Annotated in this window: 119 protein-coding genes (2 of these 119 only partly in view); 95 read left to right on the top strand and 24 right to left on the bottom strand. The window is 69.3% G+C overall.

Annotated elements, in window-relative coordinates; all coding sequences use genetic code 11:
* Window positions 1-2,734, top strand: the 3' portion of a protein-coding gene (locus tag ACIRA5_RS13155; protein ID WP_403690307.1) for a glycosyl hydrolase 115 family protein. It extends 326 nt beyond the left edge of the window; only the last 2,734 of its 3,060 coding nucleotides appear in the window; its start codon lies beyond the left edge, outside the window; it ends in the stop codon at window positions 2,732-2,734.
* On the opposite strand, the gene ACIRA5_RS13150 is transcribed toward ACIRA5_RS13155, so the two are convergent.
* The 5 genes from ACIRA5_RS13150 to ACIRA5_RS13130 form a co-directional block, all read right to left on the bottom strand.
* Window positions 2,724-4,046: a cytochrome P450 gene (locus ACIRA5_RS13150; protein WP_403690305.1), complete on the bottom strand. Its 1,323-nt coding sequence runs from the start codon at window positions 4,044-4,046 to the stop codon at window positions 2,724-2,726. The genes ACIRA5_RS13155 and ACIRA5_RS13150 overlap by 11 nt on opposite strands.
* Window positions 4,047-4,234: 188 nt before the next feature.
* A complete protein-coding gene (locus ACIRA5_RS13145) occupies window positions 4,235-4,378 on the bottom strand; it encodes a hypothetical protein (protein ID WP_403690304.1) in 144 nt (47 codons plus the stop codon).
* Window positions 4,375-4,722, bottom strand: a complete 348-nt coding sequence (locus tag ACIRA5_RS13140) for a hypothetical protein (protein WP_403690303.1) — start codon at window positions 4,720-4,722, stop codon at window positions 4,375-4,377. The genes ACIRA5_RS13145 and ACIRA5_RS13140 overlap by 4 nt, the downstream gene beginning before the upstream one ends.
* Before the next feature lie 182 nt (window positions 4,723-4,904).
* The gene (locus ACIRA5_RS13135) at window positions 4,905-5,783 is read right to left on the bottom strand and encodes a helix-turn-helix domain-containing protein (protein WP_403690302.1); all 879 of its coding nucleotides are present in this window, start codon (window positions 5,781-5,783) and stop codon (window positions 4,905-4,907) included.
* Between the two features lie 244 nt (window positions 5,784-6,027).
* Window positions 6,028-6,501, bottom strand: a complete 474-nt coding sequence (locus ACIRA5_RS13130; RefSeq protein WP_403690301.1) for an ATP-binding protein — start codon at window positions 6,499-6,501, stop codon at window positions 6,028-6,030.
* 140 nt (window positions 6,502-6,641) lie between these two features.
* Between ACIRA5_RS13130 and ACIRA5_RS13125 the strand changes: the two genes are divergently transcribed.
* The 8 genes from ACIRA5_RS13125 to ACIRA5_RS13090 all read left to right on the top strand — a co-directional run bounded on the left by ACIRA5_RS13125 (window position 6,642) and on the right by ACIRA5_RS13090 (window position 14,595).
* A complete protein-coding gene (locus ACIRA5_RS13125; RefSeq protein WP_403690299.1) occupies window positions 6,642-7,484 on the top strand; it encodes a helix-turn-helix domain-containing protein in 843 nt (280 codons plus the stop codon).
* 14 nt (window positions 7,485-7,498) lie between these two features.
* On the top strand, window positions 7,499-7,708 hold the full coding sequence (locus tag ACIRA5_RS13120) for a DUF397 domain-containing protein (RefSeq protein WP_403690297.1): 210 nt from the start codon (window positions 7,499-7,501) through the stop codon (window positions 7,706-7,708).
* A 291-nt stretch (window positions 7,709-7,999) separates the two neighbouring features.
* Complete coding sequence (locus tag ACIRA5_RS13115; RefSeq protein WP_403690295.1) at window positions 8,000-8,533, top strand: hypothetical protein; 534 nt, start codon at window positions 8,000-8,002, stop codon at window positions 8,531-8,533.
* A gap of 22 nt (window positions 8,534-8,555) precedes the next feature.
* The gene (locus tag ACIRA5_RS13110; RefSeq protein ID WP_403690292.1) at window positions 8,556-10,214 is read left to right on the top strand and encodes a translation initiation factor IF-2; all 1,659 of its coding nucleotides are present in this window, start codon (window positions 8,556-8,558) and stop codon (window positions 10,212-10,214) included.
* A 16-nt stretch (window positions 10,215-10,230) separates the two neighbouring features.
* Entirely contained in the window at window positions 10,231-11,601 is a 1,371-nt protein-coding gene (mycP, locus tag ACIRA5_RS13105) for a type VII secretion-associated serine protease mycosin (protein ID WP_403690290.1), read from the top strand.
* Window positions 11,602-11,746: 145 nt separating this feature from the next.
* Window positions 11,747-12,190, top strand: coding sequence for a hypothetical protein (locus ACIRA5_RS13100; protein ID WP_403690288.1), 444 nt, complete (start codon window positions 11,747-11,749; stop codon window positions 12,188-12,190).
* A 9-nt stretch (window positions 12,191-12,199) separates the two neighbouring features.
* Window positions 12,200-13,996 carry an alpha/beta hydrolase gene (locus ACIRA5_RS13095; RefSeq protein ID WP_403690286.1) on the top strand — a complete coding sequence of 599 codons (1,797 nt, stop codon included), beginning with the start codon at window positions 12,200-12,202 and terminating at the stop codon, window positions 13,994-13,996.
* A gap of 65 nt (window positions 13,997-14,061) precedes the next feature.
* The gene (locus tag ACIRA5_RS13090) at window positions 14,062-14,595 is read left to right on the top strand and encodes a hypothetical protein (protein ID WP_403690284.1); all 534 of its coding nucleotides are present in this window, start codon (window positions 14,062-14,064) and stop codon (window positions 14,593-14,595) included.
* Window positions 14,596-14,630: 35 nt separating this feature from the next.
* Here ACIRA5_RS13090 and ACIRA5_RS13085 read toward each other — a convergent pair whose 3' ends face one another.
* Entirely contained in the window at window positions 14,631-14,936 is a 306-nt protein-coding gene (locus ACIRA5_RS13085; protein ID WP_403690281.1) for a hypothetical protein, read from the bottom strand.
* 88 nt (window positions 14,937-15,024) lie between these two features.
* On the opposite strand from ACIRA5_RS13085, the gene ACIRA5_RS13080 reads away from it, so the two are divergent.
* The 39 genes from ACIRA5_RS13080 to ACIRA5_RS12890 all read left to right on the top strand — a co-directional run bounded on the left by ACIRA5_RS13080 (window position 15,025) and on the right by ACIRA5_RS12890 (window position 41,457).
* Complete coding sequence (locus ACIRA5_RS13080) at window positions 15,025-15,384, top strand: hypothetical protein (protein ID WP_403690278.1); 360 nt, start codon at window positions 15,025-15,027, stop codon at window positions 15,382-15,384.
* A gap of 76 nt (window positions 15,385-15,460) precedes the next feature.
* Entirely contained in the window at window positions 15,461-15,973 is a 513-nt protein-coding gene (locus tag ACIRA5_RS13075; protein ID WP_403690277.1) for a hypothetical protein, read from the top strand.
* A gap of 101 nt (window positions 15,974-16,074) precedes the next feature.
* Window positions 16,075-16,422, top strand: a complete 348-nt coding sequence (locus ACIRA5_RS13070; protein ID WP_403690276.1) for a hypothetical protein — start codon at window positions 16,075-16,077, stop codon at window positions 16,420-16,422.
* 549 nt (window positions 16,423-16,971) lie between these two features.
* A complete protein-coding gene (gene rpsJ / locus ACIRA5_RS13065) occupies window positions 16,972-17,280 on the top strand; it encodes a 30S ribosomal protein S10 (protein WP_003948644.1) in 309 nt (102 codons plus the stop codon).
* A gap of 17 nt (window positions 17,281-17,297) precedes the next feature.
* Window positions 17,298-17,942: a 50S ribosomal protein L3 gene (rplC, locus tag ACIRA5_RS13060; RefSeq protein ID WP_403690274.1), complete on the top strand. Its 645-nt coding sequence runs from the start codon at window positions 17,298-17,300 to the stop codon at window positions 17,940-17,942.
* Window positions 17,943-17,947: 5 nt separating this feature from the next.
* A complete protein-coding gene (rplD, locus tag ACIRA5_RS13055; RefSeq protein ID WP_355302895.1) occupies window positions 17,948-18,604 on the top strand; it encodes a 50S ribosomal protein L4 in 657 nt (218 codons plus the stop codon).
* Entirely contained in the window at window positions 18,604-19,020 is a 417-nt protein-coding gene (gene rplW / locus ACIRA5_RS13050; RefSeq protein ID WP_385087297.1) for a 50S ribosomal protein L23, read from the top strand. The genes rplD and rplW overlap by 1 nt, the downstream gene beginning before the upstream one ends.
* Before the next feature lie 38 nt (window positions 19,021-19,058).
* Entirely contained in the window at window positions 19,059-19,895 is an 837-nt protein-coding gene (rplB, locus tag ACIRA5_RS13045; RefSeq protein WP_153289116.1) for a 50S ribosomal protein L2, read from the top strand.
* A 12-nt stretch (window positions 19,896-19,907) separates the two neighbouring features.
* Entirely contained in the window at window positions 19,908-20,189 is a 282-nt protein-coding gene (gene rpsS / locus ACIRA5_RS13040) for a 30S ribosomal protein S19 (RefSeq protein WP_015035577.1), read from the top strand.
* 42 nt (window positions 20,190-20,231) lie between these two features.
* The gene (gene rplV, locus ACIRA5_RS13035) at window positions 20,232-20,579 is read left to right on the top strand and encodes a 50S ribosomal protein L22 (protein WP_003974262.1); all 348 of its coding nucleotides are present in this window, start codon (window positions 20,232-20,234) and stop codon (window positions 20,577-20,579) included.
* A complete protein-coding gene (rpsC, locus tag ACIRA5_RS13030; RefSeq protein ID WP_067367107.1) occupies window positions 20,579-21,415 on the top strand; it encodes a 30S ribosomal protein S3 in 837 nt (278 codons plus the stop codon). The genes rplV and rpsC overlap by 1 nt, the downstream gene beginning before the upstream one ends.
* 5 nt (window positions 21,416-21,420) lie before the next feature.
* Window positions 21,421-21,840, top strand: a complete 420-nt coding sequence (gene rplP / locus ACIRA5_RS13025) for a 50S ribosomal protein L16 (protein ID WP_010986348.1) — start codon at window positions 21,421-21,423, stop codon at window positions 21,838-21,840.
* The gene (gene rpmC / locus ACIRA5_RS13020) at window positions 21,840-22,064 is read left to right on the top strand and encodes a 50S ribosomal protein L29 (RefSeq protein ID WP_003998824.1); all 225 of its coding nucleotides are present in this window, start codon (window positions 21,840-21,842) and stop codon (window positions 22,062-22,064) included. The genes rplP and rpmC overlap by 1 nt, the downstream gene beginning before the upstream one ends.
* A complete protein-coding gene (rpsQ, locus tag ACIRA5_RS13015) occupies window positions 22,064-22,348 on the top strand; it encodes a 30S ribosomal protein S17 (protein ID WP_403690269.1) in 285 nt (94 codons plus the stop codon). The genes rpmC and rpsQ overlap by 1 nt, the downstream gene beginning before the upstream one ends.
* A gap of 200 nt (window positions 22,349-22,548) precedes the next feature.
* Entirely contained in the window at window positions 22,549-22,917 is a 369-nt protein-coding gene (rplN, locus tag ACIRA5_RS13010; protein ID WP_003998823.1) for a 50S ribosomal protein L14, read from the top strand.
* A gap of 2 nt (window positions 22,918-22,919) precedes the next feature.
* Window positions 22,920-23,243 (top strand): 50S ribosomal protein L24, encoded by a 324-nt coding sequence (gene rplX / locus ACIRA5_RS13005; RefSeq protein WP_067367101.1) that lies wholly within the window; start codon window positions 22,920-22,922, stop codon window positions 23,241-23,243.
* Window positions 23,243-23,800 carry a 50S ribosomal protein L5 gene (rplE, locus tag ACIRA5_RS13000; RefSeq protein WP_398401897.1) on the top strand — a complete coding sequence of 186 codons (558 nt, stop codon included), beginning with the start codon at window positions 23,243-23,245 and terminating at the stop codon, window positions 23,798-23,800. Before rplX ends, rplE begins: the two co-directional genes overlap by 1 nt.
* 5 nt (window positions 23,801-23,805) lie before the next feature.
* The gene (locus ACIRA5_RS12995; protein ID WP_003948630.1) at window positions 23,806-23,991 is read left to right on the top strand and encodes a type Z 30S ribosomal protein S14; all 186 of its coding nucleotides are present in this window, start codon (window positions 23,806-23,808) and stop codon (window positions 23,989-23,991) included.
* Between the two features lie 212 nt (window positions 23,992-24,203).
* Window positions 24,204-24,602, top strand: coding sequence for a 30S ribosomal protein S8 (rpsH, locus tag ACIRA5_RS12990; protein WP_055614920.1), 399 nt, complete (start codon window positions 24,204-24,206; stop codon window positions 24,600-24,602).
* Window positions 24,603-24,626: 24 nt separating this feature from the next.
* The gene (gene rplF / locus ACIRA5_RS12985) at window positions 24,627-25,166 is read left to right on the top strand and encodes a 50S ribosomal protein L6 (protein WP_392927255.1); all 540 of its coding nucleotides are present in this window, start codon (window positions 24,627-24,629) and stop codon (window positions 25,164-25,166) included.
* Between the two features lie 3 nt (window positions 25,167-25,169).
* Window positions 25,170-25,553: a 50S ribosomal protein L18 gene (gene rplR / locus ACIRA5_RS12980; RefSeq protein ID WP_168510320.1), complete on the top strand. Its 384-nt coding sequence runs from the start codon at window positions 25,170-25,172 to the stop codon at window positions 25,551-25,553.
* Window positions 25,554-25,617: 64 nt separating this feature from the next.
* Window positions 25,618-26,220, top strand: a complete 603-nt coding sequence (gene rpsE / locus ACIRA5_RS12975; protein ID WP_055513610.1) for a 30S ribosomal protein S5 — start codon at window positions 25,618-25,620, stop codon at window positions 26,218-26,220.
* A 2-nt stretch (window positions 26,221-26,222) separates the two neighbouring features.
* Window positions 26,223-26,405 carry a 50S ribosomal protein L30 gene (gene rpmD, locus ACIRA5_RS12970; RefSeq protein WP_060901490.1) on the top strand — a complete coding sequence of 61 codons (183 nt, stop codon included), beginning with the start codon at window positions 26,223-26,225 and terminating at the stop codon, window positions 26,403-26,405.
* 2 nt (window positions 26,406-26,407) lie between these two features.
* Complete coding sequence (gene rplO, locus ACIRA5_RS12965; RefSeq protein ID WP_060901489.1) at window positions 26,408-26,863, top strand: 50S ribosomal protein L15; 456 nt, start codon at window positions 26,408-26,410, stop codon at window positions 26,861-26,863.
* Between the two features lie 242 nt (window positions 26,864-27,105).
* Entirely contained in the window at window positions 27,106-28,419 is a 1,314-nt protein-coding gene (secY, locus tag ACIRA5_RS12960) for a preprotein translocase subunit SecY (RefSeq protein ID WP_097285861.1), read from the top strand.
* On the top strand, window positions 28,419-29,081 hold the full coding sequence (locus ACIRA5_RS12955) for an adenylate kinase (RefSeq protein WP_403690264.1): 663 nt from the start codon (window positions 28,419-28,421) through the stop codon (window positions 29,079-29,081). The genes secY and ACIRA5_RS12955 overlap by 1 nt, the downstream gene beginning before the upstream one ends.
* 140 nt (window positions 29,082-29,221) lie before the next feature.
* Window positions 29,222-30,058 carry a type I methionyl aminopeptidase gene (gene map / locus ACIRA5_RS12950; protein WP_352046438.1) on the top strand — a complete coding sequence of 279 codons (837 nt, stop codon included), beginning with the start codon at window positions 29,222-29,224 and terminating at the stop codon, window positions 30,056-30,058.
* Window positions 30,059-30,427: 369 nt separating this feature from the next.
* Window positions 30,428-30,649 (top strand): translation initiation factor IF-1, encoded by a 222-nt coding sequence (infA, locus tag ACIRA5_RS12945; protein ID WP_003948620.1) that lies wholly within the window; start codon window positions 30,428-30,430, stop codon window positions 30,647-30,649.
* A 69-nt stretch (window positions 30,650-30,718) separates the two neighbouring features.
* Complete coding sequence (gene rpmJ, locus ACIRA5_RS12940) at window positions 30,719-30,832, top strand: 50S ribosomal protein L36 (protein WP_003998809.1); 114 nt, start codon at window positions 30,719-30,721, stop codon at window positions 30,830-30,832.
* A gap of 211 nt (window positions 30,833-31,043) precedes the next feature.
* Complete coding sequence (gene rpsM, locus ACIRA5_RS12935; RefSeq protein ID WP_037626962.1) at window positions 31,044-31,424, top strand: 30S ribosomal protein S13; 381 nt, start codon at window positions 31,044-31,046, stop codon at window positions 31,422-31,424.
* A gap of 64 nt (window positions 31,425-31,488) precedes the next feature.
* Window positions 31,489-31,893 carry a 30S ribosomal protein S11 gene (rpsK, locus tag ACIRA5_RS12930; RefSeq protein ID WP_003956432.1) on the top strand — a complete coding sequence of 135 codons (405 nt, stop codon included), beginning with the start codon at window positions 31,489-31,491 and terminating at the stop codon, window positions 31,891-31,893.
* 115 nt (window positions 31,894-32,008) lie between these two features.
* Window positions 32,009-33,031, top strand: a complete 1,023-nt coding sequence (locus ACIRA5_RS12925) for a DNA-directed RNA polymerase subunit alpha (protein WP_003966937.1) — start codon at window positions 32,009-32,011, stop codon at window positions 33,029-33,031.
* Window positions 33,032-33,222: 191 nt separating this feature from the next.
* On the top strand, window positions 33,223-33,732 hold the full coding sequence (rplQ, locus tag ACIRA5_RS12920) for a 50S ribosomal protein L17 (protein ID WP_355302882.1): 510 nt from the start codon (window positions 33,223-33,225) through the stop codon (window positions 33,730-33,732).
* Window positions 33,733-33,824: 92 nt separating this feature from the next.
* The gene (truA, locus tag ACIRA5_RS12915) at window positions 33,825-34,682 is read left to right on the top strand and encodes a tRNA pseudouridine(38-40) synthase TruA (RefSeq protein ID WP_403690259.1); all 858 of its coding nucleotides are present in this window, start codon (window positions 33,825-33,827) and stop codon (window positions 34,680-34,682) included.
* 444 nt (window positions 34,683-35,126) lie between these two features.
* The gene (locus ACIRA5_RS12910; RefSeq protein ID WP_403690711.1) at window positions 35,127-36,542 is read left to right on the top strand and encodes a glycosyltransferase family 2 protein; all 1,416 of its coding nucleotides are present in this window, start codon (window positions 35,127-35,129) and stop codon (window positions 36,540-36,542) included.
* Window positions 36,542-37,549 (top strand): glycoside hydrolase family 26 protein, encoded by a 1,008-nt coding sequence (locus ACIRA5_RS12905; protein ID WP_403690257.1) that lies wholly within the window; start codon window positions 36,542-36,544, stop codon window positions 37,547-37,549. The genes ACIRA5_RS12910 and ACIRA5_RS12905 overlap by 1 nt, the downstream gene beginning before the upstream one ends.
* Window positions 37,546-39,342 carry an ArnT family glycosyltransferase gene (locus tag ACIRA5_RS12900; RefSeq protein WP_403690254.1) on the top strand — a complete coding sequence of 599 codons (1,797 nt, stop codon included), beginning with the start codon at window positions 37,546-37,548 and terminating at the stop codon, window positions 39,340-39,342. The genes ACIRA5_RS12905 and ACIRA5_RS12900 overlap by 4 nt, the downstream gene beginning before the upstream one ends.
* Window positions 39,343-39,397: 55 nt before the next feature.
* Window positions 39,398-40,708: a UDP-glucose dehydrogenase family protein gene (locus ACIRA5_RS12895; RefSeq protein ID WP_403690251.1), complete on the top strand. Its 1,311-nt coding sequence runs from the start codon at window positions 39,398-39,400 to the stop codon at window positions 40,706-40,708.
* 8 nt (window positions 40,709-40,716) lie between these two features.
* Window positions 40,717-41,457, top strand: coding sequence for a polyprenol monophosphomannose synthase (locus ACIRA5_RS12890; protein WP_101400129.1), 741 nt, complete (start codon window positions 40,717-40,719; stop codon window positions 41,455-41,457).
* A gap of 32 nt (window positions 41,458-41,489) precedes the next feature.
* Here the strand turns inward: ACIRA5_RS12890 and ACIRA5_RS12885 are convergent, their stop codons facing one another.
* The gene (locus tag ACIRA5_RS12885) at window positions 41,490-42,371 is read right to left on the bottom strand and encodes a hypothetical protein (RefSeq protein WP_403690248.1); all 882 of its coding nucleotides are present in this window, start codon (window positions 42,369-42,371) and stop codon (window positions 41,490-41,492) included.
* 473 nt (window positions 42,372-42,844) lie between these two features.
* Here ACIRA5_RS12885 and rplM point away from each other — a divergent pair, with 473 nt between their 5' ends.
* From rplM to glmM, 3 genes are all read left to right on the top strand, one after another.
* Entirely contained in the window at window positions 42,845-43,288 is a 444-nt protein-coding gene (gene rplM / locus ACIRA5_RS12880) for a 50S ribosomal protein L13 (RefSeq protein WP_075028506.1), read from the top strand.
* A 45-nt stretch (window positions 43,289-43,333) separates the two neighbouring features.
* Complete coding sequence (rpsI, locus tag ACIRA5_RS12875; RefSeq protein WP_060895271.1) at window positions 43,334-43,855, top strand: 30S ribosomal protein S9; 522 nt, start codon at window positions 43,334-43,336, stop codon at window positions 43,853-43,855.
* Between the two features lie 163 nt (window positions 43,856-44,018).
* Window positions 44,019-45,377, top strand: coding sequence for a phosphoglucosamine mutase (gene glmM, locus ACIRA5_RS12870; RefSeq protein WP_403690243.1), 1,359 nt, complete (start codon window positions 44,019-44,021; stop codon window positions 45,375-45,377).
* Here the strand turns inward: glmM and ACIRA5_RS12865 are convergent.
* Together ACIRA5_RS12865 and coaA are read right to left on the bottom strand one after the other, a co-directional pair.
* Window positions 45,374-46,321, bottom strand: coding sequence for a DUF389 domain-containing protein (locus ACIRA5_RS12865; RefSeq protein ID WP_403690241.1), 948 nt, complete (start codon window positions 46,319-46,321; stop codon window positions 45,374-45,376). The genes glmM and ACIRA5_RS12865 overlap by 4 nt on opposite strands.
* 45 nt (window positions 46,322-46,366) lie before the next feature.
* Window positions 46,367-47,335 carry a type I pantothenate kinase gene (coaA, locus tag ACIRA5_RS12860; protein WP_352046447.1) on the bottom strand — a complete coding sequence of 323 codons (969 nt, stop codon included), beginning with the start codon at window positions 47,333-47,335 and terminating at the stop codon, window positions 46,367-46,369.
* Between the two features lie 200 nt (window positions 47,336-47,535).
* Here coaA and glmS point away from each other — a divergent pair, with 200 nt between their 5' ends.
* On the top strand, window positions 47,536-49,383 hold the full coding sequence (glmS, locus tag ACIRA5_RS12855) for a glutamine--fructose-6-phosphate transaminase (isomerizing) (RefSeq protein ID WP_403690239.1): 1,848 nt from the start codon (window positions 47,536-47,538) through the stop codon (window positions 49,381-49,383).
* Here the strand turns inward: glmS and ACIRA5_RS12850 are convergent.
* Genes ACIRA5_RS12850 through ACIRA5_RS12840 form a run of 3 tightly spaced genes read right to left on the bottom strand, consistent with a single transcriptional unit; the run spans window position 49,344 to window position 50,634 of the window.
* Window positions 49,344-49,565 (bottom strand): DUF397 domain-containing protein, encoded by a 222-nt coding sequence (locus tag ACIRA5_RS12850; protein ID WP_403690237.1) that lies wholly within the window; start codon window positions 49,563-49,565, stop codon window positions 49,344-49,346. The genes glmS and ACIRA5_RS12850 overlap by 40 nt on opposite strands.
* Entirely contained in the window at window positions 49,562-49,774 is a 213-nt protein-coding gene (locus ACIRA5_RS12845; protein WP_403690234.1) for a DUF397 domain-containing protein, read from the bottom strand. Before ACIRA5_RS12845 ends, ACIRA5_RS12850 begins: the two co-directional genes overlap by 4 nt.
* Before the next feature lie 8 nt (window positions 49,775-49,782).
* Window positions 49,783-50,634, bottom strand: coding sequence for a helix-turn-helix domain-containing protein (locus tag ACIRA5_RS12840; RefSeq protein WP_403690230.1), 852 nt, complete (start codon window positions 50,632-50,634; stop codon window positions 49,783-49,785).
* 235 nt (window positions 50,635-50,869) lie between these two features.
* Here ACIRA5_RS12840 and ACIRA5_RS12835 point away from each other — a divergent pair, with 235 nt between their 5' ends.
* The 12 genes from ACIRA5_RS12835 to tsaE all read left to right on the top strand — a co-directional run bounded on the left by ACIRA5_RS12835 (window position 50,870) and on the right by tsaE (window position 61,326).
* Window positions 50,870-51,283 (top strand): ATP-binding protein, encoded by a 414-nt coding sequence (locus tag ACIRA5_RS12835; RefSeq protein WP_143602633.1) that lies wholly within the window; start codon window positions 50,870-50,872, stop codon window positions 51,281-51,283.
* Window positions 51,284-51,454: 171 nt separating this feature from the next.
* Entirely contained in the window at window positions 51,455-52,195 is a 741-nt protein-coding gene (locus ACIRA5_RS12830; protein WP_403690228.1) for a DUF4232 domain-containing protein, read from the top strand.
* A gap of 80 nt (window positions 52,196-52,275) precedes the next feature.
* Complete coding sequence (locus tag ACIRA5_RS12825; RefSeq protein ID WP_403690225.1) at window positions 52,276-52,467, top strand: hypothetical protein; 192 nt, start codon at window positions 52,276-52,278, stop codon at window positions 52,465-52,467.
* A gap of 136 nt (window positions 52,468-52,603) precedes the next feature.
* On the top strand, window positions 52,604-53,095 hold the full coding sequence (locus ACIRA5_RS12820) for a peptidylprolyl isomerase (protein ID WP_403690223.1): 492 nt from the start codon (window positions 52,604-52,606) through the stop codon (window positions 53,093-53,095).
* Between the two features lie 205 nt (window positions 53,096-53,300).
* Complete coding sequence (locus tag ACIRA5_RS12815) at window positions 53,301-53,915, top strand: RNA polymerase sigma factor (RefSeq protein ID WP_403690220.1); 615 nt, start codon at window positions 53,301-53,303, stop codon at window positions 53,913-53,915.
* On the top strand, window positions 53,912-55,165 hold the full coding sequence (locus ACIRA5_RS12810; RefSeq protein ID WP_403690217.1) for a CU044_5270 family protein: 1,254 nt from the start codon (window positions 53,912-53,914) through the stop codon (window positions 55,163-55,165). Before ACIRA5_RS12815 ends, ACIRA5_RS12810 begins: the two co-directional genes overlap by 4 nt.
* 64 nt (window positions 55,166-55,229) lie before the next feature.
* Window positions 55,230-55,601: a holo-ACP synthase gene (locus tag ACIRA5_RS12805; RefSeq protein WP_060895278.1), complete on the top strand. Its 372-nt coding sequence runs from the start codon at window positions 55,230-55,232 to the stop codon at window positions 55,599-55,601.
* 61 nt (window positions 55,602-55,662) lie between these two features.
* Complete coding sequence (locus tag ACIRA5_RS12800; RefSeq protein ID WP_403690213.1) at window positions 55,663-57,102, top strand: NAD(P)H-hydrate dehydratase; 1,440 nt, start codon at window positions 55,663-55,665, stop codon at window positions 57,100-57,102.
* 233 nt (window positions 57,103-57,335) lie between these two features.
* Window positions 57,336-58,229, top strand: coding sequence for a L,D-transpeptidase family protein (locus ACIRA5_RS12795; protein WP_403690709.1), 894 nt, complete (start codon window positions 57,336-57,338; stop codon window positions 58,227-58,229).
* 46 nt (window positions 58,230-58,275) lie between these two features.
* A complete protein-coding gene (gene alr / locus ACIRA5_RS12790; protein WP_403690210.1) occupies window positions 58,276-59,430 on the top strand; it encodes an alanine racemase in 1,155 nt (384 codons plus the stop codon).
* A gap of 158 nt (window positions 59,431-59,588) precedes the next feature.
* The gene (locus ACIRA5_RS12785) at window positions 59,589-60,827 is read left to right on the top strand and encodes an alpha/beta fold hydrolase (protein WP_403690207.1); all 1,239 of its coding nucleotides are present in this window, start codon (window positions 59,589-59,591) and stop codon (window positions 60,825-60,827) included.
* Window positions 60,793-61,326, top strand: coding sequence for a tRNA (adenosine(37)-N6)-threonylcarbamoyltransferase complex ATPase subunit type 1 TsaE (gene tsaE / locus ACIRA5_RS12780; protein ID WP_095853078.1), 534 nt, complete (start codon window positions 60,793-60,795; stop codon window positions 61,324-61,326). The genes ACIRA5_RS12785 and tsaE overlap by 35 nt, the downstream gene beginning before the upstream one ends.
* Window positions 61,327-61,440: 114 nt before the next feature.
* Here tsaE and ACIRA5_RS12775 read toward each other — a convergent pair whose 3' ends face one another.
* Both ACIRA5_RS12775 and ACIRA5_RS12770 read right to left on the bottom strand, forming a co-directional pair.
* The gene (locus ACIRA5_RS12775) at window positions 61,441-61,596 is read right to left on the bottom strand and encodes a hypothetical protein (RefSeq protein ID WP_403690204.1); all 156 of its coding nucleotides are present in this window, start codon (window positions 61,594-61,596) and stop codon (window positions 61,441-61,443) included.
* 170 nt (window positions 61,597-61,766) lie between these two features.
* Window positions 61,767-62,318: a hypothetical protein gene (locus ACIRA5_RS12770; RefSeq protein WP_403690201.1), complete on the bottom strand. Its 552-nt coding sequence runs from the start codon at window positions 62,316-62,318 to the stop codon at window positions 61,767-61,769.
* A 122-nt stretch (window positions 62,319-62,440) separates the two neighbouring features.
* On the opposite strand from ACIRA5_RS12770, the gene tsaB reads away from it, so the two are divergent.
* The 12 genes from tsaB (at window position 62,441) to ACIRA5_RS12710 (ending at window position 75,620) form a co-directional block, all read left to right on the top strand.
* Window positions 62,441-63,103 carry a tRNA (adenosine(37)-N6)-threonylcarbamoyltransferase complex dimerization subunit type 1 TsaB gene (tsaB, locus tag ACIRA5_RS12765; protein ID WP_403690199.1) on the top strand — a complete coding sequence of 221 codons (663 nt, stop codon included), beginning with the start codon at window positions 62,441-62,443 and terminating at the stop codon, window positions 63,101-63,103.
* A gap of 17 nt (window positions 63,104-63,120) precedes the next feature.
* Complete coding sequence (gene rimI / locus ACIRA5_RS12760) at window positions 63,121-63,627, top strand: ribosomal protein S18-alanine N-acetyltransferase (RefSeq protein ID WP_060895788.1); 507 nt, start codon at window positions 63,121-63,123, stop codon at window positions 63,625-63,627.
* Entirely contained in the window at window positions 63,620-64,729 is a 1,110-nt protein-coding gene (tsaD, locus tag ACIRA5_RS12755) for a tRNA (adenosine(37)-N6)-threonylcarbamoyltransferase complex transferase subunit TsaD (RefSeq protein WP_403690197.1), read from the top strand. Before rimI ends, tsaD begins: the two co-directional genes overlap by 8 nt.
* Window positions 64,726-64,977 carry a hypothetical protein gene (locus ACIRA5_RS12750; protein ID WP_403690194.1) on the top strand — a complete coding sequence of 84 codons (252 nt, stop codon included), beginning with the start codon at window positions 64,726-64,728 and terminating at the stop codon, window positions 64,975-64,977. The genes tsaD and ACIRA5_RS12750 overlap by 4 nt, the downstream gene beginning before the upstream one ends.
* Before the next feature lie 100 nt (window positions 64,978-65,077).
* Window positions 65,078-66,118 (top strand): LacI family DNA-binding transcriptional regulator, encoded by a 1,041-nt coding sequence (locus ACIRA5_RS12745; protein WP_403690192.1) that lies wholly within the window; start codon window positions 65,078-65,080, stop codon window positions 66,116-66,118.
* 192 nt (window positions 66,119-66,310) lie between these two features.
* On the top strand, window positions 66,311-67,612 hold the full coding sequence (locus tag ACIRA5_RS12740) for an extracellular solute-binding protein (RefSeq protein ID WP_403690708.1): 1,302 nt from the start codon (window positions 66,311-66,313) through the stop codon (window positions 67,610-67,612).
* A gap of 9 nt (window positions 67,613-67,621) precedes the next feature.
* Window positions 67,622-68,656 carry a carbohydrate ABC transporter permease gene (locus ACIRA5_RS12735; RefSeq protein WP_403690189.1) on the top strand — a complete coding sequence of 345 codons (1,035 nt, stop codon included), beginning with the start codon at window positions 67,622-67,624 and terminating at the stop codon, window positions 68,654-68,656.
* Window positions 68,653-69,534 carry a carbohydrate ABC transporter permease gene (locus ACIRA5_RS12730; RefSeq protein WP_403690187.1) on the top strand — a complete coding sequence of 294 codons (882 nt, stop codon included), beginning with the start codon at window positions 68,653-68,655 and terminating at the stop codon, window positions 69,532-69,534. The genes ACIRA5_RS12735 and ACIRA5_RS12730 overlap by 4 nt, the downstream gene beginning before the upstream one ends.
* A gap of 42 nt (window positions 69,535-69,576) precedes the next feature.
* The gene (locus ACIRA5_RS12725; protein WP_403690185.1) at window positions 69,577-71,802 is read left to right on the top strand and encodes a glycoside hydrolase family 3 N-terminal domain-containing protein; all 2,226 of its coding nucleotides are present in this window, start codon (window positions 69,577-69,579) and stop codon (window positions 71,800-71,802) included.
* 112 nt (window positions 71,803-71,914) lie between these two features.
* A complete protein-coding gene (locus ACIRA5_RS12720) occupies window positions 71,915-72,976 on the top strand; it encodes a LacI family DNA-binding transcriptional regulator (protein WP_403690182.1) in 1,062 nt (353 codons plus the stop codon).
* 87 nt (window positions 72,977-73,063) lie between these two features.
* Window positions 73,064-74,419: an endo-1,4-beta-xylanase gene (locus tag ACIRA5_RS12715; protein WP_403690180.1), complete on the top strand. Its 1,356-nt coding sequence runs from the start codon at window positions 73,064-73,066 to the stop codon at window positions 74,417-74,419.
* A gap of 202 nt (window positions 74,420-74,621) precedes the next feature.
* Window positions 74,622-75,620 carry an LCP family protein gene (locus ACIRA5_RS12710; protein WP_403690707.1) on the top strand — a complete coding sequence of 333 codons (999 nt, stop codon included), beginning with the start codon at window positions 74,622-74,624 and terminating at the stop codon, window positions 75,618-75,620.
* On the opposite strand, the gene ACIRA5_RS12705 is transcribed toward ACIRA5_RS12710, so the two are convergent.
* On the bottom strand, window positions 75,613-76,218 hold the full coding sequence (locus ACIRA5_RS12705) for a class I SAM-dependent methyltransferase (protein WP_403690177.1): 606 nt from the start codon (window positions 76,216-76,218) through the stop codon (window positions 75,613-75,615). The genes ACIRA5_RS12710 and ACIRA5_RS12705 overlap by 8 nt on opposite strands.
* Window positions 76,219-76,375: 157 nt before the next feature.
* Between ACIRA5_RS12705 and ACIRA5_RS12700 the strand changes: the two genes are divergently transcribed.
* Both ACIRA5_RS12700 and ACIRA5_RS12695 read left to right on the top strand, forming a co-directional pair.
* A complete protein-coding gene (locus ACIRA5_RS12700; protein ID WP_060901481.1) occupies window positions 76,376-76,732 on the top strand; it encodes a YciI family protein in 357 nt (118 codons plus the stop codon).
* 45 nt (window positions 76,733-76,777) lie between these two features.
* On the top strand, window positions 76,778-78,112 hold the full coding sequence (locus tag ACIRA5_RS12695) for an RNA polymerase sigma factor (protein WP_403690173.1): 1,335 nt from the start codon (window positions 76,778-76,780) through the stop codon (window positions 78,110-78,112).
* On the opposite strand, the gene ACIRA5_RS12690 is transcribed toward ACIRA5_RS12695, so the two are convergent.
* Window positions 78,109-79,320 carry a methyltransferase domain-containing protein gene (locus tag ACIRA5_RS12690; protein WP_403690171.1) on the bottom strand — a complete coding sequence of 404 codons (1,212 nt, stop codon included), beginning with the start codon at window positions 79,318-79,320 and terminating at the stop codon, window positions 78,109-78,111. The two genes, ACIRA5_RS12695 and ACIRA5_RS12690, sit on opposite strands and share 4 nt — an antisense overlap.
* A 110-nt stretch (window positions 79,321-79,430) precedes the next feature.
* On the opposite strand from ACIRA5_RS12690, the gene ACIRA5_RS12685 reads away from it, so the two are divergent.
* From ACIRA5_RS12685 to groL, 4 genes are all read left to right on the top strand, one after another.
* A complete protein-coding gene (locus ACIRA5_RS12685) occupies window positions 79,431-80,360 on the top strand; it encodes a polysaccharide deacetylase family protein (RefSeq protein ID WP_352050540.1) in 930 nt (309 codons plus the stop codon).
* Window positions 80,357-81,136, top strand: a complete 780-nt coding sequence (locus ACIRA5_RS12680) for a polysaccharide deacetylase family protein (protein WP_403690168.1) — start codon at window positions 80,357-80,359, stop codon at window positions 81,134-81,136. Before ACIRA5_RS12685 ends, ACIRA5_RS12680 begins: the two co-directional genes overlap by 4 nt.
* A 318-nt stretch (window positions 81,137-81,454) precedes the next feature.
* Entirely contained in the window at window positions 81,455-81,763 is a 309-nt protein-coding gene (gene groES, locus ACIRA5_RS12675) for a co-chaperone GroES (RefSeq protein ID WP_060901476.1), read from the top strand.
* 129 nt (window positions 81,764-81,892) lie between these two features.
* Complete coding sequence (gene groL, locus ACIRA5_RS12670; protein WP_403690164.1) at window positions 81,893-83,521, top strand: chaperonin GroEL; 1,629 nt, start codon at window positions 81,893-81,895, stop codon at window positions 83,519-83,521.
* A 107-nt stretch (window positions 83,522-83,628) separates the two neighbouring features.
* On the opposite strand, the gene ACIRA5_RS12665 is transcribed toward groL, so the two are convergent.
* The 3 genes from ACIRA5_RS12665 to ACIRA5_RS12655 form a co-directional block, all read right to left on the bottom strand.
* Window positions 83,629-84,336 (bottom strand): ester cyclase, encoded by a 708-nt coding sequence (locus ACIRA5_RS12665; protein WP_403690162.1) that lies wholly within the window; start codon window positions 84,334-84,336, stop codon window positions 83,629-83,631.
* A gap of 84 nt (window positions 84,337-84,420) precedes the next feature.
* Window positions 84,421-85,194 carry an SDR family NAD(P)-dependent oxidoreductase gene (locus ACIRA5_RS12660; protein WP_403690159.1) on the bottom strand — a complete coding sequence of 258 codons (774 nt, stop codon included), beginning with the start codon at window positions 85,192-85,194 and terminating at the stop codon, window positions 84,421-84,423.
* A 118-nt stretch (window positions 85,195-85,312) separates the two neighbouring features.
* Window positions 85,313-85,981, bottom strand: coding sequence for an MOSC domain-containing protein (locus ACIRA5_RS12655; RefSeq protein WP_403690158.1), 669 nt, complete (start codon window positions 85,979-85,981; stop codon window positions 85,313-85,315).
* A gap of 79 nt (window positions 85,982-86,060) precedes the next feature.
* Here ACIRA5_RS12655 and ACIRA5_RS12650 point away from each other — a divergent pair, with 79 nt between their 5' ends.
* The gene (locus tag ACIRA5_RS12650) at window positions 86,061-86,957 is read left to right on the top strand and encodes a LysR family transcriptional regulator (RefSeq protein WP_403690157.1); all 897 of its coding nucleotides are present in this window, start codon (window positions 86,061-86,063) and stop codon (window positions 86,955-86,957) included.
* Between the two features lie 86 nt (window positions 86,958-87,043).
* Here the strand turns inward: ACIRA5_RS12650 and ACIRA5_RS12645 are convergent, their stop codons facing one another.
* Window positions 87,044-87,376 carry a WhiB family transcriptional regulator gene (locus ACIRA5_RS12645; protein ID WP_060901471.1) on the bottom strand — a complete coding sequence of 111 codons (333 nt, stop codon included), beginning with the start codon at window positions 87,374-87,376 and terminating at the stop codon, window positions 87,044-87,046.
* Window positions 87,377-87,764: 388 nt separating this feature from the next.
* Between ACIRA5_RS12645 and ACIRA5_RS12640 the strand changes: the two genes are divergently transcribed.
* The 3 genes from ACIRA5_RS12640 (at window position 87,765) to guaB (ending at window position 90,989) form a co-directional block, all read left to right on the top strand.
* Window positions 87,765-88,376 (top strand): response regulator transcription factor, encoded by a 612-nt coding sequence (locus ACIRA5_RS12640; RefSeq protein WP_003948568.1) that lies wholly within the window; start codon window positions 87,765-87,767, stop codon window positions 88,374-88,376.
* A gap of 256 nt (window positions 88,377-88,632) precedes the next feature.
* Entirely contained in the window at window positions 88,633-89,208 is a 576-nt protein-coding gene (locus ACIRA5_RS12635; protein WP_060901477.1) for a sigma-70 family RNA polymerase sigma factor, read from the top strand.
* A gap of 275 nt (window positions 89,209-89,483) precedes the next feature.
* Window positions 89,484-90,989, top strand: a complete 1,506-nt coding sequence (gene guaB / locus ACIRA5_RS12630) for an IMP dehydrogenase (protein WP_060901470.1) — start codon at window positions 89,484-89,486, stop codon at window positions 90,987-90,989.
* Window positions 90,990-91,071: 82 nt separating this feature from the next.
* Here guaB and ACIRA5_RS12625 read toward each other — a convergent pair whose 3' ends face one another.
* A complete protein-coding gene (locus tag ACIRA5_RS12625) occupies window positions 91,072-91,278 on the bottom strand; it encodes a helix-turn-helix transcriptional regulator (RefSeq protein WP_403690155.1) in 207 nt (68 codons plus the stop codon).
* A 51-nt stretch (window positions 91,279-91,329) separates the two neighbouring features.
* On the opposite strand from ACIRA5_RS12625, the gene tnpB reads away from it, so the two are divergent.
* From tnpB to ACIRA5_RS12610, 3 genes are all read left to right on the top strand, one after another.
* Window positions 91,330-92,784, top strand: coding sequence for an IS607 family element RNA-guided endonuclease TnpB (tnpB, locus tag ACIRA5_RS12620; RefSeq protein WP_403690154.1), 1,455 nt, complete (start codon window positions 91,330-91,332; stop codon window positions 92,782-92,784).
* Between the two features lie 81 nt (window positions 92,785-92,865).
* Entirely contained in the window at window positions 92,866-93,990 is a 1,125-nt protein-coding gene (locus ACIRA5_RS12615; RefSeq protein WP_067366955.1) for a GuaB3 family IMP dehydrogenase-related protein, read from the top strand.
* 184 nt (window positions 93,991-94,174) lie between these two features.
* Window positions 94,175-94,696 (top strand): hypothetical protein, encoded by a 522-nt coding sequence (locus ACIRA5_RS12610; protein ID WP_403690153.1) that lies wholly within the window; start codon window positions 94,175-94,177, stop codon window positions 94,694-94,696.
* 90 nt (window positions 94,697-94,786) lie between these two features.
* Here ACIRA5_RS12610 and ACIRA5_RS12605 read toward each other — a convergent pair whose 3' ends face one another.
* On the bottom strand, window positions 94,787-95,995 hold the full coding sequence (locus ACIRA5_RS12605; RefSeq protein WP_403690152.1) for a nucleotide sugar dehydrogenase: 1,209 nt from the start codon (window positions 95,993-95,995) through the stop codon (window positions 94,787-94,789).
* Between the two features lie 261 nt (window positions 95,996-96,256).
* Between ACIRA5_RS12605 and ACIRA5_RS12600 the strand changes: the two genes are divergently transcribed.
* Window positions 96,257-97,963 carry a glycerol-3-phosphate dehydrogenase/oxidase gene (locus ACIRA5_RS12600; RefSeq protein ID WP_403690151.1) on the top strand — a complete coding sequence of 569 codons (1,707 nt, stop codon included), beginning with the start codon at window positions 96,257-96,259 and terminating at the stop codon, window positions 97,961-97,963.
* 98 nt (window positions 97,964-98,061) lie between these two features.
* On the opposite strand, the gene ACIRA5_RS12595 is transcribed toward ACIRA5_RS12600, so the two are convergent.
* Window positions 98,062-98,970: a serine hydrolase domain-containing protein gene (locus tag ACIRA5_RS12595; protein WP_403690150.1), complete on the bottom strand. Its 909-nt coding sequence runs from the start codon at window positions 98,968-98,970 to the stop codon at window positions 98,062-98,064.
* A 184-nt stretch (window positions 98,971-99,154) separates the two neighbouring features.
* Between ACIRA5_RS12595 and ACIRA5_RS12590 the strand changes: the two genes are divergently transcribed.
* The 5 genes from ACIRA5_RS12590 to ACIRA5_RS12570 all read left to right on the top strand — a co-directional run bounded on the left by ACIRA5_RS12590 (window position 99,155) and on the right by ACIRA5_RS12570 (window position 110,139).
* Entirely contained in the window at window positions 99,155-101,461 is a 2,307-nt protein-coding gene (locus ACIRA5_RS12590) for a protein kinase (protein ID WP_403690149.1), read from the top strand.
* A gap of 225 nt (window positions 101,462-101,686) precedes the next feature.
* Entirely contained in the window at window positions 101,687-104,593 is a 2,907-nt protein-coding gene (locus ACIRA5_RS12585) for a protein kinase (protein WP_403690146.1), read from the top strand.
* Between the two features lie 164 nt (window positions 104,594-104,757).
* Window positions 104,758-106,506 (top strand): serine/threonine-protein kinase, encoded by a 1,749-nt coding sequence (locus ACIRA5_RS12580; RefSeq protein WP_403690705.1) that lies wholly within the window; start codon window positions 104,758-104,760, stop codon window positions 106,504-106,506.
* Window positions 106,507-106,616: 110 nt separating this feature from the next.
* Entirely contained in the window at window positions 106,617-108,305 is a 1,689-nt protein-coding gene (locus tag ACIRA5_RS12575) for a protein kinase (protein ID WP_403690144.1), read from the top strand.
* A gap of 154 nt (window positions 108,306-108,459) precedes the next feature.
* Entirely contained in the window at window positions 108,460-110,139 is a 1,680-nt protein-coding gene (locus ACIRA5_RS12570) for a serine/threonine-protein kinase (RefSeq protein WP_403690141.1), read from the top strand.
* 15 nt (window positions 110,140-110,154) lie between these two features.
* Here the strand turns inward: ACIRA5_RS12570 and ACIRA5_RS12565 are convergent, their stop codons facing one another.
* On the bottom strand, window positions 110,155-110,902 hold the 3' portion of the coding sequence (locus ACIRA5_RS12565) for a hypothetical protein (RefSeq protein WP_403690139.1). The gene runs 89 nt beyond the window's last position; 748 of the gene's 837 nt are visible here — the last part of the coding sequence; its start codon lies beyond the right edge, outside the window; its stop codon occupies window positions 110,155-110,157.

Raw genomic sequence — 110,902 nt, 5'->3', positions numbered from 1 at the left:
CGGCCTGATCGCCACGGGGAAGCTGGATGTCACGGGGGTGCGAGGACGGTGGGAGACCTCCCTGCAGACCGTCGTGGAGCGGCCGATGCCCGGCGTCGACCGTGCCTTCGTCGTCGCGGGCAGCGACCCCCGCGGCACGATCTTCGGTGCGTACGACGTCTCGTACGGCATCGGCGTCTCGCCCTGGTACTGGTGGGACGACGTACGCCCGGTCCACCGCGACGCGCTCCACGTGCTGCCGGGACGGCACACCCAGGGCACTCCCGCGGTGAAGTACCGCGGGATCTTCATCAACGACGAGAACCCGGCCCTCGGCACCTGGGCCCCCGCCTACTTCGGCCCCGGCAAGGCGCCCGGGTACGACGGCGGCTTCAACGCCGACTTCTACGCGAAGGTCTTCGAGGTACTGCTCCGCCTGAAGGCGAACTACCTGTGGCCGGCGGTGTGGGGCCGCGCCTTCGCCGAGGACGACCCGCGCAATCATGCCCGCGCCAAGGAGTACGGGATTGTCATGGGCACGTCTCACGAGGCGCCCATGATGCGGGGCATCGAGGAGTGGAACCGGCACGCGGTACCCGCCGTGCGCGACAGCGCCGGAACCGTCGTCACGCCCGGCCATGACCCGTACGGCGGTACGGGGGAGTGGTCGTTCCGCCGCAACGCCGACGCGCTCAAGGCGTACTGGCGCGACGGCATCCGCCGGATGGCCGACCAGGACTTCGAGGGCGTCGTCACGCTCGGGATGCGCGGAAACGGCGACACCAGCCTGCCGGACGGCGACGGCGTCGAGCTGATGCGGGAGATCATCGACGCGCAGCGGACGATCATCGCCGAGGTGACGGGCCGCGACCCGGCCTCGGTCCCCCAGGTGTGGACGCTCTACAAGGAGGTCCAGCGGTACTGGGACCGCGGGCTGCGGGCTCCGGACGACGTCACCGTCGTACTGACGGACGACAACTGGGGCAACATCCGCAAGCACCCCGACCCGGCCGAACCCGCGCGGCCCGGTGGCTACGGCCTCTACTACCACTTCGACTACGTGGGCGCGGGCCGCAACTACAAGTGGGTCGACACCGCCAACCTGCCCAACCTCTGGGACCAGCTCCACCAGGCGCACGCGTACGGCAACCACGGGCTGTGGGTGACGAACGTCGGCGACCTCAAGGGCAACGAGCTGCCCACCGAGTTCTTCCTCGACTACGCCTGGAATCCTGGCCGTTGGGACGCGCCTGGCGCGCTCGGCGCGTGGGAGAGGCGGTACGCGCGGCAGAACTTCGGCGCGGAGCAGGCGACGGCGATCGCGGACGTACTGGCGACGTACGGACAACTCCAGTCGCGCCGTAAGCCGGAACTCCTCAACCGCCGGATCACCCTCGACCCGGCATCGGGCGCGGTGGTGTACGACGACCAGGCAACCCCCTTCTACGGCCGCGAACTCGAGCAGGTCACACAGGAGTGGCGGACGCTCGCGGCACGGGCCGGGCACATCGCGCGACGGCTGCCGGACTCGGCGCGGGACGCGTGGTTCGAGCTCGTCGGCTACGAGGTCGAGGCGACGGCCAACCTGTACGAGCTGCGGGAGGCCGAGTTCACGAACCTGCTCTACGCCGCCCAGGGCCGGGCGGCGGCGAACGACCTGGCCGCGGCGGCCGAGGCGGCCCTGCAACGGGACTTCGCGCTCGCCGAACGCTTCAACCACGGCGTCGCGGGCGGCACATGGGCGGGCTTCCAGACACAGCCGCACATCGACTACGGCGATGTGGCGCGCTACGGCCCGAACGCGAGCTGGCAGCAGCCGGAGCTGAACAACGTGGCACTGCCGGACGTCCTGTTCCCCGCGGTGCGCCGCATCGAACTGCCGCCGGGCGCCGAGCTGGGGGTGGCGGTCGACGGCTCTCCGGGAGCGGAGGTGGTGCTGAGCCCGTACCGGACGGGTCCGGCGCCGTACATCGAGGTGTTCAACCGGGGCCGGGACGCCTTCGACTACCGGATCGAGGCGTCGGAGCCGTGGATCACCGTGGATCGTCCGCGCGGGAGAGTCCGGGACCAGGCGCGGGTGGTGGTGAAGGCCGACTGGTCGCGGGCGCCGCACGGCCGTACGCAGGCCCGGATCACGGTGAGCGGCGCGGGAGGCTCGGTGGTCGTGCCGGTGATCGCCGAGCACCCGTCCGCCCGTGGGCTGCGGGGATTCGTCGAGGCGGGCGGGTATGTGGCGATGGACGCGGAGCACTGCGTACGGGCGGTGGGCACCTGGCGGCGGATCGACCGGATCGGCCGCACCGGGGCGGGCATGACGCCGTACCCCGTGACGGCCCCGCGCCGGACGCCGGGCGGCACGGTCTCCCCCCGCCTGGAGTACGAGGTGAGCCTGTTGAGTGCCGGCACGGTGACCGTGTGGGCGTATCTGTCCCCGCGCAACCCGGCCCTTCCGACGGGCGGTCTTCGCTACGCGCTCTCCTTCGACGACGTGCCGCCGCGGACGGTCGACATCCACGCGGCCACGGGAGCCGACGACGGCCTGATGAACAGCCAGTGGGCCCGCAACACGTCGGACAACGTGAACATGACGTCGACGAGGCATGCGATCGCTGCTCCCGGGGTGCACCGCCTGAAGTTCTGGATGGTCGACCCGACGGTGGTGCTGCAACGGCTGGTGATCGACACGGGTGGGCTCGGGCCGACGTACCTGGGCCCGCCGGAGAGTCACCGTGTGGACCGGGGTGTCACCAGGTGACCGGCAAGGCCACCGGACCGCGGATCATCGTGCGCTGCCGGAAGGGGACCTGGTCGGCGGGTACGGCGAGACGCAGCCCGGGCAGGCGTTCGAGCAGGGTGTCGATCAGCAGCCCGATCTGCATACGGGAGAAGACGGCGCCCGTGCAGAAGTGCGGCCCGTTGCCGAACGAAACGTGGGCGCCCGCGTCCCGGTCGAAGTCGATCCGGTCGGGGTCGGGGAAGACGTCCGGGTCGCGGTTGGCGGCCAGGTAGGAGACGTAGACGGCGTCGCCCGCGCTGACGAGGGTGCCGTGGATGTCGACGTCCTGCGTGGCGATGCGGGGCAGCCCGACGGCGGCGCGGTGTGGGATGTGGCGCAGGAGCTCCTCGATGCCCGCCGGGCGGGAGGCGGGGTCGTCGCGGAAGCGTTCCAGCAGGTCGGGCCGGGTGAGGAGGAGGTAGAACATCTGGCCACTGTTGTTGGTGACGGCTTCGCCGCCGATCTGGAGCGGCCCGGCGACACTGATCGCCTCCTCCAGGCCGAGCTCGCCGCGCCGCACGGCACCACCGAGCAGGGCCAGCACGTCTTTGCTGTCACCGTCGCTCTTGCTCTTGCTGTCACCGTTGCTATCGCTATCGCTATCGCTATCGCTATCGCTATCGCTATCGCTATCGCTATCGCTATCGCTATCGCGGCGCTCGCGGACGGCCTCCCCGATCCACCCGAAGAGCCCCTTCTTGGCCTGCTCGGAGGCCTCGGCGCCGCCCGCCGTGCTGATGATCTCCCGCGTCCAGTCGTGCAACTTCTGCCGCTCGTCGACGGGTACGCCCATGACCTCGCAGACGACGTTGATCGGGAAGGGTTCGAGGACCCGCTCGACCAGGTCCGCCGGGGGGCCGTCCGCCACCAGCCCGTCCACCAGGGTGTCGAGCATCTCCTGGGCGCGGGGGCGCAGGCGCTTCACGGCGCTCACGGTGTAGGCGGCCGAGACGGCGTTCCGGAGCCGGTTGTGGTCGGGCTGATCGGCCCAGGCCAGGGCCCCGGGGCGCGGCGCGAAGTGCGGCGCGAGTCGCGTGACCTGCCGGACGGAGGCCTCCCGCCGGCTGAACCGGGGATCGTTCGTGATCATCTTCACGTCGTCGTAGCGCGTCGCCAGCCACGCCCAGCCCTCCCCGTACGGCAGCCGGATCCGCGTCAGCGGCCTCTCCCGCATCAGCTCCGCGAGCACCGGCTCGAACTCGGTGGCGTTCAGCTCACCGGCGGGCCAGTCCCGAACCGAGGGAAGGGGCTGTTCGGGCCGCTCGGGGAGCGTGATGGTCTCTTCTGCCATGCGTTCAGCGTCGTCGGGCGGGGGTGAGGTGTCGCGCGGGAGTGCTCCATGCGGAGTGCTGGTGCGGTGGTGGTGTCGTCCATGGACTGAACGAAGTCCCGCATGGTCTGGTTCCGGCGGGAACCGCCCTGCTGCGCGTCGTCTGGGGCGATGGTCACGGCGCCCGCTCCTTGTCTGCCGTTCCGCCGTCAGAAGCCCAGGTAAGTGATCTGAACGACGTAGACGCGTTCGTGGCGTATGACGACCTGATAGGTGAACATGCCGCCAGGGATGATGATGTCGGTGCGGGCGGCTGCCTCCGCACCGAAGGCGTACTCCCACTTCCAGCTCAACCGCGCACTGCCTTCATGGCGTCGTCCAGGACGCCGCTCAGCTCCCGCAGGGCTTCCTGGGCGGTGACGGGGTCCTCATGCTCCAGCTTGCTCTGCGCGTGGGCGAAGCGGGTGGACAGATCTGGGCGGCAGGCGATCTCGATGTCCCTGGCCCAGATCAGGACCCAGCTCTGAACGGGGCTCAACGACTGCCACTCGACCGCCTTGGCGAACGCTTCGTCCTTCGTGGCCTGCATCTCCTCCAAGCGGCCCGGGGCAACGGTGGCGAGAGCGGCGCGGAGCGCGTCCGGGTTCTGCTCGGGGCGGGGGATCAGCTCGTGTCCGTGGTCGGCCAGTGTGCTCATGGTGTCCTCCAGGAGTGCCCCGGCCAGGGGATCCGGCTGGGGCGCTGGTGAGGGCGAGTCCTGCGTCGCCGCAGCGGCGGACTCCCCTGCAGGAACCTCACGTCCAAGGAGCCGGCCGTGCTGCCGCAGAACCTCCTTCGGACCGCAGTCGACGGAGGCGGGGGCGGCAAGGATCGGCACATTCATGCTGGGCGGCCCCCGTCGTGTGAGCATCGACATTCGCGGCAGCGGCCGGGGCCGGGCGAGCGGAAGGCGCGGTCGCAGCCCTCGCAGTTCTGGAGCGGATGTCGTACGTCCGGGGGCGGCGCGGGCACGCGGAACGGCGGCGGAGGCGGCAGCTGCGCGGCGAGTCGATGGGCGAGAAGGGCGGCTGGGCGGCGTAGATCCTCCGGTGGCAGGTCCGCGGACAGCGCGTGTTGTACGGCGGTGGGGGTGAGGTCGCGTTCCAGCCAGGTGGCGACTCCGGGGGCCAGGTGCTCCGTGTCGGTGACGGAGAGGAGGAGCCGGGAGTCGTGGCGGCGGAGGCCGACGAGGAGGTCGATGGCGGTCCGGAGGAGGGTGGGGGAGGTGTGCGCGGGCTGGGGCACGGCGGGGAGGAGCTTGCGGGGCGGGCGTTCGGCTGGGTCCGGGCGTCGGGTGGGCCTGCTGGGGGTGTCGGCCGGCGTTCCGTGGTGTCCGGGCTGATTGCAGGAGATCGTGCGGGTGACGATCCGGCCGGCGTGGGTGCGTTCGCGGGTGCGGCGGAGGTAGCCGTGGGTTTCGAGCTCGCGCAGGGCGGCGGCGATACGGGTCGGTCCCTCGGGGAAGCGGGCGGCGAGGGTCTTGATGTCGACGCGGGCGCCGGTGGGGAGGGACTGGATGTAGACGGCCAGCCCGATCGCGAGTCCTGAGAGCTCCGGGTGCTGGGCGAGGTGGTTGCCGATCACCGTGAAGCGGGTGGTGTGGCGGGTGTTGTCGTGAACGACGCCGGAATGAGGGTGCCGGTTCGGACGGCCAGGGTGGTTTTTACCCGCGATACGGGACTGGGCGCGCGGGGGCGCGCTAGGGTTTTGTGTATCCATCAGGAAGTTGCCTCTTCCTCGGTGGTCAGGCCCTCGCATTGGGATGCCAGTCCCGGCGGGGGCCGTCGCATTTTCTGCCGCATGTCTGCGGTTGTGCTGTGTCGCGCTGAGCGTAAGGCAGGCAACCGGTCCCGAATCCAGCCGAGTTGGGCATATTCACTCGCGGGAGTGAGTTTGCGCGGGGGTCGCCGTTTCGGCGGGCGGGAGGGGTGGGGCTTGGTGGGGTTTCTTTCCCCTCGTGTTTTTAGGGAAGACCGCCGGTCGCGCCGGAGCACGATCCGCTGTGCTCCGGTGATGAGAGGTCGAGTTCGGCCCAGACGGTCTTGCGTGGGACGGGTCCCGGCGCCACACCCCAGCGGTCGGCGAGGGCGTCCACGAGCAGCAGACCGCGCCCGGACTCGGCGTCGACGTCCGCCGTACGGGCCCGGGGGATTTGATCACCCCGGGTGTCGGTCACCTCGATCCGCAGGGTGCCGCCGACGACGTACAGCGTGAGCCGGAAGTCCCGGCCCGGTACGCGGCCGTGCGTGGCCGCGTTGGCGGCCAGCTCACTCACGATGTGCTCCGCCGGGTGCAAGGGGACTCCCCAGGACCGGAGTTGTTCGGCGGCGAGCAATCGTCCCAGCCGGGCGCCGCGTGGCGTGGGGGACAGCAGCACACTGAAGTTGCGGATTTGGCAGTCGAGTTGGGCTGGGGGCCCAGCGGATTCCTGATTCACATCACTCAGCGTGGCGGACCCTGCCTACTCTGAGCTGCGATGACGCCTGTGCGTACAGGGATTGTCCGGCCGCTGTCCTGCTCTGTCCCGGCTGTCCCGAGTGCCGCACGGGTACGGGTGGGCGTTGGAGGTGGGTGGGCATGAGCGGCGAGGGTACGGGCGAGGGTACGGATGAGCCGGGCTGGGACGTCAGTCCGGAGGACGAGATCGCCCCGGTGGTGGAGTCGGCCGGCCGACAGATCAGGCTCTGGAGGGAGGCCGCCGGGATGCGAGCGGCCGACTTCGGGCTGGCCATCGGGTACGGCGAGGATCTGGTCCGGAAGGTGGAGCGCGGGGCGCGCATCCCGCGGGCGGAGTTCCTGGACAGGGCGGACGAGGTCCTGAACGCGCGGGGGCTCATCAGCGCGTTCAAGGAGGACATGGAGAAGGCTCGGTATCCGAAGAAGGTGCGCGAGCTGAAGATGTTGGAGGAGCGGGCGGTCGAGCTTCAGCTGTACAGCAACCACAACATTCATGGGCTGTTGCAGACGGAGGAGTATGCGCGGGCGTTGTTGGGGACTTGGAGGCCCAAGTTGTCGCCGGATGAGCTCGAGCGAGCGGTGGCCGCACGCATGGCTCGACAGTCCATCTTCGAGCGGGAGAGCACTCCTGAACTGAGCTTTGTCCAGGAACAGGTGACACTTGAACGTCCCATCGGAGGGACAATGGTCTTGCGTAGGCAACTCGAACGCCTGCTGGAGGTCGCCCAGTTGCCGAACGTCGAATTCCAGGTGATGCCGACTGCCAGTGCGGACCACCCTGGAACCGGAGGGCGGATCCAGGTGCTGAAGTTCGGTGACGGTACGGGGGTGGGACGGACCGACGACGAGTTCGGTGGGCGTCCAGTCTCCGATCCGAGGCAACTCCGGGTTCTCGAACTGCGGTATGGAATCATCCGGGCTCAGGCTCTCCGGCCTGGGGAGTCTCTGGCCTTTGTTGAGTGAGTGCTGGGAGCGACATGATCCGTAAGACCGCTGTCGAGGAGGCTTCCGAACTCCTCTGGTTCAAGAGCAGCTACAGCGACAGCAGTAACCCCAGCGACTGTGTCGAGATAGCCGCCGCCCCCTCCACCATCCACGTCCGCGACTCCAAAAACCCCCAGGGCCCGCGTCTGGCACTCGCCCCCCACGCGTGGGCGGACTTCGTGACGTACGCGTCGCAGAGCTGACGCCCGTTCCCTCTGGTCACTCGCGCCCTCACATGAGTACGCGCACTCATGTGCCGTTACGCGGGAGGAGGTTGAGTAGAGCCGTGCTCCTCAACGACCTCAACACCCGGCATCGTGTCGCTCGCCTACCTGGCCCTCGTCGCCCCGGCCGACTGGCCGTACTGATCCTCGTTGGATAGCGGATGGCCTGTTGTGATCGCTCCCTGCGATGGGGCGACTGTGGACTGTCACTGCCGGTAGCTAGAGTTGTAGGTGCGGCTTCGGCTGTTTCGTTTTACGGGGGAGGGTGTTGTGCTGCCGAGTGATAGTGGATCGGCGTCGGAGACGACGTCCTCGTGGGCGTCGGGCGTGTTCGACGCGGCGCAGAACGCGATCGGTGACGTGGTCACCGAGCTGTCGTCGTTCACGAAGTTCCAGAAGCGCGTGGATGACCTGATCCGCGACCTGAAGGGCTCGGCGGCGGGTCCGGGCGAGGTGGGGCAGGAGCAGCTGGCACGCCACCAGTTCGGCGGCGGAGCGGGCGCGTGGGCGGAGGCATCCGGACTGTTCACCTCGTACGAGACGGTGATCACCGAGCTGGAGAGCCTGTCGAAGCTGTTGTCCGACTCCATGGAGGGCATGAACATCGCGGTGCTGGCCTCGCACAAGGGCTACCAGAACATCGACCTGGACGTGCGGGACCGTATGACGGCGATCAGCGCGGAGACCGCGAAGCACTACGGCGGGGAATACGACCCAGGCCTCCCGAAGAAGAGCCACGACGGCGGCAGTGACGCAAAGCCGGACCAGGCGGCGGCGGGCGGCGACTCGGGTGGCAGCATCTGATGGATCCGATGGAGGAGTTCTGATGTCCGGCAAGGGGACCGGCGGCACGTCTTTCGAGGACATGAGCCACGAGCAGATGCTGGCGTGGCTCGACCAGGCGAACGCCGGCACCGTGCAGGCCGCCGCCACCCGGCTGACCGCGGCGGCCAAGGAGATCCGCAAGATCGCCGAAGAGCTCAAGGTCCGCCCGCAGTGGGTGGAATGGAAGGGCGAGGGAGCGGACGCGTTCCGAGCCTGGACGGGCGATCTCGCCAACTCGACCCTGCGCCTGGGCGACTTCAGCGAGGACTCGGCGACCTGGCTGGGACACGCCTCCGACGCGATCGCCACGGCCCAGGCGTCGATCCCCCGCGACAAGGCCGGTGCCCAGGCGAACCTGGACGCGGCGACAGCCGCCCACAACGACCCCGACGCGGCAGCGGTGAGCAGCAAGTCCACGACCGAGCTCGCGGCACTGGCGGCGAACAAGGAGAAGGTCCGCCAGGAGGCCGCCGCCCAGATGACGAAGCTGGGGCAGGCGTACCAGCTGTCGGCTACGCAACTGGATGGGCTGGAGAGGCCAACGTTTCCGCCGCCGCCGGTGCAGCTTCAGCCGAAGGCGCCCCGTGTCTGGGAAAACGAAGTCGTGTCAACAGGAGGCGGCGCCGCTGACATGGCGTCCAGCAGGCACGCGGTTGCTACCTCCTCCCCCTCCTCCGGGTCGCAGAAAACTGTGGCCGAGGTTACTGGGGGTGGAGCACGAGGCGACGGCGAACCCGACGAGCGCCGGACGGTTGAGCACTCGCTGCCCGAAGTGGCCGACCACGTGGGCGTGAAGATCGACGGCACGCAGGTGCTTCCGCAAACGCCGTCGTCGCATCCGGTGAGTCCGGCTGGTCCGCCGATTGGGGGCACCGATGGCGGTGGGACACTGCCGGCAGGGACAGTTCGGCCGATGCTGGGCGGCGTGCCAGGTTCGCCCGTAGGCCCGACCAAACCGGGGCGCGCGATGATCGGGGGCCGTCCTTCGTCTCAGCCCGGGCGCGCACCGGCGGGGCCGGATTCGAGGAGCGTACGGAGCGTCGGAGGTGCGGCCGAGCCGGGGAGCCCGACAGGCACAGCGCGTCCGACGATCGGTGGCCGCCCTGCGGTGCCTCCGGGACGGGGGATCGCAGGCACACCTCCCGGACGGGTGCCGGGCAGTAACGGCATCGTTGGCGGCCGTCCCACGTCACCGGCCGCTGGTAGACCGACCCGTGGACTGTCGCGCGGCACTGTCGTAGGGGGTGAGACGCCCAGCGCGCCTGGTCGTGGCACTAGTGGCCAGAAGCCTCCTACGGGTGCAGGTGGAGCGGGCAGCGGACAGCGTGCGACACCTGCCGACCGGCGAAGCACGGGAACGGGTTCGGGGAGCGGCGTCGTGGGTGGCCGCCCACAGCAGCAGAAGCGCTTGGGAACCCGACCGTTTACCCGTGGTGGCTCGGGTTTGGTGCGGAACCAGGACTCCGATGGCGCTACGCCCACATCGAGCGCTGCCGGACGTACGAGCGCGCCGCCCAACGGTTCCCGGGCATCGAACGCGACGAGACGCAAGAACGAGCAAGACAGGGGGGCCGACCGCCGAACCGAGGAGCAGGAAACCGGGAAGCGGAACGGTCACTCGACGACCGAGCCGCCAGCAAGCGACCGACCCTGCACATGAGACCCAGAGGAAGCAGATGTCTGCCAGCACGATGAGGAAAGCCCGTCTTGGGAGTGTCGTCTCCGGAGCCGTGGGCCTGCTGGTGGTGGGCATTTCGGCCACTCCGGCCTACGCGGAAGCTATCCGGGAACGGGAGTGGCACCTCACGGCCATGAAGGCCGAGCAGATGTGGCAGACCAGCACGGGCAAAGGGATCACCGTGGCCGTCATCGACTCGGGTGTGAACGACGACCTGCCCGATCTGAAGGGACAGGTGCTCCCCGGCAAGGACGAAGCACCAGAATCGCCCGGCGACGAGCACACGGATTATGAGGGCCATGGAACCGGGATGGCCCTTTTGATTGCCGGTACCGGCAAAGCCAACGGAGGCGCCGGCACTTTCGGCCTCGCACCAGGAGCCAAGATCCTCCCCGTGCGGACGCCCGACAGGGGTTTGGACGGTGTCCGGTACACCAAGGAGTTCAGCGAGACCGTCAGCCGCGGGATTCGCTACGCCGCTGATTCCGGCGCACGGGTGATCAACATTTCGATGGCGGTGCCTGAAGGATCGGAGCAGCTCACTGCCGCTGTGAAGTATGCGCTGGACAAGGGATCGTTGATCTTTGCGGGCGTCGGAAACAGCGGCAGCGAAGACGAGGGAAACCCGGTGGAATACCCCGCCGCCACCCCGGGCGTGGTCGGCGTGGGCGCAGTAGGCAAGAATCTTCGCAAGACCACCGAATCCGAGTACGGCCCCCAGGTGGACATCGCCGCCCCCGGCGACGAGATGTACCACGTATGCCCGAACGGCACCGGCCTCTGTCGCTCCCACGGCACCAGCGACGCCACCGCCCTCGCTTCAGCCAGCGCCGCCCTGATCTGGTCCAAGCACCCGACCTGGACCAACAACCAGGTCCTACGGGTCATGCTCAACACCGCCGGCGGCCCCACAGACGGTTCGAAGCGCAACGACTCCATCGGCTACGGCATCGTCCGCCCTCGCATCGCCTTGCAGACCCCGGGTGACCCGGGCCCGACCGACGTCTACCCGCTCGGGGACTTCCCTGCTGGGGCCTCGGTGTCACCTTCGCCTGGAGTTGCTGCCGGTAAGGACCCCGCTGCTCCGGCAAAGGACGCGGCAGTCGAAGCCTCCTCGAAGGACCACGGCAGCAACACCCTATGGATCACCCTGGGCATCGGCGCTGTAGCCCTCCTCGGCGCGGCGGTCGGGGCTTTCCTGGTCATCCGCAAGCGCCGGGTCACCGCAAGCCTGAGCATGGCAACAGCGTCCACGCCAGGGCAACTCTCGTATATGGCACCGGTGTTTACGCCTCCGCCGTACTCGCCTCCCAGCGCACCGGACGGCGACGGCAATGCCTCTGCCAGCCGAGGCCCTGGCGCCGTCTGAGTACGGATACTCAAGCGCCATGGTGGCCGATACGGATGGGCATGTGATGAAGCGGCGCTACCGTATTTCTCGATCATCAAGCGTCGCGGTCGCACATTTACATGGGTGAGGCGGCGTACGACGAGGCACGGGGGAGGGGCCACGCATGGCGTGGGACGAGTGGGAACAGCTCAAGACTGCGGCGGCAGGGCGGCATTCAGCCCAGATGCAGTTGAACCACGTACCGATGGACCCAGGTGGTGACGGCGGCACACTGGTGTCGAACAAGCGGGCCTGGGCCAAGGCGGGGGAAGACGTCGGTTCACTTCGTGAGGGCATCGGGAAGGCGCTGGGGGCGCTGGCGGACGGCCAGAACGGCCTTGGCGAGAATGCCGGCTGCCTGACTGCCGGAGCCCAGAAGGACGTCCATGACTCGTGGGAGCGCTACGTCAAGGATGTGAGCGGGCGCTGCGGGAAGCTCTCGGGCGTGCTGGAGAAGACGGGCAATGAGCAGTTGAAGACCGACGAGGCGATCGAGGTCGAGATCGGCAACCTGGAGGTCGCGTACTCGGATACGGCGGCTGTCGGCGGCCAGGACAAGGGGCGGTAACGAGACGTCATGGACCTCGCAACGCTCAAAGCCCTCAAGCCGACCGAGTTCTCGGAAGCGGCCGACGGATACCGCAGCACCTCTGACATGGCGAGCGCGGCCAAGGACCGCATCGAAAACCAGATCGCCGTGGCCATGAGGAACTCCCTGAAGGGCGAAGCCGCGACCGCGGCGATCAAACAGCTGACGGAGCTGGGCAAGAACTTCCACTACATCCAGGCCGAATGCGGTCTCGTCAGTACGGCTCTCGAAGCCTTCTCGTACGAGATGGGAGTGGCCAAGAGCAAGCTCGACGCGGCGCTCGAAGGCGCCCTGGCGGCGAAGCTCACCGTGAACGGCGACGGCTCGATCGCGTATCCGCCGGGTGGGGAAAAGGGCGACGACGGCAAGATCCCCGAGGGCGGCACGGTGAGCGGCCTGACGGATGACACGGCCTCCGCGGTGGGTCGTCAGGCGGCGAACTTCGACCCCAACCCCAACCACCGCCTTGCACAGGAGTACGCCGACCAGATCGCCGCCGCCCTCAAGGAGGCGACGGAAGCCGACGAGAAGTGGGCACCGAAGCTGCGAGCGTTGAAGGCGGACGACGATCTGACCGTCTCCGACAAGGACTGGGCCGACGCTTCCTCGGACACGAAGGGTGTGAGCGAGGCGGGCAAGAAGTACCTCGACTCGCTGCCGCAGCCGCCCAAGAACGGCAGCCCGAAGGACAACGCGGAGTGGTGGAAGGGACTCAGCGCGGAGGAGCAGACCGCCTGGTTGTCCATGCAACCCGACTCCGTGGGCGCGCTCGACGGTCTCCCCTCCACGGTTCGGGACGAGGCCAACCGCATCGTGTTCGACGAGAAGAGGGGCACGATGCAGACAGAGCTGAATTCGATCCCGGCGCCGCCGCTCAATGAGTGGACCTGGATCAGCGCCGGGGGCTACGCGTCCAAGGTGCATACCGATGAATGGATGGACTGGTACAACAAGTACGGGGACCGGTACGACCACCTCACCACATCCCTCAAGGGCATGGAGTCGATCCAGACCCGCTTCGACGCGACGGGTAATGGCGGGCTGCCCGAGGCGTATCTGCTGGGGTTCAGCGCGGACGGCAATGGGCGGGCGATTGTCGCCAACGGAAATCCCGACACCGCTGATCATCAGGCAGTATATGTGCCGGGCACAACAGCGAATCTGGGAAAAATCAACGGTGATATTGGCCGGATGACAGACCTGTGGCGTGTAGCCAATACCGAGGCACACGGCGAGTCTGTTTCTACGATCACCTGGCTCGGCTACGACGCACCTCAGAATCTCGTCAAAGACTCGCCGTTCGAACACTACGCATATGACGGCGCTCCGGCATTTCGCGACTTCATGGACGGTCTTGACGCATCGCATTCCGGCGATTCGGATCCGCACCGAACTGTGATCGCGCACTCGTACGGAACGACCCTTGTCGGCGCCGCAGCCCAGACGGGGCAGCTCAACGCCGATGATGTTGTCCTCGCGGGCAGTCCCGGCGTCAAGGTTTCCCATGCAACGGACCTGGATGTCCCCGCCGGGCACGTGTGGAACGAGGAGGCCGACGGAGACCCTGTTCCGGACATCGGTCGCTTCGGCCACGGTGGGGACGGTTGGGTCATCCCCAGTGATCCGAGCTTCGGTGCAAACCAGATGACCACGGATACCGAAGGCCACAGCGGTTACTGGGATGTGGGCTCCGACAGCCTGCGGAACCAGGCCCGGGTCGCGGTCGGAAAGGGTGACGACGTACAGCTGAAGCCGCCGCCGGACCCCTGGGCGCATGTGAAGTAGGAAGCATGGCTTGCCCGACCAACCCACCGGCCCGTGCCCCGGTTCGATCAAACGAGGTCCCCGACGTGAAGACGAAACTGGGCGCAATCGCGCTCACCCTGCCCATCGCCCTTGCGACCCTCACCGGATGCAGCATGACTGACACCAAAAATTCCGACGACATCCCGTCTTCCGGCGTCAGCACGTCGAGTGACGCTGCCGAGACTGTGAAGAAGACCTCCAGCGAGCTGTACAACCTGATCGGCGTCAAAGGGAAGGCATCCGACACAGGGCCGGGAGTCAAGGAGTGCGGAAAGAAGGACCCGGATAAGTACTTCCAGATCTTCCATTCCTGGTCCTTCACCCCGACCTCGTCCGAGCAGCTCGAGGGCACGATGGAACAGCTCAAGACAAAACTGCCCAAGCATGGCTGGGAGGTCGTCGAATATGGACCGGACAGTAGCCGGAACAAGAACCTCAACCTTACGGCCGACAACGGCACGAAGAAATTCAGCGTCAACATCATCTACCAGGCCAAGGACAATCCGCCGAACCTCAACTTCTTCGTCGTATCCGGCTGCTATCAGGTTCCGGACGGCCAGAAGGTCGAGCAGTTCTGATACGGCCCGGACGGTGTCACGGCCGTGGGCGGTCGTCAGGACACAGCCACTGCCACGCCCATGAGAATTGCGAACAGCCCGGGAAGAAGCGTGCACGCGAGTGCGAGGCTGGCTATCACCACGCGGAGTGTCCGCGTGGACCAGCGGTGGGGGAGGGCCCAGGCGATCGCGAACAGGCCCATGGCCCAATAGAGCACGTCCCACATCTCGCCGTGGGCCCGGCACAGGCTGTACTCCCAGGCGAGGAGTGGCAGACCGAGGAGGGAGGCTACGAGAGGCGCCTTCCACCACGTCTTGTGGAAAACAGGGAGCCGCGTCGCGCCGTCGTTCTGCGTCGTCATGGGCTCCATCCCAGCAACGCCGGCCGTCCAGGGCATCGGGCGTCCTACTCATCCCGTCCGTGCGCGCCTACTCAGGCAGGTCGATCCGATGGGCTTCTTCGACAAGCTGACCGGCACCCATGCCCGACAGAGGTGTCGTACCGCTGCCGACGAGGGAACTCCGGGCCGCGCTGCTCGCGCTCAACGGGCCGGCGGACGTCGCGGGATCGGCTCCGCGGAGGCGCCCGGCCTCACGCAGACGCTCGCCGTCTCGGCCGTCGTCGGCGGCGTGCCCCCCGACCTCATCCCATCGCAGGTCTACCTGTCCATGCTGGACGTCGCCGATCCGCGCAAGCAGTCGGTGATCCGCCTGGCCCTGACCGCCGCCGCGTCCCAACACCCCACCGTCCTCGACGACTTCCGGGACTTCGTGCGCACGGTCCGCCCGGAAGCCGGCGTGGCTTCGTAGCGCGTCCAGTGGAGGCGCACCCCGAGGCCGCGGCAGATCTTTGCACCGACGATCCGACCCCTCATAGGTTGACGTCATGGGCCTCTTCGACAAGCTGACCGGAACCAAGCGCCCGGCCGACGGTGTCGCCCCGCGATCCGTCGCCGAGGTCCGCGCGGCGCTGCTCGGCCTCAACCGCTCTGACGTCCCGTACGTCGTCCGGGACGGCCGCGCGGAGGGTGCCGAGCTGGTGGCGGAGTGGCGGATGCTGGAGCCGGCCTGGCAGACCTTCTTCGCCCGCACCCAGGTGAGCCGGGTGTTCCAGGTCCGCATGCGCCTGGTTCCGGAGAAGAACGAGGTCCGCTCCCTCGACCAGCAGTACGAGGTCACCTGGGTCGGCGGCATCCCTAGGCTGTCCATTGCGGCCAAGGCCCAACGCGGCCAGGTGCAGACGGTCTCGAAGCAGTGGACGCTCGGCGGGGGCGAAGACGGCGGTCTCGAAGCGACCAAGACGTTCAGCTTCGACAGCTCTGAGCTCAAGAACCCCCTGCATGACGCCGTTCTGGGCGCGGGGTGGACCTGGCGCGGAGTCATCACCGGCAAACTGTGAGGTCGGCGGGACCCCGAGCAAGGCCGTCACGTACCTCCTTGAGTACCGGTTGAGTACGCACGCTCATGCCGCCCGCCCACGTCAGGCGACAGGCTGGCGCCATGAGCGTCACACAAGGTCCCGTACGCGTCGTCAAGCCCCGCGATCTCGCCGACTGGCCCGTCTTCGCCGGGCTCGCCCGGTTCTTCTGGGGGTGCGCGGCTCTGCTGATGGCCGTCACGGCCGGGCTCTTCTTTCTTGTGTACGCCGCGGACTCGGCGGACTCAGAGGGATGGCGTTCGCCCTGGCCGATCCTGCTGACACCGGTCACGCAGGTCGCAGTGGGTGCGGTCCTCCTGGGCGGGCTCTACGTCGCTCCGGGCTTTCGCCGACTGGCCCGAACGACCCGGCTCGCCCTGCTCGGGCCTCTGGCCTGTGCCGTACCCGTGTTCGTCGTCCTGTGGGCCTGAGCCGTCGCCGCATGATCCGGCGCCCGCCCCGTTGCGCACTGTTTGCTGGCGGCTACTCACCGTCAGCAGGTGCCCCGGCCGATCACCCCAAGGCCGATCGGAGCGACCTCCGCCGGGGCGCGCACGCGTCCAGGGTTTGACCTGCATCACTCAAGGGGTACGATCCTCGGCTCGATTGGCCAGCCCCCCGCCCCGTATGGCAGACTGTCGGAGTTGCTCGGTCGAGTGCCGATGCTGCGCGCCTCCCGTCGGGAGGACCGGAAGCGAGTCCCACAGTACTCGTCGCCTCAACTGCCGTAAGGCAGCGCTGAGGCGGACGTACGGGAATCTTTCGGGAAGTGTCAGCGGGGTGCGGGCCAGGCGCCCGGTGGGTGTTCCAGCCTCCGGTCCTGCGGTTGCTTTCGGGCGGGCCGCGTCCCTCGTAGGGAAATCCGTTACGGATATTTCTGCGGCAGGAGCGCGACACACCCGACCGCGTGGGTCGGAGATACGGGACGCGAACCCCCGGGTTCCAGAGCGTTTCACGAGACAAAGGACTACTGAGTAGCCATGGCGGGACAGAAGATCCGCATCCGGCTCAAGGCCTACGACCACGAGGTCATCGACAGCTCGGCGAAGAAGATCGTCGAGACGGTGACCCGCACTGGTGCGTCGGTCGCGGGCCCGGTGCCGCTGCCCACTGAGAAGAACGTGTACTGCGTCATCAAGTCGCCGCACAAGTACAAGGACTCGCGCGAGCACTTCGAGATGCGCACGCACAAGCGCCTGATCGACATCCTCGACCCGACGCCCAAGACCGTTGACTCTCTGATGCGACTCGACCTCCCGGCCGGTGTCGACATCGAGATCAAGCTCTAGGGATCGGTGATCTGAGAATGGCTAAGCAGATCAAGGGCATCCTCGGCGAGAAGCTCGGCATGACGCAGGTGTGGGACGAGAACAACCGTGTTGTTCCGGTCACCATCGTCAAGGCCGGCCCCAACGTCGTGACCCAGGTGCGTACCAACGACAGCGACGGCTACGAGTCGGTCCAGATCGCCTTCGGCGAGATCGACCCGCGCAAGGTGAACAAGCCCCTCAAGGGTCACTTCGCCAAGGCCGACGTCACCCCCCGTCGTCACCTCGTCGAGATCCGCACCGCGGATGCCTCCGAGTACACCCTCGGCCAGGAGATCTCCGCCGAGGTCTTCGAGGCGGGCGTGAAGGTCGACGTCACCGGCAAGAGCAAGGGCAAGGGCTTCGCCGGTGTCATGAAGCGTCACAACTTCAAGGGCCTCGGCGCCGGCCACGGTGTCCAGCGCAAGCACCGCTCTCCCGGCTCCATCGGTGGCTGTGCCACCCCGGGCCGTGTGTTCAAGGGCGTCCGCATGGCGGGCCGCATGGGCAACGAGCGGGTCACCACCCAGAACCTGACCGTTCACGCCGTTGACGCGGAGAAGGGCCTGCTCCTCATCAAGGGAGCCATCCCGGGTCCGAACGGCGGCCTCGTCCTGGTCCGTACCGCGGCCAAGGGGGCCTGAGGACTATGAGCACCATTGACATTCTGTCGCCCTCCGGCGACAACGCCGGGACCGTTGAGCTCCCGGCCGAGATCTTCGACGTAGAGAAGATCAGCATTCCGCTGCTTCACCAGGTCGTCGTCGCACAGCTGGCCGCCGCCCGTCAGGGCACGCACAAGGTCAAGCGTCGTGGCGAGGTCCGCGGTGGTGGCCGGAAGCCTTACCGCCAGAAGGGCACCGGCCGCGCGCGCCAGGGTTCGACCCGCGCGCCGCAGTTCGCCGGCGGTGGCGTCGTTCACGGCCCCACCCCGCGTGACTACTCGCAGCGGACCCCGAAGAAGATGAAGGCCGCGGCCCTGCGCCACGCCCTCACCGACCGGGCCCGCAACGCTCGCATCCACGTCATCACCGGCGTGATCGAGGGCGAGACCCCCTCCACCAAGGCCGCGAAGAGCTTCCTCGGCAAGGTCAGCGAGCGCAAGAACGTGCTCCTGGTCATCGAGCGCTCCGACGAGGCCGCGCTGCTCTCCGCGCGCAACCTGCCCCAGGTCCACATCCTGGAGCCGGGCCAGCTGAACACGTACGACGTTCTCGTCTCGGACGACGTGGTCTTCACCCAGGCCGCTTTCGAGTCCTTCGTGTCTGGCCCCAAGGCCGCTGACACCGAAGGGAGCGAAGCCTGATGGCTACGCGTCACCCGAGCATTGCCTCCAAGGCGGCCAAGGCCGCCAAGGCCGCGCGCGTCGCCAAGGCGAAGCGCCACGAGGCCGAGGGCAAGAACACCGTCGAGACGCCGATGAGCAAGAGCTTCACGGACCCCCGTGACGTGCTTCTCAAGCCGGTCGTCTCCGAGAAGAGCTACGCGCTGCTCGACGAGGGCAAGTACACCTTCGTCGTCGCGCCGGGCGCCAACAAGACCCAGATCAAGCAGGCCGTCCAGGCGGTCTTCTCGGTCAAGGTCACCGGGGTCAACACGATCAACCGCCAGGGCAAGCGCAAGCGCACCAAGAGCGGTTTCGGTAAGCGTGCTGACACCAAGCGCGCCATCGTGACCCTCGCTGAGGGCGACCGTATCGACATCTTCGGCCAGGCCTCCTAACGGAGCGCCCTGGTCCGATATCGGACGAGGACTGAGAAATGGGAATCCGCAAGTACAAGCCGACGACGCCGGGCCGTCGTGGCTCCAGCGTCGCCGACTTCGTCGAGGTCACGCGGTCCACGCCGGAGAAGTCGCTGGTTCGCCCCCTGCACAGCAAGGGCGGCCGTAACAATTCCGGTCGTGTGACCGTTCGCCACCAGGGTGGCGGACACAAGCGCGCCTACCGAGTGATCGACTTCCGTCGTCACGACAAGGACGGCGTGCCGGCGAAGGTCGCGCACATCGAGTACGACCCCAACCGCACCGCGCGCATCGCGCTGCTGCACTACGCGGACGGCGAGAAGCGCTACATCCTCGCCCCCCGCAACCTGTCGCAGGGTGACCGCGTCGAGAACGGTCCCGGGGCCGACATCAAGCCGGGCAACAACCTGGCGCTCCGCAACATCCCGGTCGGTACCACGATCCACGCGATCGAGATCCGTCCCGGTGGCGGCGCCAAGTTCGCCCGCTCCGCCGGTGCCTCGGTGCAGCTGCTCGCGAAGGAGGGCACGATGGCCCACCTCCGCATGCCCTCCGGTGAGATCCGCCTGGTCGACCAGCGCTGCCGCGCCACGGTCGGCGAGGTCGGCAACGCCGAGCAGAGCAACATCAACTGGGGTAAGGCCGGCCGTAAGCGCTGGCTGGGCGTTCGCCCGTCCGTCCGCGGTGTGGCGATGAACCCGGTTGACCACCCGCACGGTGGTGGTGAGGGCAAGACCTCCGGTGGTCGCCACCCGGTCTCCCCGTGGGGTCAGAAGGAGGGTCGTACTCGTTCGCCGAAGAAGGCTTCGAACAAGTACATCGTCCGCCGCCGCAAGACGAACAAGAAGCGCTAGGAGCGGGTTTAGATGCCGCGCAGTCTCAAGAAGGGACCCTTCGTTGACGGCCACCTCGTAAAGAAGGTGGACGCTCAGAACGAAGCCGGTACCAAGAACGTCATCAAGACCTGGTCCCGTCGCTCGATGATCATCCCGGCCATGCTCGGCCACACGATCGCGGTGCACAACGGCAAGACCCACATTCCGGTGTTTGTCACCGAGTCGATGGTCGGCCACAAGCTCGGCGAGTTCTCGCCGACGCGCACCTTCCGGGGTCACGTCAAGGACGACCGGAAGTCGAAGCGCCGCTAACGCGGGGTGGAATCGACCATGACAGACACTGGAAGGACAACCATGGAAGCCAGGGCCCAGGCGCGGTACATCCGCGTTACGCCCATGAAGGCCCGCCGCGTGGTGGACCTTATCCGTGGCATGGATGCCACGGAGGCTCAGGCGGTCCTGCGTTTCGCCCCGCAGGCCGCGAGCGTGCCGGTCGGCAAGGTGCTTGACAGCGCCATTGCCAACGCCGCGCACAACTACGACCACACCGACGCCGACAGCCTCTTCATCTCCGAGGCGTACGTCGACGAGGGTCCGACCCTGAAGCGGTTCCGTCCGCGCGCCCAGGGCCGTGCCTACCGGATCCGCAAGCGGACCAGCCACATCACCGTGGTCGTCAGCAGCAAGGAAGGAACCCGGTAATGGGCCAGAAGGTTAACCCGCATGGGTTCCGGCTCGGCATCACCACGGACTTCAAGTCCCGTTGGTACGCCGACAAGCTGTACAAGGACTACGTCAAGGAAGACGTCGCCATCCGTCGGATGATGACGTCCGGCATGGAGCGCGCCGGCATCTCGAAGGTGGAGATCGAGCGCACCCGTGACCGCGTGCGGGTGGACATCCACACCGCGCGTCCCGGCATCGTCATCGGCCGCCGTGGCGCCGAGGCCGACCGCATCCGCGGCGACCTCGAGAAGCTCACGGGCAAGCAGGTCCAGCTGAACATCCTCGAGGTCAAGAACCCCGAGACCGACGCTCAGCTGGTTGCTCAGGCCGTTGCCGAGCAGCTGTCCTCCCGCGTCTCCTTCCGTCGTGCCATGCGTAAGAGCATGCAGGGCACGATGAAGGCCGGCGCCAAGGGCATCAAGATCCAGTGTGGTGGCCGTCTCGGCGGCGCCGAGATGTCCCGCTCGGAGTTCTACCGCGAGGGCCGTGTGCCCCTGCACACGCTCCGCGCGAACGTCGACTACGGCTTCTTCGAGGCCAAGACGACCTTCGGCCGTATCGGTGTGAAGGTCTGGATCTACAAGGGCGACGTCAAGAACATCGCCGAGGTCCGCGCCGAGAACGCCGCTGCCCGCGCCGGCAACCGCCCGGCCCGTGGTGGTGGCAACGACCGCCCGGCCGGCCGTGGTGGCCGTGGTGGCGAGCGTGGCGGCCGCGGCCGCAAGCCGCAGCAGGCTCCCGCTGCCGAGGCCCCCAAGGCCGAGGCTCCGGCGGCTGCCGCTCCGGCTGAGAGCACCGGAACGGAGGCCTGACCGACATGCTGATCCCCCGTAGGGTCAAGCACCGCAAGCAGCACCACCCCAAGCGCCGTGGTCAGGCCAAGGGCGGTACGCAGGTTTCGTTCGGCGAGTACGGCATTCAGGCCCTCACGCCGGCGTACGTGACGAACCGCCAGATCGAGGCCGCCCGTATCGCGATGACCCGCCACATCAAGCGTGGCGGCAAGGTCTGGATCAACATCTACCCGGACCGCCCGCTCACGAAGAAGCCTGCCGAGACCCGCATGGGTTCCGGTAAGGGTTCGCCGGAGTGGTGGATCGCGAACGTGCACCCGGGCCGGGTCATGTTCGAACTGTCCTACCCCAACGAGAAGATCGCCCGTGAGGCCCTCACTCGTGCAGCCCACAAGCTGCCGATGAAGTGCCGGATCGTCAAGCGCGAGGCAGGTGAAGCGTGATGTCGGCCGGTACCAAGGCGTCCGAGCTGCGCGAACTGGGTGACGAGGAGCTTCTCGCGAAGCTTCGCGAAGCCAAGGAAGAGCTGTTCAACCTCCGCTTCCAGGCGGCGACCGGTCAGCTCGAGAACCACGGTCGGCTCAAGGCCGTCCGCAAGGACATCGCGCGGATCTACACCCTGATGCGTGAGCGCGAGCTGGGCATCGAAACGGTGGAGAGCGCCTGATGAGCGAGAGCAACGTGACTGAGAACACCGAGGCGCGCGGATTCCGCAAGACCCGTGAGGGTCTCGTCGTCAGCGACAAGATGGACAAGACCGTCGTCGTCGCCGTCGAGGACCGCGTCAAGCACGCCCTGTACGGCAAGGTCATCCGCCGTACGAGCAAGCTGAAGGCCCACGACGAGCAGAACGCCGCGGGCATCGGCGACCGCGTCCTCCTCATGGAGACGCGTCCGCTGTCCACGACGAAGCGCTGGCGCATCGTGGAGATCCTCGAGAAGGCGAAGTAATCAAACGGGGGGCTCCGTCCCCCCGTTGCCCCCCGCCGGGGGCCTGCCGCACCGTCAGGTGCCCGGCCCCCGGCGGAGGTTTTCTCCCTCAACAGGCCAAGTAATTCCTGCGGGGCTCATCCGCAGGACGGTTCCGCCAGGCTCGCGGGGCGACCCGAAAGGGATCCCCGCGGGAACCGGCAGACAATCAGGAGATAGACGTGATCCAGCAGGAGTCGCGACTGCGTGTCGCCGACAACACGGGGGCGAAGGAAATCCTTTGCATCCGTGTGCTCGGTGGCTCAGGTCGCCGCTACGCGGGCATCGGTGACGTCATCGTCGCCACCGTCAAGGACGCGATCCCCGGCGGCAACGTGAAGAAGGGTGACGTCGTCAAGGCGGTCATCGTTCGCACCGTCAAGGAGCGCCGCCGTCCGGACGGCTCGTACATCCGCTTCGACGAGAACGCCGCCGTCATTCTGAAGAACGACGGCGACCCTCGCGGCACCCGTATCTTCGGCCCTGTCGGCCGTGAGCTGCGCGAGAAGAAGTTCATGAAGATCATCTCGCTCGCGCCGGAGGTGCTGTAAGCATGAAGATCAAGAAGGGTGACACGGTTCAGGTCATCACCGGCAAGGACAAGGGCAAGCAGGGCAAGGTCATTGCCGCTTACCCGCGCGACGAGCGCGTCCTGGTCGAGGGTGTCAACCGGGTCAAGAAGCACACCAAGGCCGGCCCGACCGCCAGCGGTTCGCAGGCCGGCGGCATCGTCACGACCGAGGCCCCGATTCACGTGAGCAACGTTCAGCTCGTCGTGGAGAAGGACGGCAACAAGGTCGTCACGCGTGTCGGTTACCGCTTCGACGATGAGGGCAACAAGGTTCGCGTTGCCAAGCGGACGGGTGAGGACATCTGATGGCTACCACCACCACTCCGCGTCTCAAGACGAAGTACCGCGAGGAGATCGCGGGCAAGCTGCGTGAGGAGTTCTCGTACGAGAACGTCATGCAGATTCCCGGCCTCGTCAAGATCGTGGTCAACATGGGTGTCGGCGACGCCGCCCGTGACTCCAAGCTCATGGACGGTGCCGTCCGTGACCTGACCACGATCACCGGTCAGAAGCCGGCCGTCACCAAGGCCCGCAAGTCCATCGCGCAGTTCAAGCTGCGTGAGGGTCAGCCGATCGGTGCCCACGTCACGCTCCGTGGCGACCGCATGTGGGAGTTCCTGGACCGCACCCTGTCGCTCGCGCTGCCGCGCATCCGCGACTTCCGTGGTCTGTCCCCCAAGCAGTTCGACGGCCGTGGCAACTACACCTTCGGTCTCACGGAGCAGGTCATGTTCCACGAGATCGACCAGGACAAGATCGACCGTACCCGGGGCATGGACATCACCGTGGTGACCACGGCGACCAACGACGCTGAGGGCCGTGCCCTTCTCCGTCACCTCGGCTTCCCCTTCAAGGAGGCGTAAGCGAGATGGCGAAGAAGGCTCTGATTGCCAAGGCTGCTCGTAAGCCCAAGTTCGGCGTTCGTGGCTACACGCGCTGCCAGCGCTGCGGCCGTCCGCACTCCGTGTACCGCAAGTTCGGCCTGTGCCGCGTCTGCCTTCGTGAGATGGCTCACCGCGGCGAGCTGCCGGGCGTGACCAAGAGCTCCTGGTAGTCCCCCTAAACAAGGGATTCCAGGGCTCTCGGTAAGTAAAGGGTTCGGTCAGGTGCCCTGCTCTCCATGGCTTAGGCTAGGAGGGTTGGGCGCCTGCCGCCCCAATCGACTTACTACGCCGTAGGTCCCCGCACCGCACCCGTCCCGCCACTGAGTGGGGAGAGGGATGGCGCATACAGGAAACCCCGGCGAGAGAGGCCGAAGGCCAATTCATGACCATGACTGATCCCATCGCAGACATGCTTACTCGTCTGCGTAACGCGAACTCGGCGTACCACGACGATGTCGCGATGCCGCACAGCAAGATCAAGTCTCACATCGCGGAGATCCTCCAGCAGGAGGGCTTCATCACCGGCTGGAAGGTCGAGGACGCCGAGGTCGGCAAGAAGCTCGTCCTCGAGCTGAAGTTCGGCCCGAACCGTGAGCGCTCCATCGCGGGCATCAAGCGGATCTCGAAGCCGGGTCTGCGTGTGTACGCGAAGTCCACCTCCCTGCCCAAGGTGCTCGGTGGCCTCGGCGTGGCGATCATCTCCACGTCGCACGGTCTCCTCACCGACAAGCAGGCCGGCAAGAAGGGCGTAGGCGGAGAAGTTCTCGCCTACGTCTGGTAACGGAAGGGAACGGAGGAAACAGCTATGTCGCGTATTGGCAAGCTCCCCATCACGGTTCCCGCCGGCGTGGACGTCACCATCGACGGCCGTACGGTCCAGGTGAAGGGCCCCAAGGGCTCTCTCTCCCACACCGTCGCGGCGCCGATCGAGGTCGCCAAGGGTGAGGACGGCATTCTCAATGTCACCCGCCCGAACGACGAGCGTCAGAACAAGGCCCTGCACGGCCTGTCCCGCACGCTGGTGGCGAACATGATCACCGGCGTGACCCAGGGTTACGTGAAGAAGCTCGAGATCAGCGGTGTCGGTTACCGCGTCCTGGCGAAGGGCTCCAACCTGGAGTTCTCGCTCGGCTACAGCCACTCGATCACCGTCGAGGCCCCCGAGGGGATCACCTTCAAGGTCGAGAACCCGACGCGGTTCTCGGTCGAGGGCATCGACAAGCAGAAGGTCGGAGAGGTTGCGGCCAACATCCGCAAGCTGCGCAAGCCCGACCCGTACAAGGCCAAGGGCGTCAAGTACGAAGGCGAAGTCATCCGCCGCAAGGTCGGAAAGGCGGGTAAGTAAGCCATGGCATACGGTGTCAAGATTGCTAAGGGCGACGCTTACAAGCGCGCTGCCATCAAGCGTCGTCACATCCGGATCCGTAAGCACATCTCGGGTACGGCTGAGCGTCCGCGCCTGGTCGTGACGCGCTCGAACCGCCACATCGTGGCCCAGGTCATCGACGACGTTAAGGGTCACACCCTGGCGTCGGCGTCGACCCTGGACACGACGGTCCGCGGTGCTGAGGGCGACAAGTCCGCGCAGGCCAAGTCGGTCGGCGCCCTGGTCGCCGAGCGCGCCAAGGCCGCCGGTGTCGAGGCTGTCGTATTCGACCGTGGTGGCAACCAGTACGCCGGGCGCATTGCCGCTCTGGCGGACGCCGCCCGCGAAGCCGGACTCAAGTTCTGAGTCGCCCGTCGCGCTAGCGACCTAGGTCGCTGCGTAGCTAGCGGAAAAAGAGAGAGGTAATCCAATGGCTGGACCCCAGCGCCGCGGAAGCGGTGCCGGTGGCGGCGAGCGGCGGGACCGGAAGGGCCGTGACGGCGGCGCTGCTGCCGAGAAGACCGCGTACGTTGAGCGCGTTGTCGCGATCAACCGCGTCGCCAAGGTTGTGAAGGGTGGTCGTCGCTTCAGCTTCACCGCGCTGGTCGTGGTGGGCGACGGTGACGGCACCGTGGGTGTCGGTTACGGCAAGGCCAAGGAGGTGCCGGCCGCCATCGCCAAGGGTGTTGAGGAGGCCAAGAAGCACTTCTTCAAGGTCCCCCGTATCCAGGGCACCATCCCGCACCCGATCACGGGCGAGAAGGCCGCGGGCGTCGTCCTGCTCAAGCCTGCTTCCCCCGGTACCGGCGTTATCGCCGGTGGCCCGGTGCGTGCTGTGCTCGAGTGCGCCGGCGTTCACGACATCCTGTCGAAGTCGCTCGGCTCGTCCAACGCGATCAACATCGTGCACGCGACCGTGGCGGCCCTCAAGGGTCTGCAGCGTCCTGAGGAGATCGCGGCCCGCCGTGGTCTGCCCCTCGAGGACGTCGCCCCCGCGGCTCTGCTTCGTGCACGTGCGGGAGCGGGTGCGTAATCATGGCTCAGCTCAGGATCACGCAGACGAAGTCGTACATCGGCAGCAAGCAGAACCACCGCGACACCCTGCGTTCGCTCGGGCTCAAGCGCCTGAACGACGTGGTCGTCAAGGAGGACCGCCCCGAGTTCCGCGGAATGGTGCACACCGTCCGCCACCTCGTGACGGTTGAGGAGGTCGACTGATCATGGCGGAGAACAACCCGCTCAAGATCCACAACCTCCGTCCCGCCCCGGGCGCCAAGACCGCCAAGACCCGTGTGGGTCGTGGTGAGGCGTCGAAGGGTAAGACGGCCGGTCGTGGTACCAAGGGCACGAAGGCCCGCTACCAGGTTCCGGAGCGCTTCGAGGGCGGGCAGATGCCCCTCCACATGCGCCTCCCGAAGCTGAAGGGCTTCAAGAACCCGTTCAAGACCGAGTTCCAGGTCGTGAACCTCGACAAGCTGGCCGCGCTGTACCCGGAGGGTGGCGAGGTCACCGTCGAGGGTCTCGTCGCCAAGGGTGCCGTTCGCAAGAACAGCCTCGTCAAGGTCCTCGGCCAGGGCGAGATCTCCGTCGCGCTGCAGGTTTCGGTTGACGCCGTTTCCGGCTCCGCCAAGGAGAAGATCACCGCCGCCGGCGGTACCGTCACCGAGCTCGTCTGACCTTTTCAGGCGTCTCGATGACATGAGCGATCCCGACCGGGGGTGCCCCTACAAAAGGGGTATCCCCGGTTGGTCGTTCCTAGGGGGGCAGTCTCGCCGGTATGGTGGCCTGCACTGCTAATTTTCGCTCGCTGTGCCCACACGGAACTCTGAGCGGCGCTTGGCTGTTTATCCGTTACGTATCCGTCGAACCTCAAGACCGTCACCTCTGACGCACTTGCGCGGGGGTCGCAGGAGGCACCGTGCTCACCGCGTTCGCCCGGGCGTTCAAGACGCCCGACCTGCGCAAGAAGCTGCTCTTCACGCTCGCCATCATCGTGGTCTACCGGGTCGGTACCCACGTTCCGATCCCAGGTGTCGACTACAAGAACGTCCAGACCTGTATCGACGTGGCCAAGGGCAACCAGGGCCTGTTCGGGCTGGTCAACATGTTCAGTGGTGGCGCACTGCTGCAGATCACGATCTTCGCGCTCGGCATCATGCCGTACATCACGGCGAGCATCATTCTGCAGCTGCTGACGGTGGTGATCCCGCGCCTCGAAGCCCTCAAGAAGGAGGGTTCGGCCGGCACCGCGAAGATCACGCAGTACACCCGTTATCTGACGGTGGCGCTGGCGATCCTGCAGGGCACCGGCCTTGTCGCGACCGCCCGCAGCGGCGCCCTGTTCAGTGGCTGCCAGGTGGCCAACCAGATCGTTCCTGACCAGTCGATCTTCCAGACCGTCGTGATGGTCGTCACCATGACCGCCGGTACGGGCGTCGTCATGTGGCTGGGCGAGCTCATCACCGACCGCGGCATCGGCAACGGCATGTCGATCCTCATGTTCATCTCGATCGCCGCGACCTTCCCGTCCGCGCTGTGGGCGATCAAGACGCAGGGCACGCTGGCCGGCGGCTGGATCGAGTTCGGCACCGTGATCGCGGTCGGACTGGTCATGGTCGCGCTGGTCGTCTTCGTCGAGCAGGCCCAGCGGCGGATCCCGGTCCAGTACGCGAAGCGCATGATCGGGCGCCGGTCGTACGGTGGTACGTCCACTTACATCCCGCTGAAGGTCAATCAGGCGGGTGTGATTCCCGTCATCTTCGCGTCGTCGCTGCTCTACATTCCGGCGCTGGTCGCCCAGTTCTCGAACGGCAACTCCGGCTGGAAGACCTGGGTCACACAGAACCTGACCAAGGGCGATCACCCCATCTACCTGGTCTCTTACTTCCTCCTGATCGTTTTCTTCGCGTTCTTCTACGTGGCGATCTCGTTCAACCCCGAGGAAGTCGCGGACAACATGAAGAAGTATGGTGGCTTCATCCCGGGCATCCGGGCTGGCCGGCCGACCGCTGAGTACCTGAGCTACGTACTCAACCGGATCACCTGGCCGGGGTCGCTGTATCTGGGTCTGATCGCTCTCGTACCGACAATGGCGTTGGTGGGTTTCGGGGCAACCGGCAACTTCCCGTTCGGTGGTACCAGCATCCTGATCATCGTGGGTGTCGGTCTTGAGACGGTGAAGCAGATCGAGAGCCAGCTTCAGCAGCGCAATTACGAAGGGTTCCTCCGCTGATGCGAATCGTCCTCGTCGGGCCGCCCGGTGCCGGTAAGGGAACGCAGGCTGCGTTCCTTGCCAAGAACCTGGGGATTCCGCACATCTCCACGGGCGACCTCTTCCGCGCCAACATCAGTCAGGGCACGGAGCTGGGCAAGCAGGCCAAGGCGTACATGGACGCGGGCAAGCTGGTGCCGGACGAGGTCACCATCGGGATGGCCAAGGACCGCATGGAGCAGCCCGACGCCGCCAACGGCTTCCTGCTGGACGGCTTCCCTCGTAACGTCTCGCAGGCCGAGGCGCTCGACGAGATGCTCAAGGCCGAGGGCATGAAGCTGGACGCGGTGCTGGACCTGGAGGTCCCCGAGGACGAGGTGGTCAAGCGCATCGCGGGCCGCCGCATCTGCCGCAACGACTCTTCGCACGTCTTCCACGTGACGTACAAGCAGCCGAAGAAGGAAGGCGTCTGTGACGTCTGCGGCGGCGAGCTGTACCAGCGGGACGACGACTCCGAGGAGACCGTCCGTACGCGTCTCGAGGTCTACCACACGCAGACCGAGCCGATCATCGACTACTACGCCGCTCAGGGCCTGGTCGTGACGATCTCGGCGCTCGGCAAGGTGGAAGAGGTCACGGGGCGCGCCATGGAGGCGCTCAAGAGCAAGGTCGGCGACAAGTAGTCGTCACGCTGCCATCGGCCGCGGTGCCCTCCGGGGGTGCCGCGGCCGTAGTGTTGTGCAGGTGGTCGTGTACGTAGTGGTGCACGACCTGGTTGGGTACGTCGTCGGAATGACGGAGAAGACGGAGAGCGCGGGCCGCCATGGTGCAGATCAAGACCCCTGAGCAGATCGCCAAGATGCGTGCGGCGGGGTTGGTCGTCGCGGCCATTCACGCGGCCACACGTGAGGCGGCCGTGCCGGGTGCCACGACGAAGGACCTGGACGAGGTCGCGCGCAAGGTGCTGGCCGAGCACGGGGCGAAGTCGAACTTCCTCGGGTACGGCGGTTTCCCCGCGACCATCTGTACCTCGGCCAACGAGGTCGTCGTCCACGGCATCCCGTCCGACAAGGTGGTCCTGAAGGACGGCGACATCATCTCGATCGACTGCGGCGCGATCGTGGACGGCTGGCACGGGGACGCGGCGTACACCGCGTTCGTGGGCTCCGGTCACGCCCCGGAGCTGCTCGAGCTCTCCCGGGTGACCGAGGAGTCGATGTGGGCGGGCATCGCGGCGATGAAGCAGGGCAACCGGCTCATCGACGTCTCGCGTGCGATCGAGACGTACATCCGCCGTCAACCGAAGCCCGGCGGCGGCAAGTACGGAATCATCGAGGACTACGGCGGCCACGGCATCGGCACCGAGATGCACATGGACCCGCACCTGCTGAACTACGTCGAGAAGCGGCGCGGCAAGGGTCCGAAGCTGGTCCCCGGCTTCTGCCTGGCCATCGAGCCGATGGTGTCCCTGGGCACCCCGCGGACCGAGGTGCTGGAGGACGACTGGACTGTCATCACGACGGACGGCACCTGGTCCTCGCACTGGGAGCACTCGGTGGCGCTGACGGAGCAGGGCCCGCTGGTCCTCACGGCCCCGGACGGCGGCAGGGCGAAGCTGGCGGAGTACGGGATCACGGCGGCGCCGGACCCGCTGGCCTGACGGCACCGGACCCGACGGGCTGACGGCGCTGGACCCGGTGGCCTGACTGTGACGGACCCGTTGGCCTGACCGTGGCGGACGAGGCCGGGTCGGCGGAGCGTGGGGGATCGCGGCACCCGAGCCGGGGGTACCGGGCGGATACGGCGGGTGGCGACGTGATCGCCGTACGTCTCCGTGGAGCCGCCCCGGAGGGTTCGCGGCCACGTGCCGGCGACCCCCGTTGCTTAACGATCTCCGTAGTGGGGCATTCTTTCTCGATTCGTCTTTCCGAGAGGCCTGACGTAGACTGACTCGTCGGCTCTCGTGCACCCGCATGTCTGCATGCGCTCGTGCGGAGTCGATCAAGGTAGTCGATTCGAAGGGCGAAGCGTGGCCAAGAAGCAAGGTGCCATCGAGATCGAGGGCACTGTCGTCGAGTCTCTTCCGAACGCCATGTTCAAGGTCGAGCTCCAGAACGGCCACCAGGTCCTGGCACACATCAGCGGCAAGATGCGTATGCACTACATCCGCATCCTCCCTGACGACCGGGTCGTGGTGGAGTTGTCTCCGTACGACCTGACGCGTGGCCGCATCGTCTACCGGTACAAGTAGATCTTGCCTTTACTCCGTGTTCCCGGTTCCGGGACGCGGGGGGTGGCACTGACCCGGAGAACCTCACCAATGAAGGTCAAGCCGAGCGTCAAGAAGATCTGCGACAAGTGCAGGGTGATCCGCCGTCACGGTCGGGTCATGGTCATCTGCGAAAACCCGCGCCACAAGCAGCGCCAGGGCTGACGCACGACCGCACCTTCTGCATCCGCAGATACTTCGCGCGACGCAAGCAGTACATGTTCATACGCAGAATCCAGGACTGAGTCTCCTCAGGCCTGACACCCCCGGTCGGAGGCCGGGGACCCGGTTCGTACCGAATCTTCGACAAGAGGAGAGGACGGCGGGCGGGATCCGGTTCTGCGGAAGACCTCCGAACGACAACTGGAGCCATTGAATGGCACGCGTTTCCGGTGTTGACATCCCGCGCGAAAAGCGTGTGGAGGTCGCCCTGACCTACGTGTTCGGCATCGGCCGGACCCTTTCCCAGCAGACGCTGGCCGAGACCGGCGTGAACCCGAACACCCGCGTTCGTGACCTCTCCGAAGAAGAGCTGGTCAAGATCCGCGAGTACGTGGACGCCAACATCAAGACCGAGGGTGACCTCCGTCGCGAGATCCAGGGCGACATTCGCCGCAAGATCGAGATCGGCTGCTACCAGGGTATTCGCCACCGCCGTGGCCTGCCCGTCCACGGTCAGCGCACCAGCACGAACGCTCGTACCCGCAAGGGCCCGCGTCGCGCCATCGCCGGTAAGAAGAAGCCGGGCAAGAAGTAGTCCTCAGCGGACGCTTATCAGCGGTCTTCGCTGTAGGACCGACCACCTCCCGTAGGAGTAATAGATGCCCCCCAAGGGTCGTCAGGGCGCTGCCAAGAAGGTGCGCCGCAAGGAAAAGAAGAACGTCGCTCACGGGCACGCTCACATCAAGAGCACGTTCAACAACACCATCGTCTCGATCACGGACCCCTCGGGCAACGTGATCTCCTGGGCCTCCGCCGGCCACGTCGGCTTCAAGGGCTCGCGCAAGTCCACCCCCTTCGCCGCGCAGATGGCTGCCGAGTCGGCCGCTCGTCGCGCGCAGGAGCACGGCATGCGCAAGGTTGACGTCTTCGTGAAGGGCCCGGGCTCCGGTCGCGAGACCGCGATCCGCTCCCTCCAGGCCACTGGCCTCGAGGTCGGCTCCATCCAGGACGTCACCCCCACCCCGCACAACGGCTGCCGTCCGCCCAAGCGCCGCCGCGTCTGAGGCTCGGTTGTCTTGAGGTTCCGGGCGGTACGCCTTTTCGGAGGCGTGCCGCCCGTACCCTTGCAGTAGCAGCAGGGCGTCAAATAGCGGGCGCCCATGACTGAAGGATCGCAACATGCTGATTGCTCAGCGTCCCTCGTTGACCGAAGAGGTCGTCGACGAATTCCGCTCCCGGTTCGTGATCGAGCCGCTGGAGCCGGGCTTCGGCTACACCCTCGGCAACTCCCTGCGCCGGACCCTCCTGTCCTCGATCCCGGGTGCGGCGGTCACGTCCATCCGCATCGACGGCGTTCTGCACGAGTTCACCACCGTGCCGGGCGTCAAGGAGGACGTCACCGACCTGATCCTCAACATCAAGCAGCTGGTCGTCTCCTCGGAGCACGACGAGCCGGTCGTGATGTACCTGCGCAAGCAGGGCCCGGGTCTGGTCACCGCCGCCGACATCGCGCCCCCGGCCGGTGTCGAGGTGCACAACCCCGACCTCGTCCTCGCCACGCTCAACGGCAAGGGCAAGCTGGAGATGGAGCTGACCGTCGAGCGCGGTCGCGGCTACGTCTCCGCCGTTCAGAACAAGCAGGTCGGTCAGGAGATCGGGCGCATCCCGGTCGACTCGATCTACTCGCCGGTGCTGAAGGTCACGTACAAGGTCGAGGCGACCCGTGTCGAGCAGCGCACCGACTTCGACAAGCTGATCGTCGACGTCGAGACCAAGCAGGCCATGCGTCCCCGTGACGCCATGGCGTCGGCCGGTAAGACCCTGGTCGAGCTGTTCGGTCTGGCTCGCGAGCTCAACATCGACGCCGAGGGCATCGACATGGGCCCGTCCCCCACGGACGCCGCTCTTGCCGCGGACCTCGCGCTGCCGATCGAGGAGCTCGAGCTCACCGTTCGTTCGTACAACTGCCTCAAGCGTGAGGGCATCCACTCCGTGGGTGAGCTCGTCGCCCGCTCCGAGGCCGACCTCCTGGACATCCGCAACTTCGGTGCGAAGTCCATCGACGAGGTCAAGGCGAAGCTGGCCGGCATGGGCCTGGCCCTCAAGGACAGCCCGCCCGGATTCGACCCGACCGCCGCCGCGGACGCCTTTGGCGCGGACGACGACGCGGATGCGGGCTTTGTGGAGACCGAGCAGTACTAAGAGTTCGGGTTCCACAGCCGGTTCGAGGCTGCGGGCCGGTTCTTGGCTGGTCGCGCAGTTCCCCGCGCCCCTTACGGGGCGCGGGTCCTCCGGTGCCTTGAAAGAGGTGGCCGGATCTCCGACGGGCAATCGCCCGCTCGGACACTGACCCCGGTACCTGATACGGCCGGGGCAGACACCTAGGAGAAACCATGCCGAAGCCCGCCAAGGGTGCCCGTCTGGGCGGCAGTGCCGCGCACGAGAAGCTGCTCCTCGCGAACCTCGCGAAGTCGCTCTTCGAGCACGGCCGCATCACCACCACCGAGGCCAAGGCCCGCCGCCTGCGTCCCTACGCGGAGCGTCTGGTCACCAAGGCGAAGAAGGGTGACCTTCACAACCGCCGTCAGGTGCTCTCGGTGATCACGGACAAGAGCATCGTGCACACGCTCTTCACCGAGATCGGCCCGCGCTACGAGAACCGCCCGGGTGGCTACACCCGTATCACCAAGATCGGTAACCGCCGTGGCGACAACGCGCCCATGGCCGTCATCGAGCTGGTGGAGGCCCTGACCGTGGCCCAGCAGGCCACCGGTGAGGCCGAGGCGGCGACCAAGCGTGCCGCCAAGGACGCCGAGGTCAAGACCGAGGCTCCGGCCAAGGTCGAGGACGCCAAGGTCGAGGACGCCGCCGAGGCTCCCGCCGAGGAGTCGAAGGACGCCTGAGGCACTGCCTGGCTGTGAGCGGGTCCGTCCCTTCGGGGGCGGGCCCGCTTTCGCGTTTCCGGCACCGATGCCGGCCTTGAGAGGATCTAGGTGTGAGTGACGAAGTACAGCCCGGGTTCGTACGGGTGCGTTTGGATCTGTCGTACGACGGGACCGCGTTCTCCGGGTGGGCCAAGCAGGCCTCGGGGCGCCGGACCGTACAGGGGGAGATCGAGGACGCCCTCAGGACCGTCACGCGGTCCAGGGACACCACGTACGAGCTGACCGTCGCCGGGCGCACCGACGCCGGTGTGCACGCGCGCGGCCAGGTGGCGCACGTGGATCTGCCCGTCGAGCTGTGGGCGGAGCACGAGGAGAAGCTGCTCAAGCGGCTGGCCGGACGGCTGTCCAAGGACGTGCGGGTGTGGTCCCTGCGGGAGGCCCCCAGCGGGTTCAACGCCCGCTTCTCCGCGATCTGGCGGCGGTACGCCTACCGCGTCACCGACAACGCCGGGGGAGTGGACCCCCTGCTGCGGGGGCACGTCCTGTGGCACGACTGGCCGTTGGACGTCGACGCCATGAACGAGGCGGCCGAGCGGCTCGTGGGCGAGCATGACTTCGCCGCCTACTGCAAGAAGCGCGAGGGCGCCACGACCATTCGTACGCTCCAGGAGCTGAGCCTGGTGCGCGGGGACGACGGGATCATCACCGCCACCGTCCGCGCGGACGCCTTCTGCCACAACATGGTGCGCTCGCTCATCGGCGCGCTGCTGTTCGTGGGGGACGGGCATCGGGGGCCCGACTGGCCCGGGAAGGTGCTCGCGGCCGGCGTACGGGACTCGGCCGTTCATGTCGTACGGCCGCACGGGCTGACCCTGGAGGAGGTCGGCTACCCGGCGGACGAACTGCTCGCCGCGCGCAACAAGGAGGCGCGAAACCGGCGGACGCTGCCGGGTCGCGGCTGCTGCTGACGTGATCTCGGTCTCCCTGCACAGGGAGATTGGTCCCGTTTTGCAGCGTGCCGAAATGCGCGCGTAACCGGGATGTTCTCTGTTTATATCGCCCATCATGTGTGATATCCGACTTAGTGCGCAGGTTGTATCTTACGAAGCGCTTACCTCCCGGATATGATTTCGCTTCCCGGCCAATAGTTCGAAATGGGGTGGCTGGGGCGAGGGTGGGGGTCAACGGGTCGTTACCGGCCCGGGGGTGGGTTTTGCATGAGTTCAGTTGGTCCTGTCCGCGCGGGTGGACGCCGCGCTACGCGGCAGAGCGGAAGGCGAAGAGCGGGGCGCGGCGGCCAGGTCTCCCTGGGATTGCTGCCGCTGCCGCCCAGCGAGGCTGAGAAGTACTCGTACGCCAAGCGGCATCTGTGGATTCTGACGATCAGTTCGCTGGTCAGCTTTCTCTGCCTGATCGTGAGCCAGTTCAAGCTGGCGCAGTCCACGCCGGTGCTGTGGATCTACACGCCGCTGCTCGTCTTCACGGTGATCTATTACCTGATCTCGCTGCGGGTGAACGGCTTCACGCGGGACTTCGACATCAAGTACCACCGGCGTCTGGTGGCGAACTGGCGGCCCGAGGTCTATCCCTCGGTCGACGTCTTCCTGCCGGTGTGCGGTGAGCCCATCGAGGTGCTGCACAACACCTGGACGCATGTGCGGGCGATGGCCGACCGGTATCCGGGCGTCTGTGTTCCGTTCGTGCTCGACGACGGGGCCAGCTCCGAGCTCGAGGCGATGGCGCACGACTTCGGGTTCCGCTACGGCACCCGGGAGAACCGCGGCTGGTTCAAGAAGGCGGGCAATCTGCACTTCGGTTTCGGGCAGTCGGACGGTGAGTTCTGCCTCATCCTCGACGCCGACTTCACGCCACGCGCCGACCTGCTAGAAGAGCTGTTGCCGTACATGGCCGAGGACCCGCGCGTCGGGATCGTCCAGTCCCCGCAGTACTTCCGCGTCCTGGACTCGCAGAACTGGATCGAGCGCGGTGCGGGCGCCGTGCAGGAGCTGTTCTACCGCTCCGTCCAGGTGTCCCGGCAGGGCAGCGACGGCGCGATCTGCGTCGGCTCCTGTGCCATCTACCGGCGGGCCGCCCTGGACACCAACGGCGGGACCACGCTGATCGAGCACTCCGAGGACGTCCATACGGGCTTCGACCTGCGCGGCCTGGGCTGGGATCTGCGGTACGTGCCGGTCGCCGTTTCCACCGGGGTCTGCCCGGACAGCGCGGGCGCCTTCTTCAACCAGCAGTACCGCTGGTGCTCGGGCTCGATGAGCCTGCTCGGCAGCAAGAAGTTCTGGCAGCGGAAGATCAAGCTGTCCAGCCGCCTCTGCTACATGTCGGGCTTCTTCTACTACATCCATACGGCGCTGTTCACCTTCGCGGCGCCGGTGATCCCGATCGTGCTGCTGCTGATGATGCCGGAGAAGCTCAAGGTCGAGAATCTGCTCCTGGTGGTGCCCAGCATCGTCTACACCACGATCATCTTCCCTATGTGGCACAAGGCCCCCTACCGGCTCGAGGCCTGGGCGGCCCGCATGATGTATGGCTGGGCCCATGTCTTCGCGATCTGGGACATCCTCCGCAAGAACCGCATGGGCTGGCAGCCGACCGGCTCCTCCGGTGCCAAGAAGAACAAGACCCGGCGCTTCTGGATCGGCATGTGGATGTGGAGCGGCGGCACCGCTCTGATCTGGGTGGGCGCCGGGGCATGGCGGATGTTCACGATGAACGCCCCCGACTTCGCCCTGATCCTGTCCTCCGGACTCTTCTACGCCCTCGTCGTGGGCCGCGTTCTGGTCCAGCCCCGAGCGGAGGCGGCCGCCTGATGTTGTCCACCCGCGCACGGTCCGCCGTGCTCGCGCTCTCCGCGCTGCTCATGCTCAGCGGCTGCTCGCTGCTCGGCGAGGACACCGACTCGTCGGCCTCCTCCGGAGGCGCGAAGCCGGAGTCCTCGGCGAGCGCCGAGTCGAACGTCCCGTACGACGTCGTCCCGCTGCTCAAGCCGGCGAAGAAATATTACGGAGCGGCCGTCGAGGGCGCCCCGACCTCGATGAAGAACGTCGACGCGTACACGAAGATGACCGGCAAACAGCCGAACCTGATCGAGTACTACGCAGGGTGGGGCGACGGCTTCGACGCCAGCGGGGTCCGCAAGGCCTGGGGCGAGGGCGCCCTGACGCTGATGTCCTGGGAGCCCTTCGACGTCTCGTTCACCGACATCGCGGCCGGCAAGTCGGACGCGTACATCAAGAAGTACGCGACGGCGGTCCGGAAGCTGAACCTGCCCGTCGTGATCGACTTCGCCGACGAGATGAACGGCCACTGGGAGAAGTGGGGCACCCAGAGCGTCACGCCCCAGCAGTACGTGGCCGCCTGGCGGCACATCCACGACACGTTCCTCGACGCCGGGGCCTCGAACGTGATCTGGGCCTGGGCGCCCAACATCATCAACCCGGTCAAGACCGTCAAGCTGAAGCCGTACTACCCGGGCGACGGCTATGTCGACTGGGTCGGCCTCGTCGGCTACTTCACGCTTGGCGAGGACAACGCCTTCGAGAGCGTCTTCGGCCCGACCCGGGACCAGATCCGCACCTTCACCAAGAAGCCCATGCTGCTCCTGGAGACCGGGGCCATGCCCGGCGAGCGGCGTCGCGCCGACATCCGCAACCTCTTCGCGGGTGTGGAGGCCGACGACAACATGATCGGCTTCATCTGGTTCAACCACCGCAAGCGTGCCGACTGGCGGCTGGAGGCGAGCCCGCTGGCCCTCGAGGAGTTCAAGCGCCTCGCCGCGAACGACCTCTTCGGCTTCGACATACGGAAGTCGCGATGAACGCCGGACAGAACCACTACACGCCGCAGCCCTACGACCCGTACGGCGCGGACGAGGAGGATGGCACGTGGTTCAACTCCGAGGGTGAGTCGGCGGCGTACCAGCAGCAGTACCAAGGCCAGTACCAGCAGCAGTACCAAGGGCAGTACCAGGAGCAGCAGCAGTACGCTCCGGCCATTCCCGAGCAGCGGCACGGCGACCAGCCCACGTACGCGCTGCGCACCGTCGAGCAGCAGGTGCCCGCCGAACCCGCGTACACGATTCCGGAGACGCCGGACGCCGGGTGGGACGACACCCCCAGTCGGCGACGCTCCTGGGTGAGCCGTGGGGTGCTGCTGTTCGTCCTGGCGATCCAGGCCGTGCTGTCGCTGCGCCTGTCCAACACCGCCTTCCAGGACGAGGCCCTGTACCTGGCGGCCGGGCATAACATCATCGACCACCTGATGAACGGCACACCGCTGCACAGCGGTTACGAGTCGTACTTCTCGGGGTCGCCGATGCTGTACCCGGTGGCGGCCGCGGTCGTCGACGGATACTTCGGGCTGTCCGGAGCGCGGCTGCTCAGCCTGCTGTGCATGCTGGGCGCCACCAGCCTGCTGTACTCCTTCACCCGGCGCATGTTCAACGAGCGCGTCGCGCTGGTGGCCGCCGCCCTGTTCGCGGTCACTCAGCCGACGATCGTGCTGGGCTGGTTCGCCACCTACGACGCGCCCGCGATCTTCCTCCTCGCCCTGGCCGCCTGGATCGTCGTACGTACCAACCGGGCGCCCGCGGTCGTCGTGCTGCTCGCGGCACCCGTGATGGTCCTCGCCGTCGCGGTGAAGTACGCGTCCGCGCTGTACGTGCCCACTCTGATCGTGCTCGCCGCGCTGACGAGCTGGCACTACCGCGGCTGGCGCTCTCTGTGGCGGGCGGCCCTGCTGGCCGTGGGCACCGGTGTGCTCGTCGGCGTCGGGCTGATGTACACGAACGTCCTGGCGGGCGTGAAGCAGACCACCACCAACCGTGCGCACGGTACCGATGCCGCCATGGATCTCCTGGAGAAGTCGGGGGAGTGGGGCGGGCTGATGTTCGCCACGGCCTGCGCGGGCGCGTTCTTCTACGCGCGCCGGGGCCGGATGAACGAGTCCCCGCGCTCGTACGGGCTGCACGGGCCGGGCTGGCGCTGGCGCACGCTGCTCGGGCTGCTGCTGACGGGCACGGCGTTGCTGGCTCCGGCGTACCAGATCCATCTGCAGACCTCCGTCTCGCTCTACAAGCACCTGGACTTCGGTCTGCTCTTCGCCGCGCCGATGGCGGGGATCGGCGTGATCCGCCTGGTCGGCAAACACTTCCGCTACCCCCAGCTGGGCATCCTGATCTGGGTCACCGCGTTGTGCCTCGGTGTCTCGCAGTCGGAATGGCGCTTCGGCCTGTGGCCGGATTCGACGCCGCTCGTCAAGGCGATCGAGCCGTACATGAAGCCCAAGGGCAAGTATCTGGGTGCCACGTACGAGGTTCCTGTCTACTACCTGCGGGACAAGACGGAACACTCTCAGTGGACCTCGACGTACGGCATCGGGTACGCGGACAAAAAGGGCGTCGTCCACCACGGCAACGAGGGTTACCGACTCGCTCTGAAGGACGGCTACTTCGACCTCGTCGTCCTGGATGGCATCGCCACCCCGGAGCTCGACAAGTACCTCGAGCGGCAGGTGCGCGAGAGCGGGCACTACCGCCTGGTCGGCGCGATCCCGTTCAAGCTCAGCTCGGGCGGCTCGGGCACGTACCAGATCTGGACGAAGACGTCCTGAACGCCGGTCGCCGCTCACCTTTTTTGTTCCTGATCCCGTAGGAAAGGCCGTGCTCATGCGGCTCACAGTCATCGGCACCGGCTATCTCGGTGCCACCCACGCCGCCTGTATGGCGGAGCTCGGGCACGAGGTGCTCGGGGTCGATGTCGACGCCGACAAGGTGGCCGCGCTGGCCGCCGGGCGGGTGCCCTTCCACGAGCCCGGGCTCGGTGAACTCGTCCGGGGGCATCTCGCCTCGGGACGGCTGCGGTTCACCACCTCCTACGAGGAGGCGGCGGCTTTCGGGCAGGTGCACTTCGTGTGCGTCGGGACCCCGCAGCGGACCGACTGCGACGGTGCCGACCTGCGGTACGTCGACGCGGCGTTCGCGGCGATCGCCGCGCACGCGGCGCAGGACGCGCTGCTCGTCGGGAAGTCGACCGTGCCGGTGGGAACGGCCCGGCGGCTCGCGGACACCCATGACGTGGAGGTCGCCTGGAACCCCGAGTTCCTGCGCGAGGGCTTCGCCGTCGAGGACACCCTGCGGCCCGACCGGCTGGTGTTCGGCGTCGGCTCCGCACGTGCCGAGGCGATCCTGCGGGAGGTGTACGCCCCGGTCCTGGCTGCCGGGACGCCGCTGGTCACCGCGGACTTCCCGACCGCCGAGCTGGTCAAGACGGCCGCCAACGCCTTCCTCGCCACCAAGATCTCGTTCATCAACGCGATGGCGGAGGTGTGCGAGGCGGCTGGCGGCGACGTGTCCGTCCTGGCCGAGGCCATCGGCCACGACGACCGGATCGGCGCGAAGTTCCTGCGCGCGGGTGTCGGGTTCGGCGGCGGCTGTCTGCCCAAGGACATCCGCGCCTTCGCGCACCGCGCCGACGAGCTCGGCGTCCCGCTCGGGTTCCTGCGCGAGGTCGACGCCATCAACATGCGCCGCCGCGACAAGGTGGTCGCGCTCGCCCGGGAACTGTGCGGGGGAGGGGTCCTCGGGGCCCGGATCGCCGTCCTGGGCGCCGCGTTCAAGCCGGACTCGGACGACATCCGCGACTCGCCCGCGCTGAACGTGGCCGCCCGGCTGCGGCTCGACGGCGCCGACGTCACGGTCTACGACCCCGAGGCGATGGACAATGCCCGCAAGGCGTATCCGCTGCTCGGTTACGCCGTCTCGGCCGAGGAGGCACTCGGCGGGGCGGACCTCGTGCTGCATCTGACGGAGTGGCCGCAGTTCCGGGAGCTGGATCCGGGGCCGCTGGCCGCCCTGGTGTCCCGTCCGCGGATCGTGGACGGCAGAGGAGTGCTCGACGCGGACCGCTGGACCGCGGCGGGCTGGGAATTCCGGGCGCTGGGACGTCCAGCGCCCGGCGGGGAGGGGAGAAGGGCTTGACGCACGACATGGGGGCGGACACCGCGGTGACCGTGGTGATGCCGACCTACAACGAGGCGGCCAACCTGCCGAGAATGGCCGAAGCGGTGCTTCAACTGCCGCTCGACGGGCTGCACTTGAAGATCGTGGACGACTCCAGCCCGGACGGCACCGGCAGGATCGCCGACGAGCTGGCGGAGAAGTACAACACCAAGGGGCGGCGCCGGATGAGCGTGCTGCACCGCACCGAGAAGGACGGACTCGGGCGCGCCTACGCGGCCGGGATGAGCCTCGCGCTCGACGAGGGCGCCGAGTACGTCGTCCAGATGGACGCCGACGGCAGCCACCCCGTCGAGGCCGTGCCCCGGATGCTCGGCACGGCCCTGGCCAACGGGGTGGGGCTGGTCATCGGCAGCCGGTACGTCGAGGGCGGCTCGCTGGACGAGGACTGGGGCGCGCACCGCGTCCTGCTCTCCCGCTTCGCCAACCGGTACGCCCGTACCGTACTCGGCACCCGGATCCGGGACATCACGGCCGGGTTCAACCTGTGGTCGGCCCAGGCCCTGCGCGACATCGACCTGGCCACGCTGGACAGCGCCGGTTACAGCTTCCAGGTCGAGTTGAAGTACAAGGCCGTACGGGCGGGGCACAGCGCCGTCGAGATCCCGATCCGCTTCGAGGAGCGGACCGAGGGGGTCTCGAAGATGACGCTGAAGACGCAGCTGGAGTCGGCGGTGGTGCCGATCCGGCTGCGCATGAAGAACAAGTGACCCGGGGCCCGGGTACGGCGGCGGCCGGCCGGTTACTGGTTGGCCGCCGTCGACGCCTGGGCCTCGCCGCGGCGGCGGATCTGGCGGAAGGCGAACTCGGCCAGGTCGTCGCCGGTCGTGAAGACCTTGGCGTCCTTCGTCGTCACGTCCTTGCCGTTGGTGAAGCCGGCCAGCGTGAAGTAGGCGTAACGGCCGTAGGAGTTGGTGGTCGAGCGGCAGACCGCCGTACGGCAGAAGTTGGCGACGCCCTGGCCGGACAGTGAGGTGATGATGCTCTTGCTGTCCGCCTCGGACTTCGCCTTGGCCGCCTGGGCCGCGGTGTTGAAGACCGCGACGCCGACGGTCACCGAGACGCCGTCCTTGCTGTAGGTGACGCGCATCATCCGGGTGCAGTCGTTCTTGTTGAGCACCGCGGGCAGCGTGCCCTGCACGGCCGACGCGCAGTTCGTCGTCGAGGCGGTGGGGCCCTTGCGGTAGACGCGGTCACCCATCGTGAGCTGCGAACCGGGGAAGAGGATGTCCGGGCTGAGCGGCGCGGTGTCCTTCTGCACGCTGGATATGAAGTCCATCGGATCCAGCGGCGGCGGCGCCGAGGTCGGCGCGAACGTCGGTACCGGCGCCGTGCTGTCGCTCGGGATGCTCGCGGTGACGGGCAGCTTGCTGGGCGTGTTCCCGGCCTGGTTGTCCCCGTTCGAGGAGACGACGGCCACGGCGACGGCGGCGCCGACCGCGATCGTGGCGACCGCCGAGCCGACGATCACCAGCAGTCTGCGCCTACGGTTGCGTGTCTCGGACGCCTCGGCGAGTGCCGCCCAGTCCGGAGTCTGGTTCCGACGTCCCCAATCGGGTTGCTGAGAACCAGGCTTCCAGGGATCCCACGGAGGCTCCCCCTGCCCACCCTGCCCATAACTCATGGGGCGCATCTTAGACGGGCTCCGGGGGGTGGCGTTCCGCACCGGAGGGCACTTGAGCCCCTAGCGTGACCTGAGTGCGCACGGGCAAAACTGACATCTCCGGGTGGTTGGTGCGACACGCTTCGACAGGCTCCCCGGCATCGGCCGTCCGGTGACGCCGGGTAGTCGGACCGTTGCGGAAGAAAGGACTGCCTTACTCTGTTCACAAGGACTGTTCGCGTGGCCCTGAGTGCCCAGGCACTCGGGTCGCGAACCCGCGTTTTGACCCGTCCGGGCAACCGCGGGTACTCTTGCAGTTCGTTATGTGTATTGGCTTGCTCATTCTCACGTGAGGGGCCCTTACACCGGTCCACCGGGGCCGATGACCAGCGACCAGCACTCGGTATGCGTCACCGAGGTGCGGTCAGGGCTGTCGTGATCGTCCGTGGTGGCCATGTCAGGACCCACTCACTGAAGAAGCGAAGGCTACGACCGTGCGTACGTACAGCCCCAAGCCCGGCGACATCACTCGCCAGTGGTACGTCATCGACGCCCAGGATGTCGTCCTGGGCCGTCTGGCGACCACTGCCGCGAACATCCTGCGGGGCAAGCACAAGCCGATCTTTGCGCCGCACGTCGATGCTGGTGACTTCGTCATCATCATCAACGCCGACAAGGTGCACCTCTCCGGCAACAAGAAGACCCAGAAGCTGGCGTACCGCCACTCCGGCTACCCGGGTGGTCTGCGCTCCGTCCGTTACGACGAGCTGCTGGCCAAGAACCCCGAGAAGGCCATCGAGAAGGCCATCAAGGGCATGATCCCCAAGAACACCCTGGGCCGTCAGGTGCTCTCGAAGCTGAAGGTCTACGCGGGCGAGAACCACCCGCACGCTGCTCAGCAGCCGGTCCCGTTCGAGATCACCCAGGTCGCGCAGTAGTTCCGGCCACCACCCCCTAAGACAGAAAAGAATCTGAGGAGAATCGTGGCCGAGACCACCGTTGAGCAGCCGGTCGAAGAGACTGAGCTCGTCGACATCGAGAACTACACCACCGAGTCCGAGGTCCCCGTCGAGGGCGAGTACACCTCGGAGTCGCTCGCGGGCCGCTTCGGCGACCCGCAGCCGGCCGCCGGCCTGGGCCGTCGCAAGAACGCGATCGCCCGCGTCCGGATCGTCCCGGGCACCGGCAAGTGGAAGATCAACGGTCGCACCCTTGAGGACTACTTCCCCAACAAGGTGCACCAGCAGGAAGTCAACGAGCCCTTCAAGGTGCTCGAGCTCGACAACCGCTACGACGTCATCGCCCGCATCTCGGGTGGCGGCGTCTCCGGTCAGGCCGGTGCGCTCCGTCTCGGTGTCGCCCGCGCGCTGAACGAGGCGGACGTGGACAACAACCGCCCGGCCCTGAAGAAGGCCGGCTTCCTCAAGCGCGACGACCGTGCGGTCGAGCGCAAGAAGGCCGGTCTCAAGAAGGCCCGTAAGGCTCCGCAGTACAGCAAGCGTTAATCACTGGCTGCTGCGTATTCGTACGACCGTTCGCCCCGGCGGCACGCTGTGTGCCGCCGGGGCGTTCGTTTATCACAGCCCAGGGCGTATAACGGCACAAGGCGCTCAAAGGCTTGCATGATCGGATGACTTCCGAAAACTGAGCTTCATCAGGAGGACACCAGTGGGACGACTCTTCGGCACGGACGGCGTGCGCGGTGTCGCCAACGCGGATCTGACGGCCGAGCTGGCGCTCGGTCTCTCCGTGGCGGCGGCACATGTGCTGGCCGAGGCGGGTACGTTCGAGGGCCACCGGCCGGTGGCAGTGGTCGGGCGGGACCCGCGCGCGTCCGGGGAGTTCCTGGAAGCCGCTGTGGTCGCGGGTCTGGCCAGCGCGGGTGTGGACGTCCTGCTCGTCGGTGTGCTGCCCACCCCCGCGGTGGCGTACCTCACCGGCGCGCTGGGCGCCGACCTCGGCGTGATGCTCTCGGCCAGCCACAACGCCATGCCCGACAACGGCATCAAGTTCTTCGCCCGCGGCGGCCACAAGCTCGCCGACGAGCTGGAGGACAGGATCGAGGGCGTCTACGAGGAGCACCGCACCGGTGCGCCCTGGGACCGGCCCACCGGCGCCGGGGTCGGGCGCGTGCGTGCGTATGACGAGGGGCTCGACCAGTACGTCGCCCATCTCCTCGGCGTGCTCCCGAACCGCCTCGACGGCCTGAAGGTCGTCCTCGACGAGGCGCACGGCGCCGCCGCCCGAGTGTCTCCTGAGGCCTTCACGCAGGCCGGTGCCGAGATCATCACGATCGGCGCCGCGCCCGACGGCCTGAACATCAACGACGGCTGCGGCTCCACCCACCTCGACCTCCTGAAGGCCGCCGTCGTCGAGCACGGGGCCGACCTCGGCATCGCGCACGACGGTGACGCCGACCGCTGTCTCGCCGTGGACCACACGGGTGCCGAGGTGGACGGCGACCAGATCCTGGCCGTGCTCGCGCTGGCGATGCGGGAGCGTTCCGCACTGCGCTCCGACACGGTTGTCGCGACGGTCATGTCCAACCTGGGCTTCAAGCTGGCCATGGAGCGCGAGGGCGTCTCCCTCATCCAGACCGCGGTCGGCGACCGCTATGTCCTGGAGGAGATGAAGGAGCACAACTACGCGCTCGGCGGCGAGCAGTCCGGGCACGTGATCATCCTCGACCACGCCACCACCGGCGACGGCACGCTGACCGGCCTGCTGCTGGCGGCCCGGATCGCCCAGACCGGCCGTACGCTCCAGGACCTCGCGTCCGTCATGGAACGGCTGCCGCAGGTCCTCATCAACGTCCCCGACGTCGACCGCACGCGCGTGAACAGCTCCGCCGAACTGGCGGCCGCGGTCGCCGAGGCCGAGCGGGAACTCGGCTCCACCGGCCGGGTGCTGCTGCGTCCCTCCGGCACCGAGCCGCTCGTCCGGGTCATGGTCGAGGCCGCCGACATCGACCACGCGCGGTCGGTGGCGGGGCGGCTCGCGGACGCGGTGAAGTCGGCGCTGGGCTAGAACCGACCTGTTCGGGCGGCACGTTCACGCTGCTGGGCCCAGAGCCACTTCTGGACGACCAGCGTGAACGTACCGGCCAGCACGATGCCCAGCAGGTTGAGCAGCAGCTGCTCGATGGAGCCCCAGGCCTGCCGGTACTCGCCATAGGTGAACGCCACGGCCGCGTTCGCCGCCGCCGGAACCGTGGTCACGGAGATGGCGACCCCGACCAGCGCGCCCGACTTCGCCGAGGTCAGCGAGAGGGTGCCGGCCGCGCCGGCCAGGACCGCGACGACGAACGAGAACCAGTCGGGACGGTAGATGAAGTTGGTGTTGGGCCGCTCGGCGTCCAGTTTGACCGCGCTGAAAAGGTCCACCGCGTCCATGAAGTACGTGAAGCCGACCGTCACCACCAACGCCACCGCGAAGCCCACGAGCAGGGCGTTCAGGGAGCGCCACGCCAGCCGGGGCACGCGTTGGACCAGTGCCGTGCAGATGCCGGCCAGCGGCCCGAACTCCGGGCCCACCGCCATCGCGCCCACGATCAGGATCGCGTTGTCGAGGACCACACCACAGGCCGCGATCATCGTGGCGAGCGTGAGGAAGGCGACGTAGGTCACCGAGAGCGTCGACTCCTCGTGCGTCGCGTCGGCCAGGTGCTCCCACAGCACCGCGTCCGCGCCCTCGCCCGGCGCCTCCTCCTCGGCCTTCTCGGCGCGCTTCGACAGCGACAGGTCGATGTTCTCGACGGCGATCGACCCGGTCCGGTCGAGCTCCATCTCCCGCAGCCCGCCGATCAGTTCGTCCCCCGCCTCGCGCGCCACGTCGCACATGACGACGTCTCCGGCCGGGTTGCGGGCGGCGCCCGTGAGCACGACGAGATGGGTCGTGCCCACGGTCCTCTCGATCAGCCGTACGACGTCGTCGGTGCGGTCGGCCGGGGTGATCAGGCGCAGATGCAGCATGCGGCGCAGGCTACCCGCACGGGATGACGGTCCTGCGGCCCGTCCCTACAGCTTGCGCAGGCTCAGGCGCTGCACCTTGTGGTCCGGGCCCTTGCGCACGACGAGGGTGGCGCGGCCGCGGGTGGGGGCCACGTTCTCCAGCAGGTTGGGCTTGTTGATGGTGCGCCAGGTCGTGCGGGCGTAGTCGAGCGCCTCCTCCTCGGAGACCTGCGTGTACCTGCGGAAGTAGGAGTCGGGCTTCTGGAAGGCGGTCTGGCGGAGCTTCTTGAACCGGTTGAGGTACCAGCGCTCGATGTCCTCGGCGCGGGCGTCGACGTACACGCTGAAGTCGAAGTAGTCCGCGAGGCCGACGCGGGTGCGGCCGTCCTTGCCCGGGAGGGCGGGCTGCAGGACGTTCAGGCCCTCGACGATGAGGATGTCCGGACGGCGGACGGTGAGCCGCTGGTCGGGGACGATGTCGTAGATCAGGTGGGAGTAGACGGGGGCCGTGACCTCGTCCTTCCCCGCCTTGATGTCGGCGACGAACCGGGTGAGGGCCCGACGGTCGTACGACTCGGGGAAACCTTTCCTCGACATCAGACCGCGTGCCTCCAGCTCCTTGGTGGGGAGCAGGAAACCGTCCGTGGTCACCAGTTCGACGCGCGGGTGTTCAGGCCAGCGGGAGAGCAGGGCCTGCAGCAGGCGCGCGACGGTGGACTTGCCGACGGCGACCGATCCGGCCACCCCTATGACGAACGGGGTGCCGGACTGGGAGCCCTTCTCGCCGAGGAAGGTGTTCAGCGCTCCTCTGAGCCCGTCCGTGGCGCCGACATACAGATTGAGCAGTCTGGACAGCGGCAGATAGATGTCCCGCACCTCGTCGAGGTCGATGACATCGCCCAGACCGCGCAGCTTCTCGACCTCCTCGGCGGTCAGCGGCAGCGGCGTCTTTTCGCGCAGCACGCTCCACTCGGATCGGGTGAGGTCGACGTAGGGAGTCGCCTCCGGCCTGTGCCGGTGGGCGCTCCGGGGCATCGGGGAGACCGGAGAGATCACAGTCCATTGTTACGGGAGTGTGGACGGGGTGGGGGGTGGGGTCGGTCACGTAGTCGGTTACGCGGGGTCACACAGGGGCGTCCACGGGGCTGGGGGACCCTGCGAAAGCTGGCTGGAATTTCCGAATTCGGGCACGCGGTGCCGGGATCGGGGGGCTGTTGGCGCTTAGGCTGCGGCGCATGTGCGGAATCGTGGGATACGTGGGGTCGCAGTCGGCGCTTGATGTGGTGATGGCCGGGCTGAAGCGGCTGGAGTACCGGGGGTACGACTCGGCGGGCGTCGCCGTGCTGGCGGACGGGGGGCTCGCCGCCGCGAAGAAGGCCGGGAAGCTCGTCAACCTCGAGAAGGAGCTGGTCGGCCGGCCGCTGCCTGCCGGATCGACGGGGATCGGGCACACGCGCTGGGCCACGCACGGGGGGCCCACGGACGCGAACGCCCATCCGCATCTCGACAACGCCGGGCGCGTCGCCGTCGTGCACAACGGGATCATCGAGAACTTCGCGCTGCTGCGTGCCGAGTTGGCCGAGCGCGGGCACGAGCTGGCCTCCGAGACCGACACCGAGGTGGTCGCACACCTGATCGCCGAGGAGTTCTCGGCGTGCGACGACCTGGCGGAGGCGATGCGACTGGTGTGCCGCCGCCTGGAGGGCGCGTTCACACTGGTCGCCGTGCACGCGGACGATCCGGAGGTGGTGGTGGGGGCGCGGCGGAACTCGCCGCTCGTGGTGGGCGTTGGAGAGGGCGAGGCCTTTCTCGCCTCGGATGTCGCCGCGTTCATCGCCCACACGCGGTCGGCGATCGAGCTGGGTCAGGACCAGGTGGTGGAGCTGCGCCGGGACGGCGTGACGGTCACCGGTTTCGACGGCCGTCCGGCGGACGTGCGTAAGTACCACATCGACTGGGACGCCTCGGCCGCGGAAAAGGGGGGTTATGACTACTTCATGCTCAAGGAGATCGCCGAGCAGCCCAAGGCGGTCGCCGATACGCTCCTGGGCCGGATCGACGCGGCCGGTTCACTGACGCTCGACGAGGTGCGGATCCCGGTTCACGAGCTGCGCGAGATCGACAAGGTCGTCATCGTGGCCTGCGGGACCGCCTTCCACGCCGGGCTGATCGCCAAGTACGCCATCGAGCACTGGACCCGCATCCCGTGCGAGGTGGAGCTCGCGAGCGAGTTCCGGTACCGGGATCCGATTCTCGGTACGCGGTCGCTGGTGATCGCCATCTCCCAGTCCGGCGAGACCATGGACACGCTGATGGCCCTGCGGCACGCCCGTGAGCAGGGCTCCAAGGTCCTGGCGATCTGCAACACGAACGGTTCGACGATCCCACGCGAGTCGGACGCGGTGCTCTACACACACGCGGGTCCTGAGGTCGCCGTCGCGTCCACCAAGGCCTTCCTGACGCAGCTGGTCGCCTGTTATCTCGTCGCGCTGTACCTGGGCCAGGTGCGCGGCACCAAGTGGGGCGACGAGATCCAGGCCGTCATCCGGGACCTGTCCCAGATCTCCGGCGAGGTTGAACGGGTCCTGGAGACCATGGAGCCGGTACGGGAGCTCGCACGATCGCTCGCCGACAAGAAGACCGTGCTGTTCCTGGGGCGGCACGTCGGATATCCGGTCGCCCTGGAAGGTGCCCTCAAGCTCAAGGAGCTGGCCTACATGCACGCCGAGGGCTTCGCGGCGGGTGAGCTGAAGCACGGGCCGATCGCCTTGATCGAGGACGATCTGCCGGTCGTGGTCGTCGTGCCGTCCCCGCGCGGGCGCTCGGTTCTGTACGACAAGATCGTGTCCAACATCCAGGAGATCCGGGCGAGGGGTGCGCGCACGATCGTGATCGCGGAGGAGGGGGACGAGGCGGTGGTGCCCTACGCCGATCACCTGATCCGGATTCCCGTTACGCCGACGTTGCTTCAGCCGCTTGTCTCGACGGTGCCGTTGCAGGTGTTCGCGTGTGAACTGGCGACGGCGCGGGGCAACGAGGTGGATCAGCCTCGGAACCTGGCGAAGTCGGTGACGGTGGAGTGAGTTGTTTTCAGCGCGTCGATGAAGGGAGTGAAGGCTCCGGCCGGGAAGGTGAGGGTGGCCCTGGCCGGGGTCTTTGAGTCGCGGATGGCTATGTGGGTGGGTGAGTTCGCGATTTCCACGCAGTTGTTCCCATCGCCTTCGCCGGAGTAGGACGACTTCCGCCAGTTGTCGGGGGCGGTCATGGGGTGCTTCCGTGGAATTTGGCGAAGTCGGTGCACAGGGCGTCGATGAAGGGAGTGAAGGCTCCGGCCGGGAAGGTGAGGGGGCTCTCGGTCGGGGCCTTCGAGTCGCGAACAGCCACGTGGGTGGGTGAGGCGGCTATCTCCACGCAGTCGTTGCCGTCACCGCCGTCGGAGTACGACGACTTCCACCAGTTGTCGGGGATGTCCATGGGGTGCCTCACAGCTCTTTGGTCAGCCTGTGGATGAAGTCACGCGACCGCTCGGGTTCGAGTGACACGGCTTCTACTTTACGGAAGCGCGTTCGATATGCGCTGAGCTGCGCTTCAGAATCGACGAAGACCGAGCCATGGGGGGCATCACGGACCACCGTGTCCAGTTTGGCCACGGAGCCGCCCACGTAGGTCATGGTGCTTCCAGCTCTGGTGAAGCCGTCCAGGTCGAAGGGGATGACGCGCACCGTGATGTGGTCGGTCTCTGAAAGATCGAGGAGCCTTGCGAGTTGAGCCCGCGAGGCGGCGCGGTCGCCGACCCTGATCCGCAAAGCTGCCTCGTGGATCACAACTTCGTACGGGATGGCGGAAGGGCCCTCGATGATTACCCGGCGTGCCAGCCGGTGGCGGACGCGCAATGCGAGTTCCTCGTCGGTGAGTTCGGGCACCCTGTTCGAGAAGATGGCGCGGGCATAGTCCTTTGTTTGGAGGGGGCCCGGTACGTTCAGGACTGCGACGTCACGTCGGAAGTGGGCGTGGTGATCCAGTTCGGACAGGTCCAGGAACGACGTAGGTAGCAAGCCTCGATACTCCTCCCACCAGCCGCGCGTCCGATCGGTGGCCAGCGTGGCCAGGGCGTCGATGAACTCGCCGTCCGTGCAGGTGTAGTGCGACGCCAGGCGGCGCAGTCGTTGTTCGCTGACGCCTGAGACGCCCGACTCGATCTGGCTGATCTGGACGGAGTTCACCCCGAGCAGTGCTGCCGCCTCGCGGGCGCTGAGGCCTGCCGCCTCGCGGAGCCTGCGCAGTTCGACCGCCAGGCGCATCTGTCGCGCTGTCGGTTCGCGCTTGGTCCCCATCGACTGCTCCTTGGTTCAACGTGCCTGTAGGCGCGACTCGTTCGGGGGGCAGATTACGCGATGGGCTTGCCTAATCTTAAATCTAAGGCCTACCGTCGGTGACGCGACGCACACGCTGCGAAACCTCGGGGCACCGGAAGCGCACCGCTCCGTCCTGCCGGGACGGCTGCGTCAATGCCACCGCCCGACACTGCCGCGTATCCCCAACCCCCCACCCCTCGAACGGAGTTCAGCCATGCCCGAAACCGTCGCCGAACCCTGGGAATACATGATGTACATCCCCCACGACCTCCGTGCCGTCACCGTCAGTCGCCGTACCGTCCGCCTGATCCTCACCCTGCACGGCCTGATCCGCCTCGCCGACGTCGCCGAGCTGGTCGCGGCCGAGCTGGTCTCCAACGCCGTACGGCATACGAAGGGGCAGGCGGCGCTACGGGTGCAGTGGCGGGCCGGGGTGCTGCGCATCGGCGCCTGGGACGCGGACCCGCAGCCGCCGGAGCCGTCCCTGCCGTGGGACCGGGTCGCCGACGCGGAGGAGGGGCGCGGCCTCGCCCTCGTGCGGGCCTGCGCCGATCTGTGGGGCTGGCAGCCGCTGGCCAGGAACGGGCAGCGCGGCAAGTACGTGTGGTGCGAGCTGGCGGCGGCCTGATGCTGTTGCGCGGTCGACTTCACCTTCCGTAACGGCGCGTCGACTCGTGTGTCACAGGGGCGTCTTGAAGCAAGTCCTGTCGCAACGCCCGCCCGGCGGTGGGTCTCCTATGAAGCAACAACGCCCGCTCAGCCGGAGCGAGCGCGACGACACCGCTTCCCAGGAGTACCGATGCGCGTCAAGAAGATGTCCGTCCTCGCCCTCGTCGTCGCCGCTGCCGGCCTCTCGCTGACCGCGTGCGGCAGCAGCGACGGATCGAGCGCTTCCGCCAAGACCGGCGCGTCCAACACCGGCGCGTCCAACACCAGCGCGTCCACCGCCGCGAGCGGCTCCACCGGCGGCAAGGGCTCGACCTCGGGTTCCTCCGCGTCCGGTTCCTCCGCCGACGGCAAGGGCTCGACCTCGACCTCAGGTTCGTCCTCGTCCGGCTCCTCCACCGGCTCCAGCAAGGGCAGCGCGGTCACCGCCCAGGGCCAGTCCTCGACGGCGGCCTCCATGTGCAAGACCGACCGTCTCGCCTTCAGCGCAGCCGCCACGGGGGTCAAGGACCAGATAGTCGTCAACCTGAAGAACACCGGTGCCGGCAAGTGCAGCATGCACGGCTTCCCGGGCGTCCAACTCGTGGGCCCCGACGGTCTGGGCGACACCGGGCCCGACGCCGCCCGCACCGACGTCTCGGGGTCCACCGTCACCATCGGACCCGGCGAGGAGACCCGCTTCCTGCTGCACTTCATCCCGGACACCAGCGGCTCCGGCAAGACCTACACCCGGCTCTCCGTCACCCCGCCCAACGAGAAGGTCTCGGAGATCGTGAACCTCAACGACCTGGCCTTCACCATCTCCGCCTCCAGCGGCAACGCTCCCGACGTCTACGTCGACCCCATCGGCTACCACGTCGGCTCCGGCAAGTGAGCCCAGCAACATCAGGCGGGGGCGTCCTCTCCTGAGAGGATCACCGCACCGTACGGATATGCGAATGCAGGGTGGGGAACATGAGCGTTCTGGTGCTGGCCGGTCTCCTGGTACTTGTCATCGGTGGGTGCGTGTGTGTGGTGTGGGCGTCGCGCGGCGGGCCCCGCTGGGTCCGGGGCGTGGCGGCGGTGACGCTCGTCGTGGGGGAGCTGGTGCGCGCCTCCGCGAAGAACAACCGGCGGCGGAGTGTGAATCGGTCCGGCGGAGAGTGACTAGGGCTTGCGAAGAGGCTCGTCGCGGTGGTGGTGTTAGGCCGTTTGTCCCGCTGTGGGGGTTCCCGTTGTGACCCGTGGGTCGGTGCCCTCTTATTCTCGGACACGACCTTTCGAATACAAGAGGAGCAGTGCCATGGGACAGAACGTCTTCTTCGAGGTGTCCGCGGACGGGGTGCCGCTCGGCCGGATCGAGTTCAAGCTGTACGACGACGTGGTCCCGGAGACGGCCCGCAACTTCCGTGAGCTGGCCACCGGCCAGAACGGGTTCGGCTACAAGGGCTCGCCGTTCCACCGTGTCATCCCGGACTTCATGCTGCAGGGCGGTGACTTCACCAACCAGAACGGCACCGGCGGCAAGAGCATCTACGGTACGAAGTTCGCGGACGAGAACTTCCAGCTCAAGCACACCAAGCCGGGTCTGCTGAGCATGGCCAACGCCGGCCCGAACACCAACGGCTCGCAGTTCTTCATCACCACGATCGTCACCGACTGGCTCGACGGCAAGCACGTCGTCTTCGGTGAGGTCGTCGAGGGCATGGACGTCGTCCGGGCCGTCGAGAAGCTCGGCAGCCGTTCCGGCGCCACGTCCAAGAAGATCGTCATCGCGGACTGCGGCACCGTCTGAGAAACCCGGCCGGACATCACAGCGGCCGTACAGCACAGAGATCGAGCGGGAACGGCTGCGGCCGTTCCCGCTCGTTCGGTATCGGGCACCCCTCGCCTCTCCACGGCGTGACGCGGACCACACCGCATGAATTTCGGCCCGCCCTGTAAGAAGTGGGCCGTCACGCGCATTGCTTGGTGAGAGAGCCGAGATGAGGGGATGGCGTGTGACACATGCCCAACGCTTCAGGGATGTCTACGAGGAGTGCTATCCGCGCGTCCTCGCCTATGCCACGAGTCTGGTGGGCCGACAGGTAGGCGAGGACATCACGAGCGAGACGTTCACCGTCGCCTGGCGGCGCGTGCGGGACATTCCGCAACCCGCACTGCCCTGGCTGCTGGGAGTGGCCCGCAACCTGGTGCGCGAACTGCGCCGCCGCGACAGCCACCAGTACGCCCTCGCCGCCGAGGAGGCGCAGCGCATCAGCAGCGGGGCCCGCAGCGACGTCGGTGACGTCGCGGCGGATGTGACCGACCGGGAAGCCGCGTTGCAGGCCCTGGCGAGTCTGTCCGACGCCGACCGGGAACTGCTGACTCTGATCGCCTGGCACGGGCTGAGCCCCAAGCAGGCGGCACGCGTCCTGGGCTGCACCATCGCGACGCTGACCGTCCGGCTGCACCGGGCCCGCCGCCGTCTGGAGAAAGCCCTGGAGGCGGTGTCCCCGGCGGAGACGGCGTCCGTAGAACCCGCACAAGCCCCGCCCGCACCAGCGCAGGCCGCGCAAGTGCCACCCGCTCGGACCCCGCACCGCAGCACCGATCGCAAAGGAGCACTCACATGAAGAACACCCCCACACGGTCCGGGCGGCCCGACGTCCTGAGGGTGCTCGCGGACGCCCGGCCCGACGAACTCGACCCGGCCCGGCTGGCCGACTCCCCGCGGCAGCGCGACGACCTGGCACGCATCCTGGCCGGAGCGACGGACAGTCGCACGGCACGCTCCCATGAACCGCGGCGCCTCTGGGCCGGGATCCGGCCGCTCGGGACCGTCGTGGCGGTCGCAGCCGTCGCGGCGTCCGTGGTGGTCGTCAGCACGCTCGACGGGCAGGATCCTTCAGGTGTGCGCGCGAGCGCCCACCCGCAGTCCCCGGCCGCCACGGCGGGGTCGGCCTCGGCGGCGTCGCAGGGCCGTGCCGACGTCCGGGTCGACGGCCGCCTCGAACTGCTCAGCGTGGCGAAGAAGGCGGAGACACCGGCCGCCGAGGGAACGTACTGGCAGACCACCACGCGCTCGGAGGACGTGAACGTCGTCGGCGCGAAGGGACAGCTCTTCGCCGTGCGCACCACGTCGACCGGCGAGTGGTCGGTGGGTGTGCGTCCGGGAACCCAGAGCCTGATGGTCTCCGGTCTGGACGACGTGACCGCGCCCCGCACCGAGGCGGACAAGGCGCGCTGGCGGGCCGTGGGCTCGCCCGTCGCGGTGCAGGCCGAGGCCTCGACGGCGGCCGGACAGGGCACGCTGGGGTACAGGATCGGAACCGGGCGGCCGATGGTCATGCGGACGAACGCCGACGACAAGATCTACGCCCTCGGCCCGCGGAACGTCTCGTACCAGGATCTGCGCGAACTCCCTTCCAATAGTGGGGAGTTGCGCCGTCAGCTGGAGAAGCTGTACGGGGAGGACAGCAGCGGTGCCGAGACCAGCGGCGGCCGCACGGCCGCGGTGCTGCGTCAGGCGGCCGACCTCATCACGATGCCGGTGAAGCCCGCCGTACGGGCGGCCGCGTACCGGGTGATCGCGGACCTGCCCGGCGTCCGGGGGCTCGGGCGTGTCACCGATCCACTGGGGCGTGAGGGCGTCGGTGTCGCGTTCCCCGGCACGGCGCGTACTCCACTGGGGAGCGTGCAGCAGCGGCTGGTCGTGGACCCGTCCACCGGCGCGATGCTCTGCGAGCAGAGCGTGCTGGTAGAACCGTCGGCCAGGGCCCGGGAGGCGGGTCTCGACGCGGGTACGACGGTGAACTACGAGGCGACGACGCGGATGAGCTGGGGCGAGCACCAGATCACCGTGCCGAAGAACGCCGAGCACTGAGCTCGCGCAATCAACGCCGAGAGGTCGGCACGTCGGCGGCCGTCCGGCCCATAGGGTGCTGGGCATGAGCATCATCGGGGTCGGTATCGACGTGGCCGAGATCGACCGGTTCCTGGCGGCGCTGGAGCGTACGCCGGGGCTGGCCCATCGGCTCTTCCTGGATCAGGAGTTGCACCTGCCGAACGGGGAGCGCCGCGGCATCGCGTCCCTGGCCGCGCGCTTCGCCGCGAAGGAGGCGGTCGCCAAGGCGCTGGGCGCTCCGGCGGGCATGCACTGGACGGACGCGGAGGTCTACGTCGAGGACAGCGGCCGGCCACGGCTGCGGGTGACGGGGACGGTGGCGGCGCGCGCGGCCGAACTGGGCGTCCGCTCGTGGCATGTGTCGCTGAGCCATGACGCGGGGGTGGCCTCGGCCGTGGTGGTGGCAGAGGGGTAGGGCGGGGGAGGGGCCGGCGGCCGGGGCGGCGCGGTGAGCGCGCGTACGGGAGACTCGACCCATGCGTACTGCGTACAGCGTGGAGACGGTCAGGGCGGCAGAGCGTGAGCTGATGGCGCGGCTTGCGGAGGGTGCGCTGATGCAGCGCGCCGCGGCCGGACTGGCCGCTGCCTGCGCGGACTTGCTGGGACGGGTGTACGGCAGCCGGATCGTGCTGCTCGTGGGCAGCGGGGACAACGGGGGCGACGCCCTGTACGCCGGGGCCCGGCTGGCGCGGCGGGGGGCGGGGGTCACCGCCGTGCTGCTCGTGCCCGAACGGACGCACGGCGCGGGCCTGGCCGCGCTGCGGCGGGCCGGGGGCACGGTCGCCGGGTCCGGCGCCGCCGAGGAGTTGATCCTGCGGGCCGACCTCGTCGTGGACGGGATCGTCGGCATCGGGGGCAAGGGCGGGCTGCGGCCCGAGGCGGTGCCGCTGGCCCGGTACGCGGCGGACTCCCGGGCGGCCGTGGTCGCCGTGGACCTGCCGAGCGGGATCGAGGCCGACACGGGAGAGGTCCTGGGCACCGCCGTCCGCGCCGATCTGACGGTGACCTTCGGGACGCACAAGCCCGGGCTGCTCATCGACCCGGGGCGCGAGTACGCCGGTTCCGTACGCCTCGTCGACATCGGGCTCGAACTGCCCGAGGAGGCCGAACTGGAGGCCCTTCAGCACGCGGACGTGGCGGCGCGGCTGCCGGTGCCCGGGGCCGAGAGCGACAAGTACCGGCGCGGGGTCGTCGGGATCGCGGCCGGGTCCGCGCGGTATCCGGGCGCCGCCGTGCTCGCCGTGTCCGGCGCGTTGCGGGGTGGGGCAGGGGCGGTGCGCTACGTCGGGCCCGCGGCGGATGCCGTGATCTCCCGCTTTCCCGAGACGCTCGTGTCGGACCAGGGGCCCGCACGGGCCGGGCGGGTCCAGGCGTGGGTGGCGGGGCCCGGGGTCGGGGACGACGCGTCGGTGGTGGCGCAGGTGCTCGAGGCGGATGTGCCGGTGCTGGTGGACGCGGACGGGCTGCGGCTCGCGGACCGGTCCGCTGTACGGGCCCGTACAGCGCCCACGCTGATGACTCCGCATGCCGGGGAGGCGGCGGCGTTGCTCGGGGTCTCGCGGGAGTCGGTCGAGGCGGCTCGGCTGGCTTCGGCGCGGGAGTTGGCGCTTCGGTACGGGGCGACCGTGCTGCTGAAGGGGTCGACGACCCTGGTCGCCGATCCGGGGGGCGGTGCGGTGCGGGTGAATCCGACGGGGACGGCGTGGCTGGCCACGGCCGGGAGCGGGGACGTGCTGTCGGGGCTTGCGGGGTCGTTGCTCGCGGCCGGGTTGTCGGCGCTGGACGCGGGGAGTGTGGGCGCGTATCTGCATGGGCTGGCGGGGAGGCTCGCGGCGGACGGGGCGCCCTTGGGGGCGCATGATGTCGCGGCGGCGATTCCGGAGGCCTGGCGGGACGTCCGCGACGCGCTCCGCTGAGTCCGCGGTTCTTTGTCTGCGGGTCCGGTGGGGGCTGGGCGCGCGGTTCCTCGCGCCCCTGGGTCGGGGCTTTGCCCCAGCTCTCCGGGTGGGTTCCCTGGCCGCGGGGCGGTGGGGGCCGGGCGCGCGGTTCCTCGCGCCCCTTACGGGGGCGCTGCGTTGCCCATTACGGGGGACCCCGTCCGCGCGGCTCACCCCCGCTCGCCCCGGGGTTGCGTATCGCTGGTCGCATGATGATGAGCAGACGAATGAGATGCGGGAGCGTGGGGGTGCTCCTCGCCCTGCTGGTGGTGATGCCGGTGGAGGGGGCGGCGGCGCAGGCCGGGCCCCCGGCACCCGGGCCGGGAAGCGAGCTGGTGCCCGGCGTGCCGCCGGGGCCCCATCAGCCGTGGCAGGTGGACACGCCGGACCAGATGCTGCCGCCCAGGGTGTACACACCGAGCGCGCAGGAGGACGCCGTCGAGCCGAGGGACGCCCCCGCGGAGACGGACGCGCTCATCGAGTACGTCCCCCTCAGTGAGGCCGTCGCGGGCCAGTCCGTGACGTGCACCAAGCTGACCGGGCCGTACCAGCGGCAGGTCGAGCGGTGGCTGAAGCTGAAGGTCGACGGGAAGCAGTCGGCGGGCGACTGCGCCGCCATCCGGGCGTTCCAGACGAAGCAGGGGATCAAGCCGGACACCGGCTTCGCCGGCCCCGTCACCTGGGCCCGGATGCAGCTGCTGTCCGCGAGGAAGAACCCGAACGCGGCCGGGAAGTGTCCCGTGCGGTCGTACCGCGTCGCGTGCGTGGACCTGCCCCGGCAGCTCACCTGGGTGCAGAAGGGGAAGAAGGTGCTGTGGGGACCGGTGCCGATGCGCAGCGGGCGGGCCGGGTACCGGACCAGGACCGGCTGGTTCAAGGTCTACTGGAAGCACAAGAACCACTGGTCGACGCTGTACAACAGCCCGATGCCGTACAGCCAGTTCTTCAGCGGCGGACAGGCCTTCCACGCCATCTACGGCAGTGTCTACGACCCGAACGGCTCGTGGGGCTGCGTCAATCTGCGCCTCGCCGACGCCCGCTCCCTGTGGAACGTCACCAAGACGAACGACCACGTGTACGTGTGGGGCCGCAGGGCCGGCACCTGACCGTCCTCCGGGGGCCCTCGGGCCCCTCTGAGACACTGGGGGCGCGATGAACGACACAGCACCCCTGCGCGCCCGCGCAGAGATCGACCTGGCCGCCCTGCGAGCCAACGTGCGGACCCTGCGTGCCCACGCGCCGTCCGCGGCCTTGATGGCCGTGGTCAAGTCCGACGCGTACGGCCACGGGGCGGTCCCGTGCGCCCGCGCCGCGCTGGAGGCGGGCGCCACCTGGCTCGGCACCGCCACTCCCGAGGAGGCCCTCGCCCTGCGCGCGGCCGGCCTGACCGACTGCCGGATCATGTGCTGGCTGTGGACGCCGGGCGGGCCGTGGCGGGAGGCCGTCGAGGCCGACCTCGACGTGTCGGTGAGCGGGATGTGGGCCCTGCGGGAGGTCATCGCCGCGGCCGAGGCGGCCGGGACGGCCGCCCGGGTCCAGCTCAAGGCCGACACCGGGCTCGGGCGCGGCGGCTGCCAGCCCGCCGACTGGCCCGAACTCGTGCGCGAGGCACTGCGCGCCGAGGAACGCGGGCTGATCGACATCACCGGTCTGTGGTCGCACTTCGCCTGCGCCGACGAACCCGGGCATCCCTCCATCCGTGCCCAACTGGACCGTTTCCGCGAGATGGTGACGTACGCCGAGGAGCGGGGCGTGCGCCCCGAGGTGCGGCACATCGCGAACTCGCCGGCCACGCTGACCCTCCCCGAGAGCCACTTCGACCTCGTACGGACGGGGATCGCGGTCTACGGCATCTCGCCCAGCCCGGAGATCGGCACCCCGGCCGATTTCGGGCTGCGCCCGGTGATGACGCTGAGCGCGTCCCTCGCGCTGGTGAAGCACGTACCGGGGGGCCACGGGGTCAGTTACGGGCATCACTACGTCACCGCGGGTGCCACCACCCTCGGCCTCGTCCCCGTCGGCTACGCGGACGGCGTGCCGCGCCACGCCTCCGGCACCGGACCGGTGCTGGTGGGCGGCAAGTGGCGGACGGTGGCGGGCCGGGTCGCGATGGACCAGTTCGTGGTCGACCTGGGCGGGGACGAGCCGGTGCCCGGTTCGGAGGCGATCCTGTTCGGTCCGGGCGACCGGGGCGAGCCGACCGCCGAGGACTGGGCGCGGGCGGCGGGGACGATCGCGTACGAAATCGTCACCCGGATCGGAACCCGAGTGCCGCGCGTATACGTGAATAAGGAACAAGGCGGGTAACCCACAAGGAGTACAGGGGGTGCCCCGCGCAGGACAACAGGGCAACAGGACATAGTTGCACCATCAGCGGTACCTCCGGCACCACCCTCAGCACGACCGGCACCACCCCCAGCACGACCTTCTGAAGTGAACGACACCCCGGCGAAGAGGAGCGGTACGTGAGCGAGAGCAGCGCGGAGGCCGTCACGGACGTCGCCGCGGCGGCCGTCGCCTCCGCCGCCGGGAACTGGCGCAAGGCCGGTATCGCCGGCGTCGCCATAGGCGTGGTCGCCGCGGGCGCCGCCGCCGGAGTCGCCATAGAGCGGCTGACGGTGGGCCGCGGCATGCGCAACAAGGCCCGCCTCGCACTCGACTCGACGGGCCCGTACGGCTCGCTGCGCGGCACGCCGGGCAAGGCGTACGCCGACGACGGCACCGAGCTGTACTACGAGGTGGACGACATCGAGCAGGATGTGACGTTCACCCCGCGCCGGCGCCGGCTCTTCGGGCGCAAGGCCCCGGCCCCCGTCACCGTCGTCTTCAGCCACGGATACTGCCTCAACCAGGACTCCTGGCACTTCCAGCGGGCCGCGCTGCGCGGGGTGGTGCGCACGGTGCACTGGGACCAGCGCAGCCACGGACGCTCCGGGCGCGGGGTCGCGCAGGCGAAGGACGGCACGCCCGTCTCCATCGACCAGCTGGGCCAGGACCTGAAGGCCGTCATCGACGCGGCCGTGCCCGAGGGGCCGATCGTGCTGGTGGGGCACTCCATGGGCGGGATGACCGTCATGGCGCTGGCCGACCGGTATCCGGACCTCGTCCGCGAACGGGTCGTCGCCGTCGCGCTCGTCGGTACGTCGTCGGGGCGGCTCGGCGAGGTCAACTTCGGGCTGCCCGTCGCGGGTGTCAACGCGGTGCGCCGGGTGCTTCCCGGGGTGCTGAAGGCGCTCGGTCAGCAGGCCGCCCTGGTGGAGCGGGGGCGGCGGGCCACGGCCGACCTGTTCGCGGGGATCATCAAGCGGTACTCGTTCGCGTCCCGGGACGTCGACCCGGCCATCGTGCGGTTCGCCGAACGGATGATCGAGGGCACTCCGATCGACGTCGTCGCGGAGTTCTACCCGGCGTTCACCGAGCACGACAAGACCGAGGCCCTCGCGTACTTCGCCGAACTGCCGGTGCTGGTGCTGGCCGGGGTCGGCGACATGGTGACACCGAGTGAGCACAGCGAGGCGATCGCGGACCTGCTGCCGGACGCCGAACTGGTGCTCGTCCCGGACGCCGGGCATCTGGTCATGCTGGAGCACCCCGAGGTGGTCATAGACCGTCTCGCCGACCTTCTGATGCGCGCGGGCGCCGTCCCGGCAGGGGCTACCGTGGGTGGCTATGGAAGCACCAGCAGCAGCGCACAACCCGGCTGAGCCCGCCGCCGAGGGCGTGAACGTCCGGATCACCGTCAACTCGCCAGAACAGATGCGGGAGTTGGGCCTTCACCTGGCCAAGCTGCTGCGCGCGGGCGATCTCGTGATGCTGAACGGGGAGCTCGGCGCGGGCAAGACGACGCTGACCCGTGGCCTCGGCGAGGGGCTCGGCGTACGGGGCGCGGTCACCTCGCCGACGTTCGTCATCGCCCGGGTGCACCCCTCCCTCGGTGACGGCCCGCCGCTCGTGCACGTGGACGCGTACCGGCTGGGCGGCGGGCTCGACGAGATGGAGGACCTCGACCTCGACGTGTCACTCTCCGACTCGGTGATCGTCGTGGAGTGGGGCGAGGGCAAGGTCGAGGAGCTCACCGACGACCGGCTCGACGTCGTCATCCACCGGGCCGTCGGCGACACCACGGACGAGGTACGGCACGTCACGCTCACCGGGCTCGGGGAGCGCTGGGCGACGACCGATCTGAGCGTGCTCGCGGCTTGATCACCCTGGGTGAGGGTTCCGGGGGACGTGAAGGTTCCGACAAGTCGTCGGCAAGATGTTGCGTTCGGTGTCCCGGCCGTGGTCACATGGACCTCAGTCCGTAGTTAGGTCTACCTAACCACGCTTGCCCCCGAATCCCCAGGAGGCGTCCATGTCGGCTTCGGAACGTGACGTGCCGGTCCAGCAGCCGTGCGGTGGGGTGTCGATGCGGGATCTCCTGGCGTCGTGTGCGGCGGCCGACGCGGTGTCCAGGCCGCCTCGGGCGCCCATGCCGGAGGCTCCGCGTGCGCAGGCGCGGCCGCGTAAGGCCGCGTGAGCGCTCCGCCGGAGGGGCAGTACTTCGTCTGCGGGTGGGTGGGGGCTGGTCGCGCCCCGCGGCGGAGCCGCTCATGTGCACAGCCCCGCGCCCCTCAGGGCGCGCCTCCGCACAGGTGCGCCAACTACCGGATGACGATTACCTTCACGCCGATCGTCGCGAAGTTCCACATCGCGGTGCCGTTCTTGCGGGACTCCCGGATACCGCCGAGTTTCTTGGTGGAGTCGGGGGAGCCCGTGGAGCCGTCTATGGCGGAGCTGAAGCCGATCGTCACGCCGTCCACGACGGCGAAGCGGACGACGTGCTCGATCTGGGCGCCGTCCGATCCGGTGACGGCCTTGGAGCGAGAGGTGACGGCGTAGGTGCCGACCGCCGGGTCCACCGTGCCGGGGGTGACCTTGAAGGTGTGCTCGGTCCTGTTGTTCGCGGTGACCAGCCACACGCGGTCGTCGTCGACCGAGTAGACGACCCGCTCACCCCTGCCCGAGGCGGTCGGCAGCGCCACCGGGTTCTTCTTGTCCCGGGGAGCCTTCGTGGTGGGGACCTTGGACGCGCCCGCGGGGGGCTTGCTCAGCGTGTCGGGCACGTTCGCGGACGCCTGGTAGGCGAGGAAGCCGACCACCGCGACAGCCGCCGCGGTGAGCCCGGCCACGAATCCCGAGCTGCTTCTAGCCACCTTGTGTACCCGCCTCTCGTACCGCGTTCGTGTCCATTACGTCCTTTGTGGTGACGGTAGCAGCCGCCGCCCCGCAGACCGGGACGGCCGTGCGTCCCGCTCGGGCGCCGTAGGCTGTTTGCGTGCTCTTGCTCGCTCTGGATACCGCCACCCCCGCCGTGACCGTCGCCCTGCACGACGGCACGTCCGTCATCGCCTCGTCGAGCCAGGTGGACGCGCGCCGGCACGGAGAGCTGCTGCTGCCGGCCGTCGACCGGGTGCTCGCCGAGGCAGGCCTCAAGCTGGACGCCGTCACCGGCATCGTCGTGGGCGTAGGCCCCGGCCCGTACACGGGGCTGCGCGTCGGCCTCATGACCGCCGACACCTTCGGCCTCGTGCTCGGCGTGCCCGTGCACGGCCTGTGCACCCTCGACGGGCTCGCGTACGCCGCCGACGCCGCCGGCGTCGAGGGCCCGTTCGTCGTCGCGACGGACGCCCGGCGCAAGGAGGTGTACTGGGCGCTGTACGACGACCCCCGTACGCGTGCCTCCGCGCCCGCCGTCGACCGGCCCGCCGACATCGCCGGGACGGTCGCCGGTCTGCCCGCCGTGGGCGCGGGTGCGCTGCTCTATCCCGACACCTTCCCGGACGCCCGTGCTCCCGAGCATGTCCCGGCGGGCGCGCTCGCGTCCCTGGCTGCGGAGAAACTCGCCGCGGGCGAGGAGCTGGAGGCGCCCCGGCCGCTCTACCTGCGCCGCCCGGACGCCCAGGTGCCCAAGAACTACAAGGTGGTCACCCCGAAGTGACCTCCGAGCTGCGCGAGATGCGCTGGTGGGACATCGATCCCGTACTGGAGCTGGAGAAGGACCTCTTCCCCGAGGACGCCTGGTCGCGGGGGATGTTCTGGTCCGAGCTGGCCCACGCCCGCGGGCCCGGGGCGACGCGCCGGTACGTGGTGGCGACCGAGAGCGGCCGACTCGTCGGATACGCCGGGCTCGCCGCCTCCGGTGACCTGGGCGACGTACAGACCATCGCCGTACGACGTGATCAGTGGGGCACCGGCCTCGGCGCCCGGCTGCTGACCGAGCTGCTGCGGGCCGCGACCGCGTTCGAGTGCGCCGAGGTCATGCTCGAGTGCCGCGTGGACAACGTCCGCGCGCAGAAGCTGTACGAGCGCTTCGGCTTCGAGCCCATCGGCTTCCGCCGCGGCTACTACCAGCCGGGCAACGTCGACGCCCTGGTCATGCGGATGCGCACCGCGTCCGACAGCGGCTCCGCCCCGGGTTCACCCTCAGTAAACGGCGTACAAGGAACAGAGAGCAATGGCTGACGAACCGCTGGTCCTGGGTATCGAGACCTCCTGCGACGAGACCGGCGTCGGCATCGTCCGCGGCAACACGCTGCTCGCGGACGCCGTCGCGTCCAGCGTCGACGAGCACGCCCGTTTCGGCGGCGTCGTGCCCGAGGTCGCCTCCCGCGCCCACCTGGAGGCGATGGTGCCGACCATCGACCGGGCGCTCAAGGACGCGGGGGTGAGCGCCAGGGACCTGGACGGCATCGCGGTCACCGCGGGGCCCGGGCTGGCCGGCGCGCTGCTCGTCGGGGTCTCGGCGGCGAAGGCGTACGCCTACGCGCTGGGCAAGCCCCTGTACGGCGTCAACCACCTCGCCTCCCACATCTGCGTGGACCAGCTGGAGCACGGCCCGCTGCCGGAGCCGACGATGGCCCTGCTCGTGTCGGGCGGCCACTCGTCCCTGCTGCTCTCGACCGACATCACCTCCGACGTACGGCCCATGGGCGCGACCATCGACGACGCCGCGGGGGAGGCCTTCGACAAGATCGCGCGCGTGCTCAACCTCGGCTTCCCCGGCGGTCCGGTCATCGACCGGTACGCGAAGGAGGGCGACCCCACCGCGATCGCCTTCCCGCGCGGGCTCACCGGGCCGCGCGACCCGGCGTACGACTTCTCCTTCTCCGGTCTGAAGACGGCCGTGGCGCGCTGGATCGAGGCCAAGCGGGCGGCGGGCGAGGAGGTGCCGGTGCGTGATGTGTCGGCCTCCTTCCAGGAGGCGGTCGTCGACGTGCTGACCCGCAAGGCCGTACGGGCCTGCAAGGACCAGGGCGTCGACCACCTCATGATCGGCGGTGGCGTGGCCGCCAACTCTCGGCTGCGGGCGCTCGCCCAGGAGCGCTGCGAGGCCGCGGGGATCCGGCTGCGGGTGCCGCGGCCGAAGCTGTGCACGGACAACGGGGCGATGGTGGCCGCACTGGGCGCGGAGATGGTGACGCGTGGGCGCGCCGCCTCGGACTGGGACCTGTCGGCGGACTCGTCCCTCCCGGTGACCGACCCGCATGTGCCCGGGCGTTCACCTGACCAGGGCCACGATCACGATCACGTGCACGAGGTCTCCAAGGAGAACCTGTACTCGTGAGCGTCGCGCTGATGTGGGAGGCGCGGGCCGTCCCCGGGCGGGGCGACGAGCTGCTCGCGTGGGTGCGCGGACAGGAGCTGGCGAGCGAGCCGCTGCGACGGGAGGTCCTGCGCGCACCGCAGGACCGGGTCCTCGTCATCACCTGGTGGGACGCGCCCTACGACGCCGACCTGCCCGAACTCCCGGAACCGGCCGGGGAGTTGGTGACCCGGACGGTCCATCGGTGGCGGTTCGAGTCGGTCTCCTGACGCTTTCGTCTCCGGCCGGGTTTCACGCCGACCTCGCTTTTCCGGAAGACTCCTGCAAAGTTTCGCGTGTGGGTGTGGAACGGTAGAGGAGCGGTTCGACGTGTCGACGGAGGTGGGCGCAGTGGCCCGGGAGAGCATCAAGAACAAGGTGACGATCACCGAGATCGCCCGGCAGGCCGGTGTCTCGGTGCCCACCGTGTCGCGTGTCGTCAACGGTCGCTCCGACGTGTCGCCGGAGACCCGGGCCCGCATCGAGGACCTGCTGCGGCGCCACGGCTACCAGCGCAGGTCGTCCGCGCCGGGTGACCGGGCGGCCCTGATCGACCTGGTCTTCAACGACCTCGACAGCCCCTGGGCCGTGGAGATCATCCGGGGGGTCGAGGAGGTCGCGCACGCGTCGGGCGTGGGTACCGTGGTCTCCGCCATCCACGGTGCGTCGGGCTCGGCGCGGCAGTGGATGACCAATCTGCGCGCCCGTGCCTCGGACGGCGTGATCCTCGTGACCTCGGTCCTCGAACCCCGGCTGCACGAGGAGTTGCGGCGGCTCGGGGTGCCGCTGGTCGTGATCGATCCGGCGGGGTCCCCGACCCTCGACGTGCCGACCGTCGGCGCCGCCAACTGGGCGGGCGGGATGGCGGCGACGGAGCATCTGCTCGGGCTCGGGCACCGGCGGATCGGCTTTGTCGCCGGGCCCGTGCGGTTGCTGTGCTCGCGGGCGCGGCTCGACGGGTACCGGGCGGCGCTGGACGGCGCGGGGGTCGCGGTCGACGACGCGCTGATCGTGCCGGGGGACTTCTACCATCAGGCCGGCTTCGACGGCTGCAACACGCTGCTCGACCTGGAGGAACCGCCGACCGCCGTGTTCGCGGCGAGTGACCAGATGGCGCTCGGGGCGATCGAGGCGCTGCGGCGGCGAGGGATGCGGGTGCCCGAGGACATGAGTGTCGTCGGGTTCGACGACCTGCCGGAGGTCCGGTGGTCGGCGCCGCCGCTCACGACGGTGCGGCAGCCGCTCGCGGACATGGGGAAGCTGGCCACCCGGACGGTGCTCCGGCTGGCGCTGGGCGAGGAACCGGTCTCTCCGAGGGTCGAACTGGCCACTGAGCTGGTCGTTCGGGCGAGTACGGCGCGACGGGGCTGACGGCGGCCCCACGGGCGGGGGCTTGAGGTTGTCGCGGGGCTGCGGGCCGGTGCGACCAGCCACGAACCACCCGCGGTCAAAGAACTTCCGATATTTGTCAGGGGCGTTGACACGTCTGTCGTACCCCCGTAACTTCCGGCGCACTCGGCCGATAATTATCGGCTCTCTTCCGGAAGGTGTGCGATGCGAGCGTTGGGCGACACCTACACCTCTTTCTCCCGCCGGAGGTTCCTGGCGGCATCCGCGGCGACCGGACTGGGGGCGGCCGCCCTGAGCGCGTGCGGTTCCTCCGACAGCGGGAACAGTTCGGGCAAGACCACGATCGAGTGGTGGAACATCACCACCACCGACCCGGCGAAGAAGCTGTGGGCCCAGCGCGCCAAGGACTTCGAGGCCGCGCACCCGGACGTGAAGGTCAAGATCGTCACGCTGGAGAACGAGGCGTACAAGTCCAAGATGACCGCGCTGACCACCTCCGGGAAACTGCCGGACATCTTCCACACCTGGGGCGGCGGAGTCCTCAAGCAGCAGATCGACGCGGGTCTGGTCGAGGACCTGACGGACAAGGTCTCCCCGTGGACGACGAACTTCGTGCCCGCCGCCATGTCGGCCTACCAGTTCGACAGCAAGACGTACGCCGTCCCGTTCGACATCGGCATGGTCGGCTTCTGGTACAACAAGGCGCTCTTCAAGAAGGCCAGGATCACCACCCCGCCCACCACCTGGTCCGGCTACCTCGACGCCGTCAAGGCCCTCAAGAGCGCCGGGATCACGCCCATCGCGCTGGCCGGCAAGGAGAAGTGGCCCGGCATGTACTACTGGGCGTACCTGTCGATGCGCGTCGCCGGACTGGAGGCGATGCAGAAGGCCGCCACCGACGCCGACTTCACCGGCGCCGGGTTCGTCACGGCCGGCCAGCACCTCAAGGACCTCGTCGCGCTCGAACCCTTCCAGAAGGGGTTCCTCGGCGCCGCCTACTCCGAGCCCAACGGCGAAGCCGCCACCATGGGCAACGGCAAGGCGGCCATGGAGCTGATGGGCCAGTGGGCGCCGAGCGTCGAGAAGTCCTCCGGCAAGGGCCTCGGCGCCGATCTCGGCTTCTTCTCCTTCCCCTCCGTGGAGGGCGGAAAGGGCGCGCTCACCGAGGTGTTCGGCGGGGGCGGCGGCCACGCGGTGCGCAAGGGGGCGCCGGACGCGGCGGTGGAGTTCCTGAAGTTCTTCGCGGAGACGCAGTTCGCCGAGACCCTCGTCAAGGAGACCGGCCTGATACCGGTGTCCAAGGACGCGCGCCCCGCGCTGACCGACCCCAACCTCACCGCCGTGTCGGACGCCCTGAACAACGCCACCGGCTTCCAGCTCTACCTCGACCAGGCCTACGCCCCCGCCGTCGGCCAGGAGATCAACGACAGCGTCGCCGCGCTCATCGCCGGCTCCAAGTCGCCCGAGCAGGTCACGCGTTCGGTGACCCAGGTCGCCAAGAGCGAGAAGAGCTAGCGGCCGGCGATGACGCACTCGACCTCGACCTCGACCTCGACCTCGACCTCGACCGCGTCGACGTATGTGCCCGAGCTCGGCAAGTCGACCGGCGCGACGGCCGTTTCACCGGGCGGGGGGCCCCGCCGTCCCGCCCTGCGGCGCGTGCGCGACTGGTTCGCGGCCTTCGTCTTCACGGTCCCGGCGCTCGCCCTGTTCGGCATGCTCGTCCTGCTGCCGATGGGCTACGCCTTCTACGTCAGCTTCTTCAACTGGGGCGGATTCGGCTCGCCCACCGACTCCGTGGGGTTCGACAACTACACTCGGCTCTTCCACGACCCGGTGTTCCTCGGGGACCTGTGGCGCGGCTTGCTGCTCGTCGCCTTCTCCCTCGTCCTCCAGCTGCCGTTCGCGCTCGCCATGGCCGTGCTGCTCAACCAGAGACTGCGCGGCCGGGCCGTCTACCGGATGCTGTTCTTCGCGCCGTACATCCTGTCCGAAGTCATCACCGGCGTGCTGTTCAGCATGATCTTCGCGCCGGGCGACGGACTCGCCGACAAGGTCCTCGGCGCGGTCGGTCTCGACGGCCTGGGCGGGCTCTGGTTCGCGGGCCAGAACACCGTCCTGCCCACCCTCTTCCTGGTCATGACCTGGAAGTACTTCGGCTTCCACATGATGCTCTACCTGGCAGGCCTCCAGGGCATCCCGGCGGAGCTCCACGAGGCGGCACGCATCGACGGCGCCGACAGCTGGCAGCGCTTCCGCCACGTCACGCTCCCGCTGCTCGCGCCGACCCTGCGGATCAGTGTGTTCCTGTCCGTGATCGGCGCCATCCAGCTCTTCGACCTGGTGTGGGTGATCTCCGCGGGCGGTCCCGACCACCACTCCGAAACCATGGTCATCAGCATGTTCCAGTACGGCTTCAAGCGCTACCAGATGGGCTACGCCAGCGCGATCAGCGTGGCGATGTTCCTGATCAGCCTCGTCTTCGCCCTCGCCTACCAGCGTTTCGTGCTGCGCCGCGACACCGAAGGAGCCATCACCACCATGCGAGCAGGCCGATGAGCACCGTCGTGAAGAACACCGTCCCGAAGAACACCGTCCCGAAGAGTGTCGTACGCCGTCGCAGGCTGCGCACACTGCCCGTGTACGTGACCCTGTGGCTGGTCGGCGCGGTCATGGTGACCCCACTGCTGTACGCCCTGGTCTCCGGCTTCAAGTCCACCGACCAGCTCTCTCACAACACCTTCGGCCTTCCCCACCCCTGGGTGACCTCGAACTACACCTCGCTGCTCGGCTCGGGAACGTTCTGGCGGTCCGTCGGCAGCAGCACCCTCATCGCGGTCGCCACCGCTTTGTTGACCGTGGGGGCGTCGGCGCTCGCCGCCTACGCGCTCGCCCGGTTCGCCTTCCGGGGCAGGGAAGTGCTCTTCACCGTCTTCACGATGGGGCTGATGTTCCCCTTCGCGGTGGCGATCCTGCCGCTGTTCATCCTGCTGCGCACCTTCGGGCTGCTGGACAACCCCTGGGGCGTGATCCTGCCCCAGGCCGCGTTCGGCCTGCCCATGACGATCGTCATCCTGCGCGGCTTCTTCCGGGAGATCCCCGGCGAACTGGAGGAGGCCGCCACCCTCGACGGCTGCTCCCCGTTCGGCTTCTTCTGGCGCATCCTGCTGCCGCTGGCCCGCCCGGCGCTCGGCACCGTCTCCGTCCTCGCCATCGTGGGCAGCTGGAACAACTTCCTGCTCCCCCTGCTCGTCTTCAGCGAACCCACCTGGTGGACGGTCCCCGTCGGGATCCAGCAGTTCCAGGGCCAGTACGCCTCCGATGTGGCCCGCATCTTCGCGTATCTGGTCCTCGCCATGGCGCCCGCCCTGGCCTTCTACGCGGTCGCCGAACGACAGCTGATCGGCGGCATCACGCTCGGCGCGACCAAGGGCTGAGCACCAGCCTCTCCAGATGCCCCTGTGGATGTGAGGAGTTACATGACCGACCCCTGGCAGGACACCGCTCTGCCCGCAGGCGTCCGCGCCGCCGACCTGCTCGCCCGTATGACCACGGAAGAGAAAGTCGCCCAGCTCTACAGCGTGTGGCCCGGCTCGAACGAGACCCCGGGCCGGGACATGGCGCCGCTGCAGCACGCCCTGTCCGAGGACATCGACCTGACGCGGCTGCTCCCGCACGGGCTCGGCCAGCTGACCCGCCCCTTCGGCACCGCGCCCGTCGACCCGGCCGAGGGCGCCGCCCGCCTCGCCTCCCTCCAGGAACGCATCCGCTCCGCGAACCGCTTCCGGCTGCCGGCGCTCGCGCACGAGGAATGCCTCACCGGGTTCACGGCCTGGCGGGCGACCGTCTTCCCGACCCCGCTCGCCTGGGGCGCCAGCTTCGACCCGGGCCTGGTGAAGGAGATGGCGGCGGCGATCGGCGCCTCGATGCGCTCGGTCGGCGTCCACCAGGGCCTCGCCCCGGTCCTCGATGTCGTACGCGATCCCCGCTGGGGCCGTACGGAGGAGTCGATCGGCGAGGACCCCTACCTCGTGGCGACCGTCGGCACCGCCTATGTCCAGGGCCTGGAGTCGGCGGGTGTCGTCGCCACCCTCAAGCACTTCGCCGGCTACTCGGCCTCCCGGGGCGCCCGCAACCACGCGCCCGCCTCGCTCGGCCCGCGCGAACTGGCGGACGTCATCCTGCCGCCGTTCGAGATGGCCGTACGGGAGGGCGGGGCGCGGTCGGTGATGGCCTCCTACAACGACCTCGACGGGCTGCCCGCCCACGCGCACCGCCGACTGCTCACCGAACTCCTGCGGGAGGAGTGGCAGTTCACCGGCACGGTCGTGGCCGACTACTTCGGGGTGTCCTTTCTGGAGACCGCGCACGGACTCACCGATTCGCCCGCGGGGGCCGCCGGGCTCGCGCTCGCGGCGGGCGTGGACATCGAGCTGCCCGCCGTGCGCTGCTACGGCGCCGGGCCCCTCGACGAGGAGTTCGTGGACCGGGCCGCGCTGCGGGTGCTGACGCAGAAGTGCGAACTGGGGCTGCTGGACCCCGACTGGGCACCGCCCGCCGACTCCGCTTCCGCCGATCTCGATCCGCCGCACATGCGGGCGCTGGCCCGGCAGTTGGCGCAGGAGTCGGTCGTCCTGCTGGCCAACGGGGGTACGTTGCCGCTGGCGTCCGGGGTGCGGCGGATCGCCGTGCTCGGCCCGCTCGCCGACGATCCCGCGGCCATGCTCGGCTGCTACACCTTCCCCCGCCATGTCCTCCTCGACCACCCCGAGGTCGAGATGGGGGTGGGCGTGCCGACGCTGCTGGAGGCACTGCGCGCCGAGCTGCCGGACGTGGAGTTCACCGACGATCCGGTGGCCGCCGACGTGTGTGTGGTCGCGGTCGGCGACCGCTCGGGGCTGTTCGGGCGGGGCACCTCGGGCGAGGGGTGCGACGCGGCCGATCTCGAACTGCCCGAGGGGCAGGGAGAGCTGGTCGACAAGACGCTGGCCTCCGGGACACCGGTCGTGCTGGTGCTGCTGTCGGGGCGGCCGTACGCGCTCGGGCGCTGGGCGGACCGGTGCGCGGCGGTGGTCCAGGCGTTCTTCGCGGGACAGGAGGGAGGTCCCGCGGTGGCCGGGGTGCTGTCCGGGCGGGTCAACCCGTCGGGGCGGCTCCCGGTGAGCGTGCCGCGCGAGCGGGCCGGGCAGCCGTGGACGTATCTCGCCCCGCCGCTCGGACAGCGCGGCGAGGCCAGCAACCTCGACCCGACGCCGCTGTTCCCCTTCGGACACGGACTGTCGTACACGACGTACGACTGGCAGGCGCCGTCGGTCGACGACACCGCGTTTCCGACGGACGGCGAGACGACCCTGCGGCTGACCGTCCGCAATACGGGGGAGCGGGCCGGTACCGAGGTCGTGCAGCTCTATCTCCACGACCCGGTCGGCAAGGTGGCGCGGCCGGTGGCCCGGCTGGTGGGCTACGCGCGGGTGCCGCTGGAGGCGGGCGCGTCGGCAGAGGTCCACTTCACGGTCCCGGCGGACCTGGCCGCGTACACCGGCCCGGACGGCGACCGGATCGTCGAACCGGGGGAGCTGGAGCTGCGGTTGGGGGCGTCCAGCGCCGAGGGCGAGGTGCGGTACGCGGTGCCGGTGACGCTGACCGGGCCCGAGCGGGTGGTGGGCCGGGAGCGGCGGATGCGGTGCGAGGTGCGCGTGAAGTGAGCCGTCGGCTCCCGCAGCGGCCGAATGTTTCTCGCCAGTCTCCGAATGTTAAGGACCTCAGTGAGGTCGGAGAGGGGCCGCCCGGCGTGCGCCCGGGGATACGATCGCGCCCATGAATCCCGCGAAGCCCGTGGAGAAGCGGATGGCGGACCGTTCCTCGGGGACCGCGACCCTCGCTGAGATCGCCCGCGAGGCCGGCGTCTCCGCGCCGACTGTTTCGAAGGTGCTCAACGGCCGGGCCGACGTCGCCCCGGCCACCCGCACCCGGGTCGAGGAGCTGCTGCGCGCGTACGGCTACCGGCGCCGCCGGGCCGAGGCGACCCGCTCGCCCCTCATCGACGTGGTCTTCCACGAGCTGGAGAGCGCCTGGGCGATGGAGGTGATCCGGGGCGTCGAGAACGTGGCGCGGGACGAGGGGCTGAGCGTCGTCCTCTCGGAGAGCGCGGGACGGCTGACCCCCGGGCGGACCTGGGCCGACCAGGTCGCCGCCCGTCGCCCGCACGGCGTGATCCTCGTCCTGTCCCGGCTGGACGAATCCCAGCGCGCGCTGCTGACCAGCAGGTCCATCCCGTTCGTGGTGATGGACCCGGCGGGCGACCCGGGCGACGACGTGCCGTCCATCGGCGCCACCAACTGGCACGGCGGGCTGGCCGCGACCCGCCATCTCGTCGACCTGGGGCACCGGCGGATCGGCGCGATCAGCGGGCCCTCGCGGATGATGTGCAGCCGTGCCCGGGTCGACGGATACCGGGCGGCGCTGGAGACGGCGGGACTGCCCGTGAACCAGGAGCTGATCCGGGTCGGGAACTTCCACCACGAGGACGGCTACCGGCTGGGCCTCGACCTGCTGCGCCGCCCCGACCGCCCGACGGCTGTCTTCACCGGCAACGACCTCCAGGCGCTCGGCCTGTACGAGGCCGCCCGCGAGCTGGGTCTGCGCATCCCGGAGGACCTGAGCGTCGTGGGGTTCGACGATCTGCCGGTGGCACGCTGGGTCGGGCCGCCGCTGACGACCGTACGGCAGCCGCTGACGGAGATGGCGGAGGCGGCGGCCAGGCTGGTGCTGGAGCTGGGGCGCGAGGAGCGGCCGGCGGCGGGGACCAGGGTGGAGCTGGCGACGAGTCTGGTGGTGCGCAGCAGTACGGGGGCGGCTCCGACGGTCGGCCTGGCGTGAAGTGGACGTATTGACGAGTGGGGCATCCCGCCCCACACTCCTCCGAAGCCAGTCGGTTGCAAGACCGAAACTTTCGGAGGCACCCGCATGAGATCTCTGAGAACAGGCTTATCCCTGGGGTCCGTCCTCACCGGCATCGCCGCCCTCGGCGCCCTGCTGGTCGCGGCCCCCGCCGCCCACGCGGCCGACACCCCGCTGCGCGACCTCGCCGCCGCCAAGGGCAAGGTGATCGGCACCGCCGTCACCGGGTCCAAGCTGACGGGGACGTACGGCGACATCGCCGGGGCCCAGTTCAACTCGCTCACTCCTGGCAACGCCATGAAGTGGGAGACCGTCGAGCCCACCCGGGGCACCTACAACTGGGCCGAGGCCGACCAGATCGTGGCCTTCGCGCAGGCCCACAACCAGCAGGTACGCGGCCACACGCTGGTCTGGCACAGCCAGAACCCGAGCTGGCTGACGAACGGCACCTGGACGTCCGCCCAGCTCAGCTCGCTGCTCCAGGACCACATCAGCACCGAGGTCACCCGCTACAAGGGCAAGCTGGCCGCCTGGGACGTGGTGAACGAGCCCTTCAACGAGGACGGCACCTACCGCTCGACCCTCTGGTACAACGGCCTCGGATCCGACTACATCGCCCAGGCCCTGACCTGGGCGCACGCGGCCGACCCGAGCGCCAAGCTCTACATCAACGACTACAACGTCGAGGGCGTCAACGCCAAGAGCACCGCCCTCTACAACCTGGTCAAGTCGCTGAAGGAGCGCGGCGTCCCGATCGACGGGGTCGGTCTCCAGGCCCACCTCGTCCTCGGCCAGGTGCCGTCCACGCTCCAGCAGAACATCCAGCGCTTCGCCGACCTCGGCGTCGACGTGGCGGTCACGGAGCTCGACATCCGTATGCAACTCCCCTCCGACAGCGCGAAGCTGACGCAGCAGGCCGCCGACTACAAGTCCGTGATCGACGCGTGCGTGGCGGTGTCCCGGTGCTACGGCGTCACCGTCTGGGGCTTCACCGACTCCGACTCCTGGATCCCGGACGTCTTCTCCGGCTACGGCGCGGCGACCCCGTACGACGAGAACTACCTGCCGAAACCGGCGTACTACGCGATCGCGGGCTCACTGGGCGGGACCACGACACCACCGCCCACGGGGGCCTGCACGGCGACGTACAGCGTCCAGAGCCAGTGGAACACCGGGTTCACGGGGCAGGTGAGGATCGCCTGTGCCGGGGCCGCGCTGTCGTCGTGGAAGGTGAACTGGACGTACGGCGCGGGCCAGCGGATCACCCAGGCCTGGAACGCCGACTGCACCCAGTCCGGTGCGGCGGTGACGTGCGCGAACGCCTCCTACAACGGAACGGTACCGAACGGCGGATCAGTGACGTTCGGGTTCAACGCGTCATGGAGCGGGAGCAATCCGGTGCCCACGGTGACGCTGGGCTGAGGGCGGCGTGAGAAGTCTTAGATTTTCCGAAGGAAACCCCAGAAGAGGTTCCTGCTCGTAATAATTCGGACTTACGTTCCTCCGCGTGACTGCAGAAGAGGAGCGCGGGGGCGGACGTGGGGCCGGGCGCGGGGACGGGAACGGGGTCGAGAGCGGGGACGGGAACGAGGGCGCGGCGAGACGTGCCGGACGGCGGAGAGGTCTGCTGAAAGCCGCCGGCATCACGCTCGCCGGCGTCCTCGTGCTCTCCGCGGCGGGGGCGGGCTGGGTCTACTGGCATCTGAACCAGAACATCAAGAGCGTGGACATCAACAGCGCGCTGGGCGACGACCGTCCGGCGAAGGCGGTGTCGGCCCCGTCGGCGTCCGCGTCCGCCTCGGCCGCCCCGCTGCCGAGCGGCGCCGTGAACATCCTGGTCCTCGGCTCCGACTCGCGCAGCGGGAAGGCGAACGCCGCGCTCGGCGGCGGTGACAGCTCGGGCGCCCGTTCCGACACGGCGATGGTCGTCCACATCGACGAGGGCCGCACCGAGGCGACGGTGGTGAGCATTCCCCGGGACACCCTGGTGACCCGCCCGTCGTGCCCGACCGCGTCCGGCGGGGCGACCTCGGTGGCGTACAACGCGATGTTCAACAGCGCGTACTCGGTGGGCGGTCCGGTCTGCGCGGTGAAGACCGTCGAGTCCCTCACCGACGTCCGCATGGACCACTACATCGAGATCGACTTCTCCGGCTTCGCGAAGCTGGTGGACGCGCTCGGCGGCGTCACGGTGACGACGGACCAGAACATCGACGACGACAAGAGCCATCTGCACCTGAAGGCGGGCACGCACCACCTGGGCGGCACCCAGGCCCTGGCGCTGGCCCGCACCCGGCACGGCATAGGCGACGGCAGCGACCTCGGCCGCATAGGCCTCCAGCAGAAGCTGGTGAAGGCACTGCTGGAACAGATGGCGTCGACGTCCCTGCTGACCGACCCCACCAAGCTCTACAAAGTCGCCGACGCCGTCACCGGCAGTCTGACGACGGACACGGGGCTCGACTCGCTCGGCGAACTGATGAAGCTCGGCCAGAGCCTGAAGTCCCTCTCCTCCGACAAGGTCAGGACGATCACCATGCCGGTGGTGACGGCTCCGTCGAACCCCAACCGGGTGGTGGCCGACGAGCCGGAGGCGAGCGACTTGTGGGCCTCGCTCAAGTGACCCGGTCGACCCCGCCGACCCGGTACGTCAACAGGTAACGCCAGTAGAGGAGTTGGCGGACGCGGGAACCCGGCAGCAGCCGGTCCGCCTCGCTCCGGACGTCCGCCAGCGACATCCGCGGCTCGCGCACCGGCGCCCGCAGGGGCACGGCCTCATCTCCGCGCAGCCGCTCACCCATCGCCACCCCCGCCCGTGCCACCGCGTTGGCGGGCACGGCGGCGAGGTCCCACCAGGTGATCCCCGCGTAGCAGCCCAGCACCAGCAGCACCCCGCCGGGCGCGAGCGCCTCCCGGAACCTGGTCACCGTGCCGAACGGCATGTGGTGCAGGCTCGCCAGACAGGTGATGACGTCGTAGTGCCCCTTCGGCAGCCCGGCGGAGGCCACGTCCGTCCGCCGGAACCGGGGGCCACCGCCGATCCGCCGCGCCGCGGTGATCACCTCGGCGGACGGATCGACGGCGTCGACCTCATAGCCCCGCGCCGCCAGCTGTCGCGCGAAACCCCCGGTGCCACAGCCGACGTCGAGGGCGGTGCGCCCGTGCTTCGGTAACTTCCGCAGCAGCATCCGGTGGTAGTGGTCGTTGTGGTCGAAGGGCATACGAGGACCCTGCCCACACGGAGCCCGGGGCAGCGCCCGGCGAGAAAGTTCAAAGAATTTCGGGGACGGTGTCGAAACAGGTGTCTCCCGTTCGACGCACGGGTGAGAGGCAGGGAGAAGCCCCGCCTCCCAGGCACCACGGACACGAGGAGTCACCATGCCGCGTTACCTGTCGCTGGTCCAGATCGACGAGAGCACCGCGCCCGCCGAGGGCCCGAGCCCGGAGCTGATGCAGCGGATGGGCGAGCTGATCGAGGAGATCACCAAGGCGGGGGTCATGCTCGACACCGCCGGACTGACGCCGTCCGCCCAGGGCAAGCGGGTGCACTGGTCGGGCGGGCAGCTGTCCGTCACCGACGGGCCCTTCACCGAGTCCAAGGAGGTCGTCGGCGGCTACGCGCTCATGCAGTGCAAGGACATGGCCGAGGCCCTGGAGTGGACCAAGCGGTTCCTGAAGGTGCACGAGGAGCACTGGACGGTGACCTGCGAGGTACGGGAGATCGCCGAGGGCTGAGCGGTTCCTTGGTCTGCGGCCGTCGCGGGTGTCTGATGGTGGGTTGTGGAAGAGCAGCAGCCCACCGTCACGCCCGTCACGCAGCCCGTCGCGTCCGGGGCCACCGGAGGTGCCGACGAGGCCGTCGAAGCCGTCGAAGCCGTCGAAGCCGTCGAGACGATCTTCCGGATCGAGTCGCCCCGCGTCATCGCGGGCGTCTCCCGCATCGTCGGCGACGTCGGCATCGCCGAGGAGCTCGCGCAGGACGCCCTGGTCGCGGCGCTGGAGCAGTGGCCGCGGGAGGGCGTCCCGGACAACCCGGGCGCCTGGCTGACGACCACGGCCAAGCGCCGCGCGATCGATCTCGTACGCCGCCGGGAGAGTTACGCGCGCAAGCTGGCGGAGGTGGGGCGGGACCTCTCGGTGACCGCCCCGCACCACCTCGACGAACCCTCCGACCCGGACGACATCGACGACGACCTGCTGCGGCTCGTCTTCACCGCCTGCCACCCCGTCCTCTCCGCCGAGGCCCGCATCGCCCTCACCCTGCGCCTGGTCGGCGGTCTGACCACCCCCGAGATCGCCCGCGCCTTCCTCGCCCCGGAGGCGACCGTCGCCCAGCGCATCGTGCGCGCCAAGCGGACCCTGGCGACGAAGGGCGTCCCCTTCGAGGTCCCCTACGGCCCGGACCGCGAGGCGCGCCTCGGGTCCGTGCTCGAGGTCATCTACCTGGTCTTCAACGAGGGATACGCGGCCACGGCGGGCGACGACCTGCTGCGCCCCGCCCTGTGCGAGGACGCGCTGCGACTGGCCCGCGTGCTCGCCGAGTTGATGCCCAAGGAGCCCGAAGTGCATGGTCTTGTGTCCCTGTTGGAGCTCCAGGAGTCCCGCGCCGCCGCCCGCACCGGCCCCTCGGGCGAGCCCGTCCTCCTCAAGGACCAGAACCGGCGCCGCTGGAACCGCCTGCTGATCCGCCGCGGCTTCGCCGCCCTCGGCCGGGCGAGCGCCGTCACCACCGGACCCCCCGGCCCGTACGCCCTCCAGGCCGCCATCGCCGCCTGTCACGCCCAGGTGTACGCGTACGAGGACACGGACTGGCGGCAGATCGCCACCCTGTACGGGCTGCTGGCGACCCGTTCCCCGTCTCCCGTGGTCGAGCTGAACCGCGCCGTCGCCGTCTCCATGGCCGAGGGCCCCGCCCCGGCGCTGGAGATCGTCGACCGGCTGGCCGGCGAACCGGCCCTGCGCGACTACCACCTGCTGCCCAGCGTCCGAGGCGACCTGCTGGCCCGCCTCGGCCGTACGAAGGAGGCCCGCGCGGAGTTCGAACGAGCCGCGGGCCTGGCCCGCAACGCACGGGAACGCGAGCTGCTGGAGACGAGGGCGCGGGACTGTCGCTAGGCCGGTCCGCCGGACAGGCTCTGGGAGGCGTGCCGCTGGGCCGGGTGGCCGAGCAGCATCGTCGGTGCCCCCGCGACCCTGGTCAGGAAGACGGTGGCCGAGTGGGGGCCGTGCGACTTGGGCAGGGCCTTCTTGCGGAGTTCCTCCGGCTCGACGGCCGACCCCCGCTTCTTCACCGTCAGTACCCCGACCTCCCGCTCCCGCAGCAGCGCCTTCAACTTCTTGACGTTGAAGGGAAGTCGGTCGGTGATCTCGTAGGCGGCGGCGTACGGCGTCGGGCGCAGTTCGTCCGCCGTGATGTACGCGATCGTCTCGTCGACCAGGCCGCCGTCGACTTCCTCGGCGACCTCGGCGACCAGATGGGCGCGGATGACGGCGCCGTCGGGCTCGTACAGGTAGCGCCCGACCTCGCGCACCGCGGGGTCGGGCAGGCCGCGGCCGCGCAGCTCGCGCGGGCCGGGCAGCAGGGTGGCCCGCACCAGCCCCGGCTCGGTGCCGAACCACAGCACCGCCTCCTTCACGTCACCGGCGTCCGAGATCCACTCGGCCTCGGCCTCGGCGGGGACCGCCTCGTGGGGGATGCCAGGGGCGATCTTCAGGGCGGCGAGCGGGGCCTTCAGAGCCGTCGCGACCGCCCAGGAGAGCGCGGGCGAGTACGCCTCCGGGTCGAAGATCCGGCCGCGTCCACCGCGCCGCGCCGGGTCCACGAAGACCGCGTCGTACGCCTCCGTGCCGACCTCGGTCACATCGGCCTCGCGCACCTCGATCAGGTCGGCGAGCCCGAGCGCCTCGGCGTTCGCGCGCGCCACCGCCACCGTCAGCGGGTCGCGGTCGACGGCGAGGACGCGGATCCCGGCACGGGCCAGCGCGATCGCGTCGCCGCCGATGCCGGAGCACAGATCGGCGACCGAGCGCACACCCAGGGACCGCAGCCGCCGCGCGCGATGGGTGGCGACCGTGGTGCGCGTGGACTGCTCGACCCCGTTCGGGGTGAAGTACATCCGCTCCGCGTCCTCGGCGCCGAACTTCGCCGCTGCCCGCTGCCGCAGCCGCGCCTGCCCGAGTGCGGCCGAGACCAGTTCGGCCGGGTGGTCGCGGCGCAGCCGGGTGGCGACGGCCAGCTCCTGGGCCGGTTCGGTGCCGCGCACCTCGTCGAGCAGGGCGTGGCCCTCGGGGGTGAGGAGAGAGGCGAAGGAGACGTCGTTCACCGGCCCATTGTCGGTCAGCGCGGGTGGGTGTGGGCCAGTCGGTGGACGGTGCGCCCCCGGTCGCGGTGTCGGAGCCCCGGACGGGCGGTGGCCTGCGAGGATCCGACACCATGCGATCAGTACGACAAAAGTACAAAAACAACGCAAAGAGGGCGCGCGTATGGGGCGGAGTGGCCGTCCTCGCCGTCGCCGCCCTCGCGTCCGGTTGCGCCGACGACGACACCAACGGCGCCCGTCCCGTCGAGGGGCCCCAGCAGGCGCTGCACGCGCCCCCGGCCCGCGCCCTCGACTCCTACGCCGCCAGACTCCGTGCGCAGCAGGCCGCCCGGGCCGTCGCGGCCAAGCACTGGGGGCTCGCGAAGGTCCCGCTCGCCGCACCGCCGGCCCCGGCGAGGAAGCCGGTCATCGGACCCCGCGACGGCTTCGAGGTCACCGATCAGGAAGAGCTCGGCCTGCCGCCGGTCTTCACGACCGTCCCCACCAAGGACAAGGTCGTCTTCCTCACCATCGACGACGGCTCCGAGAAGGACCCGGCGTTCCTCAGGATGATGAGCGACCTGAAGATCCCCTACACCGCCTTCCTGAGCAACTACCTGGTCAAGGACGACTACGGGTACTTCCGGAAGATGCGCGACCGGGGTGTCACCCTCAACAACCACACCCTCACCCACCCCTACCTGCCGGGGCTGTCGTACGAGGAGCAGCGCCACGAGATCTGCGGCATGCAGGACATCATGGAGAAGCAGTTCGGCAAGCGCCCGAAGGTCTTCAGGCCGCCCTACGGCAACTACAACCGGGACACCCTGCGTGCCGCCAAGTCCTGCGGCATCAAGTACGCGCCCATCTGGGACGAGGAGGTCTTCGTCGACCACTGGGAGTACCGCGACTGGGACCGCGACCTGCACCCCGGCGACATCGTCCTCACCCACTTCCGCGGCAGGGAGGACTGGGACGGCACCATGCCCGACATGATCCGCCGCTTCCTGAAGCTGGTCACCGACAAGGGGTACGCGGTGGCACGGCTGGAGGACTACCTGTGAGAACGCGGGCGCTGGTCGCGGGGGCGCTCACCGCGGCGCTCCTGACCGGCTGCACCGGCTGTGCCCAGTCCGTCGACCCGATCGAACGGCTGGGCAAGAAGGCCGCGCAGGAGGTGCGCAGGTCCCGGCCGAAGGGGCCGACCTCGTCGACGTACCGGCACTGGGGGCTGCCCACCCCGCTCGCCGCCGCGCCGCGGCAGGCCGCCCGGCCCGCCCTCCGCGGCGCGGCGCCGGGGCTGGCCCCCGTCGTGGACCGCGTACCCACCCGCGACAAGGTGGTCTTCCTGACGTACGACGACGGTGCCGAGCGCGATCCGCGGTTCGTCGACATGGTCCGTGAACTGCGGCTGCCGGTCAGCATGTTCCTCACGGACAGTGTCGTCGGGCCGGGGTACGGGCACTTCGCCCAGCTGCGGACGGTCGGCGCGAGCGTGCAGAACCACACCCTCCACCACGCCTCGCTGCGCGGACTGCCGTACGCGGGTCAACGGGCCGAGATCTGCGGCCAGCAGGAGAAGCTCAAGGCCCGCTTCGGCGTCCGCCCCCGGCTCTTCCGTCCGCCCTACGGCACCTACGACACCACCACGCTGCGCGCCGCCGCCGACTGCGGGGTCGCGGCCGTCGTCCTCGGCCGGGAGCCCGACGCCCGCCGCCTGCGACGGGGTGACATCCTCTCCGGCTTCGAGGAGCCCAACCTCACGGAGGCGACGGTCAGACTCCTGCGGCGCATCCAGGCGGAGGGCTTCACACCGGCGCGCCTGGAGAACTACCTCTGACCCTGCGGCTCGGGGCGGTGTCCCTCAGCCCGTCCGGCGTGTGAGGACGAGGCCGTTCAGGCCGATAAGGGGGTCTGGGGGCGCGGCCCCCAGGGGCGCGCCGACACGCACGCCGGGTGCCCAAAAGCCCACGCCACGCCGGAGGCTTTGGCACTCCGCTTGACCGAGTGCTAATCGCGGTCATAGTCTCGGCCCTGGCACTCCCCCCTGGAGAGTGCCAATAGCGACGGGCAGGTCCGGCACCCGCGACGACGGATCCACCTGGTCGCCACCTCAGACAGTTAACCCCGTGAGATCTCCGAAGGGGGAGGTCGGATCGTGACGACCACCAGCTCCAAGGTTGCCATCAAGCCGCTCGAGGACCGTGTTGTGGTCCAGCCGCTGGACGCCGAGCAGACCACGGCTTCCGGCCTGGTCATCCCGGACACCGCGAAGGAGAAGCCCCAGGAGGGCGTCGTCCTCGCTGTGGGCCCGGGCCGCTTCGAGAACGGCGAGCGCCTGCCGCTCGACGTCAGCACCGGCGACATCGTGCTGTACAGCAAGTACGGCGGCACCGAGGTGAAGTACAACGGCGAGGAGTACCTCGTCCTCTCGGCTCGCGACGTGCTCGCGATCATCGAGAAGTAGTTCACCGAGCTTCACCGTTTCACCCAGTTTTGCAGTGAACTGCGCCCCTGGCCCCCGCGACCATAACCAGCCGGGCGTCGGGGGCGCGGTTCGTTCACCCCAGTTTTCCGAGAGGGCTGAATCGCTCCCATGGCGAAGATCCTGAAGTTCGACGAGGACGCCCGTCGCGCCCTCGAGCGCGGCGTCAACAAGCTTGCCGACACGGTCAAGGTGACGATCGGCCCCAAGGGCCGCAACGTCGTCATCGACAAGAAGTTCGGCGCACCCACCATCACCAACGACGGTGTCACCATCGCCCGCGAGGTCGAGCTCGACGACCCGTACGAGAACCTCGGCGCCCAGCTGGTGAAGGAGGTGGCGACCAAGACCAACGACATCGCGGGTGACGGTACGACCACCGCCACCGTGCTGGCCCAGGCGCTCGTCCGCGAGGGCCTGAAGAACGTCGCCGCGGGTGCCTCCCCGGCGCTGCTGAAGAAGGGCATCGACGCGGCCGTCAAGGCGGTCTCGGACGAGCTCCTCGCCACCGCGCGCCCGATCGACGAGAAGTCCGACATCGCCGCCGTCGCCGCGCTGTCCGCCCAGGACCCGCAGGTCGGCGAGCTCATCGCCGAGGCGATGGACAAGGTCGGCAAGGACGGTGTCATCACCGTCGAGGAGTCCAACACCTTCGGCCTGGAGCTCGACTTCACCGAGGGCATGGCCTTCGACAAGGGCTACCTGTCGCCGTACATGGTGTCCGACCAGGAGCGTATGGAGGCCGTCCTCGACGACCCGTACATCCTCATCCACCAGGGCAAGATCAGCTCCATCCAGGACCTGCTGCCGCTGCTGGAGAAGGTCATCCAGTCCAACGCCTCCCGGCCGCTGCTGATCATCGCCGAGGACGTCGAGGGCGAGGCCCTGTCGACCCTGGTCGTGAACAAGATCCGCGGCACGTTCAACGCCGTCGCCGTGAAGGCCCCCGGCTTCGGTGACCGCCGCAAGGCCATGCTCGGCGACATCGCCACCCTCACCGGTGGTCAGGTCATCGCCGAGGAGGTCGGCCTCAAGCTTGACCAGGTCGGTCTGGACGTGCTGGGCACCGCCCGCCGCGTGACCGTCACCAAGGACGACACCACCATCGTCGACGGTGGCGGCAACTCCGACGAGGTCGTCGGCCGGGTCAACCAGATCAAGGCCGAGATCGAGAACACCGACTCCGACTGGGACCGCGAGAAGCTCCAGGAGCGCCTCGCGAAGCTGGCCGGCGGCGTGTGCGTGATCAAGGTCGGCGCCGCCACCGAGGTCGAGCTCAAGGAGAAGAAGCACCGTCTGGAGGACGCCATCTCCGCGACCCGCGCCGCGGTCGAGGAGGGCATCGTCTCCGGTGGTGGCTCCGCGCTCGTCCACGCCGTGAAGATCCTCGAGGGCAACCTCGACAAGACCGGCGACGAGGCCACGGGTGTCGCGGTCGTCCGCCGCGCCGCCGTAGAGCCGCTGCGCTGGATCGCCGAGAACGCCGGCCTCGAGGGTTACGTCATCACCTCCAAGGTCGCCGAGCTCGACAAGGGCCAGGGCTTCAACGCGGCCACCGGCGAGTACGGCGACCTGGTCAAGTCCGGTGTCATCGACCCGGTCAAGGTCACCCGCTCCGCCCTGGAGAACGCCGCCTCCATCGCCTCCCTGCTCCTCACGACCGAGACCCTGGTCGTCGAGAAGCCGGCCGAGGAGGAGGCCGACGCCGGTCACGGCCACGGCCACGGACACTCCCACTGAGTCCCGTACTCCCGAAGAAGCCCCCGTTCCGCACGGAACGGGGGCTTCTCCCGTACCCGGCCCTACCGACTGTTCGACGGCCGGCTACCGCGCCACCGACCACCGCACTACTGCTCCAGCGCGTCCAGCGCCCCCAGCTGAGCCAACAGCCCCAGCCGGTCGTACTGCCACCAGCCCTCGGCGATCTTCCCGTCCTCCTGACAGCGGAAGACGGTCGTGCCGGTCATGGTGACCTGCTTCCCGGTCGCCGGGATCCCCATGAAGTCGCCTTTGTGGGTGCCGTTCCAGGCCCACCGGGTGCAGACCCGGTCGCCCTGGGTGAGCTGGTCCTCGACGGTGAACGTGAAGTCGAAACCGCCGCGCCACATCTCGATCTCGCGCCGCATCGCGTCGAGGCCGATGGTGTCCTGCTCGTTGGCGGGATCGTGGTCGTGGTAGCTCTCCACCATCAGACCGTTGAGCGGCGGCAGTTCACCCGGGCCGGCCAAGGTCTCGAAGAACCTGCGGATGTTGGCCGCGAACAACTGCTCGTCCCGGACCACGTCCAGGTCGGTGAACGTCGGCAGCCCGTCGCAGAGCGCCACCATCTCCTGGAAGACCCTGTCGGTCTCGGGGAGGTTCGAGTTCCGCATCGCCTCCTCGAACGAGGGGAACTCCACGATCTCTATGAAGTGGGTCTCGTCGGAGCGGTCCTTGCCGATCACACTGTGTGTCGCGGTCCGCTTGCCCCTGGTCTTCTCGACCCATGTGTCCATCAGCTGGTTCATCTCGTCGAACCGGCTGGTCCTGCAATCGATGAGCTGTACGAATGTCATGGCGTCGCCTCCGGCCCCCTGGGTCCGGTTGAACACCCTCAGTTTCCCACCGGAGGGACGACACCACCCACTGCGCGGTGGCCCTTACTGGGGGCCGTACTTCCGGCCCGTCTTCGACGTCACCCCGCCCAGCAGTCCTCGCGGCGCCACCTTCACCAGGCCCATCAGCGCCTTGTAGCGGGGGTCGGGGACGGACAGCGACTTGCCGCGGGCCAGGTCCGCGAGCGCCGCCGCGACCAGCTTGTCCGCATCCAGCCACATCCAGTTCGGGATGTTGTCCGTGCCCATCCCGGCCCGCTGGTGGAACTCGGTGCGGACGAAGCCGGGGGCCAGCGCCATCAGCCGTACGCCGGTGCCCGCCAGATCCCGCGCCGCACCCTGCGTGAACTGCACGACCCACGCCTTGGACGCCCCGTACGTACCCCGCGGCACGAACGCGGCCACCGACGCGACGTTGACGACTCCGCCCCGGCCGCGCTCCCGCATGCCCTCGGTCGCCGCCGACGTCAACCGCAGCACCGCCTCGCAGTGCACCTTGAGCATCGTCAGCTCGTCGGCCATCGACACCTCGAGATAGCGGCCCTTGTTGCCGAAGCCCGCGTTGTTGATCAGCAGGTCGACCGGGTTCTTGCGGTCGGAGAGGCGGGCGGCCACTGCCTCGATGCCCTCGTCCGTCGCCAGGTCGGCGGTCAGCACCTCCGCCTCGATGCCGTGCCGGTCGTGCAGTTCGGTCGCCTGCTCGCCCAGCCGCTTGGTGTCACGCGCCACCAGCACGAGGTTGTGCCCGTCAGCCGCCAGCCGCCGCGCGAAGGCGGCGCCGATGCCCGCGGTCGATCCCGTAATCAGAGCCGTTGTCATGACCCAAGGCTAGTGACCTGACCAGACCCGCCGCGCCCCCGCCACCCAACGCCCGAGCTTGCTCCACGAGTCCCTCGCACACTCCGGACGCCCCCGCCCCGCGCCCCGCTCCGGGCGGCTAGTCGCTGTGCCGTGCCACGTACTTCTCCGCCATCTCCAGCAACTCGGGGTGCAGCGCGTCGCCCGCGGCCAACACCCTTGGCAGCAGCGTCCGTTCGGTCGTCTCGGCGCGGAAGGCGAGGGCGACCGTCACCTCGTGGTCGGGCCGGTGCACGACCTCGATCGGGTCGCCCGCCCGGATCTCGCCCGGCTCGATCACCCGCAGATAGGCGCCGGGCGCCCCCTTCTGGGTGAACCGCTTCACCCAGCGCTGCTCACCGACGTGCTCCTGGAACGTACGGCAGGGGATGCGCCCGCAGGTGACTTCGAGGACCACCTCGGAGCCGACGCGCCAGCGCTCGCCGATCCGTGCGCCGGACACGTCGAGCCCCTGGGTCGTCAGGTTCTCGCCGAACGCGCCGCTCGCCAGCGGCCGCCCGAGCTCGCGCGCCCAGCCGTCGAGGTCCTCGCGGGCGACCGCGTACACCGCCTGGTCGTTCCCGCCGTGATGGCGCAGGTCGCACACCGCGTCCCCGGCGAGGCCGCTCGCGCCGACCCCCTTGGGCCCGGGTGCCGCCACCCGCACCGGCCCGTCCACCGGTCGCTTGTCGATGCCGGTCACGCCCTCGGGCTGGTCCGTGTACGGGACGGCGCGAGGGCGGCCGATGTTCAAGGACAGAAGCTTCATGACAGCACGCTAGGCGATGAGAACCAAAGCAGCGACGCGATATTCGCCGCCGCACCCAAGGCTCACTTATGCTCGAGAGGTGATCGAGGCCCGTCATCTCCGTGTTCTGCGCGCCGTCGCCGCCACCGGCTCCTTCTCGGCGGCGGGACGTGAACTGGGCTGCACCCAGCCCGCCGTCAGCCAGCAGATGAAGGCGCTCGAATCGTCCGTCGGCACCCCGCTGCTCGTCCGCACCGGCCGCGAGATGCGCCTCACCCAGGCGGGCGAGGCGCTGGTCCGGCACGCGGCGGGCATCATCGCGGGCCTGACCGCGGCCGAGGAGGAGGTCGCCGCGATCGCGGGCCTGCGCGCGGGCCGGGTCCGGCTCGTCTCCTTCCCCAGCGGCAGTTCCACGCTCGTCCCCACGGCCCTCGCCGCGCTGCGCGCCGCGCATCCCGGTACGCGAGTCTCCCTGGAGGAGGCCGAGCCGCCGGAGTCCGTCGAGAAGCTCCGGGCCGGGGACTGCGACATCGCCCTCGCGTTCCGCTACGAGGGAGCCGCGGGTGCCGAGGAGTGGGACGACCTGGTCGTACGGCCCCTGCTGCGGGACCGGCTCGTCGGGCTGGTCCCCGAGAAGCACCGGCTCGCGCGGGCCGGTTCGGTCGCGATCGCCGCACTCGCCGGGGAGCCCTGGATCGCGGGCTGCCCGCGCTGCCGCGGACAACTGGTGGAGGTCTGCCGCGCCGCGGGCTTCGTGCCCCGCATCGACTTCGCCACCGACGACTACCCGGCCGTGGTCGGGCTGGTCGGCGCGGGCCTCGGGGTCGCGGTCCTGCCGGAGCTCGCGATCGAGTCCGTACGCCCCAAGGGTGCACGCACCGTGACGGTGGAGCCGCCGGTGCGGCGCGAGATCGTCGCACTCACCCTGCCGGACCTGGCACAGGTGCCGGCGGTGGCGGCGACGCTCGACCAACTGGCGCGGGCCGCGAGCCGCTGACGTCGCCCGAAAGCGGCTGACGCCATCAAAAAGCATGGGCACGCGTGCGCGTGCCCGACGGTGGACTGAAAAGCAGAAACGTTCCTTCAGTTGTTCGAAGCGGGATCGCCGCTCCCGGTGGTCGACGCCGCCACCAGCCGGTTGCGCGCCCGCCCCATGAGTTCCTCGCGCTCATCCTCGGTCAGGCCGCCCCATACGCCGTACGGTTCGCGCACCGCCAGGGCGTGTGCCGCGCACTGGGCGCGAACCGGGCATCGCATGCAGACCTCTTTGGCCGAGTTCTCGCGAGCGCTCCGTGCCGCACCGCGCTCGCCCTCCGGGTGGAAGAAGAGCGAGCTGTCGACCCCGCGGCAGGCCGCGAGGAGCTGCCAGTCCCAGAGGTCCGCGTTCGGACCGGGAAGGCGGGAGAAATCTGCCATTACGTGTCCCCTTGTCGCGTTCTGGGCTGCTCTGTGCCCACCGACCGTACATCTACGATCTAAGGAGATGAAAATATGACTCATTGCGAATCTAGCCGCAGACACCAGCAAAGGGGAAGAAAACAGGCTGAATGGGGCATAGGTTGTGATGAAACGTTGAGGGTCCGTTGCGCATGTCTGCCTCGTGTCCACGCCCTCACGTAGAGTGCCGAAGGCGACCGACTGCCCCGTAACTCTTTCGAGTGACCGTCGTTGAGAGTGCGGAGGCGGTTGAAGGAACAAGCGCTCGGGCAGACGGCAGTTCCGTCGGCGAGTGTCGACCGCACAGATGACGATTCGTACCAGCCTGGAGGCTCAAGGTGACGCGCATCAGCTGCGGAGGGCGGCCATGACATCCGTCCTCGTCTGCGACGACTCCCCGCTTGCCCGAGAGGCGCTCCGCCGAGCGGTGGCGACCGTGCCCGGCGTCGAGCGCGTGACGACGGCAGCCAACGGCGAGGAAGTCCTCCGCCGCTGGGGTGCCGACCGCTCGGACCTGATTCTGATGGACGTACGCATGCCCGGACTGGGTGGCGTCGAGACCGTCCGGCGGCTGCTGTCCGCCGACCCAGGTGCGCGCATCATCATGCTCACCGTGGCCGAGGACCTGGACGGCGTGGCGCTCGCCGTCGCCGCCGGGGCCCGCGGCTATCTGCACAAGGACGCCTCCCGCGCCGAGCTGCGCGCGACCGTGACCCAGGCGCTCGCCGACCCCACCTGGCGGCTCGCCCCGCGCAGACTGCGGTCGGCCGAGATGGGCGCGGCGCCGACGCTCACGGCGCGTGAGATCCAGGTGCTGGAAGGCATGAGTCACGGTCGCTCCAACGCCGAGATCGGCCGCGAGCTGTTCCTCTCCGAGGACACCGTGAAGACGCACGCCCGGCGGCTGTTCAAGAAGCTCGGCGCCTCGGACCGCGCGCACGCCGTGGCGCTCGGTTTCCGGTGGGGTCTGGTCCGTTAGGTGAGCCGTCGCGGGGGTACGACGCACCCCGCCTACCTCATGGTGGGCGGGGCCGACAACAGCGCCCGCCGAGTGCCCGCTGCTCGTTTCGCCGCGGATGCCGCATGCTTGAGGTGTGGAGTTCCTCGGGGACGAGTCGGTCGAGCGGAAGGGGAGGGCGCAGGAGATGAGTTCCGGCGCACCTGCTCATAACGCTTCGGTGCACAACTATGGACGCGGTGCCACGGACAAGACGACGCCGAGGCACCATGGACCGATGCGCGACGACGAGACGACGGTGATCGGTGCGCTCGTCCATCGCGCGGTCGACGGCGACGAGCAGGCCACGCACGACCTGCTCGCGCATGTACATCCCTTGGCGTTGCGCTACTGCCGCACCCGCCTCTCCCGGCTTCCGGGCGACGCGCGGCACTTCGTCGAGGACCTGGCCCAGGAGGTCTGCGTAGCGGTGCTCCTCGCACTGCCGCGCTACAAGGACACCGGGCGCCCCTTCGAGGCGTTCGTCTTCGCCATCGCCGCGCACAAGGTCGCCGACCTGCAGCGCGCCGCGATGCGCCACCCCGGTTCGACGGCGGTTCCCTCGGACGAGATGCCCGAGCGCCCCGACGACTCCCTCGGCCCGGAGGAGCGCGCTCTCCTCAGCAGCGACGCCGAGTGGGCCAAGAAACTCCTGGCCAACCTCCCCGAGAACCAGCGCGAGCTGCTTCTGCTGCGCATCGCGGTGGGCCTCACGGCCGAGGAGACGGGCCAGATGTTGGGAATGTCACCGGGCGCCGTTCGGGTGGCCCAACACCGTGCACTGAGCCGGTTGCGGGCGCTGGCGGAGCAGTAGGCGAGTCTCGGGGGCCTCCGGCACCCGGGACCTCTGGGGACGCGTCGGCCGGCGCGACGGGTCCGCCCTCCCATGGGGCGGACCGGTTTTCCCGGGCGTGGGGTGCGCGTCGTTCCCCCGCGGGGACCGGGCCCCGGCCCACAACTGAACGGCATCGCCACCCCGCCCGTACGAACCTACGAAGCCCGAGGGCGATCCGAACCGTGGAATGGGAGCCCCCCGCTTCCCGTTAGCATGGACATCCGCACCGATCAAGGCCATTTGGGGAAGGTGTCATGACTGCCAACGTCGACGGAGTGCCCGCCAAATTCGCGACACTCGGGCTGACCTACGACGACGTGCTGCTGCTGCCGGGCGCCTCAGAGGTGCTGCCCAACGCGGTCGACACCTCGTCGCGCATCTCCCGCAACGTACGTGTGAACATCCCGCTGCTCTCCGCGGCGATGGACAAGGTGACCGAGTCGCGCATGGCGATCGCCATGGCCCGGCAGGGAGGCGTCGGTGTACTGCACCGCAACCTCTCCATCGAGGACCAGGTCAACCAGGTCGACCTGGTGAAGCGCTCCGAGTCCGGCATGGTCACCGACCCGATCACGGTGCACCCGGACGCGACGCTGGCCGAGGCCGACGCGCTGTGTGCCAAGTTCCGCATCAGCGGAGTCCCGGTCACCGACGGTGGCGGCAAGCTGCTCGGCATCGTCACCAACCGTGACATGGCCTTCGAGACCGACCGTTCGCGCCAGGTGCGCGAGGTCATGACGCCGATGCCCCTGGTCACCGGCAAGGTCGGCATCTCCGGCACCGACGCCATGGAACTGCTGCGCCGCCACAAGATCGAGAAGCTTCCGCTGGTCGACGACGCGGGCGTCCTCAAGGGCCTCATCACGGTCAAGGACTTCGTGAAGGCCGAGAAGTACCCGAACGCCGCGAAGGACGCCGAGGGCCGGCTGCTGGTGGGTGCCGCCGTCGGCGCCAGCCCCGAGGCACTGGAGCGCGCTCAGGCGCTCGCCGAGGCCGGGGTGGACTTCCTGATCGTCGACACCTCGCACGGGCACAACAGCAACGCGCTCAACTGGATGGCGAAGATCAAGTCGAGCGTGCACGTCGACGTGATCGGCGGCAACGTCGCCACCCGTGACGGTGCTCAGGCCCTGATCGACGCCGGTGTCGACGGCGTCAAGGTGGGCGTGGGCCCCGGCTCGATCTGTACCACCCGTGTGGTCGCCGGCATCGGCGTCCCGCAGGTCACCGCCATCTACGAAGCGGCCCTCGCGGCCCGTGCCGCGGGTGTCCCGGTGATCGGCGACGGCGGTCTGCAGTACTCCGGCGACATCGGCAAGGCGCTGGCCGCCGGTGCCGACACGGTGATGCTCGGCAGCCTCCTGGCGGGCTGTGAGGAGTCGCCCGGCGAGCTGCTCTTCATCAACGGCAAGCAGTTCAAGTCCTACCGCGGCATGGGCTCCCTCGGCGCCATGCAGTCCCGGGGCCAGGGCAGGTCGTACTCGAAGGACCGCTACTTCCAGGCGGACGTGGCCTCCGACGACAAGCTCGTGCCCGAGGGCATCGAGGGCCAGGTGCCCTACCGCGGCCCGCTGGCCAACGTGCTGCACCAGCTCGTCGGCGGTCTGCGCCAGACCATGGGGTACGTGGGCGCCGCCACCATCGACGAGATGGAGTCCAAGGGCCGGTTCGTCCGGATCACCTCGGCGGGTCTCAAGGAGAGCCACCCGCACGACATCCAGATGACGGTCGAGGCGCCGAACTACAGCCGTAACGACTAGTCGTACAGGTACGTGAGGGCGGTCCCGGAGGTTCCGGGGCCGCCCTCGGTGTGTGTGGCTGAAGCAGCACGACCTGCGGGATCTAGGTGGATCCGCGGTGGCGGGCCGGGTGTGCGGTACGCCAGGCGTCGAGTTCTTGCTCCGTCCAAAGGAGGGTGCGGCCGATTCGGATGGGTTTTGGGAAGCCGTCGAGGCGGCGGGCGAATGTGTATACCGATTCGACCTTGATGCCGAGACGCTCGGCTGCCTGCTCGGTGGTGAGCAATCCGTCCATATTCACAGTCACCACGATAAAGCTGGTAGCTTATTCACAGTGACTGCGAATAAGGGGGGTTGGTAGATGAAGAAGTTCAAGCCGCGCCCCGGTTTCGTTGTCCAGGCGTACAGGTTTGCCCTCGACCCGAACGCAGGTCAGGAGAGGGCACTTGAGTCCCACTGCGGTGCTGCCCGAGCGGCGTACAACTGGGCTGTGACTCATGTGACCGCTTCTTGGTACCAGCGAGGGGCCGAGGAGACCTACGGCATCCCAGAGGAGCAACTGACTCAGTGGCGCTCATGGTCGTTGCCTGTTTTGCGGCGCGCGTTCAACGCGGCCAAGCGCGCCGACCCACGGTTCGCATCCTGGTGGGAGGAGAGCTCCAAGGAGGCGTACAACACAGGTCTGTCGAACGCGGCTGCCGCGTTCGATAACTATGCGAGGTCGAAGAACGGCAAGCGCAAAGGGCAGGATGTGGGCGTGCCACGGCGGAAGCCGAAACGGACGGCGCGCCTGTCCTGCCGGTTTACGACCGGGACCATCCGTGTCGAGGCCGACGGCAGGCATGTGACGCTACCCAGGCTCGGCACGATCCGGATCCATGAACGCGCCGATGCCTTCCTGAGGCACCTGGTGTCTGGCGCGGCGCGGGTCCTGTTCGCGACCGTGCGATACGAACGCGGTCGCTGGTTCGTGGCGTTTCAAGTGGAGCGGAAGCGCGACATCGATCGAGTGTCCCGGCCGGATGTCGTGGTGGGGATGGATCTTGGGGTGAAGATCCTCGCGGTCCTCGCGGACAGCACGGGCGAGGTGCGGCATGTCGACAACCCGAAGTACCTCGACGAGGCGCAAGGACTCCTACGCCACCACAACCGCCGGGTCTCCCGTCGCCAGGGCCCCGATCACCGGACAGGGCGGAAACCGTCGAAGCGGTGGGAGAAGGCCAACGCCGAGCGGAACAAAATCCTTCACCGGGTTGCGAACCTCCGCGATGACGCGGTCCGCAAACTCACGGCAGGCGTGGCGGCTGAATACGGCACCGTGGTCGTGGAGGACCTGAACGTTGCTGGGATGCTCAAGAACCGGCGGTTGGCGCGTAGCGTTGCAGACGCCGGATTCGGTGAGATCCGTCGCCACCTCACTCACAAGATCCAGAGAAACGGCTGTCGTCTAGTGGTCGCTGACCGCTGGTATCCGTCGTCTAAGACATGCTCCCGGTGTGGCGCAGTGAAAGCCAAACTGCCTCTCAACGTGCGGGTCTTCGAGTGCGACGTGTGCGGCTCGGTCCTGGATCGGGATGCCAACGCAGCGCACAACCTCGCCGCCCTTGCGGCGTCCGTACTGACAGGTACCGGAGTGGCCGGAGACCTGGACGCGACCACGGTTGCGTCGAAGCCCCGTGGAGCCGGCTGTAAGACCCGCAACGCCTGGCCCGGTCGCAAGACCGGGGTGGGGCGGGCAGGCGGCGAAAAACCCGCCCAGCGCGGGGAGGAATCGGGAGACCGTCGTCAGGGTGCAGCAGCGCTTACGCTGTGGTGACAGCCGTCACGGACCATCCCGCCAGAAAGGCCGGGATTGCTGAGATCCTTTGAGGGTCTGAACAACGGAAAGGCCACACACGTGACTGAGATCGAGATCGGGCGCGGCAAGCGCGGCCGCCGGGCGTACGCCTTCGACGACATCGCCGTCGTCCCGAGCCGCCGTACGCGAGACCCGAAGGAGGTCTCGATCGCCTGGCAGATCGACGCCTACCGCTTCGAGCTGCCGTTCCTGGCAGCCCCGATGGACTCGGTCGTCTCCCCGGCCACCGCGATCCGCATCGGCGAGCTGGGCGGCCTGGGCGTACTGAACCTCGAAGGCCTGTGGACGCGGTACGAGGACCCGCAGCCGCTGCTCGACGAGATCGCCGAGCTGGACGCGGACACCGCGACCCGCCGCCTCCAGGAGATCTACGCCGCTCCCATCAAGGAGGAGCTGATCGGGCAGCGCATCAAGGAGGTGCGCGACTCGGGCGTCGTCACCGCGGCCGCCCTGTCGCCGCAGCGCACGGCCCAGTTCTCCAAGGCTGTCGTCGACGCGGGCGTGGACATCTTCGTCATCCGCGGTACGACGGTCTCCGCGGAGCACGTCTCCGGTGCCGCCGAACCGCTGAACCTGAAGCAGTTCATCTACGAGCTCGACGTCCCCGTGATCGTCGGCGGCTGCGCCACGTACACGGCGGCGCTGCACCTGATGCGCACGGGCGCGGCCGGTGTCCTGGTCGGCTTCGGCGGCGGCGCCGCGCACACCACGCGCAACGTGCTGGGCATCCAGGTCCCGATGGCGACCGCCGTCGCCGACGTGGCCGCGGCCCGCCGCGACTACATGGACGAGTCCGGCGGCCGCTATGTGCACGTGATCGCGGACGGCGGTGTCGGCTGGTCCGGCGACCTCCCCAAGGCGATCGCCTGCGGCGCCGACTCGGTGATGATGGGCTCCCCGCTGGCCCGCGCCACGGACGCGCCCGGCAGGGGCCACCACTGGGGCATGGAAGCGGTCAACGAGGAGCTGCCGCGCGGCAAGAAGGTCGACCTCGGCACCGTCGGGACCATCGAGGAGATCCTCACCGGGCCCTCGCACATCCCCGACGGCTCCATGAACATCTTCGGCGCCCTCCGCCGCGCCATGGCCACCACCGGCTACAGCGAGCTCAAGGAGTTCCAGCGCGTCGAGGTGACGGTCGCGGACTCGCAGCACAAGCGCTAGCGCCGCCGACTGAGCCGAGGGGCTCGGTCCGGTTCCCGCCCGGTCCGAGCCCCCTCCGAGTGGCCTTCGTACGGAGGCAAGCTCAAATGTTGATCAGATACGTCGATTCGGTTATCTGCCGTGTCCCTGACATCGGTAGCCTCTGTCCTGCTGCTTGACCAGTAGCAGAACGAGGGGAAATCCGTTGCGATCGACCAGCTTTGCCGTATCCCGTGGCGCACGCGCTGCAGCCATAACCCTTGCCGTGCTCGCGGGCACCATGGGAATGACCGGCGAGGCCAGTGCTGCCTCGAAGACGCCGTGCCGGAGCATGAGGCTCCAGTTCAACCCGGCCTTGTGCGGCATCAAGGGCGTCAAGTATCACGGGCTGGTGCAGGGCAGGAATTCCATTGCCATAGTGCAGGGACGGGGCCCCATGACGCTCACGCTGACCGCCATTGAAACCGTGAGCAACACGAAGAGCGCGACGATCACGGTGGCCGCGGAGCCCGTGTCCGCAGCCGTCGGCTTCGATGTCACGAAATCGCGTACGAAGAGCATGGCGGGCAGCTGGAATGTGCCCAGGGGAAAGTTCGGGACCCTGAAGGCGTACCCGCTCTACGAGGAATACTCCTTCAGCGTGTACAGCAAGATTACTGGCAAGGATGTGGGTAAGGGGACGGCTCGTAAGGCGATCGGTTACCGCTACGAGCACTCGGCCAGGTAATTCAGTTGCTCGTTCAAACGGCCCGCCGGTTCAACCGGCGGGCCGTTTCGGCTTGGTGGGATTCCCGCGTGGGGATCTCGCGGGGAACGCTCACAGCCGGTGCGCCGCCCCCGTGGGCGTGGCACCGCGGGTGTCCAACAGCACTTGTGCTTTCACCGACAGTCCCTGCAGGTCGTACGTGCGGTGCTGCTGGAGCAGGATCGTGAGGTCGGCGTCGGCGGCGGCCTCGTAGAGGGAGTCGGCGCGCGGCACGGGGCGGCCGAGGACGTTCCAGGCCGGGACGTGCGGGTCGTGGTAGCTGACGGACGCGCCGAGTTCCATCAGCCGCAGGGCGATCTCGCGGGCGGGCGAGCCCTGTTGGTCGGCGAGGTCGGGCTTGTAGGTGACGCCGAGGAGGAGCACGCGTGCGGCGCGGGCCGATTTCCCGTGCTCGTTGAGGAGCGTGGCGGCGCGCTGGATGACGTACTGCGGCATGTGGCTGTTGACCTGCTGGGCCAGTTCGACCATCCGGAGGGTGCGGCCCGAGTGGCCCGTGAGGTCCTGGGCGATGCCGTGGCCGCCGACGCCGGGTCCCGGCCGGAACGCCTGGAATCCGAACGGCTTGGTCTCGGCGCAGCGGATGACGTCCCACAGGTCGACGTTCAGATCGTGGCAGAGCACGGCCATCTCGTTGACCAGGGCGATGTTGACGTGCCGGTAGTTGGTCTCCAGGAGCTGCACGGTCTCCGCCTCGCGGGGGCCACGCGCGCGTACGACCTTGTCGGTGAGGCGCCCATAGAAGGCGGCGGCCGACTCGGTGCAGGCGGGGGTGAGGCCGCCGATGACCTTGGGGGTGTTGGCGGGGGTGAAGTCGCGGTTGCCGGGATCGACGCGGCTGGGCGAGTACGCGAGGTGGAAGTCGCGCCCCGCGCGCAGGCCCGAGCCCTCTTCGAGGAGCGGGCGCAGGAAGTCCTCGGTCGTGCCGGGGTGGACCGGCGACTCCAGGATCACGGTGGTGTGCGGGCGCAGCCGTTCGGCCAGGGTGCGGGCGGCCGAGGCCACCTGGCCGAGGTCGGGGGTGCCGTCCGGGCCGGGTGGGGTCGGGGCGCAGATGACGGCGGTGCGGACGCGGCCGAGTTCGGCGGGGTTGGTGGTCGGCCGGAAGCCCCCCGAGAGCATCCGGCGCAGTTCGGCCGGGGTGAGTGAACCGCCCTCCGGCCCGGTCTTGTAGCCGAGCGTGGGGATGCCGGCGGCGACGGCGGCCTGGGCCAGGGGCAGGCCGAGATGTCCGAGTCCGATGACGGCGAGATCTGCGGGCATGGCGTGGGCCGTCCTTCCCAGTAACCGAAGCGGGACAGGTGCGCAAGCCCTGTGGACAGAACGGGCGAGCGCAATGTCAGACTAGGAGTAAATATGACCGATTTACGGTATTGGGTGGGCGAGTTTCCGGGAGTGTTGTCCACAGGCTGGGGGCGCGTGGTGGCCGATGACGGACATCGCCGTCAGACTTTGGGGCAGGGGGACGTGAGCCGGGCGTCGCCGGACAGGTGCGGCCAGCGCGACAGACAGCGGGAGGCAGCGGTGAGGACAGCGAAACTGGGGCCGGCGGAGCGCGCCGAGTCCCTGGCGGGAATGGCCGAGCGTGAGCTGGATGTGCTGGTGGTGGGCGCGGGCGTGGTCGGCGCGGGGACGGCGCTCGACGCCGTGACACGCGGCCTGTCCACGGGCCTGGTCGAGGCGCGCGACTGGGCGTCGGGCACCTCCAGCAGGTCCAGCAAGCTGATCCACGGCGGACTGCGCTATCTCGAGATGCTCGACTTCGCCCTCGTGCGCGAGGCACTGAAGGAGCGTGGACTCCTGCTGGAGCGCCTCGCACCGCACCTGGTGAAGCCGGTGCCCTTCCTCTACCCGCTCCAGCACAAGGGCTGGGAGCGGCTGTACGCGGGATCGGGCGTCGCGCTGTACGACGCCATGTCGATGACGAGCGGACATGGACGCGGACTGCCCGCCCACCGCCATCTGACGCGCGGCCACGCCCTGCGCATAGCACCCGCCTTGAAGAAGGACGCGCTGGTCGGCGCGTTGCAGTACTACGACGCGCAGATGGACGACGCCCGCTATGTGGCCACGTTGGTGCGCACGGCGGCGGCGTACGGCGCGAAGGTCGCCAACCGCGCCCGCGTGACCGGATTCCTGCGCGAGGGCGAGCGCGTGGTCGGCGCCAGGGTGCAGGACGTCGAGGGCGGCGGGGAGTACGAGATCCACGCCAAGCAGATCGTCAACGCCACGGGCGTGTGGACCGACGACACCCAGGCCATGGTGGGCGAGAGAGGCCAGTTCCACGTACGGGCCTCCAAGGGCATCCACCTGGTCGTGCCGAAGGACCGGATCAACGCCGCGACGGGTCTGATCCTGCGCACGGAGAAGTCCGTCCTCTTCGTGATCCCCTGGGGGCGGCACTGGATCATCGGCACCACGGACACCGACTGGAACCTCGACAAGGCCCACCCCGCGGCCTCCAGCGCCGACATCGACTATCTGCTGGAGCATGTGAACTCGGTGCTCTCGGTGCCCCTGACCCGCGACGACGTGGAGGGTGTGTACGCGGGACTGCGACCGCTGCTCGCGGGCGAGTCGGACGCCACCAGCAAGCTCTCGCGCGAGCACACCGTGGCCCATCCGGTGCCGGGACTGGTGGTCGTGGCGGGCGGCAAGTACACGACCTATCGGGTGATGGCCAAGGACGCGGTCGACGAGGCGGTGCACGGCCTGGACCAGCGGGTCGCCGAATGCGTCACCGAGGACATCCCGCTGCTCGGGGCCGAGGGGTACCGGGCGCTGTGGAACGCGCGGGCGCGCATCGCGCAGCGCACCGGACTCCATGTGGTCCGCGTGGAGCATCTGCTGAACCGGTTCGGTGTGCTGGCCGAGGAGATATTCGAGCTCATCGCAGCCAACCCCGCGCTGGGCGAACCCCTTCCGGCCGCCGAGGACTACCTCAAGGCCGAGATCGTCTACGCCGCCTCGCACGAGGGCGCGCGGCACCTGGACGACGTGCTGACCCGGCGCACCCGTATCTCCATCGAGACCTTCGACCGCGGTACGCGCAGCGCCCGCGAGGCCGCCGAGCTGATGGCGCCGGTCCTCGGCTGGGACAAGGACCAGATCGAGCGCGAGGTGGAGCACTACGAGAAGCGGGTCGAGGCCGAGCGGGAGTCCCAGCGCCAGCCGGACGACCAGACGGCAGACGCGGCGCGGCTGGGGGCGCCGGACATCGTGCCGCGCTGATCGGGCCGCGCTGCCCATGAGGGCCTGCTGGGGAGTTCCCGTGCATGTCACTCGAACGGGTGTCGTGAGCTGGGATCTTTGCTCGAAACCCGGTCGTTCTACTGGGTGCGGGGGCAGAACTCGGCGGCGAGCAGGTCGGGTTCGAGGTCCGGGTCCTCGATCCCGTCCGTGTTCACCCGGAAGGTGAGGACACGGAGGCCGTCGACGGTGGCCGCGGTGCGCACGTAGCTGCCGGAGATAGGGCCGTCGTGCCCCCACACCGTGGTGCCGCACGACAGCTTCATCGGATACAGACCCATGCCGTACAGGCCTTGTGCGGTGCGGGTGTCGAGCATCTCGTGCCGTTGGCGGGACGGGAGCAGGTCGCCCGCGAGCAGGGCCGCGTAGAAGCGGTTCAGGTCGGCGAGCGTGGTGACCGGTTCACCCGCCGCGCCGGCGACGCGCGGATCGAGGGAGGTCACGTCGGTGCCGTCGGCGGAGTAGGCGCGGCCGTGCGGGGAGGACAGCGAGGTGCGGGCGCCGGGGAAAGAGGTGCCTGTCAGACGAAGGGGTTTGATGATGCGGCGCTCGGCCTCGGTGGCGTACGAGTGGCCGGTGACCTGGCGGATGACCATGCCGAGCAGGACGTGGTTGGTGTTCGAGTAGGCGAAGCGGCCGCGGGCGGCCGGGGGGTGGGTGAGTGCGATGCGGACGGCCTGGAGCGGGGTGAGGGGGACGGCGCCCTTGGTGTCGCCGGCCAGCGGCGCGGCGGCGGGAGCCTTGCCGCGGGTGATGAGAAGGGGGAGCAGACGGCGGAGGGCACGGGGGGCGCTCGTTGCCGGGGCGGCGGGGGAGTGTGAGCCCGTCGGGGCCGCGGACCTGGGGGTGTGACGGGCGGCCGAGGGTGTGGTGGAGTGGGAAGGACCGGCGGTCGGCAGCAGGCGCGGCAGGCCGGTCGGTGCCAGGAACAGGACGGCCGGAGACACGGGTATGACCAGGAGTGTCCGAGGTGTCCGGGGCGCAGGCATCGGCGTTCCTTCCCTGTTGCGGCACATCATGGGGGACGGACCTGTGCGCACGAGCAGGTGGTCCGCAGGTGAGGGGCGTGCCGGTCGCCGGAGGCTTGTCGGCCGAAGGGCCCCCTGGGCGCTGAGCGCTTGTCGGGTGAGGGACAATGAAGGCTCTGTCAGGGCGGGTTGCATGAGGGGACGCATGTCGGAGGCGGAGCGGGCGGGAGCATCCCGTCAGGACAAGAGCGAACGTCTCCTCGCCGGGCGCTACCGGCTGGGAGATGTTCTCGGCCGCGGCGGCATGGGCACGGTGTGGCGGGCCCAGGACGAAACGCTGGGCCGCACGGTCGCCGTCAAGGAGCTGCGGTTCCCGTCGAGCATCGACGACGACGAGAAGCGGCGGCTGATCACGCGCACCCTGCGTGAGGCCAAGGCGATCGCGCGGATTCGCAACAACGGCGCGGTGACGGTCTTCGACGTGGTCGACGAGGACAACCGGCCGTGGATCGTGATGGAGCTCGTCGAGGGCAAGTCGCTCGCCGAGGTCATCCGGGAGGACGGCCTGCTCACGCCGAGGCGCGCCGCCGAGGTGGGGCTCGTGATACTCGACGTGCTGCGGTCCGCGCACCGCGAGGGCATCCTGCACCGCGATGTGAAGCCGTCGAACGTGCTGATCTCCGACGACGGCCGGGTCGTGCTGACCGACTTCGGTATCGCGCAGGTCGAGGGCGACCCGTCCATCACCTCGACCGGCATGCTGGTCGGCGCGCCCTCGTACATCTCGCCGGAGCGGGCGCGCGGGCACAAGCCCGGCCCCGCGGCCGACCTGTGGTCGCTGGGCGGGCTGTTGTACGCGTCGGTCGAGGGCGTGCCGCCGTACGACAAGGGTTCCGCGATCGCGACGCTCACCGCGGTGATGACCGAGCCGGTGGAGCAGCCGAAGAACGCGGGCCCGCTGGAGAACGTGATTTACGGGCTGCTCGTGAAGGACCCCGCGCAGCGGCTCGACAACGAACGCGCCCGGGCGATGCTCAGCGAGGTGGTCTACGCCCCCGAGCCCAAGGAGACCGTGCCGGAGCCGGCGGACGCGACGAAGGTCGTGGCGCTGCCGCCGGTGCCGGACGAGGGCCGGGGCAAGAAGAGTTCGGGCGGCTCGGGCGACTCGGGCGGTTCCGGGGCCAAGCGCGGTGAGGAGGCCGGGGAGCGGCTGCGCGGGGCGCTGCGTTCCGTGCGGAAGGCCGCCTCGGTCGCCGGTGCGGCGACGGCGGCGGCCACCGCCGCGGCGACGGCCCGTGCGAAGTCCGGCGCTGCGGGCGGGACGGGCAGCGCGGGTGGTGCGGGTGGTTCCGGCGGTACCGCGGCTTCCGGTTCGGTGGGAGTGGAGGGGGCGGCTCAGGCCGCTCCGAAGGCTCCGGCGGCTCCCCCGGCGCCGCCGCGCGTGGACGTGTCGAAGCCCGCCGCGGCTGCGGGGAAGCCGGGGACGTCCGGGACGGTCACGCCCGGTCAGGGTGGCAAGGCGGCGGAGGGCTCCCCGAAGCCGGGCGTGCGTGACGGCGCGCCGGTGGGCTCGCCCTCCGGTCCCGTCGGCTCGAAGGGGGCTCTCGGCTCGGCGGGTTCGGGGGGTTCCGGTTCGGCCGGTTCGACCGGCGACGCCAGGCCGGCCTCCGGGTGGCCCGTGGCGCCCGAGCGGCCGCCGCGGCCCGTGCCGCGGGCACCGCTCACCGATGTGGTGCCACGGCGGACCCTGATGATCATCGCGGTGGTCGTGGCGCTCGCCGTGATCGGCACCGTGCTGGCCCTGACCCTCGGTGGCGGTGACGACAGCGGGGCGAAGAACGGCAAGAGCGGTGACACCAAGGCGGCCGCGTCCCACGGGGTGACCGCGGGCAGCGGCGGCAAGGGCGCGACCAGCGGCTCTCACACCGACAGCGGCGACAAGACGGACGGTGCCACCGGGTCGGCCGGGGACGGGAGTTCGGGCAGTACGCCGAACACCGACGCGTCGGGCAGCGCCGCCGCCACGAACGGGACGAGCGGGACGAGCGGCGACGGCAAGGAGTCGGGCTCCTCGGGCTCCACCGCCGTGTCGACGTACAAGGGCAGCCAGGGGTTCAAGATCGGGCTGCCCAAGGGGTGGAAATACCAGTCGACGGATGACGCGGGAGCCCGCTTCACCGGTCCCGACGGGCAGAAGCTCCTCGTCGGCTGGACGACCACGCCCAAGAGCGACCCCGTGGCGGACTGGAAGAACCAAGAGGGGTACATGGTGCGCTCGCAGTACAAGCGGGTGCGCATAGAGCAGGTGGACTACCGCAGTTGGAACACGGCCGACTGGGAGTTCACCTATCAGGACGGTGGCACGAAGTACCGGTCGATCGACCGCGGGTTCGTCGTGAACGATCATCTCGGGTACGGGCTGATGTACACGGCGAAGGCATCCGACTGGGACAGCGAGCTGCGCAAGGACACGTGGAAGACACTGACGATGACGTTCCAGCCGAAGTCGTGAGACATGGGCCCGACCCCGCGTCGTGAGGCGCGTGCCCATGTCGTGAGGTTCGGGCCGGTTCGCCCGGGGTGTCTGTTGTAGGGGTCGGTCACGGGGCGGTGACATCTCGCATCCCGACATTGCGGGTTGCCTCCGGCACGTATCGTGAGTGGTTGCGGACCGTACGAAGCCGTAACGGGACGCGAGGCGAACGGAATTGACCACCGGGCGGCCGGGGGAGGCATCGTGGACGACTATGCGGGACGGGTACTCGCCGACCGTTACCGCCTGCCGCTGCCGCCCTCCGACGAGTACGAACTCGCCGAGAGCCGGGCCTTCGACACCTACAGCGGTCAGGAAGTCCTCGTCCGGCAGGTGCCGTTGCCGGAGGTCGTCGAGGCGGAGATGCTCGACGCGGACGGGCTGCCCGAGGGGTTCGTGGCGCGGGACGGCGGGGTGCGGCGCGCCTCCGCACGGACCACGCGCAGGCCCACCGAACCCGCCGTACGACGGGCGATCGAGGCGGCGCAGGCCGCCGCGCAGATTCCCGACCATCCTCGGCTGGACCAGGTCTTCGACGTGTTCGCCGAAGGCGGGTCGTTGTGGATAGTGAGTGAGCTGGTGCCCGCGCGGTCGCTGGCCGCGCTGCTCGCCGAGAAGCCGCTGAGCCCCTATCGGGCGGCCGAGGTCGCCGCCGACGTCGTCACCGCGCTGCGGGTGCTGCACGCGCACGGATGGGTCCACCGCAACATCACCGTGCGCACGGTGCTCGTCTGCGACGACGGCCGGGTGATGCTGACCGGCCTGGCCGCCGGCGCCGCGGAGGAGGCACTGTGCGGGTACGACCCGGTGCCGGTACAGGACTTCGAGGGTCCCGGGGGTGAGGGAGGCGTCGGCGTCGGTTCACCCCACGCGGGTCCCGGCGCGGATTCACGAGCGGGTACGGGCGCCGGTGTCCCGCGTGGCGCGGCGCGTGCGCGCGGTGCCGCGCCTGGTGGAGTGACCGGAGGACTGCCCGGCGGGGGAGCCGGTGGTGCCTCCGGCGGGGGTCCCGGAGCCTCGTTCGGCGCGGTGGTCGCCAGTGCGCAGGGGGCCGACGCCGAGGCCGCGCGGCGGGCCGCGATCGAGGCGCGGGCCGAGAACACCACTCCCGTGGGAGAGCCGCCCGTCGACGGCGGAGCGGCCCTGGCGCGCAGGGCTCTGGAGGCCGGAGGCGACGCCCGGGCGGCCCGGGCCGGAGCCATCGCCGCGTACCGGGCCGGAGCCCGGGCCGCGGCCCGGGTGCACGAGCAGCAGCGGGGCGGTCCGGCGGCACTGCCCGGGCCCCGTCCCGCCCCGCCGGTCGACGGCTCCGTGCCGGGAACCCAGGGTTCCGGGCAGGGTGTGGAGCAGCGGCCCGAGACCCCGCCCCCCGGTCAGATCGCCGACCCGTACGGCGTCGGTGTCGGACGCGCGGGCGCGTGGCCCGGCGCGCAGCCCCGCCCCGTAAGCGGCCCCGGCACCGGTACCGCCCCTGGCGTCAACGGCCCCGGATTCGGTGGCCCCGGTCCCGGTCCCGGTCCCGGTGCCAATGGCGGACAGGGGCGCCCGGCGCTCCCCGGCCCCGCGACCGGTCATGGAAGCGGCCACAGCGGCACCCCGGTTCCCCCAGGAACCCAGGGCCCCCACGGTGCTCACAGCCACGGAATCCAGAGCCACGGCGCCCACAACCACGGTCCCCAGAACCACGGTCCCCAGAACCACGGCACCCCCGCCCTCGTGCCCGGACAGCAGTCCACCTCCGCCCCGACGCCCAACGGCCGTTGGGACGAGCTGGTCGCCGGTGCGCCCCCGCGGCGCGGTCCCGCCACCGCGCTCGCCGCGGAGCGGGCCCGGCAGGCGCGGATGGCCGTCGTCGGTCCGGTGACCGAGCGATGGGCGCCGGAGCAGGCGGGGCCGGTGCACGAGAACTGGCAGTTGGCGGCGCCGATCGGCCCCCAGACCGATCTGTGGGCGCTGGGCGCCCTGCTCTTCCGGGCCGTGCAGGGGCACGCGCCCTACCCGGAGGACAACACCGCGGAGCTGGTGCAACTGGTGTGCGCGGAGCCGCCCGCGTTCGCCGAGGAATGCGGGCCACTGCGGCCCGTCGTGGAGTCTCTGCTGCGTCAGGATCCCACCGAGCGGCTGGACTTCGAGGAGCTGAGCGGCTGGCTGCGCTCGCTGGTGCGGTCCGCGCCGGAGCCCGAGGCGGGCGCGCACGTCGTCGCGGCGCCGCCCGTCGACCCCAGCCGGCTGCCGATCGTACGGCGCAGGGGCGAGCTCGTCCGCAGGCGCCGGGCCGGACTGCCCGTGACCAGCGCGCACGCCCGCCACAAGCGCGCGAAGCCCGACCGGCAGGCGAGGCCGGCCAGGTCGACGGAGACGGCCAAGCCCCGCAAGCTGGGCCGGAACCTGCTCCTGCTGGTCCTGCTCCTGCTGGTCGCGGCGGTCGCCTACGCGATGGTCTTCATGCCGAAGAAGACCGACCCGAACAGCGACGCGAACGGCGAACGGACCGGCTCCGCGGGCCAGGTGAGCCCGGCACCCGGGAACACCGCGGGCACGGGTGCGGACGGCAGCGCCAGCAGCCAGCCGCGCCCCGACCAGACCTCTCCCGGCACGGACACGAACCCCTCGGGCGGCGCCAGTTCGACGACCTCGCAGTCCAACGACCCGGCGGTCGGCCAGGGCTTCACCCTGCGCAAGGACTCCGAGGGCTTCCAGGTCGCCGTGGCCAACGGCTGGAACCGCACGCCCAAGAACGGGCGCGGCCAGGTGGTCTACGCCCAGGGCGACTTCGAGCTCATCGTCGTACCCGGACGGGACAGCACCAACAAGTACGGCGGCGATCCGCTGACGTACCAGCGCGAGACCGAGAGCGAGTTGCAGCCGTTCCGCGACTCGACGTGGGCCACGTCCAGCGGGATGCGGCGGATCGACGTGGGCGGACGGACCATGGCCGAGGGGCAGTTCACCTGGCAGAACTCCGCGGGGCAGTCGCTGTACGTCCGCAATCTCGCGATCATCGTCGGCGGCCACTACCACGTGGTGCAGGTGCGTGGCCCGGAGGCCGAACGGGACGAGGTCACGAGGCTGTACGAGCAGGCGTCGGCGACCTACCGAGTCACCGGCTGAGCAATTCCCGTAGTCATGAACCGCTGAACGCCGAATGGTTCCCTCCCGTACACGGAAGGGAGAACCGTCACAGTGCGGTCTCCGTACGACCCCGCCGGTTCCCTGTGCGGGGACCGCTCTTTAGTCTGACCCTGTCAATACCATTGCGGGGAAACGTGAATCAGATGCAGGGCCTGCTCCTCGCGGGCCGCTACCGACTTGTCGAATCCATCGGCAGCGGTGGCATGGGCCGCGTGTGGCGTGCGCACGACGAGGTGCTGCACCGTGCCGTCGCGATCAAGGAGCTGACGGCCGCGCTGTACGTGACGGAGAGCGACCGGGCCGTGCTGTTGGCGCGCACCCACGCCGAGGCGCGGGCCGCCGCCCGGATCAACCACTCGGCCGTTGTCACCGTGCACGACGTCCTGGATCACGACAACCGGCCCTGGATCGTCATGGAGCTGGTCGAGGGCAACTCACTGGCCGACGAGGTCAAGGACAAGGGGCGCGTCGAACCGACCGAGGCGGCGCGGATCGGGCTGTGGGTGCTGCGCGCCCTGCGCGCCGCGCACTCCGCCGGCGTGCTGCACCGTGACGTGAAGCCCGGGAACGTACTGCTGTCCTCCGACCGACGGGTGCTGCTCACCGACTTCGGGATCGCGCAGGTCGAGGGCGACACGACCATCACGCGTACCGGCGAGATCGTCGGCTCGGTCGACTATCTGGCACCCGAACGGGTGCGCGGGCACGACCCCGGGCCGTCCGCCGACCTGTGGGCGCTCGGCGCGACGCTGTACACGGCGGTGGAGGGGCGGTCGCCGTTCCGGCGGACCTCGCCGCTGACCACCATGCAGGCCGTCGTCGACGAGGAGCCCGCGCCGCCGCAGCACGCCGGTCCGCTCGGGCCCGTCATCACCGCGCTGCTCAACAAGGACCCCGCCGTGCGGCCCGGTGCGGAGGAGGCCGAGCAGATGCTCGCCGAGGCCGCGGAGGGGCGCCGGCCGAGTGCGGCGCAGGCGTATGTGCCGACGCAACAGCACGTGGACACCGGCACCATGGGAATGGGCGCGCAGCGCGTGGCGCCCTACGGGACGGCGCCCCGGGCGACGGGATCGCACGGCGCCGCGCCCCACGGACCGGGGGCGCACGAGACGGCGTCGCACGGGTCCGTGGCCCACGGATCGGGCGCGCACGGGGCGACGCCGACGCTTCATGCGCCGGTACCCGGGCCCCCGGGCGAGGGCACCGGCACCGGGGGCGCGTCCGGGAGACGGCGCCGCGGTCGTACGATCGCCCTCGTCGTCGTACTCGCCGCCCTGATGGGCGGTGGCGGCGCCGTGGCCATGCACTATGTGAACGGCGCACGGACCGACGACACCCACAACAGTGCCTCGCCCGGCACCGCGAATCCCGGCACCACCAAGCCCGACAGCACCTCGAGCGCGACTTCGGGCACCCAGGAGCCGTCCGGCGCCGTGCCCGACACCTGGGTGCAGCGGGACGACGTCGAGGGCTTCACCATCTCCCTGCCCGACAAGACCTGGCAGCGGCAGGCCAACGGCAACCAGGTCGACTACACGCCCGACGGCGGCAAGCACTTCGTCCGCATCGCCATCGACGACTCGCCGGACTTCCCCACCCCGTACGCACACCAGCAGGACTTGGAGGAGCAGTTGACCAAGCTGGCCGACTACCGCCGGGTGCAACTGCAGTCCAACACGTTCCGCGACTGCCCGGGCTCCCTGTGGGACTTCACCTGGACCGCGCTGCCGAAGCATACGCCGTTCCCCGGCGAGCGGCGGGCGATCGAGCAGACGTACCTCAGCCGCGAGGGTGTCGAGTACGCGATCTACATGTCCTCGCCCGCGGCGGACTGGGACACGGCGCGCCGGCAGTTCGACGTGATTCTCCGCAGCTGGCTCCCCAAGAGCTGACGGGCCGGACGGACACGAACTGGTCGCAACCGGTCTGACGAGGCCGGATAACAACCCTCGCGCGGTCCGGAGCCCGGAGCGCGTCCGTCCGGTGCGGCATGATGGGGCGTATGGGGACCGAGGGGGAGAACGTCCGTGTGATCGGCGGCCGTTACCGGCTGGAGGCCAGGATCGGCCGGGGCGGCATGGGCGTCGTCTGGCGCGCCACCGACCAGCTGCTCGCCCGGCAGGTCGCGGTGAAGGAACTCGCCCTCGACGACTCGCTCTCCGACGACGAGGCCCGCACGCAGCGCGACCGCACCCTGCGCGAGGCCCGCGCGGTCGCCCAGCTGCACCACCCGCACATCATCGTCGTGCACGACGTGGTCGAGGAGGACGAACGGCCTTACATCGTGATGGAGTTGATCGACGGCGGCTCGCTCGCCGAGCGGATCTCCGCCGACGGTCCCCTCGACGCGCGCGAGGCCGCCCGGATCGGCCTCGCCCTTCTCGGCGCGCTGCGCCGCGCGCACGAGGCGGGTGTCCTGCACCGTGACCTCAAGCCCGCCAACGTCCTGATGGAGGCGGGCACCGACCGTGTCGTGCTCACCGACTTCGGCATCGCCCAGGTCGCGGGCGCCACGACGCTCACCGAGAGCGGGTCGTTCGTCGGCTCGCCCGAGTACACCGCGCCCGAGCGGATGTCCGGGGTCAGGACCGGCCCCGAGTCCGATCTGTGGTCGCTCGGGGCGCTGCTGTGCACGGTCCTGAGCGGTGAATCGCCCTTCCGCCGTGACTCGTTGGGCGGCATCCTGCACGCCGTCGTCATGGACGAGATCCGCCCGCCCGCGCAGGCCGCGCCCCTGCTGCCGGTCGTACGGGGGCTGCTGGAGCGCGATCCGGAGCGGCGGCTCGACGTGGTGGAGGCGGAGCGGCTGCTCAAGGCGTTCCTGGAGACGGGCCGTACGCCGCGGGCCACGTCGGCCGGCTACACGCCCACGCAACGCGACGTACCGAAGCGGAAGTCCCCCGTCCAGCAGGCCGCGCACCCCTCCCCTCCACCGGATGCTCCCCCTGCCGCCGGGTCCGACCGTGCCCCGAAGCGGTCGCCGCGGACCATGCTCGTCGTCGCGGCGCTGGTCGCCGCCGTGGCCGGAGCGGGCGTGTCGGCGGTGCTGCTGGTGAACCACGGCGGGGGCGGCGGAGGCAGCGGCGGGGGCGGTACGTCGACTCCGTCCGCCAGTTCGGCGCCGGGCACGTCCGTGAGCGCGTCGCACTCCCCGAGCGCGCCCGCAGCGCCGGGGTCTTCGGCCTCACCGAGCCCCGCCCCCACGGTCACCGTCACCCGGCAGCAGAAGCCGACCGCCTCCTCCGGCACGGCGCCCTCGGGCTACCGGACGGTCCATGACCCGGACGGGTTCTCGCTCGCCGTGCCGGACGGCTTCACCCGCGATCCGGAGGGCGAGCGGATCTTCTACTTGTCGCCGGGCCAGACCTTCCGCCTCGGCATCAAGGCGACCGACCCCGAGGCGGGCGGCCCGCTCGCGGTGATGCGGCGTGCCGACGCCGACGGGTCGTCCACGAACCCGGGCTACCACGACGGCACCGTCACCTCGACCACGCACGACGGACAGCCCGCCGCGCTCTGGGAGTTCACCTGGAACGGCTTCACCAAGGCGGAGGGCGCGCGGCACACGTACGACCTCTGCTGGGAGGAAGGCGGCCGGATGTACGACGTGTGGGTGTCGGCGCCGGTCGGCAAGGTGACGCAGGCGAAGGAGTACTTCGACGTGGCGTTGGACACCTTCGTGGCCCCGTAGATGGGACCGCCTTCGTGGCCCGTAGACGGGACCGCCTTCGTGGCCCCGTAGACGGGAGACAAACAGGAAATAGGGGACGGCTCGCGTCACGGGTCTGTGACCGGTGCGCGACGGGTCTGGATGCCGGAGAGCGTGCCGCGATAGGGATGGACCCATGAGGAACAACGGGGGAGTCCCTTACGGGTCCGACGAGCCGACGAGTTTCGTTCTGCAACCGCCGACCCGGGTCGCCCCGGAGCCGACGGCCGACTCCGCGCCCAGCCCGGTACCCGCGCCCGGTCCGGTACCCGCGCCCGGTCCGGTACCCGCGCCCGCGCCCAACCCCGCCACCGAGCCCGATCCCGACCCCGGCACCGGGCGGCTCATCGCGGGCCGCTACCGGCTGCTCGGCAAGCTCGGGCACGGTGGGATGGGGACGGTCTGGCGGGCCGAGGACGAGACGGTGGGCCGTGAGGTCGCCGTCAAGGAGCCCCGCGTCCCGGACCACCTTCCCGAGCGTGAACGCGCCAATGTCTTCGAGCGGATGCGTCGCGAGGCGCGCGCCGCGGCCCGGCTCGATCACCCGGCGGTGGTGAACGTCCACGACGTCGCGGTCGTGGACGGACAGCCCTGGATCGTCATGGAGCTGGTGCGGGGCCGTTCGCTGGGCGCCGCCCTCCAGGAGGGCACGCTCGGGGTGCGTGAGGCGGCGCGGATCGGTCTCGAGGTGCTCGGCGCGCTGGAGGCGGCGCATGCGGCGGGCATCCTGCACCGGGACGTCAAGCCTGACAACGTGCTGCTCGGCCCGCACGGCCGGGTCGTCCTCACCGACTTCGGCATCGCGCAGATCGAGGGCGAGACGAATCTGACCGCCACGGGCGGCTTCGTCGGGTCGCCCGAGTACATCGCGCCGGAACGGGTGCTCGGCCAGCGTCCGGGCCCCGCCTCCGACCTCTGGTCGCTCGGTGTCGTCCTGTACGCGGCCACGGAGGGCGTGTCGCCCTTCCGCCGCAGCAACACGCCCGCGACGCTGCAGTCGGTCCTCAACTCCACCCCGGCGCCGCCCAATTCGGCGCGAGGGCCGCTGGCGGAGGCCATCAACGGACTCCTGGACAAGGACCCCTCCCGACGGCCCGGCGCGGACCGGGTCCGACGGATGCTGGAGGAGGCCGCCGAGCCACCCGCCCCGGAGCCGACGCAGGTGGTGCAGATCGCGGGTCCGGGCGGCAAGGGGCTGCGCGTGCGCCGCACGCCCCTGTTCATCGGCCTCGGCGCGGTGGTCGTCGCGGCGGCGGTGGCGGCGTACCTGCTGTTCGCGAACCCGTTCGCGGGGCCGCTGCCCGACGGCTGGAAGAAGCACCACGAGACGGACGTCGCCGCGACACTGGCGGCACCCGCGGGCTACCAGAGATCGACCCCGGACCGGACGTCGGACAAGGGGCACTGGGTCACGTACAGCGACTGGAGCGGCAGCGTCTGGATCGGCCTGACCCTGATCAAGAAGTCCGAGGACACGAGCCATCGGATCAAGGACTCCTCGGCCGCCGAGATGTACGCCGACAACGACGACTTCAAGGGCAGCGGCGCGTACGAGCTGAGCATGCCCGAGGCCCCGCGGACGGACCCGGAGGAAACGCAGTATCACGGCAGGCAGTCCGCCGAGAACACCGTCGTCTACACGACCACCGACAGCCAGAACCCGCGTCCGCGCGAGGTGAAGATCTTCTACTACAAGACGGCCAAGGGCGACATGTACAAGCTCACGATCAGCTATCCGGGCAAGGGCGACTTCACGGCACGCGGCCGTGAGGTCGCCAGGACGGCGATCGCGAACCTGGACATCGACCAGTTGTAGAGGGGCGACGAGGGGTCAGGCGAGCTTGCCGGCCTGGGCCTTGACGAGCTCGGCGGGGATGCCGTACTCCCTGGGCTTCCCGTCGGCGAGGAACACGGCCAGGTTGATCGAGTAGTACGTGGCCACCGTGCTGCCGTGACGCACCGCCTCGCCGTGCACGACGATCTTGTCGCCGTCCGCGTCACCGGCCACGGCGAAGGCGACCGACTCGTCGCCGCTGCCCGAGGCCTTCTCGGCCTCGACCTTGGTGAACTTCTGGGCGTCGCCCTTCGCGCCCTTCGCCGTGGCCGTGAACCCGCTCGCGCAGCCCTTGACCGCGTCGGAGACCGAGGACATGGCCTCCTGGGCGCCGTCGCCCTCGTACGAGGAGAGCGAGACGATGGTGACTGTCCCGCCGAGGGTGTCGGTGATCGAGTTCAGCGCGTCGTCGAGCTCCTTCTCCGTCATGTCCTCCATGCTCTTGGTGGAGGACGCGCTGGGCTTGGCCTCCACCGGCGTGGCCATGGTGTTGACGTACGCGGTCGAGTCGCCCGGCGCGAAGCCGGTGAGGACATAGGCGAGCGGCGCGCACTTCTCGTCGGTGACGGTGATCTCCTCTTTGGAGGAGGCGAACCGCTCGGACTGGTCGGCCGCCGCGAAGCGGTACCCGTCGAGGTCGCTCTTGCCGACGATCAGCTTCTTCAACTCGGCGTCGTTCGGGGCCTTGACCGTGGCCGTCGCCCCCTTGTCGCCCGTCGCCTTGTCACCGGATCCGGAATCCGAA

The organism is Streptomyces sp. NPDC096311 (assembly GCF_044763085.1).
GTDB lineage: Bacteria > Actinomycetota > Actinomycetes > Streptomycetales > Streptomycetaceae > Streptomyces.
Note: the sequence above shows the minus strand (reverse complement) of the source record. Positions and strands in the feature narration are given on the sequence as shown.

Bases quoted from the DNA above. Each gene is read 5' to 3' on its own strand.
- rplC (WP_403690274.1), top strand. From the start codon at position 17,298: ATGGCTAAGCAGATCAAGGGCATCCTCGGCGAGAAGCTCGGCATGACG.
- tsaD (WP_403690197.1), top strand. From the start codon at position 63,620: ATGGCTGACGAACCGCTGGTCCTGGGTATCGAGACCTCCTGCGACGAG.
- ACIRA5_RS12685 (WP_352050540.1), top strand. From the start codon at position 79,431: ATGCGATCAGTACGACAAAAGTACAAAAACAACGCAAAGAGGGCGCGC.
- ACIRA5_RS13100 (WP_403690288.1), top strand. From the start codon at position 11,747: ATGGCGTGGGACGAGTGGGAACAGCTCAAGACTGCGGCGGCAGGGCGG.
- ACIRA5_RS13135 (WP_403690302.1), bottom strand. From the start codon at position 5,783: ATGGATACACAAAACCCTAGCGCGCCCCCGCGCGCCCAGTCCCGTATC.
- mycP (WP_403690290.1), top strand. From the start codon at position 10,231: ATGTCTGCCAGCACGATGAGGAAAGCCCGTCTTGGGAGTGTCGTCTCC.
- rpsS (WP_015035577.1), top strand. From the start codon at position 19,908: ATGCCGCGCAGTCTCAAGAAGGGACCCTTCGTTGACGGCCACCTCGTA.
- rpmC (WP_003998824.1), top strand. From the start codon at position 21,840: ATGTCGGCCGGTACCAAGGCGTCCGAGCTGCGCGAACTGGGTGACGAG.
- glmS (WP_403690239.1), top strand. From the start codon at position 47,536: ATGTGCGGAATCGTGGGATACGTGGGGTCGCAGTCGGCGCTTGATGTG.
- ACIRA5_RS12640 (WP_003948568.1), top strand. From the start codon at position 87,765: ATGACATCCGTCCTCGTCTGCGACGACTCCCCGCTTGCCCGAGAGGCG.
- rplD (WP_355302895.1), top strand. From the start codon at position 17,948: ATGAGCACCATTGACATTCTGTCGCCCTCCGGCGACAACGCCGGGACC.
- ACIRA5_RS12700 (WP_060901481.1), top strand. From the start codon at position 76,376: ATGCCGCGTTACCTGTCGCTGGTCCAGATCGACGAGAGCACCGCGCCC.
- rimI (WP_060895788.1), top strand. From the start codon at position 63,121: ATGCGCTGGTGGGACATCGATCCCGTACTGGAGCTGGAGAAGGACCTC.
- ACIRA5_RS12720 (WP_403690182.1), top strand. From the start codon at position 71,915: ATGAATCCCGCGAAGCCCGTGGAGAAGCGGATGGCGGACCGTTCCTCG.
- rpsK (WP_003956432.1), top strand. From the start codon at position 31,489: ATGCCCCCCAAGGGTCGTCAGGGCGCTGCCAAGAAGGTGCGCCGCAAG.
- ACIRA5_RS12590 (WP_403690149.1), top strand. From the start codon at position 99,155: ATGTCGGAGGCGGAGCGGGCGGGAGCATCCCGTCAGGACAAGAGCGAA.
- rplR (WP_168510320.1), top strand. From the start codon at position 25,170: ATGGCATACGGTGTCAAGATTGCTAAGGGCGACGCTTACAAGCGCGCT.
- ACIRA5_RS13075 (WP_403690277.1), top strand. From the start codon at position 15,461: ATGGGCCTCTTCGACAAGCTGACCGGAACCAAGCGCCCGGCCGACGGT.
- ACIRA5_RS12955 (WP_403690264.1), top strand. From the start codon at position 28,419: ATGCGAATCGTCCTCGTCGGGCCGCCCGGTGCCGGTAAGGGAACGCAG.
- ACIRA5_RS12725 (WP_403690185.1), top strand. From the start codon at position 69,577: ATGACCGACCCCTGGCAGGACACCGCTCTGCCCGCAGGCGTCCGCGCC.
- rplX (WP_067367101.1), top strand. From the start codon at position 22,920: ATGAAGATCAAGAAGGGTGACACGGTTCAGGTCATCACCGGCAAGGAC.
- ACIRA5_RS12895 (WP_403690251.1), top strand. From the start codon at position 39,398: ATGCGGCTCACAGTCATCGGCACCGGCTATCTCGGTGCCACCCACGCC.
- ACIRA5_RS12655 (WP_403690158.1), bottom strand. From the start codon at position 85,981: ATGAAGCTTCTGTCCTTGAACATCGGCCGCCCTCGCGCCGTCCCGTAC.
- rpmD (WP_060901490.1), top strand. From the start codon at position 26,223: ATGGCTCAGCTCAGGATCACGCAGACGAAGTCGTACATCGGCAGCAAG.
- tnpB (WP_403690154.1), top strand. From the start codon at position 91,330: ATGAAGAAGTTCAAGCCGCGCCCCGGTTTCGTTGTCCAGGCGTACAGG.
- groL (WP_403690164.1), top strand. From the start codon at position 81,893: ATGGCGAAGATCCTGAAGTTCGACGAGGACGCCCGTCGCGCCCTCGAG.
- rplQ (WP_355302882.1), top strand. From the start codon at position 33,223: ATGCCGAAGCCCGCCAAGGGTGCCCGTCTGGGCGGCAGTGCCGCGCAC.
- ACIRA5_RS13140 (WP_403690303.1), bottom strand. From the start codon at position 4,722: ATGAGCACACTGGCCGACCACGGACACGAGCTGATCCCCCGCCCCGAG.
- ACIRA5_RS12775 (WP_403690204.1), bottom strand. From the start codon at position 61,596: ATGGGCGCCCGAGGCGGCCTGGACACCGCGTCGGCCGCCGCACACGAC.
- ACIRA5_RS12865 (WP_403690241.1), bottom strand. From the start codon at position 46,321: ATGCTGCATCTGCGCCTGATCACCCCGGCCGACCGCACCGACGACGTC.
- rplF (WP_392927255.1), top strand. From the start codon at position 24,627: ATGTCGCGTATTGGCAAGCTCCCCATCACGGTTCCCGCCGGCGTGGAC.
- ACIRA5_RS12800 (WP_403690213.1), top strand. From the start codon at position 55,663: ATGCGTACTGCGTACAGCGTGGAGACGGTCAGGGCGGCAGAGCGTGAG.
- ACIRA5_RS12845 (WP_403690234.1), bottom strand. From the start codon at position 49,774: ATGGACATCCCCGACAACTGGTGGAAGTCGTCGTACTCCGACGGCGGT.
- ACIRA5_RS12575 (WP_403690144.1), top strand. From the start codon at position 106,617: ATGGGGACCGAGGGGGAGAACGTCCGTGTGATCGGCGGCCGTTACCGG.
- ACIRA5_RS12645 (WP_060901471.1), bottom strand. From the start codon at position 87,376: ATGGCAGATTTCTCCCGCCTTCCCGGTCCGAACGCGGACCTCTGGGAC.
- ACIRA5_RS12890 (WP_101400129.1), top strand. From the start codon at position 40,717: ATGGGGGCGGACACCGCGGTGACCGTGGTGATGCCGACCTACAACGAG.
- coaA (WP_352046447.1), bottom strand. From the start codon at position 47,335: ATGCCCCGGAGCGCCCACCGGCACAGGCCGGAGGCGACTCCCTACGTC.
- ACIRA5_RS12595 (WP_403690150.1), bottom strand. From the start codon at position 98,970: ATGCCTGCGCCCCGGACACCTCGGACACTCCTGGTCATACCCGTGTCT.
- rpmJ (WP_003998809.1), top strand. From the start codon at position 30,719: ATGAAGGTCAAGCCGAGCGTCAAGAAGATCTGCGACAAGTGCAGGGTG.
- rplO (WP_060901489.1), top strand. From the start codon at position 26,408: ATGGCGGAGAACAACCCGCTCAAGATCCACAACCTCCGTCCCGCCCCG.
- ACIRA5_RS12830 (WP_403690228.1), top strand. From the start codon at position 51,455: ATGCGCGTCAAGAAGATGTCCGTCCTCGCCCTCGTCGTCGCCGCTGCC.
- ACIRA5_RS12840 (WP_403690230.1), bottom strand. From the start codon at position 50,634: ATGGGGACCAAGCGCGAACCGACAGCGCGACAGATGCGCCTGGCGGTC.
- ACIRA5_RS12885 (WP_403690248.1), bottom strand. From the start codon at position 42,371: ATGAGTTATGGGCAGGGTGGGCAGGGGGAGCCTCCGTGGGATCCCTGG.
- ACIRA5_RS12905 (WP_403690257.1), top strand. From the start codon at position 36,542: ATGTTGTCCACCCGCGCACGGTCCGCCGTGCTCGCGCTCTCCGCGCTG.
- ACIRA5_RS13080 (WP_403690278.1), top strand. From the start codon at position 15,025: ATGGGCTTCTTCGACAAGCTGACCGGCACCCATGCCCGACAGAGGTGT.
- rplV (WP_003974262.1), top strand. From the start codon at position 20,232: ATGGAAGCCAGGGCCCAGGCGCGGTACATCCGCGTTACGCCCATGAAG.
- ACIRA5_RS12820 (WP_403690223.1), top strand. From the start codon at position 52,604: ATGGGACAGAACGTCTTCTTCGAGGTGTCCGCGGACGGGGTGCCGCTC.
- ACIRA5_RS12925 (WP_003966937.1), top strand. From the start codon at position 32,009: ATGCTGATTGCTCAGCGTCCCTCGTTGACCGAAGAGGTCGTCGACGAA.
- ACIRA5_RS12580 (WP_403690705.1), top strand. From the start codon at position 104,758: ATGCAGGGCCTGCTCCTCGCGGGCCGCTACCGACTTGTCGAATCCATC.
- rplE (WP_398401897.1), top strand. From the start codon at position 23,243: ATGGCTACCACCACCACTCCGCGTCTCAAGACGAAGTACCGCGAGGAG.
- ACIRA5_RS12715 (WP_403690180.1), top strand. From the start codon at position 73,064: ATGAGATCTCTGAGAACAGGCTTATCCCTGGGGTCCGTCCTCACCGGC.
- ACIRA5_RS12835 (WP_143602633.1), top strand. From the start codon at position 50,870: ATGCCCGAAACCGTCGCCGAACCCTGGGAATACATGATGTACATCCCC.
- ACIRA5_RS12995 (WP_003948630.1), top strand. From the start codon at position 23,806: ATGGCGAAGAAGGCTCTGATTGCCAAGGCTGCTCGTAAGCCCAAGTTC.
- alr (WP_403690210.1), top strand. From the start codon at position 58,276: ATGAACGACACAGCACCCCTGCGCGCCCGCGCAGAGATCGACCTGGCC.
- ACIRA5_RS12805 (WP_060895278.1), top strand. From the start codon at position 55,230: ATGAGCATCATCGGGGTCGGTATCGACGTGGCCGAGATCGACCGGTTC.
- guaB (WP_060901470.1), top strand. From the start codon at position 89,484: ATGACTGCCAACGTCGACGGAGTGCCCGCCAAATTCGCGACACTCGGG.
- rpsQ (WP_403690269.1), top strand. From the start codon at position 22,064: ATGAGCGAGAGCAACGTGACTGAGAACACCGAGGCGCGCGGATTCCGC.
- ACIRA5_RS12825 (WP_403690225.1), top strand. From the start codon at position 52,276: ATGAGCGTTCTGGTGCTGGCCGGTCTCCTGGTACTTGTCATCGGTGGG.
- ACIRA5_RS13125 (WP_403690299.1), top strand. From the start codon at position 6,642: ATGAGCGGCGAGGGTACGGGCGAGGGTACGGATGAGCCGGGCTGGGAC.
- rpsC (WP_067367107.1), top strand. From the start codon at position 20,579: ATGGGCCAGAAGGTTAACCCGCATGGGTTCCGGCTCGGCATCACCACG.
- ACIRA5_RS12850 (WP_403690237.1), bottom strand. From the start codon at position 49,565: ATGACCGCCCCCGACAACTGGCGGAAGTCGTCCTACTCCGGCGAAGGC.
- rplB (WP_153289116.1), top strand. From the start codon at position 19,059: ATGGGAATCCGCAAGTACAAGCCGACGACGCCGGGCCGTCGTGGCTCC.
- ACIRA5_RS13085 (WP_403690281.1), bottom strand. From the start codon at position 14,936: ATGACGACGCAGAACGACGGCGCGACGCGGCTCCCTGTTTTCCACAAG.
- tsaE (WP_095853078.1), top strand. From the start codon at position 60,793: ATGGAAGCACCAGCAGCAGCGCACAACCCGGCTGAGCCCGCCGCCGAG.
- ACIRA5_RS13070 (WP_403690276.1), top strand. From the start codon at position 16,075: ATGAGCGTCACACAAGGTCCCGTACGCGTCGTCAAGCCCCGCGATCTC.
- ACIRA5_RS12705 (WP_403690177.1), bottom strand. From the start codon at position 76,218: ATGCCCTTCGACCACAACGACCACTACCACCGGATGCTGCTGCGGAAG.
- ACIRA5_RS12665 (WP_403690162.1), bottom strand. From the start codon at position 84,336: ATGACATTCGTACAGCTCATCGATTGCAGGACCAGCCGGTTCGACGAG.
- ACIRA5_RS12900 (WP_403690254.1), top strand. From the start codon at position 37,546: ATGAACGCCGGACAGAACCACTACACGCCGCAGCCCTACGACCCGTAC.
- ACIRA5_RS13110 (WP_403690292.1), top strand. From the start codon at position 8,556: ATGTCCGGCAAGGGGACCGGCGGCACGTCTTTCGAGGACATGAGCCAC.
- ACIRA5_RS12635 (WP_060901477.1), top strand. From the start codon at position 88,633: ATGCGCGACGACGAGACGACGGTGATCGGTGCGCTCGTCCATCGCGCG.
- ACIRA5_RS12795 (WP_403690709.1), top strand. From the start codon at position 57,336: ATGATGAGCAGACGAATGAGATGCGGGAGCGTGGGGGTGCTCCTCGCC.
- ACIRA5_RS13095 (WP_403690286.1), top strand. From the start codon at position 12,200: ATGGACCTCGCAACGCTCAAAGCCCTCAAGCCGACCGAGTTCTCGGAA.
- ACIRA5_RS12730 (WP_403690187.1), top strand. From the start codon at position 68,653: ATGAGCACCGTCGTGAAGAACACCGTCCCGAAGAACACCGTCCCGAAG.
- map (WP_352046438.1), top strand. From the start codon at position 29,222: ATGGTGCAGATCAAGACCCCTGAGCAGATCGCCAAGATGCGTGCGGCG.
- ACIRA5_RS12810 (WP_403690217.1), top strand. From the start codon at position 53,912: ATGAAGAACACCCCCACACGGTCCGGGCGGCCCGACGTCCTGAGGGTG.
- rpsE (WP_055513610.1), top strand. From the start codon at position 25,618: ATGGCTGGACCCCAGCGCCGCGGAAGCGGTGCCGGTGGCGGCGAGCGG.
- rpsH (WP_055614920.1), top strand. From the start codon at position 24,204: ATGACCATGACTGATCCCATCGCAGACATGCTTACTCGTCTGCGTAAC.
- ACIRA5_RS12570 (WP_403690141.1), top strand. From the start codon at position 108,460: ATGAGGAACAACGGGGGAGTCCCTTACGGGTCCGACGAGCCGACGAGT.
- rpsM (WP_037626962.1), top strand. From the start codon at position 31,044: ATGGCACGCGTTTCCGGTGTTGACATCCCGCGCGAAAAGCGTGTGGAG.
- rplW (WP_385087297.1), top strand. From the start codon at position 18,604: ATGGCTACGCGTCACCCGAGCATTGCCTCCAAGGCGGCCAAGGCCGCC.
- ACIRA5_RS12605 (WP_403690152.1), bottom strand. From the start codon at position 95,995: ATGCCCGCAGATCTCGCCGTCATCGGACTCGGACATCTCGGCCTGCCC.
- ACIRA5_RS13120 (WP_403690297.1), top strand. From the start codon at position 7,499: ATGATCCGTAAGACCGCTGTCGAGGAGGCTTCCGAACTCCTCTGGTTC.
- ACIRA5_RS12735 (WP_403690189.1), top strand. From the start codon at position 67,622: ATGACGCACTCGACCTCGACCTCGACCTCGACCTCGACCTCGACCGCG.
- rplP (WP_010986348.1), top strand. From the start codon at position 21,421: ATGCTGATCCCCCGTAGGGTCAAGCACCGCAAGCAGCACCACCCCAAG.
- rpsJ (WP_003948644.1), top strand. From the start codon at position 16,972: ATGGCGGGACAGAAGATCCGCATCCGGCTCAAGGCCTACGACCACGAG.
- ACIRA5_RS13150 (WP_403690305.1), bottom strand. From the start codon at position 4,046: ATGGCAGAAGAGACCATCACGCTCCCCGAGCGGCCCGAACAGCCCCTT.
- ACIRA5_RS12660 (WP_403690159.1), bottom strand. From the start codon at position 85,194: ATGACAACGGCTCTGATTACGGGATCGACCGCGGGCATCGGCGCCGCC.